Annotated in this window: 100 protein-coding genes and 5 tRNA genes (2 of these 105 only partly in view); 61 read left to right on the top strand and 44 right to left on the bottom strand. The window is 28.0% G+C overall.

From position 1 onward, the window contains the following. The 4 genes from Q0733_RS03315 to Q0733_RS03300 form a co-directional block, all read right to left on the bottom strand. Nucleotides 1-2,397, bottom strand: partial view of a TonB-dependent receptor gene (locus tag Q0733_RS03315; protein ID WP_298778930.1) — the 5' portion only. The gene continues 636 nt to the left of window position 1, outside the view; only the first 2,397 of its 3,033 coding nucleotides appear in the window; the start codon lies at nucleotides 2,395-2,397; its stop codon lies off the left edge, out of view. A gap of 200 nt (nucleotides 2,398-2,597) precedes the next feature. Next, nucleotides 2,598-5,405 (bottom strand): triple tyrosine motif-containing protein, encoded by a 2,808-nt coding sequence (locus Q0733_RS03310; RefSeq protein ID WP_298778927.1) that lies wholly within the window; start codon nucleotides 5,403-5,405, stop codon nucleotides 2,598-2,600. 312 nt (nucleotides 5,406-5,717) lie between these two features. Further along, nucleotides 5,718-6,851: a cysteine desulfurase family protein gene (locus tag Q0733_RS03305; protein WP_298778924.1), complete on the bottom strand. Its 1,134-nt coding sequence runs from the start codon at nucleotides 6,849-6,851 to the stop codon at nucleotides 5,718-5,720. A gap of 15 nt (nucleotides 6,852-6,866) precedes the next feature. Next, a complete protein-coding gene (locus Q0733_RS03300) occupies nucleotides 6,867-7,412 on the bottom strand; it encodes a Smr/MutS family protein (protein ID WP_298778922.1) in 546 nt (181 codons plus the stop codon). 76 nt (nucleotides 7,413-7,488) lie between these two features. On the opposite strand from Q0733_RS03300, the gene Q0733_RS03295 reads away from it, so the two are divergent. Next, nucleotides 7,489-8,124, top strand: coding sequence for a hypothetical protein (locus Q0733_RS03295; RefSeq protein WP_298778920.1), 636 nt, complete (start codon nucleotides 7,489-7,491; stop codon nucleotides 8,122-8,124). On the opposite strand, the gene ppk2 (Q0733_RS03290) is transcribed toward Q0733_RS03295, so the two are convergent. Next, nucleotides 8,113-8,898, bottom strand: a complete 786-nt coding sequence (gene ppk2, locus Q0733_RS03290) for a polyphosphate kinase 2 (protein WP_298778918.1) — start codon at nucleotides 8,896-8,898, stop codon at nucleotides 8,113-8,115. The genes Q0733_RS03295 and ppk2 (Q0733_RS03290) overlap by 12 nt on opposite strands. Before the next feature lie 2 nt (nucleotides 8,899-8,900). Next, nucleotides 8,901-9,761, bottom strand: coding sequence for a polyphosphate kinase 2 (gene ppk2 / locus Q0733_RS03285; protein ID WP_298778916.1), 861 nt, complete (start codon nucleotides 9,759-9,761; stop codon nucleotides 8,901-8,903). A gap of 91 nt (nucleotides 9,762-9,852) precedes the next feature. Here ppk2 (Q0733_RS03285) and Q0733_RS03280 point away from each other — a divergent pair, with 91 nt between their 5' ends. Then, entirely contained in the window at nucleotides 9,853-10,800 is a 948-nt protein-coding gene (locus Q0733_RS03280) for a lipid A deacylase LpxR family protein (RefSeq protein ID WP_298778914.1), read from the top strand. 65 nt (nucleotides 10,801-10,865) lie between these two features. On the opposite strand, the gene Q0733_RS03275 is transcribed toward Q0733_RS03280, so the two are convergent. After that, nucleotides 10,866-12,290, bottom strand: coding sequence for an ATP-dependent RecD-like DNA helicase (locus tag Q0733_RS03275; protein ID WP_298778912.1), 1,425 nt, complete (start codon nucleotides 12,288-12,290; stop codon nucleotides 10,866-10,868). 103 nt (nucleotides 12,291-12,393) lie between these two features. Between Q0733_RS03275 and Q0733_RS03270 the strand changes: the two genes are divergently transcribed. Genes Q0733_RS03270 through Q0733_RS03260 form a run of 3 tightly spaced genes read left to right on the top strand, consistent with a single transcriptional unit; the run spans nucleotide 12,394 to nucleotide 14,481 of the window. Further along, nucleotides 12,394-13,128, top strand: a complete 735-nt coding sequence (locus Q0733_RS03270) for a hypothetical protein (RefSeq protein ID WP_298778909.1) — start codon at nucleotides 12,394-12,396, stop codon at nucleotides 13,126-13,128. Beyond that, a complete protein-coding gene (locus Q0733_RS03265; RefSeq protein WP_298778907.1) occupies nucleotides 13,097-13,933 on the top strand; it encodes a DUF3822 family protein in 837 nt (278 codons plus the stop codon). The genes Q0733_RS03270 and Q0733_RS03265 overlap by 32 nt, the downstream gene beginning before the upstream one ends. Further along, nucleotides 13,930-14,481, top strand: a complete 552-nt coding sequence (locus Q0733_RS03260) for an RsmD family RNA methyltransferase (RefSeq protein WP_298778905.1) — start codon at nucleotides 13,930-13,932, stop codon at nucleotides 14,479-14,481. The genes Q0733_RS03265 and Q0733_RS03260 overlap by 4 nt, the downstream gene beginning before the upstream one ends. A 7-nt stretch (nucleotides 14,482-14,488) precedes the next feature. Here Q0733_RS03260 and Q0733_RS03255 read toward each other — a convergent pair whose 3' ends face one another. From Q0733_RS03255 to Q0733_RS03235, 5 genes are read right to left on the bottom strand one after another with little or no spacing between them, the layout of a single operon-like run. Continuing rightward, the gene (locus Q0733_RS03255) at nucleotides 14,489-15,442 is read right to left on the bottom strand and encodes a MoxR family ATPase (RefSeq protein ID WP_298778903.1); all 954 of its coding nucleotides are present in this window, start codon (nucleotides 15,440-15,442) and stop codon (nucleotides 14,489-14,491) included. Continuing rightward, a complete protein-coding gene (locus Q0733_RS03250) occupies nucleotides 15,442-16,824 on the bottom strand; it encodes a peptidylprolyl isomerase (RefSeq protein ID WP_298778901.1) in 1,383 nt (460 codons plus the stop codon). The genes Q0733_RS03255 and Q0733_RS03250 overlap by 1 nt, the downstream gene beginning before the upstream one ends. After that, nucleotides 16,790-17,638: a hypothetical protein gene (locus Q0733_RS03245; RefSeq protein ID WP_298778899.1), complete on the bottom strand. Its 849-nt coding sequence runs from the start codon at nucleotides 17,636-17,638 to the stop codon at nucleotides 16,790-16,792. The genes Q0733_RS03250 and Q0733_RS03245 overlap by 35 nt, the downstream gene beginning before the upstream one ends. Next, the gene (locus tag Q0733_RS03240; protein WP_298778897.1) at nucleotides 17,638-19,272 is read right to left on the bottom strand and encodes a peptidylprolyl isomerase; all 1,635 of its coding nucleotides are present in this window, start codon (nucleotides 19,270-19,272) and stop codon (nucleotides 17,638-17,640) included. Before Q0733_RS03240 ends, Q0733_RS03245 begins: the two co-directional genes overlap by 1 nt. Before the next feature lie 5 nt (nucleotides 19,273-19,277). Then, the gene (locus tag Q0733_RS03235; protein ID WP_298778895.1) at nucleotides 19,278-19,559 is read right to left on the bottom strand and encodes a DUF493 family protein; all 282 of its coding nucleotides are present in this window, start codon (nucleotides 19,557-19,559) and stop codon (nucleotides 19,278-19,280) included. Nucleotides 19,560-19,701: 142 nt separating this feature from the next. On the opposite strand from Q0733_RS03235, the gene Q0733_RS03230 reads away from it, so the two are divergent. The 5 genes from Q0733_RS03230 to Q0733_RS03210 all read left to right on the top strand — a co-directional run bounded on the left by Q0733_RS03230 (nucleotide 19,702) and on the right by Q0733_RS03210 (nucleotide 24,187). Then, the gene (locus Q0733_RS03230; protein WP_298778894.1) at nucleotides 19,702-20,253 is read left to right on the top strand and encodes an ATP-binding protein; all 552 of its coding nucleotides are present in this window, start codon (nucleotides 19,702-19,704) and stop codon (nucleotides 20,251-20,253) included. Further along, a complete protein-coding gene (locus Q0733_RS03225; protein WP_298778891.1) occupies nucleotides 20,250-22,139 on the top strand; it encodes an ATP-dependent DNA helicase RecQ in 1,890 nt (629 codons plus the stop codon). The genes Q0733_RS03230 and Q0733_RS03225 overlap by 4 nt, the downstream gene beginning before the upstream one ends. Before the next feature lie 5 nt (nucleotides 22,140-22,144). After that, complete coding sequence (gene fmt / locus Q0733_RS03220) at nucleotides 22,145-23,089, top strand: methionyl-tRNA formyltransferase (RefSeq protein WP_298778889.1); 945 nt, start codon at nucleotides 22,145-22,147, stop codon at nucleotides 23,087-23,089. A 189-nt stretch (nucleotides 23,090-23,278) separates the two neighbouring features. Next, nucleotides 23,279-23,551, top strand: a complete 273-nt coding sequence (locus tag Q0733_RS03215; RefSeq protein ID WP_298778886.1) for an HU family DNA-binding protein — start codon at nucleotides 23,279-23,281, stop codon at nucleotides 23,549-23,551. Nucleotides 23,552-23,629: 78 nt separating this feature from the next. Then, entirely contained in the window at nucleotides 23,630-24,187 is a 558-nt protein-coding gene (locus tag Q0733_RS03210) for a YqgE/AlgH family protein (protein WP_298778883.1), read from the top strand. On the opposite strand, the gene Q0733_RS03205 is transcribed toward Q0733_RS03210, so the two are convergent. Both Q0733_RS03205 and Q0733_RS03200 read right to left on the bottom strand, forming a co-directional pair. Further along, entirely contained in the window at nucleotides 24,184-25,017 is an 834-nt protein-coding gene (locus tag Q0733_RS03205) for an aminotransferase class IV (protein WP_298778881.1), read from the bottom strand. The two genes, Q0733_RS03210 and Q0733_RS03205, sit on opposite strands and share 4 nt — an antisense overlap. A gap of 102 nt (nucleotides 25,018-25,119) precedes the next feature. Next, nucleotides 25,120-25,500, bottom strand: coding sequence for an START-like domain-containing protein (locus Q0733_RS03200; protein ID WP_298778879.1), 381 nt, complete (start codon nucleotides 25,498-25,500; stop codon nucleotides 25,120-25,122). 112 nt (nucleotides 25,501-25,612) lie between these two features. Here Q0733_RS03200 and Q0733_RS03195 point away from each other — a divergent pair. Further along, nucleotides 25,613-25,686, top strand: a tRNA-Met gene (locus Q0733_RS03195). Between the two features lie 32 nt (nucleotides 25,687-25,718). Here the strand turns inward: Q0733_RS03195 and Q0733_RS03190 are convergent. After that, a complete protein-coding gene (locus Q0733_RS03190) occupies nucleotides 25,719-26,609 on the bottom strand; it encodes an MBL fold metallo-hydrolase (RefSeq protein WP_298778876.1) in 891 nt (296 codons plus the stop codon). 62 nt (nucleotides 26,610-26,671) lie between these two features. Here Q0733_RS03190 and Q0733_RS03185 point away from each other — a divergent pair, with 62 nt between their 5' ends. Then, complete coding sequence (locus Q0733_RS03185) at nucleotides 26,672-27,118, top strand: GNAT family N-acetyltransferase (protein WP_298778874.1); 447 nt, start codon at nucleotides 26,672-26,674, stop codon at nucleotides 27,116-27,118. Between the two features lie 62 nt (nucleotides 27,119-27,180). After that, nucleotides 27,181-27,253 (top strand) — tRNA-Gly (locus tag Q0733_RS03180). 38 nt (nucleotides 27,254-27,291) lie between these two features. Here Q0733_RS03180 and Q0733_RS03175 read toward each other — a convergent pair. After that, nucleotides 27,292-27,945 carry a rhomboid family intramembrane serine protease gene (locus Q0733_RS03175; protein ID WP_298778871.1) on the bottom strand — a complete coding sequence of 218 codons (654 nt, stop codon included), beginning with the start codon at nucleotides 27,943-27,945 and terminating at the stop codon, nucleotides 27,292-27,294. Nucleotides 27,946-28,026: 81 nt separating this feature from the next. Between Q0733_RS03175 and Q0733_RS03170 the strand changes: the two genes are divergently transcribed. Beyond that, complete coding sequence (locus Q0733_RS03170; RefSeq protein ID WP_298778868.1) at nucleotides 28,027-28,950, top strand: lysophospholipid acyltransferase family protein; 924 nt, start codon at nucleotides 28,027-28,029, stop codon at nucleotides 28,948-28,950. Here the strand turns inward: Q0733_RS03170 and Q0733_RS03165 are convergent. The 7 genes from Q0733_RS03165 to Q0733_RS03135 all read right to left on the bottom strand — a co-directional run bounded on the left by Q0733_RS03165 (nucleotide 28,928) and on the right by Q0733_RS03135 (nucleotide 35,672). Next, a complete protein-coding gene (locus Q0733_RS03165) occupies nucleotides 28,928-30,394 on the bottom strand; it encodes an aminotransferase class V-fold PLP-dependent enzyme (RefSeq protein WP_298778866.1) in 1,467 nt (488 codons plus the stop codon). The two genes, Q0733_RS03170 and Q0733_RS03165, sit on opposite strands and share 23 nt — an antisense overlap. Beyond that, the gene (locus tag Q0733_RS03160; protein WP_298778864.1) at nucleotides 30,391-31,233 is read right to left on the bottom strand and encodes a hypothetical protein; all 843 of its coding nucleotides are present in this window, start codon (nucleotides 31,231-31,233) and stop codon (nucleotides 30,391-30,393) included. Before Q0733_RS03160 ends, Q0733_RS03165 begins: the two co-directional genes overlap by 4 nt. A 4-nt stretch (nucleotides 31,234-31,237) precedes the next feature. Then, the gene (gene glmM / locus Q0733_RS03155; RefSeq protein ID WP_298778862.1) at nucleotides 31,238-32,629 is read right to left on the bottom strand and encodes a phosphoglucosamine mutase; all 1,392 of its coding nucleotides are present in this window, start codon (nucleotides 32,627-32,629) and stop codon (nucleotides 31,238-31,240) included. 602 nt (nucleotides 32,630-33,231) lie between these two features. Beyond that, nucleotides 33,232-33,305, bottom strand: a tRNA-Arg gene (locus Q0733_RS03150). Between the two features lie 30 nt (nucleotides 33,306-33,335). Then, a tRNA-Pro gene (locus Q0733_RS03145) sits at nucleotides 33,336-33,410 on the bottom strand. A gap of 11 nt (nucleotides 33,411-33,421) precedes the next feature. Then, nucleotides 33,422-33,503, bottom strand: a tRNA-Ser gene (locus Q0733_RS03140). Nucleotides 33,504-33,608: 105 nt separating this feature from the next. After that, complete coding sequence (locus tag Q0733_RS03135; protein ID WP_298778860.1) at nucleotides 33,609-35,672, bottom strand: HDIG domain-containing metalloprotein; 2,064 nt, start codon at nucleotides 35,670-35,672, stop codon at nucleotides 33,609-33,611. A gap of 123 nt (nucleotides 35,673-35,795) precedes the next feature. Here Q0733_RS03135 and Q0733_RS03130 point away from each other — a divergent pair, with 123 nt between their 5' ends. Further along, nucleotides 35,796-36,971 (top strand): acetyl-CoA C-acyltransferase, encoded by a 1,176-nt coding sequence (locus tag Q0733_RS03130; protein ID WP_298778857.1) that lies wholly within the window; start codon nucleotides 35,796-35,798, stop codon nucleotides 36,969-36,971. 37 nt (nucleotides 36,972-37,008) lie between these two features. Then, on the top strand, nucleotides 37,009-37,779 hold the full coding sequence (locus tag Q0733_RS03125; protein WP_298778855.1) for a C40 family peptidase: 771 nt from the start codon (nucleotides 37,009-37,011) through the stop codon (nucleotides 37,777-37,779). 50 nt (nucleotides 37,780-37,829) lie between these two features. Here the strand turns inward: Q0733_RS03125 and Q0733_RS03120 are convergent, their stop codons facing one another. Continuing rightward, a complete protein-coding gene (locus Q0733_RS03120; RefSeq protein ID WP_298778851.1) occupies nucleotides 37,830-39,080 on the bottom strand; it encodes a tetratricopeptide repeat protein in 1,251 nt (416 codons plus the stop codon). A gap of 28 nt (nucleotides 39,081-39,108) precedes the next feature. Beyond that, complete coding sequence (gene gyrA, locus Q0733_RS03115; RefSeq protein ID WP_298778849.1) at nucleotides 39,109-41,634, bottom strand: DNA gyrase subunit A; 2,526 nt, start codon at nucleotides 41,632-41,634, stop codon at nucleotides 39,109-39,111. 262 nt (nucleotides 41,635-41,896) lie between these two features. Here gyrA and Q0733_RS03110 point away from each other — a divergent pair, with 262 nt between their 5' ends. Then, on the top strand, nucleotides 41,897-44,449 hold the full coding sequence (locus Q0733_RS03110; protein WP_298778846.1) for an ATP-dependent Clp protease ATP-binding subunit: 2,553 nt from the start codon (nucleotides 41,897-41,899) through the stop codon (nucleotides 44,447-44,449). A 66-nt stretch (nucleotides 44,450-44,515) separates the two neighbouring features. Continuing rightward, a complete protein-coding gene (locus Q0733_RS03105; protein WP_298778844.1) occupies nucleotides 44,516-45,202 on the top strand; it encodes a GNAT family N-acetyltransferase in 687 nt (228 codons plus the stop codon). Nucleotides 45,203-45,304: 102 nt separating this feature from the next. Here the strand turns inward: Q0733_RS03105 and Q0733_RS03100 are convergent, their stop codons facing one another. From Q0733_RS03100 to hemA, 10 genes are all read right to left on the bottom strand, one after another. Next, on the bottom strand, nucleotides 45,305-46,039 hold the full coding sequence (locus Q0733_RS03100) for a DUF6263 family protein (protein ID WP_298778842.1): 735 nt from the start codon (nucleotides 46,037-46,039) through the stop codon (nucleotides 45,305-45,307). Between the two features lie 90 nt (nucleotides 46,040-46,129). Next, nucleotides 46,130-47,449 carry a dihydrolipoamide acetyltransferase family protein gene (locus Q0733_RS03095; protein ID WP_298778838.1) on the bottom strand — a complete coding sequence of 440 codons (1,320 nt, stop codon included), beginning with the start codon at nucleotides 47,447-47,449 and terminating at the stop codon, nucleotides 46,130-46,132. Between the two features lie 182 nt (nucleotides 47,450-47,631). Continuing rightward, nucleotides 47,632-48,537: an oxygen-dependent coproporphyrinogen oxidase gene (hemF, locus tag Q0733_RS03090; RefSeq protein ID WP_298778836.1), complete on the bottom strand. Its 906-nt coding sequence runs from the start codon at nucleotides 48,535-48,537 to the stop codon at nucleotides 47,632-47,634. After that, a complete protein-coding gene (locus Q0733_RS03085; protein WP_298778834.1) occupies nucleotides 48,527-49,285 on the bottom strand; it encodes an EI24 domain-containing protein in 759 nt (252 codons plus the stop codon). Before Q0733_RS03085 ends, hemF begins: the two co-directional genes overlap by 11 nt. Further along, nucleotides 49,286-49,630, bottom strand: coding sequence for a 5-carboxymethyl-2-hydroxymuconate Delta-isomerase (locus Q0733_RS03080; RefSeq protein ID WP_298778832.1), 345 nt, complete (start codon nucleotides 49,628-49,630; stop codon nucleotides 49,286-49,288). A 1-nt stretch (nucleotide 49,631) separates the two neighbouring features. Then, nucleotides 49,632-50,660 (bottom strand): uroporphyrinogen decarboxylase, encoded by a 1,029-nt coding sequence (gene hemE / locus Q0733_RS03075; RefSeq protein WP_298778830.1) that lies wholly within the window; start codon nucleotides 50,658-50,660, stop codon nucleotides 49,632-49,634. Between the two features lie 92 nt (nucleotides 50,661-50,752). Next, nucleotides 50,753-52,042 carry a glutamate-1-semialdehyde 2,1-aminomutase gene (gene hemL, locus Q0733_RS03070; RefSeq protein WP_298778828.1) on the bottom strand — a complete coding sequence of 430 codons (1,290 nt, stop codon included), beginning with the start codon at nucleotides 52,040-52,042 and terminating at the stop codon, nucleotides 50,753-50,755. A gap of 86 nt (nucleotides 52,043-52,128) precedes the next feature. After that, nucleotides 52,129-53,094 carry a porphobilinogen synthase gene (gene hemB, locus Q0733_RS03065; protein WP_298778826.1) on the bottom strand — a complete coding sequence of 322 codons (966 nt, stop codon included), beginning with the start codon at nucleotides 53,092-53,094 and terminating at the stop codon, nucleotides 52,129-52,131. Nucleotides 53,095-53,174: 80 nt separating this feature from the next. Next, complete coding sequence (gene hemC, locus Q0733_RS03060; RefSeq protein ID WP_298778823.1) at nucleotides 53,175-54,770, bottom strand: hydroxymethylbilane synthase; 1,596 nt, start codon at nucleotides 54,768-54,770, stop codon at nucleotides 53,175-53,177. A gap of 10 nt (nucleotides 54,771-54,780) precedes the next feature. Continuing rightward, nucleotides 54,781-56,016, bottom strand: a complete 1,236-nt coding sequence (gene hemA / locus Q0733_RS03055) for a glutamyl-tRNA reductase (RefSeq protein ID WP_298778821.1) — start codon at nucleotides 56,014-56,016, stop codon at nucleotides 54,781-54,783. Between the two features lie 205 nt (nucleotides 56,017-56,221). Between hemA and Q0733_RS03050 the strand changes: the two genes are divergently transcribed. The 4 genes from Q0733_RS03050 (at nucleotide 56,222) to Q0733_RS03035 (ending at nucleotide 59,490) form a co-directional block, all read left to right on the top strand. Next, the gene (locus tag Q0733_RS03050) at nucleotides 56,222-57,106 is read left to right on the top strand and encodes an AraC family transcriptional regulator (RefSeq protein ID WP_298778818.1); all 885 of its coding nucleotides are present in this window, start codon (nucleotides 56,222-56,224) and stop codon (nucleotides 57,104-57,106) included. A gap of 30 nt (nucleotides 57,107-57,136) precedes the next feature. Continuing rightward, on the top strand, nucleotides 57,137-57,643 hold the full coding sequence (locus Q0733_RS03045; RefSeq protein ID WP_298778817.1) for a TrmH family RNA methyltransferase: 507 nt from the start codon (nucleotides 57,137-57,139) through the stop codon (nucleotides 57,641-57,643). A 29-nt stretch (nucleotides 57,644-57,672) separates the two neighbouring features. Further along, the gene (gene hemH / locus Q0733_RS03040) at nucleotides 57,673-58,689 is read left to right on the top strand and encodes a ferrochelatase (RefSeq protein WP_298778815.1); all 1,017 of its coding nucleotides are present in this window, start codon (nucleotides 57,673-57,675) and stop codon (nucleotides 58,687-58,689) included. 219 nt (nucleotides 58,690-58,908) lie between these two features. Beyond that, on the top strand, nucleotides 58,909-59,490 hold the full coding sequence (locus Q0733_RS03035) for a CopD family protein (protein WP_298778812.1): 582 nt from the start codon (nucleotides 58,909-58,911) through the stop codon (nucleotides 59,488-59,490). Here Q0733_RS03035 and recR read toward each other — a convergent pair. After that, a complete protein-coding gene (gene recR / locus Q0733_RS03030) occupies nucleotides 59,487-60,104 on the bottom strand; it encodes a recombination mediator RecR (protein ID WP_298778809.1) in 618 nt (205 codons plus the stop codon). The genes Q0733_RS03035 and recR overlap by 4 nt on opposite strands. Before the next feature lie 95 nt (nucleotides 60,105-60,199). On the opposite strand from recR, the gene Q0733_RS03025 reads away from it, so the two are divergent. From Q0733_RS03025 to Q0733_RS02995, 7 genes are all read left to right on the top strand, one after another. Next, nucleotides 60,200-61,639, top strand: coding sequence for a sodium:solute symporter (locus Q0733_RS03025; protein ID WP_298778806.1), 1,440 nt, complete (start codon nucleotides 60,200-60,202; stop codon nucleotides 61,637-61,639). Between the two features lie 105 nt (nucleotides 61,640-61,744). Beyond that, nucleotides 61,745-62,170 carry a hypothetical protein gene (locus Q0733_RS03020; protein ID WP_298778802.1) on the top strand — a complete coding sequence of 142 codons (426 nt, stop codon included), beginning with the start codon at nucleotides 61,745-61,747 and terminating at the stop codon, nucleotides 62,168-62,170. Between the two features lie 5 nt (nucleotides 62,171-62,175). Beyond that, nucleotides 62,176-62,823: a pyridoxamine 5'-phosphate oxidase gene (gene pdxH / locus Q0733_RS03015; RefSeq protein WP_298778799.1), complete on the top strand. Its 648-nt coding sequence runs from the start codon at nucleotides 62,176-62,178 to the stop codon at nucleotides 62,821-62,823. A gap of 34 nt (nucleotides 62,824-62,857) precedes the next feature. Beyond that, complete coding sequence (locus tag Q0733_RS03010) at nucleotides 62,858-63,346, top strand: histidine phosphatase family protein (RefSeq protein ID WP_298778797.1); 489 nt, start codon at nucleotides 62,858-62,860, stop codon at nucleotides 63,344-63,346. A 4-nt stretch (nucleotides 63,347-63,350) separates the two neighbouring features. Then, nucleotides 63,351-64,247, top strand: a complete 897-nt coding sequence (locus Q0733_RS03005; RefSeq protein WP_298778794.1) for an exopolyphosphatase — start codon at nucleotides 63,351-63,353, stop codon at nucleotides 64,245-64,247. An 85-nt stretch (nucleotides 64,248-64,332) separates the two neighbouring features. Then, nucleotides 64,333-65,433, top strand: coding sequence for an OmpA family protein (locus tag Q0733_RS03000; protein ID WP_298778792.1), 1,101 nt, complete (start codon nucleotides 64,333-64,335; stop codon nucleotides 65,431-65,433). Nucleotides 65,434-65,567: 134 nt separating this feature from the next. Beyond that, on the top strand, nucleotides 65,568-66,668 hold the full coding sequence (locus Q0733_RS02995) for an OmpA family protein (protein ID WP_298778790.1): 1,101 nt from the start codon (nucleotides 65,568-65,570) through the stop codon (nucleotides 66,666-66,668). 69 nt (nucleotides 66,669-66,737) lie between these two features. On the opposite strand, the gene Q0733_RS02990 is transcribed toward Q0733_RS02995, so the two are convergent. Both Q0733_RS02990 and lpxK read right to left on the bottom strand, forming a co-directional pair. Then, the gene (locus tag Q0733_RS02990) at nucleotides 66,738-67,223 is read right to left on the bottom strand and encodes a thioredoxin family protein (protein ID WP_298778789.1); all 486 of its coding nucleotides are present in this window, start codon (nucleotides 67,221-67,223) and stop codon (nucleotides 66,738-66,740) included. A gap of 136 nt (nucleotides 67,224-67,359) precedes the next feature. Then, nucleotides 67,360-68,388: a tetraacyldisaccharide 4'-kinase gene (gene lpxK, locus Q0733_RS02985; RefSeq protein ID WP_298778788.1), complete on the bottom strand. Its 1,029-nt coding sequence runs from the start codon at nucleotides 68,386-68,388 to the stop codon at nucleotides 67,360-67,362. A gap of 76 nt (nucleotides 68,389-68,464) precedes the next feature. Between lpxK and Q0733_RS02980 the strand changes: the two genes are divergently transcribed. The 4 genes from Q0733_RS02980 (at nucleotide 68,465) to Q0733_RS02965 (ending at nucleotide 72,051) form a co-directional block, all read left to right on the top strand. Beyond that, entirely contained in the window at nucleotides 68,465-69,559 is a 1,095-nt protein-coding gene (locus Q0733_RS02980; protein WP_298778786.1) for a Nif3-like dinuclear metal center hexameric protein, read from the top strand. A gap of 2 nt (nucleotides 69,560-69,561) precedes the next feature. Further along, nucleotides 69,562-70,335 carry a hypothetical protein gene (locus Q0733_RS02975; RefSeq protein ID WP_298778784.1) on the top strand — a complete coding sequence of 258 codons (774 nt, stop codon included), beginning with the start codon at nucleotides 69,562-69,564 and terminating at the stop codon, nucleotides 70,333-70,335. 565 nt (nucleotides 70,336-70,900) lie between these two features. Further along, nucleotides 70,901-71,275 (top strand): LysM peptidoglycan-binding domain-containing protein, encoded by a 375-nt coding sequence (locus Q0733_RS02970; RefSeq protein ID WP_298778781.1) that lies wholly within the window; start codon nucleotides 70,901-70,903, stop codon nucleotides 71,273-71,275. Between the two features lie 173 nt (nucleotides 71,276-71,448). Then, a complete protein-coding gene (locus Q0733_RS02965; protein ID WP_298778778.1) occupies nucleotides 71,449-72,051 on the top strand; it encodes a hypothetical protein in 603 nt (200 codons plus the stop codon). Here the strand turns inward: Q0733_RS02965 and rlmF are convergent. Both rlmF and bshC read right to left on the bottom strand, forming a co-directional pair. Further along, a complete protein-coding gene (gene rlmF, locus Q0733_RS02960) occupies nucleotides 72,048-72,902 on the bottom strand; it encodes a 23S rRNA (adenine(1618)-N(6))-methyltransferase RlmF (protein WP_298778775.1) in 855 nt (284 codons plus the stop codon). The genes Q0733_RS02965 and rlmF overlap by 4 nt on opposite strands. A gap of 55 nt (nucleotides 72,903-72,957) precedes the next feature. Then, nucleotides 72,958-74,550, bottom strand: coding sequence for a bacillithiol biosynthesis cysteine-adding enzyme BshC (bshC, locus tag Q0733_RS02955; RefSeq protein ID WP_298778773.1), 1,593 nt, complete (start codon nucleotides 74,548-74,550; stop codon nucleotides 72,958-72,960). 202 nt (nucleotides 74,551-74,752) lie between these two features. On the opposite strand from bshC, the gene Q0733_RS02950 reads away from it, so the two are divergent. Next, on the top strand, nucleotides 74,753-77,230 hold the full coding sequence (locus Q0733_RS02950) for a M14 family metallopeptidase (protein ID WP_298778771.1): 2,478 nt from the start codon (nucleotides 74,753-74,755) through the stop codon (nucleotides 77,228-77,230). A gap of 86 nt (nucleotides 77,231-77,316) precedes the next feature. Here Q0733_RS02950 and rimO read toward each other — a convergent pair whose 3' ends face one another. Next, nucleotides 77,317-78,675: a 30S ribosomal protein S12 methylthiotransferase RimO gene (rimO, locus tag Q0733_RS02945; protein ID WP_298778769.1), complete on the bottom strand. Its 1,359-nt coding sequence runs from the start codon at nucleotides 78,673-78,675 to the stop codon at nucleotides 77,317-77,319. 192 nt (nucleotides 78,676-78,867) lie between these two features. On the opposite strand from rimO, the gene Q0733_RS02940 reads away from it, so the two are divergent. The 3 genes from Q0733_RS02940 (at nucleotide 78,868) to Q0733_RS02930 (ending at nucleotide 82,625) form a co-directional block, all read left to right on the top strand. Next, nucleotides 78,868-80,712, top strand: coding sequence for a cystathionine beta-synthase (locus Q0733_RS02940; protein ID WP_298778767.1), 1,845 nt, complete (start codon nucleotides 78,868-78,870; stop codon nucleotides 80,710-80,712). 175 nt (nucleotides 80,713-80,887) lie between these two features. After that, nucleotides 80,888-81,664, top strand: a complete 777-nt coding sequence (locus Q0733_RS02935) for a toxin-antitoxin system YwqK family antitoxin (RefSeq protein WP_298778764.1) — start codon at nucleotides 80,888-80,890, stop codon at nucleotides 81,662-81,664. 214 nt (nucleotides 81,665-81,878) lie between these two features. Continuing rightward, a complete protein-coding gene (locus tag Q0733_RS02930) occupies nucleotides 81,879-82,625 on the top strand; it encodes a hypothetical protein (protein ID WP_298778761.1) in 747 nt (248 codons plus the stop codon). A gap of 73 nt (nucleotides 82,626-82,698) precedes the next feature. Here Q0733_RS02930 and Q0733_RS02925 read toward each other — a convergent pair whose 3' ends face one another. Further along, nucleotides 82,699-83,706 carry a 3-oxoacyl-ACP synthase III family protein gene (locus Q0733_RS02925; protein WP_298778759.1) on the bottom strand — a complete coding sequence of 336 codons (1,008 nt, stop codon included), beginning with the start codon at nucleotides 83,704-83,706 and terminating at the stop codon, nucleotides 82,699-82,701. A gap of 364 nt (nucleotides 83,707-84,070) precedes the next feature. Here Q0733_RS02925 and htpG point away from each other — a divergent pair, with 364 nt between their 5' ends. The 4 genes from htpG to Q0733_RS02905 all read left to right on the top strand — a co-directional run bounded on the left by htpG (nucleotide 84,071) and on the right by Q0733_RS02905 (nucleotide 88,308). Further along, nucleotides 84,071-85,984, top strand: a complete 1,914-nt coding sequence (gene htpG, locus Q0733_RS02920) for a molecular chaperone HtpG (protein ID WP_298778756.1) — start codon at nucleotides 84,071-84,073, stop codon at nucleotides 85,982-85,984. An 85-nt stretch (nucleotides 85,985-86,069) separates the two neighbouring features. After that, on the top strand, nucleotides 86,070-86,435 hold the full coding sequence (locus Q0733_RS02915) for a hypothetical protein (protein WP_298778753.1): 366 nt from the start codon (nucleotides 86,070-86,072) through the stop codon (nucleotides 86,433-86,435). A gap of 451 nt (nucleotides 86,436-86,886) precedes the next feature. Next, nucleotides 86,887-87,285, top strand: a complete 399-nt coding sequence (locus tag Q0733_RS02910) for a carboxypeptidase-like regulatory domain-containing protein (RefSeq protein WP_298778752.1) — start codon at nucleotides 86,887-86,889, stop codon at nucleotides 87,283-87,285. A gap of 12 nt (nucleotides 87,286-87,297) precedes the next feature. Beyond that, nucleotides 87,298-88,308, top strand: coding sequence for a transglutaminase domain-containing protein (locus tag Q0733_RS02905; protein WP_298778749.1), 1,011 nt, complete (start codon nucleotides 87,298-87,300; stop codon nucleotides 88,306-88,308). Between the two features lie 56 nt (nucleotides 88,309-88,364). Here the strand turns inward: Q0733_RS02905 and lon are convergent, their stop codons facing one another. Further along, nucleotides 88,365-90,836 carry an endopeptidase La gene (gene lon / locus Q0733_RS02900; protein WP_298778747.1) on the bottom strand — a complete coding sequence of 824 codons (2,472 nt, stop codon included), beginning with the start codon at nucleotides 90,834-90,836 and terminating at the stop codon, nucleotides 88,365-88,367. A gap of 621 nt (nucleotides 90,837-91,457) precedes the next feature. Here lon and Q0733_RS02895 point away from each other — a divergent pair. Genes Q0733_RS02895 through Q0733_RS02880 form a run of 4 tightly spaced genes read left to right on the top strand, consistent with a single transcriptional unit; the run spans nucleotide 91,458 to nucleotide 94,368 of the window. Beyond that, entirely contained in the window at nucleotides 91,458-92,024 is a 567-nt protein-coding gene (locus Q0733_RS02895; protein ID WP_298778745.1) for a sigma-70 family RNA polymerase sigma factor, read from the top strand. Continuing rightward, nucleotides 92,014-92,544: a hypothetical protein gene (locus Q0733_RS02890; protein WP_298778743.1), complete on the top strand. Its 531-nt coding sequence runs from the start codon at nucleotides 92,014-92,016 to the stop codon at nucleotides 92,542-92,544. Before Q0733_RS02895 ends, Q0733_RS02890 begins: the two co-directional genes overlap by 11 nt. Continuing rightward, the gene (locus Q0733_RS02885) at nucleotides 92,525-93,607 is read left to right on the top strand and encodes a hypothetical protein (RefSeq protein ID WP_298778740.1); all 1,083 of its coding nucleotides are present in this window, start codon (nucleotides 92,525-92,527) and stop codon (nucleotides 93,605-93,607) included. The genes Q0733_RS02890 and Q0733_RS02885 overlap by 20 nt, the downstream gene beginning before the upstream one ends. Nucleotides 93,608-93,633: 26 nt before the next feature. Then, nucleotides 93,634-94,368 carry a head GIN domain-containing protein gene (locus tag Q0733_RS02880; protein WP_298778737.1) on the top strand — a complete coding sequence of 245 codons (735 nt, stop codon included), beginning with the start codon at nucleotides 93,634-93,636 and terminating at the stop codon, nucleotides 94,366-94,368. A 64-nt stretch (nucleotides 94,369-94,432) separates the two neighbouring features. Here Q0733_RS02880 and Q0733_RS02875 read toward each other — a convergent pair whose 3' ends face one another. Then, nucleotides 94,433-95,608 carry a GlmU family protein gene (locus tag Q0733_RS02875; RefSeq protein ID WP_298778734.1) on the bottom strand — a complete coding sequence of 392 codons (1,176 nt, stop codon included), beginning with the start codon at nucleotides 95,606-95,608 and terminating at the stop codon, nucleotides 94,433-94,435. A 243-nt stretch (nucleotides 95,609-95,851) separates the two neighbouring features. On the opposite strand from Q0733_RS02875, the gene Q0733_RS02870 reads away from it, so the two are divergent. The 16 genes from Q0733_RS02870 to murQ all read left to right on the top strand — a co-directional run. Next, on the top strand, nucleotides 95,852-96,409 hold the full coding sequence (locus Q0733_RS02870; protein WP_298778732.1) for an acyl-CoA thioesterase: 558 nt from the start codon (nucleotides 95,852-95,854) through the stop codon (nucleotides 96,407-96,409). A gap of 227 nt (nucleotides 96,410-96,636) precedes the next feature. Next, nucleotides 96,637-97,014, top strand: a complete 378-nt coding sequence (locus Q0733_RS02865; RefSeq protein WP_298778730.1) for an Hpt domain-containing protein — start codon at nucleotides 96,637-96,639, stop codon at nucleotides 97,012-97,014. 183 nt (nucleotides 97,015-97,197) lie between these two features. After that, complete coding sequence (locus tag Q0733_RS02860) at nucleotides 97,198-98,622, top strand: 7TM diverse intracellular signaling domain-containing protein (RefSeq protein ID WP_298778728.1); 1,425 nt, start codon at nucleotides 97,198-97,200, stop codon at nucleotides 98,620-98,622. A 123-nt stretch (nucleotides 98,623-98,745) separates the two neighbouring features. Next, nucleotides 98,746-100,302: an NAD(P)/FAD-dependent oxidoreductase gene (locus Q0733_RS02855; RefSeq protein WP_298778725.1), complete on the top strand. Its 1,557-nt coding sequence runs from the start codon at nucleotides 98,746-98,748 to the stop codon at nucleotides 100,300-100,302. Nucleotides 100,303-100,361: 59 nt separating this feature from the next. After that, nucleotides 100,362-100,802: a RimK/LysX family protein gene (locus Q0733_RS02850; protein WP_298778723.1), complete on the top strand. Its 441-nt coding sequence runs from the start codon at nucleotides 100,362-100,364 to the stop codon at nucleotides 100,800-100,802. Continuing rightward, nucleotides 100,799-101,677 (top strand): 30S ribosomal protein S6--L-glutamate ligase, encoded by an 879-nt coding sequence (gene rimK / locus Q0733_RS02845; protein WP_298778721.1) that lies wholly within the window; start codon nucleotides 100,799-100,801, stop codon nucleotides 101,675-101,677. Before Q0733_RS02850 ends, rimK begins: the two co-directional genes overlap by 4 nt. After that, nucleotides 101,670-102,617: a succinylglutamate desuccinylase/aspartoacylase family protein gene (locus Q0733_RS02840; RefSeq protein ID WP_298778719.1), complete on the top strand. Its 948-nt coding sequence runs from the start codon at nucleotides 101,670-101,672 to the stop codon at nucleotides 102,615-102,617. Before rimK ends, Q0733_RS02840 begins: the two co-directional genes overlap by 8 nt. Nucleotides 102,618-102,682: 65 nt before the next feature. After that, nucleotides 102,683-104,119 (top strand): hypothetical protein, encoded by a 1,437-nt coding sequence (locus tag Q0733_RS02835; protein ID WP_298778717.1) that lies wholly within the window; start codon nucleotides 102,683-102,685, stop codon nucleotides 104,117-104,119. 49 nt (nucleotides 104,120-104,168) lie between these two features. After that, complete coding sequence (gene trmD / locus Q0733_RS02830; protein WP_298778715.1) at nucleotides 104,169-104,849, top strand: tRNA (guanosine(37)-N1)-methyltransferase TrmD; 681 nt, start codon at nucleotides 104,169-104,171, stop codon at nucleotides 104,847-104,849. Continuing rightward, on the top strand, nucleotides 104,842-106,320 hold the full coding sequence (locus Q0733_RS02825; protein WP_298778713.1) for a glycosyltransferase family 39 protein: 1,479 nt from the start codon (nucleotides 104,842-104,844) through the stop codon (nucleotides 106,318-106,320). The genes trmD and Q0733_RS02825 overlap by 8 nt, the downstream gene beginning before the upstream one ends. 108 nt (nucleotides 106,321-106,428) lie before the next feature. Next, nucleotides 106,429-106,782, top strand: a complete 354-nt coding sequence (gene rplS, locus Q0733_RS02820; protein WP_298778710.1) for a 50S ribosomal protein L19 — start codon at nucleotides 106,429-106,431, stop codon at nucleotides 106,780-106,782. 350 nt (nucleotides 106,783-107,132) lie between these two features. Beyond that, nucleotides 107,133-109,352 (top strand): NADP-dependent isocitrate dehydrogenase, encoded by a 2,220-nt coding sequence (locus Q0733_RS02815; RefSeq protein ID WP_298778708.1) that lies wholly within the window; start codon nucleotides 107,133-107,135, stop codon nucleotides 109,350-109,352. A 161-nt stretch (nucleotides 109,353-109,513) separates the two neighbouring features. Beyond that, entirely contained in the window at nucleotides 109,514-111,892 is a 2,379-nt protein-coding gene (locus Q0733_RS02810; RefSeq protein WP_298778706.1) for a TonB-dependent receptor, read from the top strand. Nucleotides 111,893-111,900: 8 nt separating this feature from the next. Continuing rightward, complete coding sequence (locus Q0733_RS02805; protein ID WP_298778704.1) at nucleotides 111,901-112,755, top strand: DUF4249 family protein; 855 nt, start codon at nucleotides 111,901-111,903, stop codon at nucleotides 112,753-112,755. 450 nt (nucleotides 112,756-113,205) lie between these two features. After that, nucleotides 113,206-114,654, top strand: coding sequence for a hypothetical protein (locus Q0733_RS02800; protein ID WP_298778702.1), 1,449 nt, complete (start codon nucleotides 113,206-113,208; stop codon nucleotides 114,652-114,654). A gap of 115 nt (nucleotides 114,655-114,769) precedes the next feature. Then, nucleotides 114,770-115,343, top strand: partial view of an N-acetylmuramic acid 6-phosphate etherase gene (murQ, locus tag Q0733_RS02795; protein ID WP_298779102.1) — the 5' portion only. It continues 239 nt past the right edge of the window; the window shows 574 of its 813 coding nt (coding positions 1-574); the start codon lies at nucleotides 114,770-114,772; its stop codon lies beyond the right edge, outside the window.

Below are 115,343 nucleotides of genomic sequence, written 5' to 3'. Positions count from 1 at the left end.
TTCCTCTTGTGTTTGAAAAATTCCATCTGTTTGATATCCATAAAAATATCCAATTGGTTGACCTACTTCCATTCTTGATGGTGCTGGGTTACCAATTGCAAAAGAACCACCTTCAACAAATGCTCCGTCTAACACCTCTGTAACCCTATTTTTTACATAAGTTACATTATAACCAAAGTTTAAATTTAAATCTTCTGTATTAACAGCTTTATAGCTAATAGCTAATTCTGCTCCTGTATTTTTTGATGTTCCTGCATTTACTGTCGGATTTGCACCACCAGGTGAAGCAGAACCTAATACTCCAGAAACTGGGAAGTTTTTAATTAATAAGTCTTTTCGTGTTTCTTCAAAATAATCTGCAACAATAGATAATTTATCATCAAAGAAATTAATATCTAATCCAATATCTAATTTTTCTGCTGTTTCCCATTGCGCAGAAGGATTAGGTAATCCACCTTGCGCTGTTCCTGAAACCAATGTACCTCCAAGAACATATTCAGCTTCACCATCCAATAATGATCTATACAAATTATCACCAACTAAGTTCCCTAGTGTACCATAACTTGCTCTTAACTTTAAAAAGCTAATTGTTTCATTATCTTTTAAGAAATCTTCATCAGAAATTTTCCAACCAGAAGTAACAGACCAAAAATTATCAACTCTTTTATCTTCAGCAAAAACAGAGGCTCCATCTCTTCTAATTAAACCAGAAAACAAATATTTTCCTTTATAATCATATTGTAACCTACCAAAATATGATGTTAATCTAACATCAGAATTTCCGGTATTAAAACTTCTTTGTTCACTTAATAAATTTGTTAAACTAATATCTGCAAAATCAATAGAATTATTAGGTACATCTACACCGGTGGCGTAAATACCATCAAATAAATCATTTTGCACACTTGTACCTAATGTAAAACTAGCATTATGATCATCAGCAAATGTTTTTGAATAAGTTGCAAATGTTTCCCAATTTACTCTTGTTGATGTTGTTTTAAATTGATAAACAGAACTTTGTGTTTTATTGTAAACCTTGCTATTTCCATAATCCTGTATAGGCGTAAAACTTCTTTCTTTTTCATTATAAATCTTATAACCAACACGAGAAGTAACAGCTAACCCCTCAATTGGCTTATATTCTAATTTAAAATTACCTTCTAAACCATTTCCATTAGTTTCTCCAAAAGTATTACTTAATAACGATAATGGATTTACTACTTCAATACCTAAAAAATTAGTTGTATCATCTTCATCTACCCCAAAAGTTGGTGCATAATTTAATCCATTGAATAATAACGAATCATCAAAACCTTGAGAAGCACTTGTAAAATAGTTTGCTATTAATGAAAAATTTAATTTATCATTAATATCTACTCCTAAGTTTAATTTGATATTGTTTCTAATAAAATTAGATTTCTCTTTCGCAATAATTCCATCTTGCTCAGTTCTAGAAGCACTTACAAAGTATCTAAAATTTTCTCCTCCACCAGATACACTAATATTATGATTCATTAATAAAGCGTCATTAAATAACTCATCTTGCCAGTCCGTACCTATACCTAAAGCACTTACATTTTGAAATGGTAATGATTGCCCACTTGCAGCATAAGCCTCATTTAAAACCAAGGCATATTCAGTTGCGTTTAAGTAATCTAATTTTTTTGTAGTTTTTTGAACAGCCGCATAAGTATCATACCTTACTGTAGCTTTCTTATTTTTCTTACCAATTTTTGTGGTTACTAAAACAACACCATTTGCACCTTTTATACCATAAATTGCAGCTTGGGCATCTTTTAAAACAGTAATAGACTCAATATCATTTGGATTGATACTATTTAAATCCCCTTCATAACCATCTACAATTGTTAAAGGTTGATTATTAGTATTTGAACTAACACCTCTAATTAAAATATTAACTTTAGCACCCGGCGCACCAGAAGATAAATTTACTGCAACACCAGAAGTAGTACCTTGTAGTGCCGTAGTTGCATCAATAGGTTTTAAAATTTCTAAAGTTTCCTCTCCAACAATAGATACAGACCCAGTAACATCCTTACGTTTTTGAGAACCATAACCAACCACTATTATTTCATCTAATGATTCTGCAGATTCCTCTAAAAAAACATTAATTGTTTGACTGTTTACCACTACTTCTTTTGTTTTAAAACCTAAATAGTTAAAAACTAATGTAGCGCCATTTTTTACTTTTGATAAGTTATACAACCCATCAAAATCAGTTTCAGTTCCAACTGTAGTCCCTTTAATAATAATACTTACTCCAGGCAAAAATTCACCCGAACTAGCGTCTTTTACAACACCTTTTACATTTACAGTTTGAGCATTAACACAAATTGTTAAAAATAAAAAGAGTAGTAGTGTAAAAATTTTTCTCATAAAAATTAGTTTTATTTTTTATATATCTCAAAAATACTATTGTTTTATTGCAAATACAGCAAAATAAACCTAAACAAAAAACATACATCGTAAAAAAAGCACTTTAAAGCTAGTAAACACTAAGATTTTTATATGTAAAAAAATATCACAAAATAAAAATGTTGTGGTAATGTATAGTGATTTATATAAGTTGTAGTGTTTTAAATCTCTAAAATGTAAGTTGTTAAATTTGCATCATGTGGCAAATTCATTTTCTTACGTAATCTGTAACGTTTTACCTCTACACTTCTAGGAGAGATATTTAAAAGTGGAGATATTTCTTTTGAAGACAGATTTAATCTTAAGTAAGCACACAACCTTAAATCATTAGGAGTTAAATTATCATGCTTAGATTTAATTTTTTTTAGAAATTTCTTATCAGCATTATTAAACGCTTCTTGAAAAAGTTTCCAATCATCTGTATTCTTTAAATTTTTATCAATAATTTTTATAACTTTATTAACCTTGTCATTGCCACCATCAATTAATTCGCTTTTTATGGTGCTTAAAAATTCATTCTTCTTAATGATACTCATGGTTGAACTAGCCAATTCCCTATTTTTACTTGTAATATCACTTCTTAGTTTATCATTATTTAGTTTAATGATTTTTTGAGAGTTTTCTAACTCCTTTAATTCCATCTCATTTTGCGCTTTCCTTAATAAGTCTTCTCTTTGTTTTTTATAATATTTTTTTGAAGCGACATGAAGTAAATACATGATAAACAACAAGATAATCAAATACGTAGCTTTTAAAACATTTGTTTTATACCAAGGCTTTAATACTATGAATGAATATTCTTCAACATTTTCACACAGTTTATTATCTTTATAAGCCCTTACTTTAAAAACATAATTTCCTGAAGGTAAATTTTCATATAAAGTAGAGTTTGCACCTGAACTAACACTCCATTTTTCATTTAAGCCTTCAAGTTTATGTTGATATTTAACTGATGAGGTTTTACTAAAATTGGGAACGCTATAAAAAAATTCGAAATTGTTTCTGTTACTCTCAAACTCTTTACCATCAATAAGACTTACCCTTTTTTGTACATCATCTATTTTATTATTTAAAACTTTATCTATTTTGATACTAAAATCTACCGATTCTTTTTTACTTGATAAATCTATTGTTAAATAACCGTTAGATGTTCCTAATAAATATTTTTTTCCTTCTAAATGAATTATGTTTTCGAAACCAGAAGCACCTTTTATAAAAGCTCTTTTAATGGGTATAATTTCAAAAATGGGTTTCTTACTTAGTTTACCAGGAGATAAACAACGAATATCTTCTTCTGTAAATGACCATAATTTCTTAGTAGATTCATGTAGTATTAGTTTTGCGGAAAGAAATAAATTTTCTGGTATTAACTTACTATACACTGTATCTATTTCAAAAGTATTATTAATTTCAGAAAATCTATACACCCCTTTTTTGGAAGAATATAATACATCATCATCTATTTTAATCAAACCTGAATGTATTCCTTTTTTTACAGATTCATCTTTTTCAATTTCAAGAATATTTTTAAAATCTTTATCAATTTTTAATTTAAAAACACCTTTATACTCATGATTTACAAAAACAGTATTTTTATCCTTTATAATAAATTGTCTACTAGAATTTGAAAAACCATTTATTTTATTTCTGTGTATCCATTTATTTGCTTGTTTTACTAAAATGTGTAAGCCATAATAACTCCCTTGAAGAATTGTGGAATCATTTATTCGTTTAACACTCCAGGTACCGTAAGTATCTGGAATTAAACTTGCCCTGCCATCATCAATAATAAATGTACCCGAATTATGATTACAAAAAAGAGTATTATTTACCTCTGTTAGGTTCCATACTTGCCCAGCTGTATTTTTTATAAATTGAAAAGCATCTTTTGAATTTCTTTTTTTAAAATACAAACCTTGATTTGTACCTATGTATAAATTGTTTTTATATACAATTGTAGAATAAATTGTACCCCAATAATTATCTTTATTTACAAAAAGTTTAAATGGAGAAGACAAATTAATAGTATTAATACCATTATCTAAACCTAACCATATATTATTATCCACATCTTCAAAAATACTTAAAACAGTATTGTTACTCAAACCAGTTGTTTGTGTAATTTGATAAATAAGATCACCATTATTTTGTAAATATATAAGACCATTAGAAATTGTACCTAAAACTAAATTTCCGTTTTTTAAATATTGGGCACTATAAATTGTATTCTTTGATAAAAGCTCATTAGAGTTTATTACCCAAGGGATTAATTGATTGTTTTGTAAATAATAGAAACCATCTTTTTCTGTTAGAAAAAATTGCTTCTCATCTTTATAAAACATTTCAATTATTCTTTTTTCTTTGAATAATTCATTGCCAGAAACTAATTTAGAACTTCCATTTTCTATCTTAAAAAGCCCTTTTCCAATTTCTTGAAAATATATTGTTCCTTCTAATTTTGATAGTATAGTTATTGTTTTCTCAGAGTTGATTATTTGTATTTGTTTAGACTCTAAATTGTATAAATAAATTCTCTGAAGCGATTTAAAAAGTAACCAACCATCTAATTCTTCTATTTGCCAAATTTGTTCATCTTCTAACATTTCTATATTATTAGAAGTAACCATTGACGTAAATTCTAAAACACCAGAATGATTACTTTCCCAATAACCAAAATCTTTATAAAAACCAGAATATACTTTATTACCCATGCTTTTAACAGAACGCATAATACTTTCATTAGGCGTAGGGTATAAATTCCAATTAGAACCATTAAACTCTAATAAACCTGCATTATTTGCAACATATATAAATTTATTTGATGTTTGAGTAATTCCCCAATTTTGATTTTCAGCACCATAATCTTCCGTACTAAAAGTATTTATTGGAGGCATCTCTTGTGAGAATGTTGTATATGTAATGGAGTTAGAAATAAATACTACTAAAAATACAATTAATTTAAGACGCATATACAAGTATGTAAAGTTATTATCTAACGCCAATTTACTTATATTTAATTAATTAAAATATTTTTGTATGGTTATTTTTTAATAAATTCAAACAAAAACCATATAAATAAAACCATATAAATAAAAAAAAATGATTTTTATATGTATATAATAAAATTTATTAAACTCAAAATAATAGAAAATAAATTATAAGCAGAAAGAAGTCTATTATTTTAAATAGTTTAAAATAATGCTTTCAATTTTTAAAACAAACGGATTATTATATAGTAGATTATTCCATATTCTGAAGAAATAAAATCAAAAAAAACTTGTTTACAGTAATTCTTTTAACTTTAAAATAGTTTCGTCTATTTCTTCTTTTGTGGTATACTTTGAAAAAGAAAAACGTACTGAAGTATTATCAGCATCTTCATCTTTTAAAATTTCTGACAACACATGAGAACCTTTATTACTTCCACTTTGACAAGCAGAACCACCAGAAACAGCAATTCCTGCTAAATCTAAACTAAATAACAGCATATCATTTTTAACAGGAAAACGAACATTTAAAATGGTATAGCTGCTTTTTTTAAAATCAGATGAATTGCCATTAAAATTGATTTCATTTGATATACTTTTAAGCTCATCTATAAAATAAAATTTTAAACTTTCGATATGCATTCTGTCTTCATCTAAATTTAAAATTGCAATATCTAAAGCTTTTTCCATACCTAAAATAGAGTGTACATTTTCTGTACTAGATCTTGCACCTTTTTCTTGATCACCCCCATGTAACATTGGCAAAACACCAAAACCTTTTTTAAAAAAAGCAAAACCTACGCCTTTAGGGCCATGAAATTTATGAGCACTTGCAACCATAAAATCAATTGGAGTTTTTTGTAAATCTAATTGATAATGTCCTATTACTTGCACAGTATCAGAATGAAATAATGCATCGTATTTTTTACATAAATTAGAAATATCTGTAGCTGGTAAAATGTTACCAATTTCATTATTAACAAGCATCAAACTAACCAATGTTTTAGCATCCGAAGTTGATAGTAATTTTTCTAAATGATCAGAATCAACCTCGCCCAACTCATTAATATTTACAAACTCTAAAGTAATATTTTGAGATTTTTCTAAAAATTTACAAGTATGTAAAACCGCATGGTGTTCTATTTTTGAAGTAATAATTCTTGTAACTCCTAAGTTTAAAACAGCATTATTTAAAATTAAATTATCAGCTTCTGTTCCCCCTGCCGTAAAAATAATTTCAGTCGCCGAAACATTAAAATGTTTTGCAATATTTTTTCTAGCAGTTTCAACTGCAGCTTTAGATTTTCGTCCAAATTGATGTGTTGATGAAGGGTTTCCAATGATATTTTTCATTGAAGATGTTATAACTTCTAAAACAGAATCATCTATTTTAGTAGTAGCTGCATTGTCTAAATAAATAGAATTCATAGTACAAAAATACAATTAATTAGGGTTCTGAAAGAAATAAACTTCTGTAGCCCCTAAACCATATTTTTTATAAGAAGCATCATAATATTTTACAGGGTATTTGCTTAATAATCTTTGTAATTCAGATTTTAAAACCCCTTCTCCTACTCCATGAATAAACACAATTTTAGGTATTCTTTTTTTTATCGCAAATTCAACTTTATTTTCTGCAGTTGATAATTGCAAGTTTAACATATCAAAATTATCTAAGCCTTTTGTTGATTTTACAAGTTGGTTAATATGTAAATCTACCTCTAAAATAACTTCATTTTTCTCTTTAATAAATAAACTTTTTTTAGGTTGAATAATATTCATTTTATCTTGTAAAAGTTTATTGTTTATATCAGAATACTTAGACAATTCATATTGGTCTTGCTCTATTTTTACTAGCTCTGAAGCTAAAAAGTTAAAAATCATTCCATCATCTGTTTCAACAGAAATCTCATCACCATTTATATTTTTAACCCTTCCTTTTAGAACATCATCTAAAACAGCTACTTTATTTCCAATAACTAAATGCATTCTTAACCTTATTTTAATTTAGAAAGAAAATTTTTATACTTTCTTTGTAGTAAATAGTTTAGACAAAAATACTAAGATGCATAAAACTACCACCATTTCTACCAAAAACTTCTTTGAAAAAGCTTCTAAAGAAAATATTATTTCTACTGAAAGAAAAAATATTTTATTAAAAATTTCAGAAACTATTGCTGAAGAACACACTAAAAACAAGCAAGTTAACCTAAATTTTATTTGTACTCATAACTCCAGAAGAAGTCAACTAGGTCAAGTTTGGGCATTTTATGCTGCTGAATATTTTAATTTAAACATCAACGCTTTTTCTGGCGGAACTGAAGTCACTGCTTTTTTTAAAAACACAGTAAAAACACTGCAAAGTGTAGGCTTTAATTTTCAATTAGCAGATTTTTCTCATCAAAATCCTAAATACTTAATTTCTTTTGAAAACAGTAAAAAATCTATTTTAGGATTTTCTAAACTATTTGATGATGCAGAAAATATAGAACCCTTTATAGCAATTACAACGTGTAACAATGCTGATGAAAACTGTCCATTTATACCAACTGCAAGCCATCGTTTTCACTTACCTTTTGTAGACCCTAAAGCTTCAGATGGAACAGAAAAACAACATGAGACTTATTTAAAAACCAACAGTCAAATTGCTGCTGAAATTCACTTTATTTTTACTGAAATTAAAAATAAATTAAATTTCTAAATTTTTATCATAAGGAATTTGTTCTAATATGTGATTAATCACATTTATTCTTGCATCAGTTTTTCTGTTTGCTCTAATAATTTTCCAAGGAGATATTTCTGTATTAGTTTTTTCAAACATGGCTTTTTTATACTCTGTATATTGATCCCAAAGTGCTTGTGCTTTTTCATCAAGCTTTGTCATTTTCCATTGCTTTAAAGGATCGCTTTTAATATCAGCAAAACGCTTTGCTTGTTCTTTTCTAGAAATAGACATATAGATTTTTACCAAATGAATACCAGATTCTAAAATCATGCGTTCAAAATCGTTTACTTGATTCATAAAAACGTCATATTCTTTAGGAGTACAAAATCCGTTAACAGGCTCAACAACCGCTCTATTATACCAACTTCTATCAAAAAAAACTAACTCTCCAGCTTTAGGAAATTGCTCTACATATCTTTGAAAATACCATTGAGATTTTTCATCTTCAGTAGGTTTTGGCAAGGCTACAATTCTCATATGTCTTGGATTAATACGTTCTGTAACCCTCCTAATTGCTCCACCTTTTCCCGCAGCGTCTCTACCTTGAAAAACAACAATTACTCGTTCATTATTATTAATTGCCCAAGTTTGCATTCTTATCAATTCTATTTGTAAACTCTTCAGTTTTTTTTGATAATCCACATATCTAATAGATCTTTCTAAACTTAATGGTTCTTTAGATAAAAGTGATAATAACCCTTTATTTGAATTTAATTTTTTTATGTCTGATTTTGATAATTTCTTATTCATAACTAATCTATTTGACCACTATTTGAACGATAATAACGCATTACAATATTTGGATCTGGATTTAAAATTGTACCAGCTTTTTCTTTACCATCATAATTAAACTGAGATAAAACATGCCTAATTGTTTCTAATCTAGCCAGCTTTTTATCATTGGTTTTAATTATAATCCAAGGGCTATAAGTAGTATGCGTTTTAGTAAACATATCTGCTTTATAGCGTGTATATTTATCCCATAATAATTGACCTTGTTTATCAACTGGGCTAAATTTCCATCTTTTTAAAGGGTTTTCGTTTCTAGCTTCAAATCTTTTTTGCTGTTCTTCTTTTGATATGGATAACCAAAATTTAATAATTATAACCCCATCTTCATACATCATATGCTCAAATTCTGGCACTTGTACCAAAAACTCTTTGTATTGTTTTTCTGTACAAAAATCCATTACTGGCTCTACAACAGCTCTATTATACCAACTTCTATCAAAGAAAACTATTTCTCCAGGATTCGGTAACTCTTTAATATATCTTTGAAAATACCACTGACCTTTTTCTATTTCTGTTGGTTTATTTAAAGCCACTAACCTACTTGATCGTGGATTTAAATGCTCCATAAATCTACGAATGTTTCCACCTTTACCAGCGGCATCTCTTCCTTCAAAAATGATAGCTATCCTTTTTTTATTTTTTGATGCCCAATTTTGCAACTTCACCAATTCAATCTGTAATAATCGTAATTCTTTGTCATACAAAAGAGTGCTTTTTACTTTTTTACAAGAAATATCCCTTTCTTTTAAAAGCGAAAATAAATCGTCATGATTTTTTAAATTTTCAAACTCTTCTCCTGTTATCATTTCTCTATTTTCCATTACATTTAATTAATTCTCTAAAATAAATACTTTTTTTTATTATACAGTATAAAAAGATCATTTTACGGAAGAAATTTTATATTTGTCAGTAATGAAAAATATAATATTAGTCTTATTTATCTTCTTTTCTTGCCTCATATTTTCACAAGAAAAATTCTCAAAAGAAATTAGTTTACTAACGGACAACGACTTATACGTTTCATCTGCAAAAGATAGATATTACACAAGTGGTATTTACCTTAAATACAGTTATCTTACTAAGCATAACAACAATTTAGATAAAAAAATTTTTGAATGGCAAATTGGACATAAAATGTACACACCCTATAAAGCCGTTGTACTATCCCTAAATGAACATGACAGACCTTTTGCCGGATATTTGTATGGAAGTTTTGGGATTAATAGAATTTATAAAACCAGTAAAAACCTAAAAACAACATTACAAATTGGCACAATTGGAAGTAATGCTTTTGGTAAAGAATTACAAGATTTTATTCATAACATCTATAGTTTTAGCAAAGCAATTGGTTGGGAATATCAAATAAAAAACGCCTTTGGGTTAAATTTTAACACTGAATTTAATAGTTCTTTATTAAAAGAAAATAATAATAATTTTGATATTACTTGGATGAATGCTGCCCAAATTGGTACTGTTTTCACAAATATATCATCAGGGTTTTATACTCGAATTGGTTTAAAACCACTTCAAAAACTAATGAATTCAATTGCATTTAACACACATTTAAACAATAACAAAACCCAATATAAAAAAGAAACAGAATCTTTTATTTATCTAAAAACTTTAGTTGCTTATAATTTATATGATGCAACTATTCAAGGTAGTTTTTTAAATAAGAATAGCTTGGTTACAAAAGAGCTCATTCCTTTAGTTTTTAATTTAGAATTGGGTATAAAATTTACCGCAAACAAATTTAATTTTGGATATTCTTATCTTTACAACACTAATAAAAGTAAAGATTTAAGATATAATAAAGGAAATAGTTACGGATCAATTGCCATCAACTATCTTTTAAAATAAAGGTAGATACTTTTATTATAAACCTCATAAATTTAATCTTTCTTACTTAGTATTTTAGTGTAAATTTACTCATCAAAAAAATCTTCTTTAAACCCAATTAAATACAATTTTTCTTGCGCTCTTGTAATTGCTGTGTATAACCATCTATAATATTCTTTAGACACTCCCTCTGGCAAATATGGTTGTTCTATGAAAACATTTTTCCATTGACCTCCTTGAGATTTATGACAAGTCATCGCATAAGAAAACTTTATTTGCAAAGCATTAAAGTATTTATTTTTTTTTATCGCTAAAAACTGTTTGTATTTAGATTTTTCATGAGCATAGTCTTCTTTTACCGCTTCATATAATTTACTTGATTCTTCATAAGTTAAAGATGGGCTTTCACTTGTTAGTGTATCTAACAATAATACAGTTTCAAAAGGCTGCATATTTGGGTAATCAATCATTCTTAACTCTACTTCGGCAAACTTAAACCCATACAACTCTTTAATTGAAAATATTTTTAAAACCTCGCAAATATCACCATTTGCAATAAAGCCAGCGGTAGAATTTTCTTGCAACCAATAATAGTTATTCTTAACAATCATCACAAAATCTCCTGCAGAAATTTCATTTTCTTGACCACGAATTTGCATTCTTATTTGCTGATTATATTGATTAGCTCTTTTATTTGAACGAACAATAAATGCAGTATCTTCTACACCAATATTATCATATGCAGAAACCAAAGCATCTTCAATATCATAACCATCTATTAATTTTATTACATCAGGAAAACCCAATTGAAACTGAAAATTTGTAGCATCATTTTGAATAGAAAACCTAAGTTGAGTAGCATTTGCTAAAATTCCAGAGCCTTCATGTTGACGCATTACTTCATCTAATTCAATTTCTGTTACTTCTTTTTGATAATCGTATTTTAACACATCTGCATCTAAAGCAGGACTTACAGATATCTTAACTGGAGGCAACTGAGCTGTATCTCCAATAAAAATTAATTTACAATTAACACCCGAATACACATAATTTATTAAATCATTTAACAAAGAACCTGTTTCTAAAAATTTTTGGTTCTGTCTGCTATCAGGAATCATCGATGCTTCATCAATAATAAAAATGGTGTTTTTATGCTTATTGGGCTGTAAAACAAAATCTACTGAACCATTGGTTTGTTTTTTGGGAAAATATATTTTTTTATGAATTGTAAACGCTGGTCTTTTTGAGTAAACTGAAATTACTTTAGCTGCTCTTCCTGTTGGAGCTAACAAAATTGATTTTCTATCTGCTAGTTTTAACGAGTTTACAAAAGTACTTATAGTAGTTGTTTTACCAGTACCAGCATATCCTTTTAACAAAAACATTGCATGTTTATCGTCATCAAAAATAAAAGTGCTCAACAAATTTAATAGCTGACCTTGTTTATTTGTAGGCGTATAAGGAAACTTCTTTAGTAGTTCTTTATAAAATTCAGAAGGTATTTTTATCATAAAAAATAATATGCATCAAAGATACATTTCTTTGTAAAGAAAAATTTTTATCATAAAAAAAAAATTGTAGATTTGCGATTATACTATTAAAAACTAAATTAATATGAGTTTATTACTAATGATTTTAGGAGCGGTAATTGTTGCTGTTCTTGTAGCTATAGCTATAGTTAAATTTTTACCTTTAAAATTAAGATGGATTCCTTCTATTTTATTATTGATTTTAGCCATATTTCTTGGTATAAAAATTTATGATGGAATTATGGAGCCAATCAAATTTAACAAAGAAAAAGTTGGAAAATTTGCAGTTGTTATAAACAACTTAAAAATTATTAGAGATGCTGAAATTAAACACTACGAAGTTTATGGTAATTACACCAGTAATAAAGATGGATTAATTAGATTTATTGATACAGCTAAATTAGCTTTAACAGAAACTAAAACTATTGTTGAAAAAGAAAACAAAGGTGGTGGTGTAATTGTTGATGTAGAAAAAAGAGTTACTGATACAATTGGTTTTGAACCTGTATTAAAATATTTTAAAGATTTAGATTACAAAAACATGTTTAAAGTACCAGGTGTTGAGGGTACAGAATTTGAAATTGAAACTGGTACTGTTGAAAAAGTACAAGGTTTAGTTGTACCTACTTTTAGAGCAAGAACCCCTAAAGCAGGTATTTTAAAAGGAATGAATGTTTCTTTATTAAAACAAGAATTAGAAGCTGTTGAATCTGATCAAATTAAAGGAGAATATGTTTCTGTAGGTTCTTTAGAAGAAGTTTCTACTGGTGGTAACTGGCCTCCAAAATATGATAAAAAAGAAGGTGCAAAAGAAGAATAGCAAAACCTCTTTAGAGAAAACAAAAGATATTGAATTATCCATCCAATTTAGTTTGGGTGGATTTTCTTTTTGTGTTACAAATTCAATCACAAAAGAAGATTTATTTTTTTCAGAATATTGTTTTAATAAACCACTAAAAACACCTAATGATTTATTAACTCAAATTGAAACCATATTTAAAGAAGACACTAATTTACAGTTACAATATTCAAAGATTTTAGTAATTCATCAAAACAACTTATCTGCCTTAGTACCAGAAAAATACTTTAAAGAAGAAGCCATAAAGTCATATCTAAATTTTAATTTAAAAACATTAAAATCAGATTTCTTTACTTATGATGATTTACCAACTTTACACATAAAAAACATTTATATTCCTTACGTAAATATAAATAATTACCTTTTTCAAAATTTTGGCGAATTTGATTACAAACACTACAGTACGATTCTTTTAGAAAAACTTTGCAAAATAGAACATACAGATGAAAATACAATGTATGTTAATTTAGCAAACAATAGTTTTCACATAGTTGTTTTTAATCATAAAAAGTTAATTTTTTCTAATTCTTTTGACTTTGAAACAAAAGAAGATTTTCTTTATTATCTTTTATTTACCGCAGAACAATTGGCACTAAATACAGAAAAAATTCATTTATATCTATTAGGTGATATAAAAAAAGATTCTAAACTCTACAATGAAATTTATACATATATAAAAAATGTATATTTTTTAGAAAGTAAAAACCCAATTTTTAACGATTTAGATATATCTAAACACTCAAATTATATTTTATTAGGCTTATGAGAATAATCTCTGGAAAACTAAAAGGAAGGCGCTTAAAAGCTCCTAAAAACCTTCCCGTTAGACCCACTACAGATATGGCAAAAGAGGGTTTATTTAATATTTTAAACAACCTGTATTACTTTGATGCCATATCGGTAATTGATTTATTTTCTGGTACAGGAAACATTAGTTATGAGTTTGCTTCTAGAGGAACAGAAAGTGTTTATGCTATTGATGCAAATTACAATTGTATAAAATATATTCAAAATACAGCTGAAGAGTTAGATTTAAACATTAACACTTTTAAAAGCGATGTTTATAAATTTCTACAAAAAACATCTATAAATGCCGATGTAATTTTTGCAGATCCACCTTACGACTTTACAACTGAAAAATTTTTAGAAATTGCCGATACAATTTTTGATAAGAAATTATTAGATGAAGAAGGTGTTTTAATTATTGAACACTCAAAACATACAGATTTATCTGTACATAAAAACCACACCTACGATAAAAGATATGGTGGAAATGTATTTAGTTTTTTTAAATATCCTTCAGAAGAAGAATAAATAACAATTATAAAAGTGAATTTATAATATCAGAAATAGAAACTCCTTCTGCTTCTGCTTTATAATTTTTTACAATTCTGTGAGATAAAATAGGAATAGAAACAGCTTTTACATCTTCAATATCCGGAGAATATTTTCCTTGAACAGCAGCATACGCTTTTGCTGCTAAAATTAAGTTTTGTGATGCTCTAGGCCCTGCACCCCAATCTAAATAATTTTTTACCATTTGTGTTGCTTCCTCAGATTTAGGTCTTGTTTTACCAACTAAAGCAACCGCATATTCTATTACATTATCTGTAACAGGTATTTTTCTAATCAGTTTTTGAGCTTCAATAATTTCATCAGCCGAAAAAATAGACGAAACTTTTTTAAGAACGTTACTTGTTGTATTTTTTACAACTTCTACTTCTTCTTTAAAAGTAGGATATTGTAAATTAATTGAAAACATAAATCTATCCAATTGTGCTTCTGGTAAAGGATATGTACCTTCTTGCTCAATTGGGTTTTGAGTTGCCAAAACAAAAAATGGTAATTCTAATTTATAATGATTACCAGAAACAGTAACTGTACGTTCTTGCATTGCTTCTAATAAAGCTGCCTGTGTTTTTGGTGGAGTTCTATTTATTTCATCCGCTAAAATAATATTCGAAAAAATGGGACCTTTTATAAATTTAAACTGTCTATTTTCATCTAAAATTTCACTCCCTAAAATATCTGAAGGCATTAAATCTGGTGTAAATTGAATTCTTTTAAAGTTCAATCCTAAAGCTTCAGAAACTGTATTAACTAATAAAGTTTTTGCTAATCCTGGAACACCTATTAAAAGTGAGTGACCACCACAAAATATAGATAATAGGGTGAAATTTACAGCTTCTTGCTGACCAATAATAATTTTACCTATTTCCGATTTTAATGAATTATACTTTACTACTAATTCATTTACAGCTTTTACGTCAGACATTATTTACCAGTTTCTTTTTTCCAATTTTTATTAAACTTACACTTTGTATGCTCTTCAGATAATTTTATATAAGTGTCTTTAATTTTTTCTTTAGACCATTTAGTTATAGTTTCTTCCTTCTTTTTCCTTAAAGCTAATTCCTGTATTTTAACATAGTCTTCTACCAAATCTGCTGTATGCGTATCAGTTCTATCCCTCATGTACAAAAATTTATACATTTTCTCACCACCTTCAGCTTGATCAAAATAAGCCTCTGTTAACTCACCTTTTTTAAGATCATTAACTCTAGCATATAATGCTGGATCCATTCTTGTAAGGTCAAATTTAGACTCACCTGTATAAGAATTAATAATTAAACCACCATTATTTTTTGTATCACTATCTTCAGAGTACTTTTTTACAGCATCAACAAAAGTAATAGTACCATCTTTAATTTCCTTAATTATCTTTTCTGCAGTTTCTTTAGATTTCATTAATTCTTCATCAGAAATTTTTGGCTGCATTAAAATGTGAGATGCCACCCTTGTATTACCTTTAATTTCGTGCAACTGCATTAAATGATAACCAAATTGAGATTTAAATGGGTTTGAAACTTGACCAACATCTAAACTAAAAGCCATTTCTTTAAATTCTTTAATAAATGGAGACTCTTTAGTAATGGTGTATTGCCCACCATTTTTAGTAACTCCCGGATCATTAGAATTAATAATTGCTTTCATTTTAAAACTAGCTCCTTCTTCTATTTCTACTTTAAGCTCTTTTAATTTATTTAAAACCCTTTCAGTTTCTTCTTTAGTTGGCTCAGCATTAATAACTATTTGAGCAATTTCAATTTCTGCTGGAAACTCAGGTAACTCATTTTTTTCTTTTAATCCATTAAAATACAAACGAACTTCCTCTGGAGTAACATCAATTTTTTCTGTAATATTTTGTTGTTCTTTCTCTATTAAAGCATTTTCTTTTTGAACACCATGTAATTCTTTTTTAAAGTCATCTAAATCATTAAACCCATAAACGCTAATTGCTTTATCTACACTACCATATTGTTGTGTAAAATACTGAACACTTCTATCAACTCTACTAGAAATTTCGGCATCAGAAACGGTAAGACTATCAATTACAGCATGATGTGCTAATAATTTTTGCTGCATTAATTCTTCTAACATTTCACAATCAGAAATTTCTATTTTCCCTTCTGATCTTACTGCTACTTCTTGTTTAAATTTTTGAATATCAGAATCTAAAACAATGTTTTTTCCAATAACTACAGTTACACCATCAATTTTTACTCTTTGAGCAACTGTAGGCATAATTATTAAACCCAAAAACACTAATAAAACAGTATTTTTAAAATATTTTGAAATTGTTATTTTTTGTGGCATCTTGTACTAATATTTTTTCTATTTCTCTTATTAATTCAATTTTACGTTTATGTAAAATCATTTGCTTTATTGTAGGTTTTATATAATTCAAGGGTGCTAAATCATTTCTTACTAAAACGTCTTTTATAGCCACCAAATATAAACCTATTGAGTCTTGTTTTTGAAGTAATTTTGTTTTTTTTAACAGAATATCCTTTGAAAAAGGAAGTTTTAACAAAACGTTATCTAATTTAGTCCAAATTGAATCGTTAAATTGAAAATTTTTGAAACTTAATTGCTTTTTTTCTAAAGCCTCTAAATCTTCAATTTTATCGGATTTAAAAAGTTCTACAAACTCTTTTTCATTAATAATTCTGTTATCAAAATGTAAGTATTTAATTCTTACTAACTCTTCATTTAATTTAAAATTATTACCGTTTTTTGAATAAAAATCTTCAATTTCTTTTTCATTAATAACTGTATCTAACTGTTGTTTTATTAACAATTCTTTATAATTATTAATTAACAAACTCTCTTCATAATCTTTTACAAGTTTTGTAATTTCATCAACATCTTTTTGGGTGTTATTATTTTCTGCTTTTTGCAATAATAGTTGTTTTATAGCCCAATCATTTATATAACTTCTTACCAAAACAATACTATCTTCTTTACTAATATTTTTTGGTAAAACACTTTTTATTTCTATAACAAATAACTTCTCAGTATTTACTATAGCAGCAATTTCTGGTAATAAATCCTCATCATCTTGCACTTTAATATAATTACAAGAAGTAAGAAAAATCAATAAAAACAAATAGCTATATTTTCTAATCATTATTGTTTTTTATAATATTCTATCAAATTATTAAGTTGTTTTTTGTTTACATTAACAACACTTTTTCTTTTTAAATCAGCAATCCAGCTTTTCTCTAAATGGTTTTGGTAATCACTCATTACCATACCTTTTATTTTTTCAAGTTCTTTAGAGGTATATTTCTCTGCATTTGCATCAAAATAGTTTTTTAATCCAATTGAATCTTTAGCTGATTTATTCCATATTTTTTGTTGCATCAACTCAAACAACAATAAACCATCTTCATATTCTTTTAAAATATTAGCGTATTCAGGTTCTGTATTCACTAAATTTTCTTTATAATATTTTAAAATTTCTGTGTCTTTAAATTTTTCATAAAGTTTAAAAACAGGATTATTTTTCTTGTATTTGATAGAGTTTACAAATTCTTCTTGAGAAATTTTCTTATCATTAATAATTAAAATAATTTCTTGTAAAGAATCTTTTGATATCTCTCTAATATCTTTTCTGTCAAAAACTTTCTTTGCATCACTATTCTCAAAAATTTGATATTTTGATTTTAACTTATCAATCACTGCTTTTTCTGATAATTGTGATAAAGAACTTCTTTTAATTTTAGAGGTCAATTCATCTTTAGATTCCTCAAAAGACTTTATTGGATGTTTTTTTATTAATTTAACAATATGCCAGCCAAAACGAGTTTTAAAGGGCATTGAGTAATCGTCTATGTTTTTTAAACTAAAAGCAGCATCTTCAAATGGTTTTACCATTAAACCTTTGCCAAATTTGTTAAGCTTCCCTCCTTTTGATTTAGTTCCATTATCATTAGAGTATTCAAAAGCTAAATCTTTAAACTGCTCACCATCAACTAGTTTTTTATATACTTCATTTGCTTTTTCTTTACCTTTAATTGATACATCTGCAATTAAAATATGTGCAACTTCAACCTCTCCCTGTGATTGCCTTAAACTATCAACTTGTAAAATATGATATCCATATTTGGTTTTAAACGGCATAGAAACTTCACCTATTTTGGTATTATATGCAGCGTTTTCAAAAGGATAAACCATTTTAAAGGCAGAAAAATATCCTAAATTTCCTTTATTGGCTTTTCTTCCTCTTTTAAGATCTCCTTTTGCAGAAGGATCATCGGATAACTCAACAGCAACATCTCCAAAATCTTCACCATTTATTATTCTATTTCTAGCATTAATAATTTTATTATAGGCTATTAAAGTGTCTTTTGGATCAGCATTTTGATTTAATCTAATTAAAATATGCTTTGCTTTAATTTCGTTTTTAGTTCTAAAATAAGCATCTTTTACTAACTTATCCAAGTAGGTAGTATCTTGCATATATGGTGCAGAAAGTTGATTCTTATAAGTTGCCATCTCTTTTATATAAGATGGTAAAGTATCTAACTTAATATTATAAGCTTCTTTAACTTTTAACTTATAATTTATAAAAAGATCTAAATTTTTAGAAACATCTTTTGCATCATCATTATCAATAGCGTCTAAGTTTTTTTCAAAAACCCTTTTAAATTCTGATACTTTAATTTTTTCATTATCAATAGTTAACAAAACTGCATCTTCTTTTGTTGATAAAACAGCACAAGAACTAATTAAAACCAATAGTAATAATACTTTCTTCATAATTTTTATAACGATATAATTCCTTTAATTTTTTCAGCTTTTTTATAATACTCAATCACTTTTTCTGCACTTTCTATTTTTAAAACTATAGAAACACTGATATATTTTCCTGTTTTAGACTTTTTTGTTTTAATAACCGCACCTTCATTATCAAACAAACCTTGCACTTCTTCTACTTGATTTTCATCAGTAGGTACAATAAACTTATACAAATAATCCGCAGGAAACTTGGTTGTGTCTTCTAATTGTGCTTTTAATTTAGTATAAAAAGCCTTTTTATCACTCATAATTTTACGCTTCTTTTTTATTTATTAAAAAATCGAAAGACACAAAATTACATTAAAAATTAGTTTTTTAAAGCGAATCATTTATTTTTGTGTTACGCTCTTTAAAAGAGAAACCTAATATCAAGAATTTAAAAGCATAAATTTGCAAAAAAATCAACAAAAAATAGTTTTAATTGGTGGTCCTGGAACCGGAAAAACTACGATTTTAAACGAATTAAAAAGAAGAAAATATTTTTGTTTTGATGAAGTTTCTAGAGAGGTAATTTTAAAGGCGCAAAAAAAAGGCATTGAGCAACTTTTTTTAACGGAACCTCTTTTATTTAGCGAAATGCTTTTAGAGGGAAGAGAAAAACAATTTTTAGATGCTGAAAAAAATGATCATGAAATTGTTTTTTTTGACAGAGGCATTCCTGATGTTCATGCCTACATGAATTATTTTAAAACAAAATACCCGCCTTTATTTTTAAATAAAAGTAAACAATACAAATACGATCTTATTTTTCATTTTTCTCCTTGGGAAAAAATACATACTACTGACAATGAACGCTATGAAACTTTTGAAGAATCTATTAAAATTGATAAATATTTATTAGAGGCATACAATTATTTGAATTATAAAATCATAAATGTACCCTTTGGTACTACTAAAGAAAGAACAGATTTTATTATTAATTCGCTTTCTTGCGAATTATGATTTTACCAAATCAAATACTAAAAAATTACTGGAATTTTCTTGAGTTTAGAGAACCTCAAGAAGAAATTATTAATGCAGTTTTACAACAAAAAGATGTAATTGCCTTACTACCAACTGGAGGAGGAAAATCTATCTGTTTTCAAGTACCCGCTTTAATTAAAGACGGAGTTTGTATTGTTATTTCTCCATTAATTGCTTTGATGAATGATCAGGTGCAAAACTTAAAAGAGCGAAATATAAAAGCTGCTACTATAAAATCTGGATCTACTCAAGATGAAATAATTACCCTTTTTGACAACATCAAATTTGGGAATTACAAATTTCTTTACATTTCACCAGAAAGATTACAATCAACATTTATTCAACAAAAAATAAAGGAATTAAACGTTTCATTTATTGCTATTGATGAAGCACATTGTATTTCTGAATGGGGCAATGATTTTAGACCAACTTATAGAAGTATTAAAGTTTTAAGAGAACTAAAACCTGAAACTAATTTTATAGCATTAACAGCAACAGCAAACAAAAAAGTTTTAGATGATATTGCAAAAAGTTTAGAATTAAAAAATCAAATGATTTTTAAGAAATCATTTACAAGAAAAAATTTAGCATATCAGGTTTTTAATGTTGAGGATAAATTATTACGATTAGAACAAATATTTACCAAAACAAAAACACCAGCAATTGTTTATGTAAACACTAGAAAAAAAACGGAAGAAATTAGCAATTATTTAAATGCTAAAAATTTTAAAAGTTGTTTTTATCACGGAGGATTAACTTATTTAGAAAAGCAAACTTCTTTTAAAAATTGGATGTCAGAAAGCACTCCTATAATTGTTGCAACAAATGCTTTTGGAATGGGAATTGATAAATCTAACGTAGGAATTGTTGTTCATTTTAACCTACCTTTTAGCATAGAAAATTACATTCAAGAATCTGGTAGAGCAGGTAGAAATCAAAATAGATCTTTTGCCGTTTTACTAAAAAACGAAAACGACATTTCAAATTATATTGAACTTAGAAAAAAATCGATTCCAAGCATTTTGGAAGTGAAAGAAGTTCACAAAAAATTATACCAATATTTTAGAATTGCAAATGGAGAAATTAATGAAGAATTTTATAATTTTAACCTTTTAGAGTTTTCAAAAAAATATCATTTTTCATTATTTAAAGTTGATACAATATTAAAAATACTATCCAATAATGGCATTATAGAAATCACAAATACATACAATCAAAAATCAACAATAATTTTTAATACAAGCAGTAAAAATGTTATTTTACACGCCATAAGAAATATCTATATTAAAGGGTTTTTAAACTCAATACTAAGAACTTACACAGGTTTATTTGAACAAGAAGTTAAAATAGATGAATTTCTACTTGCAAAGAAAAATAACATTACCTCTAAACAAGTAATTACTAATTTAGAGCGTTTAGAACAAGAAGAAATACTTACTTACAAACGTGTAAAATCTGATTTAGAAATTAGGTTTTTAAAACCTAGAGAAGATGACAAAACCATCAACAAACATTCTAAAGAAATAAATCAATTTTTAAAACAAAAAGAAAAAAAATCTGAAGATTTTTTAGCCTACATTCAAAATAATTTAACGTGTAGAAACGTACAAATTTTAAAATATTTTGATGAAAAATCATTCAATAATTGTGGAATTTGCGATGTATGTTTAACACAAAAAAAGAAAAAATTAAGTAACATTTCACTAGAAATTTTAACTCTATTAAAACAAAAAACAACATTAACTTCTCAAGAAATAAACCAACATTTAAATGCAAATGAAAAAGACATTTTAATACATTTGCGAAAGCTTTTATCTAATGATAAAATCAAAATTAATCATCAAAATAAATACCAATTAAAATAAAATTTATGAAAGATTTACGTATCGTTTTTATGGGAACTCCAGATTTTGCCGTTACCATTTTAAAACATTTAGTGGATAATAAATATAATATAGTTGGTGTAATTACAGCACCCGATAAACCGGCTGGAAGAGGACGAAAATTAAATGAATCTGCTGTAAAAAAATATGCTTTAACAGAAAACCTAACAATACTTCAACCCAAAAATTTAAAGAATGAGGAGTTTAACGAAACTTTAAAAGATTTAAATGCCGATTTACAAATTGTAGTTGCATTTAGAATGTTACCAAAAAGTGTTTGGAAAATGCCAAAATTTGGTACTTTTAATTTACACGCTTCCCTATTACCCGAATACAGAGGAGCAGCACCAATTCATTGGGCAATTATAAACGGAGAAACTAAAACAGGGGTTACTACCTTTTTTATTGATGATAAAATTGATACTGGAGAAATCATTTTACAGCAAGAAATTGATATTCTTAAAAATGAAACTGTAGGTTCTTTACACGATAAACTAATGTTTTTAGGAGCAGATTTGGTTTCTAAAACTGTAGATCTAGTTTCATTAGGAAACATTACAACTAGTAAACAACCCGAATTGGAAGAAAAGTCTGCACCTAAACTACACAATGAAAACACAAAAATTGATTGGACAAAAAAAACATCAATTATATATAACCAAATAAGAGGTTTAAATCCATTTCCAGCAGCTTGGTGTAATATTTTAAATAATAATGAAGAAATTACCGCAAAAATATATAAAGTAAATAAGACTGAAGAAAAACATCTTTTTGAGATTGGAAAAATAATCTCCACAAAAAAAGAATTAAAAGTAGCTGTAAAAAACGGCTTTATAATTATAGATGAAATTAAACTCTCTGGAAAGAAAAAAATGGATGCTAAAAGTTTACTAAACGGTTATACTTTTTCTAAAGATTCAAAAATGCTGTAAGTCCTTTATCAATAAGGTTTTTATGAATTTCTAGAAAAAACACAAACCTTTATTAACAATTTACATGCATTTATCAACAAAACAAGTTTTTTTTAAGAGCAAAATTTGCGTAAACCCTTAATCCGTCTATATTTGTAGAGCTTTATAGCACAAAAAAATATTATTAAATAATTTAAAAAACAATTCATTATGAACAAGTCTGATTTAATCGATGCAATGGCTGCTGATGCAGGAATCTCTAAAGTAGCTGCTAAAGCAGCATTAGAGTCTTTTACTGGTAATGTAACTTCTGCTTTAAAAGGAGGTAACAAAGTTGCTTTAGTAGGTTTTGGAACTTTTTCAGTTTCTAACAGAGCTGCTAGACAAGGGAGAAATCCTCAAACTGGTAAAACTATCCAAATTGCTGCTAAAAACGTAGCAAAATTCAAAGCTGGAGCTGGATTAAGTGAAGCTGTAAACTAAAACATTAAGTTTTAAGTTATAAAAAAACCCTCTTAAAAAGAGGGTTTTTTTTATGATTTTATTTTTATATATTTACCTATGTCACATTTAAAACCACTTAAAGGCAGATTACTAATTGCTGAGCCTTCGATTTTAAATGATAGCTCTTTTAACAGAGCAATTATTTTAATTACAGAGTTTACTGCAATAAATTCTGTTGGTTTTATTCTTAATAGACCTTTAAATTATACTATTAATGACTTATTACCCGATATAACATGTGATTTTAATATTTATCAAGGCGGACCTGTAGAACAAGATAATTTATATTTTGTTCATAAAATTCCTGATTTAATACCAGAAAGTATAAAAATTGATGAAGGTATTTATTGGGGTGGAACTTTTGAAGTTTTAAAACACTTGTTAAATGAAGGATTAATTGCAAAAGATGAAATTCGTTTTTTTCTTGGATATTCTGGCTGGGAAAAAGATCAACTCACAAATGAAATAAATACAAATTCTTGGTTTATTTCTGAAAATGATTTTGATAATATATTTTCTAAAGAAAATGATTCTCTTTGGAGAAATAAATTGATTCAAAAAGGCGGTAATTACAAACTATGGGCAAATGCGCCAAGTGACATAAACTTAAATTAAGAAGCCGTAATCTCTAAAACCTTTAAATTTTTAGCTAATTTATTTGAAAAATCAGCTATAAAAGTTTTCTTTTTATAAGCTGTTACTGGCTGTATACCCATAATTGCATTAGTTATAAAAACTTCATCAGCCTTTTGAATTTCAAAAGGAGAAATAGTTGTTTCTTCTATGTTATAATCTTGATTTTTAGTAATAATTTCAATCACTTTTTTTCTAACAACACCTTTTATACATCCTTCTGTTAAAGCTGGTGTTTTTACAATTTTACCTTTTATAACAAAAACATTTCCATTAGTTACTTCAACAACACCTTTGTTTTCATTTATTAAAACACAGTTATCTAAATCATTTTCATTAGCATAAATACTTGCTAAAGTATTTACAATTCTATTATTAGTTTTTATAGTTGATAATAAACCAGAATAATTATAAAAATCTTTAAATACATCAATCCGATAAATTTCTTTTGTTAGATATTTATTTTCTTTTACATCAATTAAATAATCAATTTCATTAGTTTTAGGATTATACAATCCGCCATCTTTTCTATAAACATTTAATCGAACTCGATAAGAAATTGCTTCTTTTTGAACTTTTATTGTTTTTAAAATTTCTTGCTCTAAAAATTCAAGCGTGAATTTCATTGGTATTTTCATACGCAGCATCCTCATAGAGGCCATCAACCTAAAATAATGATCTTCCCAAAAAATAACTTTATTATTGTTAACTTTTATGGTTTCAAAAATTGCATCACCATATTTAAACCCTCTGTTTTCTGGAGATAGTTTAATATTTTCTTCAAGAAGTAAATTACCATTGAAATTAATCATTCATCAAATATTTTTAGAAATGCAAAATTAATATATTTTACAAGAATTATTGCATAAAAAAACTCAGCAAATTGCTGAGTCTGGTGTAATTATTTATTGGCTTTATGCTCCAATAGTATGTTTTAATTCATCAATTTGACTCAACCAAAGTTGCTTAGCTTCTTCAACATCATCTTCATCTTCAGCAAAATCTGTTATAATTAAAGAAACATCTTTAGTAAGAGCATCTACCTGAATTTTAATTTCAAAATATCCATCATCATCAAACTCCAACCATTTAAAACGAACTCTCTCACCAGATTTTTTTGCAATTAATTCAGCTTTTTCTTCAACACCTTCCCAAACAAAACTATAAATTTTGCCTCTTGAGTTTACCTTATCCGCAAACCATTCTTGCAAATTAGAAGGAGAAGAAATATATTGATATAACATGTTAGGCGAAGCGTGAATTGACACTTCTATTTCATATTTTACTCTATCCATTTTTATAAAACTTAGGTTGACAATATAGGTATTAATTCTATATTAAAAAAAATTAAAAACACCTCTTGGTAATCTATAAAATTCAATTATATTTGCAGCCTCAAATACCAATGGCGAGGTAGCTCAGTTGGTTAGAGCGCAGGATTCATAACCCTGAGGTCACGGGTTCAAATCCCGTCTTCGCTACTAAAATCTCAAGCAATTTTGTTTGAGATTTTTTATTTATTGCTGTTTTTCAGACTTTTATAAATTGAAACTCTAATTTTCTCTTCTGTAATCCAACCGTTAAATGACTTATAATCTTCTGTTAATTTTTGATTTACTTTAACTTCTTCTAACCTTTTACCTTTATCTATTTCTTTTTGAATATTACTTCTTATAGCTTTTAACATAGCTAAATATGTTTTTAATTCTGCTTTATTAGAAATATCTCCATGACCAGGAATAACCTTTGTATCTTTATTAATTAACATTATCATTTTTTTTATTCCTTCAATATAACCATCAATACTACCTCCTGAATCTAAATCTATATATGGAAATCTTCCTTGAAAATAAGAATCACCAACATGTAACACATTATTATTAATAAAATATACTAATACATCACCATCTGTATGCGCGTTGTGAATATGAGAAACTAAGACATCATCATTATTAATATGAAAAATCATATCTTCAGAGAAAGAAATAACTGGCAGAGCTTCTTTAGGTGAAGCTTTTTTAGTTTTACCTCTAACCACCTGTTCCACACTCATTCGCTTTCTAACATTTTTATGTGCTACTATAATAGCACCTTCTTTGTACATATTTTCATTTCCACCAGTATGATCTCCATGCCAATGGGTATTAATTAAGTATTTTACAGACTTATCAGTAAGTTCTTTTATAGCTGATAAAATTTTTGGTGTTAATGAAGCAAATTGATCATCAATCATAAAAACACCATCTTCACCTATAAAGATCCCTATATTTCCTCCTTGACCTTTTAACTTATATATATGATCTGTTAATTTTATTGCTTCAATTTTAATTTTCTTTTTTTGCCCAACTACACTTATTGTAAAAACAAACAAAAAACAACACATAAAAATCTTGATATACCTCATAATCTATTAATTCTAATTTGAAATGTAATTTACAAACAATATATTTACTAAAATTATTTTTGATGAATTTAGAGATTAAAATTATCCTACAAAAAGACATACTAACAATTATTCCGTTATTAACTAAACTAAATAAAAAAACACCTTTAGGCATCTTAAAAAAACGTGTTTTAGAAATGAATAAACTACCTCACTATGAATGTATTGGTCTTTATATAGATAATAATCTCGTTGGCATAACTGGTTTATGGTATACAATAAGACACTATATTGGTAAAAGTGCAGAACCCGACCATGTTATTATTGATGAAAACCTAAGAGGAAAAAAAATTGGACAAAAGTTTTTTAATTGGATTGACAATCATGTAAAATTAAAAGGCTGTGAAGCCATAGAATTAAACACCTATGTTACTAATACTAAATCACATAAGTTTTATTATAATTTAGGATACAATATTTATGGTTTTCATTTTTTAAAAGTACTGAGAGACAACCAAGAATTTTATTAATATTTCTTAAAAAAAGTATTGCAGAACTCAAAAATGATTTTATATTTGCATCTCTTTACCATGCGAAAGTAGCTCAGTTGGTAGAGCGTCAGCCTTCCAAGCTGAATGTCGCCAGTTCGAACCTGGTCTTTCGCTCAAAAGCCTTATTATAAATAATAAGGCTTTTTTTTATTTTATATACTCTTTAATTTATCACCAAAAAACAAAAGTAAAATTATTGGGATTGCTAATAAAATTACAAAAACAGTATTTGTAGAAAATAGCTCAGGTTTTAAAATTAAAGTTAAAATAAAACCTCCCATTGCCCCACCTAAATGCGCTGCATGACCTACATTACCAACTTGCTTTTTCATTCCGTAAATTGAATATAACAAATACCCAACACCAAAAACGTAACCTGGAATTGGAATTGCAAAAAACAATAACAATTGCATATTTGGAAACACCAAAATAGAAGTATATACTATTCCTGAAACTGCACCAGATGCCCCAACAGCAGAGTAATAAGGTTCTTTTTTATGATATTGTAACGTATATAAACTACCAGCAATTAAAGAGCCAAAATAGATAATTAAAAAATTGAAAATCCCTAAAATAGACACTACAAAATCTCCAAAGACATACAAAGCATACATATTAAAACCAAGATGCATCCAATCTACATGTAAAAAACCAGAAGTTAGCATTCTAATTTTTCCATCACCTTTTATTTTACCAACTTGAAATTTGTATTTATTTAGAAAAGTATAATCATTAAAACCTTTCATTGAAAATAAAACATTAACAACAATAATTAATAAAACAACAGGATAAGCAGTATCTAACATAATACAAACATAACTAAATCTCTTTAAAATACTAATTAGTTTTAAATTAAAATAATGATATTTGCAACTTAAAACAAGCATATGCAATTTTTAGTTTTTGCCTTAACCTATCCATTTATTTGGTTGTTTTCTAGGCTACCAATGAGGGTTTTATATATTCAATCTGATGTTTTCTTTTTTTTAATTTATTATATTTTTGGGTATCGAAAAAAAGTAGTTTTTGATAATATATCTATAGCTTTTCCAGAAAAGTCTGATGAAGAAAAAAAAATCATTTCGAAAAAGTTTTTTAAACATTTAATGGATTTATTTATGGAAAGTGTAAAAGCATTTTCTATATCAGAAAAAGAAATACAAAAACGTTATACTTATAAAAATATTAACCTTTTACTAGAAATTGAAAAAACAGGTAGAGACATTGCATTAGTAGGTACACATCATGCTAATTGGGAGTGGTTAATGAGCTTACCTTTATTATTAAACAACATTAAACCTCATGCCGCGTACACTAAAATAAACAATAAATATTTTGAAAACGTACTTAAAAAATCTAGATCTAGATTTGGTGGGGTAATGTATAGAACATCTAATACTATTAAAAATATTGATTTAAATCATAAAAACAAAATACAAAGCTTGTACTGTTTATTAAGTGATCAATCTCCTCAAATTCATAAAACACATTATTGGAAAGAGTTTTTAGGTGTTAAGGTACCAATTCATACAGGAGCTGAAATGCTAACCAAAAAGTATAATCTTACTTATGTTGTTTGGACTTCAAAAAAATTAAAAAGAGGTTTTTATGAATTGGAGTTTCAACTAATAACTGACAATCCTACTACTTATAAAGATTATAATTTAACTGATAAGTATCTAGCTATTTCTGAAAAAAACATTAAACAACAACCTGAGTTTTACCTATGGTCTCATAAAAGATTTAAACATAAAGATAAATTTAACGAGTGGCAAGAATTACAAAAAACTAAACTGCAAACCAAGAACTAACCAACTCTTTCTCAATGGGTTCTACTGTTTTATGAGTGTAATCATTTTTTAAAGAATCATAGTGATAATCTTCAGACCATTTTTCAATATTTATTGTCAATTCTTTTAAAGAATTACAAACAAAGTCTAATTCTTTATTAGAAATTGTTGGGTGTAGTGACAAACGAATCCAACCTGGTTTCTGAGTATTACATCCTTCTAATATTTCATCTTTAATTCGATTAGATGTTTCTTGATCTACATTTAATAAATAATGTCCATAAGTACCTGCACAAGAACAACCTCCTCTTGTTTGAATTCCAAAACGGTCGTTTAATAATTTAACAACTAAATTAAAATGATATTTTTCAAAATAGAATGAAAAAATACTCAATCTTTCTTTATGTTTTGGTGCCAAAACTTTTATTTCTGGTAAACTCTCTAAAGTTGTAAACATTAATTTATTAATCTCACTCTCTCTTTCATGAATCTTTTTAGTATTCATTTTATCTTTTAATTGAATAGAAAGCGCAATTTTAATAGTTTGTAAAAAACCTGGTGTTCCTCCGTCTTCCCTAGTTTCTACATCATCAAAATAATCATGTTGTCCCCACGGGTTTGTGTAACTTACTGTACCACCTCCAGGATTATCTGGAATTGTATTTTTATATAATTTTTTATTAAAAATTAAAACACCAGAACTTCCTGGCCCACCTAAAAATTTATGAGGAGAAAAGAAAATAGCATCTAAATATTCTTCTTTAATTTCTGGATGCATATCAATATCAACATAAGGTGCACAACAAGCAAAATCTACAAAACACAATCCATTATATTTATGAATTAATTGTGCAACTTTATGATAATCCGTTTTTATACCTGTTACATTTGAACATGCAGTAATTGAAGCTATTTTAATTTTTCTATGCTCGTGTTTTTTTATGCATTTTTCAAAACTTTTTAAACACACTAAACCTGCATTATTACAAGGCACAACCTCAACATCAGCAATAGTTTCTAGCCAAGATGTTTGATTAGAATGATGCTCCATATGAGAAACAAATACTATAGGTCTTAAATCTTCTGGAATAGTGGTATGATCTTTTAAGTTTTCAGAAACCTTTAACCCTAAAATTCTTTGAAATTTATTAACAACACCTGTCATTCCAGAACCTGTTGTTATTAAAACATCATTTTCACTAGCATTAACATGACGCTTAATAATATTTCTAGCTTGGTGATAAGCAAGAGTCATTGCCGCACCTGAAGTAGATGTTTCAGTATGTGTATTAGCCACAAAAGGACCGAACTGATTACTAATTTTTTCTTCAAGAGGTCTATACAATCTTCCACTTGCCGTCCAATCACAATACACTAAATTCTGCTCTCCATAAGGTGAAATAAAAGTTTGATCTTTTCCAATAATATTATCTCTAAATTGACTAAAGTAAGATTCTAAATTCATTTTTTATTTTTAAGAATGTTAAACTTAGCTCCAAAAACAAATGTTTTTTCTAAGAAAGTAAAACTTTGAGATGCTTTATCTTCTTCATTAGGAGTAGTTTGTATATTAGGCATATTTATATATCCGTATTTTAAATCAGATTGAAAGAAAAAATATTTAAAAAAAGTTAAGTTCAAACCAACACCAGCAGAAATACCCCAACCAGACACTTGAAACTCATCTCTTTCTTCTTGATTAAATAATATAGCATCTGTTCTTGGATATAAAAAACCAGCACCAAAACCTTCAGTAATATTTAATTGAAAATTTTTATTATTCATACCAATCCAATGTCCAATTTCATCAAATCTTTTAACTTCAACATTTACATAATTCAAGCCATCAGTATGTTCTAATTGCAAAAAATCATGAGATAACCTAATATCATCATTATTATAAACTCCATCAAAACGAGTCCCTGCATTTATCTCTCCATTAATTTTAACTGTTTGATATCCTTCCACCACATATTTCATATGGTCTACACCTACTGAAACTGAATAATGGTCATTTAAAAAATATCCAATTCTAACATTAGTTTGAGGGTTTGTAATATTTAAAGGATTTATATAATCGTTTAAACTAAACTCAGTTGTTCTTTCATTAGCTACAACATTTTGTAAAGTAAAATTGTAATTATAACCTCTAAAACTGATATCTGAAGTAGAATAATTTGCCCTATTCCATCCCCAATAAATAAACATCTTTCCTTTATTAGAAACTTTTTCAACTTTTTCTTCCTGTGAAAACGCACCTAAAGATGTTAATACTAAAAATAAAAATAGAGATTTTTTTTTCAAAATATTAAGCTATTATTTCTTTAATTTCATTAATAAACCTCACAGCTAAATCATCGGCAGCTTGTTGAGATTTTGCTTCTGTATAAATTCTAATAATTGGCTCTGTATTTGATTTTCTTAAATGAATCCATTCATCTGCAAAATCAATTTTTACACCATCAATTGTATTAACATCTTCATTTTTATAGGTTGATGCCATTGTTTCTAAAATTTGATCAACATTAATTTCTGGAGTCAATTGAATTTTATTTTTACTCATAAAGTAACTTGGATAAGAATCTCTTAACGTTTTACAAGAAACCTTTTGATGTGCTAAATGAGATAAAAATAAAGCAACGCCTACTAAAGAATCTCGTCCATAATGAGAAGCGGGATAAATGATACCTCCATTTCCTTCTCCACCAATTACAGTATTAGTTTCTTTCATTTTAATAACCACATTTACCTCTCCAACTGCTGATGCGGTATATGTACCCCCATGTTTTTCAGTTACATCTCTTAAGGCTCTTGAAGAAGATAAATTAGAAACTGTGTTTCCTCCTTTTAGTCTACCTAAAACATAATCTGCGCATGCAACTAAAGTGTACTCTTCTCCAAACATAGAACCATCTTCAGAAACAATAGCTAATCTATCAACATCTGGATCTACTACAATTCCAAAATCTGCTTTTTCTTTTACAACAAGTTCTGAGATATCAGTTAGATGTTCTTTTAAAGGTTCTGGATTATGAGGAAATTGTCCATTTGGAGTACAATATAATTCAACACATTTTACCCCTAACTTTTTTAACAAAGCAGGTATAAAAATTCCTCCTGTAGAATTTACACCGTCTACAACTACTTTAAATTTTGCTTTTTTTATAGCTTTTACATCAACTAAATCTAGTTTTAAAACTTCTTTGATATGCTTTTTTAAATATTTTTTATTTTTTTTATAGTAGCCTAAATCATCAACTTCTGCAAAAGAAAAGTTTTCACTTTCAGCTAAAGCTAAAATTTGTTCACCTTCTGAACCATTTAAAAACTCTCCTTTTTCGTTTAATAACTTTAAAGCATTCCATTGTTTTGGATTATGAGAAGCAGTTAAAATAATACCTCCATCTGCTTTTTCTAAAGGCACAGCAACCTCTACAGTTGGTGTTGTAGACAAGCCTAAATCTACTACATTAATCCCTAAACCCACTAATGTATTTGCTACTAAACTAGAAATCATTTTACCCGAAATACGGGCGTCTCTACCAATAACAACTTTTATTTTTTTCTTTCCAGAATTTCTTTCTTTTATAAATGCTCCGTAAGCTGAAGCAAATTTTACTGCATCTATAGGAGTCAGATTATCAGCTGTTTTACCACCAATTGTACCTCTTATTCCTGATATCGATTTTATTAATGTCATAAGTATTTTTAATATACTAACAAAGATAAATTAATTTAAAGACATGTTTAAACACGTATTGTAAATAATAGAAAACTTTAACTTAAAAATTTCTTAAATCTAACACATAACTCATTCTTAAAGAAAAATTACACATTCCATTTTTTGTAAAATTGAGTTAAAAATATTTAATTTATGATTTGTTTTTTATTCCTTCATAATTTAACAACTTGAATCAAAGTTTAAAAAAAGAAAAAATGTTGAGTGTTTAAGAATTATTGATAAATAATTACTGAATTATAAAAGTTCAGTTCTGAAATGTTATTTAAATTATTGCTAACCTACAAACAAAAAAACCTCACATTTCTGTGAAGCTTTGTTGTTGCATGTACACTTTCTTATTTATCCTGTTTCTTTGTAGAAAAAAGAGAACAGATAGTTTGTAATTATTCATAGTTTTTGTGTTTTATAAAATGGTACACCTGATTGTTAACCTAACAAGATGTAATTTGATTAAGAATGTGTTTGAATTGAAATTGACATGAAGTATTACAAACGCTTACAAAACCCTACAAAACCTATAAACAACAAAAAACCTTCACTAATTAAAGTGAAGGTTTAAGTGAGCCCTGAAGGATTCGAACCTTCGACCGCCTCCTTAGAAGGGAGGTGCTCTATCCAGCTGAGCTAAGAGCCCGTAATTTTTTAGTTGTTACGACCAACTCTGTCGGGGTGGCAGGATTCGAACCTGCGACCTCCTCGTCCCAAACGAGGCGCGATGACCGGGCTACGCTACACCCCGAGGCAATTTTGCGGAGAGACAGGGACTCGAACCCTGGCGACCCTAAGGTCGACAGATTAGCAATCTGCTGCATTACCACTCTGCCATCTCTCCAAGACTATTTAAACTTTAAAAGCTTAAATAAAATTGCGAGTGCAAATGTAATATTCAAATTACAATTTACCAAAGTTTTTTTGTGTTTTTATTATAAAAATTTAACTATTCTGGATACTCAACTCTTAGGTGATAAATATTCATCAATTTCTTTTTAATTACCTTTTTTATAATTTGAATTTCTTTAAAAGTAATATCAGAATTTAAGAACTGATTGTCAGACATTTGCTTATCAATGATTTTATCAATTAAATTATTAATAGTAATTGCCGTGGGTATTTTTATGCTTTTTGAAGCGGCTTCTGCTGCATCACACATCATTAAAATTGCTGTTTCTTTTGAAAAAGGTATTGGACCTTTATATTGAAACTTTTTAACATTTACTTTTGTATCAGGATTTAACTCCTGCTCTTTTTTATAAAAATAATAAGTGGTACTTGTTCCATGATGTGTTCTAATAAAATCAATAATTCTGTCCGGAAGATTATACTTTTTAGCTAATTCTATTCCTTTTATAACATGATCTGTAATAATTTTTGCGCTATCAATTGGCGATAAATCATTATGAGGATTTACACCAGTAGATTGATTTTCTGTAAAATACATTGGATTCATCATTTTACCTATATCATGATACAAAGCCCCCGCTCTAACTAACATTGAGTTAGCTCCTATTTCATTTGCGGCAGCTTCAGCCAAATTAGCAACCTGCATAGAATGTTGAAACGTACCTGGTGCTTTCTCATTTAATTCTCTTAATAATTTTGAATTTGTATTTGACAACTCCAACAAAGTAACATCAGAAACTAGTCCAAAAACTTTTTCATACACATAAATTAAAATGATTGATAAAAAAGAAAGCAATCCGTTTAAAGCAAATAAAACAAAATATTCTAAATTTATTTGAGACGGACTTCCTTCTCTTATAATTGAAAATGCAAAATAAGTAATCATATAGATTAAGGTAATCTGCGCAACCGAAATAAATAAATTTGCCCTCTTGTATAGTTCTGAAACTGTTAAAATAGTAACAATTCCTGCAATAATATGCAGATAAATAAATTCGAAACTATTAGGTACAATATACCCTAAAAGTAAAACTGTTAATACATGCGTAAACAAACCTAATCTTGCATCAAAAAAGGCTTTAATAATAATTGGAAGTATACTTAATGGAACTACATACAAATAATCTGAATTGTACTTTATGACCAATGTTTGTACAAAAATCATTACAAAAACATTGAAAAAGATAAAAGTTACTTTATTATTATTATTAAAAATTTCAATTCTGTATTTATATAAAAACAGAAACAGCATTAATAATGCTAAAGACACTAAAATAGTGTAACCAAAAACAATCCAATTATAATTAGAATCTGTCCAAACTTTAGACTCAGACTCACTTTTTAAAGAGTTTAAAATTGCTAATTTTTTCCCCTCAACAATATCTCCTTTTAAAATAATTAATTCTCCTGATGATACTTTTCCTTTTGTATAGGAAATATTGTTAACCTCATTATCAATTACTTTTTCTGTAAGTGCCTGGTCATAAAAAACATTTGGTTTAATAATACTAACTAAAAGATCTAACATTGCTTTTTGTCCATTATTATATGGCTCATTCCCTAAATCACTTTTAATAATTGATAAAACATTTTTTGAAATCAATAATTTTTTGAATAAAACATCAGAAACTTCATTGTCTTTTTTAAGAACAATAATATCATTCTTGTTAGAAACAATAGTTTCGCTTTTTGCATCTAAAAATCCAGTTTTATATACCTTCTTAATTATTTTATCTCCAATATTTTTAAAATTGTTTATTTCAGAAACAGTTAAAGTATCGTTTGAATTTAAGCTTGAAAATTTCTTTTTAAAATTTTCTTTTACATCTGATACTGTTTTGGTATCATATAAAAAATAATACTTAGAATTTACCTCTATTTCTTTAGTTTCACTCTTGATCTCTTCATGGCTTTTTTGAATTGCAAAATCAAATGGAGCATATAAATTATCATATTTCCAAAGTTGACCATTATTAAAATCGTACTTAAAATGAATACCTTTTGGAAATAAATACACAATAGAAACAGTGGTAATTAAAAATAAAATTACCTTGAAAATAATTGTGTTATTTCTGTAAATTTTATTTACAATTTCACTCATATATTTTATACTTAATACAACAAACTTACAGTAAAATAATGAAGGTTAAAAATTACAATTGTAATAAGATTTTTTTTTGATTTAATTTGGTTATTTTAGCCCTATAAAATCAAACATAAATTTATGAAAGACGTAGTAATTGTATCAGTAGCAAGAACTCCAATTGGAAGCTTTATGGGAAGTTTATCTAACATACCTGCAACCGTTTTAGGAGCAACTGCAATTAAAGGCGCATTAAATAAAATTAATCTTGCCCCTAATTTGGTTGAAGAAGTTTTTATGGGTAATGTTGTTTCTGCAGGCTTAGGACAAGCCCCTGCAAGACAGGCTGCCATTTTTGCTGGAATTCCAGATACCGTTCCTTGTACAACCATAAATAAAGTTTGTTCCTCTGGTATGAAATCAATTATGTTAGCAGCGCAAACTATTGCTTTGGGTGATGCTGATGTTGTAGTTGCCGGTGGGATGGAAAACATGAGTTCTATACCTCATTACCAATACGCTAGAAACGGAGCCAAATTTGGACCAATTACTATGGAAGATGGAATGCAAAAAGATGGCTTAGTAGATGCTTATGGCAAAGTTGCAATGGGGGTTTGTGCTGATGAATGTGCTACAGAATATCAATTTTCTAGAGAAGATCAAGATGCATTTGCTATTCAATCTTACAATCGTTCTGCTAAAGCTTGGAGCGAAGGTAAATTTGCTGATGAAATTGTACCTGTAGAAATTCCACAAAGAAGAGGAGAACCAATTATATTTTCTGAAGATGAAGAATATAAGATTGTAAAGATGGAAAAAATTCCAGCTTTAAGAGCTGCTTTTACTAAAGACGGAACGGTAACTGCCGCAAACGCATCAACAATAAATGATGGTGGAGCCGCATTGATTTTAATGTCTGCAGATAAAGCCAAAGAGTTAAACCTTACCCCTATTGCCAAAATTAAAAGTTATGCCGATGCAGCACACGAACCTAAATGGTTTACAACCGCACCTGCAAAAGCATTACCTAAAGCATTGGCAAAAGCTAATATTTCTATTGATGATGTTGATTATTTTGAATTAAATGAAGCATTTTCTATTGTTGGTTTAGCTAATATGAAAATTTTAGGAATTACTGATGATAGAGTAAACGTAAATGGTGGCGCAGTTTCTTTAGGACATCCATTAGGTGTTTCTGGAGCAAGAATTGTAATTGCATTAACATCTATTTTAAAACAAAATAACGCCAAAATTGGAGCTGCAGCAATTTGTAATGGTGGTGGTGGTGCAAGTGCAATAGTAATTGAAAGAGTATAATTTTATATCAATAAATTTTCACCTCAAAACCCACAACTTGTTTTACGGTATATGCAATCTTAGTATTATTCCTGTTCGTCTAGAAGCTTCAGATACTTCAGAAATGACAAACCAACTCTTATTTGGAGAGCATTTTATTGTTTTAGAAAAGCAAAAAAAATGGAGTAAAATAAAGCTACATTTTGATAATCATGAAGGTTATATTGATAATAAACAGTTTGTAGAGATCTCTGAAGAAAATTACACTAAATTAACTAACCAAGACACCATATATTCTGGTGAAATTATAGATTTTATTACAAGTACTTCAAATGAATTAATTACTATTCCTTTAGGGTCTAATTTACCTTTTTTTGAAAACCAAAAACTTAATATTAACTCAAAATATTATAATTATGAAGGAAAATTTTTATCTGGCACAAAACCTAAATCTGATGTTATTCAAATAGCATATACTTTTTTAAACTCACCTTATTTATGGGGAGGAAAAACTCCTTTTGGTATTGATTGCTCAGGTTTTACACAATTAGTATATAAATTATGTGGCTACAAATTATTAAGAAATGCAAATCAACAAGCTACTCAAGGTGAAGTTTTAAGCTTTATTGAAGAAAGCGAAGCAGGTGATTTAGCTTTTTTTGATGATGATGAAGGCAATATAAATCATGTTGGTATCATTTTAAATGATTACAACATCATACATGCACATGGAAAAGTAAGAATTGATACTTTAGACCATAGTGGTATTTTTAATACAGACCTACAGAAACACACACATAAACTTAGAGTGATTAAAAAAATCATATAAAAAATCCGAAACGTTTAAATTTCGGATTTTTTTATATAATTAAATTAAGCTTAATTCTTATCTTTCAATTCTTTAAAAATAGCTCTGAATTTATCTCCCTCAGCTTCCATTTCTAAATTATCATAGATATTTAAAAGAGCTTTAACAGTATCAATAGACCTTTTTAAACTATCCGCTTTTTCTAAATATGGTAATGCGTCTTTATTAATAGCCTTTAATTTTACTTCTAAAGCTTCATAAACTTTGTCGTTTGACAAATTATTATTCATCTCCTCTATAACAGGAATTCTTTTATTTAATATAGAAACCCCTAAATTAAGGTAAGCATCTGCGTAATCAGGTCTTAACTCAATAGCTTTTTTATAATAGCCAATAGCTTCTTCAGCTTTATTTTGCCTAGCATTTACAACACCTAAATTATAAAATAAAGTAGGGTTTTCTGGATCTAATTTAACAGCCTCTACCATTAACTCACCAAATTTATCCATTTTATCAAGTTTAACATATAAATCAGCCTCATTTAAAATAAGATTTAAATCTTTAGGATCACTTTTTCTTGCTTCTTGTAAAGCTAAAATTGCTTCATCAGTTTTTCCTAATTTTACATAATTATAACCAATACTTTTTACAATCAAAGATTTTTTAGATTCAGTTGAAACTTCTGTAGGGTTGGTATATTTACCTAACTTAACCATTAAATCTCTATTACTTTTACCTCCTAAATTTTCTTTTTTATTGTTAGATTTATTAACTGCAAAATATTGAGTTTCTGAACCATTATATCCAATCTCTTGTAATATTTTATAATATTCGTTAGATTTTTCATACTCTTTAGCTCTAGCAGCACTAGCAGCAGCATTATATAAAAAAGAAGTATCAGTTGGACTTAATTTATATGTAAGATAAAAGTTTTTAGCAGCTTCTTTAAAATCCTGATCATTATTATAAAGATCTATTCCTTTTTGAGAAACAAACTGAATTAATTCATTTAATTTAGGTTTAGCAGCTTTTGTGTATTTAGATTTCCCAATCTCTTTTTCATAAGAAAATAATTTATTATAAGCATCTGCAGCTTTTTCAACATCTGACTTTCCATAAGCTTGCCCTTTTAAGAATAAGTATTTAGCCTTATACTTAGCATCCATAGAATCTTCTAACCCTTGTATAGAAAGAATAGCTGCTTTAGCTGTTTTAAAATCATTTTTTTTAAGTGCTTTTTCAGCGGCTTTCAACTCATTTTTCTGAGCATATGCTCCAATAGTCATTAATCCTAATGAAAACGCTATAATTTGTTTTTTCATTTTAATCCTTATTTAAATTTATTGTTTGTTATTCTTGATTTTCTTCTGAACTGTTTTCAATATCCGTGCCAATTTCATTTTCAGTTTCTACTCCATCTTCAATTTCATCTTCATTTTCTTCACGCATAACTTTAGCAACTGCAGCAATACTGTCATCTTCTTTAATATTTATTAGACGAACTCCCTGTGTTGCACGTCCCATAACTCTTAAATCTTCAACAGCCAATCTAATAGTTAATCCAGATTTATTAATAATCATTAAATCATTTGAATCATCTACATTTTTAATTGCTACCAAATTACCTGTTTTCTCAGAGATATTTAGTGTTTTTACACCTTTACCACCTCTATTAGTAACCCTGTAATCTTCTAATTTAGAGCGTTTTCCATAACCTTTTTCCGAAACAACAAGAATATTACTTTCCATATCGTTTACAGCTACCATACCAATTACTTCATCATTCTCATGTTGCAAGGTAATACCTCTTACACCAGAAGCAGTTCTACCCATTGGACGTGTTTTTGCTTCTTCAAAACGAATAGATTTCCCAGACTTTAATGCTAACATTACCTGACTGTCTCCGGTTGTTAATTTAGCTTCTAACAACTCATCACCTTCTTTAATGGTAATTGCATTAATACCATTTGTTCTTGGACGAGAATACTGCTCTAAAGAAGTCTTTTTAACTTGACCTTTCTTCGTTGCCATAATTACATAATGATTATTTATGTATTCTTCATCTTTTAAATCTTGTGTAACTAAAAACGCTTTTACAGAATCGTCTTGTTCTATATTGATTAAATTTTGCATCGCTCTTCCCTTGGTATTTTTTCCACCTTCAGGAATTTCATAAACTCGCATCCAAAATACTTTTCCTTTTTGAGTAAAAAACATCATATATTGATGATTTGTACCCACAAATAAATGCTCTAAAAAGTCTTCATTTCTTGTAGTTGCTCCTTTTTGCCCTCTTCCTCCTCTATTTTGAACTTTATATTCATCTAAATTAGTTCGTTTTAAATATCCTGCGTTAGAGATTGTAACAACTACTTTTGTATTAGGAATCATATCTTCAATACGCATATCGCCACCAGCATATTCTATTACAGACCTACGTTCATCTCCATATTTATCTTTAATATGTACTAACTCGTCTTTTACAATTTGATAACGTCTTGGTTCATTTGCTAAAATATCTTTTAAATCAGCAATTGTAATCATAATATCATCATACTCAGCACGCAACTTATCTTGCTCTAATCCTGTTAATTGACGCAAACGCATTTCTACTATTGCCTTCGCTTGAATTTCTGTTAATTCAAAACGCTCTATTAATTTCTCTCTAGCTTCATCGGCATTAGAAGAAGCTCTAATAATTTTTATGACTTCATCAATATTATCAGAAGCAATAATTAAACCTTCTAAAATATGGGCTCTTGCTTCAGCTTTCTTTAATTCGAATTCAGTTCTACGAACAATAACCTCATGTCTATGTTCTACAAAGTAATGAATTAATTGTTTTAGATTTAATTGCTCTGGTCTTCCGTTTACTAATGCAATATTATTTACACTAAAAGAAGTTTGTAATTGTGTGTATTTAAATAATTTATTTAAAATGATATTTGGTATTGCATCTCTTTTTAAAACATATACAATACGCATTCCGTTTCTATCAGACTCATCTCTAATATTAGAAATCCCTTCTAATTTTTTATCATTTACTAATTCAGCAGTTTTTTTAATCATTTCTGCTTTATTAACCTGATAAGGAATTTCTGTAACAATAATGCACTCACGTCCTTTTACCTCTTCAATAATCGCTTTAGCACGCATTACAATTCGTCCACGGCCAGTATGAAAAGCATCTCTTACCCCATCATAACCATAAATGATTCCTCCTGTAGGAAAATCTGGCGCAGTAATATGCTGCATTAATTCATCAATTTCAATATCTCTATTATCAATATAAGCAACAGTACCATTTATAACTTCTGTTAAGTTGTGAGGCGCCATATTTGTGGCCATACCTACAGCAATACCAGAAGCTCCGTTTACCAATAAATTAGGAATTCTTGTAGGTAAAACAGTTGGTTCTTGCAGAGTATCATCAAAATTTAGACGATGATCTACGGTATCTTTTTCAATATCTGCTAACATTTCTTCAGATATTTTCTGCATTCTCACCTCCGTATAACGCATTGCTGCCGGAGAATCTCCATCTACAGAACCAAAGTTTCCTTGCCCATCTACCATCATGTAACGCACACTCCAATCTTGAGCCATACGCACCATAGAGTCGTAAACAGAAGTATCTCCATGTGGATGATACTTACCTAAAACTTCTCCAACAATTCTTGCCGATTTTTTATACGCTCCAGTTGCTTTAATTCCTAGTTCATGCATACCATACAAAACCCTTCTATGAACTGGTTTTAAACCATCTCTTACATCTGGTAATGCTCTTGAAACGATTACAGACATTGAATAATCAATGTATGCAGCTTTCATCTGATCTTCAATGTTAATAGGAATTAACTTTTCTCCTTCTGCCATATATATTTATATTAATTTTTAATCATTTTTTTAAAACAAGGCAAGATACTACTTCTGTTAGTTTTAACAAAGGTTTTAAACGAATCAACATAGCATAGTTATCAACATTTTTTGATAATTTTTAACAACCTTTTACTCTCTTGATTTTCAATAGTTTTCTATCCTTATTTAATAGTCAAAATGTCATATTTTTTGTATTGGCATATTTTTTGTAATTTTTAATAAAAAAAAGGACTAAATTTACATCAATATAGAAAAAATTATGGACGAAAATTTTTCACCAAGAGTTAGAGATGTCATTACTTTTAGTAAAGAAGAAGCTTTAAGACTAGGACACGATTTTATAGGAACTGAACATCTTTTACTAGGAGTAATTAGAAAAGGAGAAGGAAAAGCAATTGAAATTTTATCTGCTTTTGATATAGATTTCATTTTATTGCGTAAAAAACTAGAGCAGTTAAACCCTGCAAACCCTAGTTTTGTATCTGAAAATGAAAAACCTAATTTACACTTAACAAGACAAGCAGAAAAAGCGCTAAAAACTACTTTTTTAGAAGCAAAGTTATATCAAAGCGAATCTATAGATACAGCACATTTATTATTGTGTATTCTTAGAAATGAGAATGACCCAACTACTAAATTGGTTCAAAAATACAATGTAAATTATGAAGATGCTAAAGCATTATATAAACAATTACATGTAGACGACATTGATGTAGATTTACCTACAAACCCAATAGCAGAAACACCCTCTGATGATGAATTTCCATCTGAAAAATCAAACCCTTTTGAACAATCTGCAAAAGGAAAAAATGTAAAAAAATCAAAAACTCCTGTTTTAGATAATTTTGGTAGAGATTTAACACTATTAGCCGAACAAGGTAAACTAGATCCTGTTGTTGGAAGACAAAAAGAAATTGAACGTGTTTCTCAAATTTTAAGTAGAAGAAAGAAAAACAACCCAATGTTAATTGGTGAACCTGGTGTTGGTAAATCTGCCATTGCAGAAGGTTTAGCTTTAAGAATTACAGAACGTAAAGTTTCTAGAATTTTATTTGACAAAAGACTTGTTTCTTTAGATTTAGCAAGCTTAGTTGCTGGAACAAAATACAGAGGTCAGTTTGAAGAACGTATGAAAGCTTTAATGAATGAATTGGAAAAAAATGATGATATTATTCTCTTCATTGATGAAATTCATACCATAGTTGGCGCAGGTGGCGCAACTGGATCATTAGACGCCTCAAACATGCTTAAACCAGCCTTAGCAAGAGGAGAAATACAATGTATTGGAGCAACAACTTTAGATGAATTTAGAACAAACATTGAAAAAGATGGTGCTTTAGAGCGTCGTTTTCAAAAAGTAATTGTAGACCCAACTTCTGTTGAAGAAACCATTCAAATATTACAGAACATTAAAGGTAAATATGAAGAACATCATCATGTAAATTACACATACGATGCATTAGAAGCTTGTGTAAAACTTACTAATAGATACATGACAGACCGATATTTACCTGACAAGGCTATTGACGCATTAGATGAAGCGGGTTCTAGAATACATATCACAAACATTGTAGTACCAAAACAAGTTTTAGAATTAGAGGCAAAATTAGAAGTTATTAGAGATTTAAAAACTAAAGCTGTCAACGGTCAAAAATATGAAGAAGCTGCTAAACTACGTGACGATGAAAAAAACATGGAATCGGCATTAAATTCTGCGCAAAAACAATGGGAAGACGACTCTAAATTAAATAGAGAAATTGTAACCGAAGACAATGTTGCAGAAGTAGTTTCTATGATGACAGGCATTCCTGTAAATAGAGTTGCTGAAGCTGAAAGCAACAGGTTACATGAATTACCTTCATTAATTAAAGGAAAAGTAATTGGGCAAGATGAAGCCGTTACCAAAGTTGTAAAAGCTATTCAAAGAAATAGAGTTGGTTTAAAAGATCCAAATAAACCAATTGGTTCCTTTATTTTCTTAGGACAAACAGGTGTTGGTAAAACACAATTAGCAAAGGTTTTAGCACGCGAATTATTTGATTCTGACGATTCTTTAATTAGAATTGACATGAGCGAGTACATGGAAAAATTTGCAATTTCGCGTTTAATTGGTGCACCTCCAGGTTATGTTGGCTACGAAGAAGGCGGTCAATTGACAGAAAAAGTAAGAAGAAAACCTTATTCAGTTGTATTATTAGATGAAATTGAAAAAGCACATCCAGATGTGTTTAATATGTTACTTCAGATTTTAGATGATGGGCATATTACTGATAGTTTAGGTAGAAAAATAGACTTTAGAAATACCATAATTATTATGACTTCTAATATCGGCGCACGTCAATTAAAAGACTTTGGTGGTGGTGTAGGATTCGGAACTTCTTCTAAAAAAGAACAAGCAGATGATCATGCAAAATCTGTTATAGAAGGTGCTTTAAGAAAATCTTTTGCACCAGAATTTTTAAACAGAATTGATGATGTTATTGTTTTTAATGCTTTAGAAAGAGAAGATATCCATTCAATTATTGATATTGAGTTAGATAAGCTACTAAAAAGAATCTCTGATTTAGGTTATACGTTAAATTTAAGCGAGAAAGCAAAAGATTATATAGCAGACAAAGGTTTTGATAAAAAATATGGAGCTAGACCTTTAAAAAGAGCTATTCAGAAATATATAGAAGACGCTTTAGCTGAAGAAATAGTAAATTCTAAACTTTCAGAAGGCGATACAATTGAAATGGATTTTGATGATGACAAAAATAAACTCACCATTAAAATTGAAAAAGGCGAAAAAAAACCTGAAACAAAATCTTAACAAGATTATATATTAATTAATAAAAAAACTCGAAAATTCTTCGAGTTTTTTTATTAAATTTAAACAATGGTTAGTTTAGAAGAAAAATTAAAAAATCCTGTTTGGTATTCTTTAAAAGAAACTCACAATAAATTTCTTATCGAAGAAGATGAAGTAAATTTCTATAACCCTAAGGTTAATAATTTTGGTGCTTTTTTTGATACTGGTAAAACTGCAAAAGCGCTAACTAATTATTCAAAATTAACCAATAATTTCTTTTTGGTTTCTGAACACCAAACCCCTATTATTGATAACAATAATGTTATTTTAGAAAAAAAAATTGACGGTTGTCAAATGGTTTTAGATAACCTACAAAACATTAACATAACTGAAGAAATTATTTTATTAACTGAAAAAAATATAAACGAAGTTTATGATTTAATTTGGTTGGTAATGCCTGGGTTTTATCAAAAAAGAGGCTTTGAAATGGGAAAATTCTATGGCATTTTTAAAAACAACAAATTAGTTTCAATTTCTGGACAAAGGATGCAAACTAATTCTTTTATAGAAATAAGCTCTGTCGTTACACACCCTGATTTTACAAAAAAAGGACTTGCTAAACAATTAGTTGCTCATACCACCAAAGAAATTTTAAAAGAAAACAAACTTCCAATTTTACATACTAATAAAGGAAACCCGGCAATTGGTTTATATAAAAAACTTGGCTTTAAAATTACTAGAGATATGAACTGGTGGCTATACTCTAAAAAATAAAAAAATTTTTTTTCTAAAAAAACATATCACTAAAATCCAAAACAAAAAAAATGCTTGAATATATTCCAAACATTTTTTTAAAACATTAATAATCTTTAATTTTTATACTTTTTTAATACTAATTTTAGAATTAGCTTTAATTTCATTTCCTCCGATTAAAACAGTAAACTCAACATCTCCCTTTTTTTGAACACCTGTGCTAATATCTATCTCCACCTTTCCTTTAATAGTTCCTTCTCCAGGACCAGAAACCGTACCTGAAACATCCAAATAAACAGTTCCGTTTTCAATCCTTAAAACCTTATACACTGTATTACTTTTCATTCCTTGTGTTTCATTTTTTAAAGACCATGTAGAACCTACAGAAACTTTTTCTTCTGGAAAATTAATTGAATTTGATTGTTTGATCATTTGACTCATTCCCGGAATTTCGGGTATTATTTTAACATCTATATTTTTTCCTAGATTATTAATTGTACTGTAAATAATAGCTTCCATCATAGGATCAAACTCTTTTTTTAACATCTTACCAGTTTCATCTAAATCTTCATTTTTTTTTCTAGAATCAAAACTCATGATGTTTAATCCTTGAGCCATTTCCATAACAATTTTAGAAATCTTAGATTCAGTTTTAAAATTATCACCATCAATATCTTCAACAATCATATTCATAGACATTTTCATATCCATACCACCTTGAGAACCCATATCTTGTTTAGATTCAAGGTCAAGAACATACATATCTCCTTTTTGATAATTTACTCTTAGCAATACTGATTCTTGAGAAATAACAGACAAAGACGTTAATACTAAAAGCACTATTATAATTCTTTTCATTTTATTTTTTTTAAAATTAATTTTCGAATATAAGTTTAAAAAAAAGTCTCTGAAAATTCAGAGACTTCTTTTTGCTAAATATTTTTATTTTTAAAAACTTGCATCCAAATCCCAAGCCTCTAGGTTTTCTTTTAATGTTTTAATAAACATACCTCCTAAAGCCCCATTTACGACTCTGTGATCGTAAGAATGTGAAACAAACATTTTTTGTCTAATACCTATAAAATCTCCATCAGGTGTTTCAATAACCGCTGGCACTTTTCTAATAGCACCAAGTGCTAAAATAGCAACTTGAGGTTGATTAATAATTGGTGTACCCATTACTGACCCAAAACTACCAACGTTTGTTACTGTATATGTACCATCCTGGATATCGTCTGGTTTTAATTGATTATTTCTTGCTCTGTTTGCTAAATCATTTACAGATTTTGTCATACCAACTAAATTCAATTGATCAGCATTTTTAATAACAGGAACAATTAAATTTCCATCTGGTAAAGCAGCAGCCATACCTAAATTTATATTTTTCTTTTTGATGACATTATCACCATCAACAGATATATTAATTAGCGGGTATTGTTTAATTGTTGATGCAATTGCTTGCATTAAGATTGGCGTAAAAGTTAGCTTTTCTCCTTCTCTTTTCAAGAAATCATCTTTAACTTTATCTCTCCATTTTACAATATTAGTAACATCAATCTCTATAAACGATTGTACATGAGCAGAAGTTTGAACAGAGTCTACCATGTGTTTAGCAATCAGTTTACCCATTCTACTTATTTCAATGATTTCATCTCCTCCGTTTACAGAAACCGGAGCTGCATTTTCAACTACTTTTTGAATCAGCTTAACAGGTTCTTTTACTGTTTGGTTAGCTGTATTTTGAGAGATATTACCTCTATTTGATATATAAGCTAAAATATCTTCTTTAGTAACTCTATTATCTTTACCAGAACCAGAAATAGTTTCTAGCTCAGACATAGAAACACTTTCTGTTTGAGCAATATTTCTAACTAATGGTGAATAAAACCTACCAGAATCTGAGGTTTTAGAAATTGGAGTTGCAACAACTTCAATTGCCTTTTCAATTGTTTTTTCTATCTCTTTAACCTCTATTGAAGTTTCATTATTTTTTTTGGGTGAGGGGATAATTTCAACAACATCATCACCATCTGTTTCAATTATAGCAATTGTATCTCCAACAGCAACAACATCATCTTTTTGAAATAAAATTTCTGTCAAAGTTCCTTCCACTTCACTTGGTACCTCAGAGTCTACTTTATCTGTAGCAATTTCTACAATAGCCTCATCCAACTCTACAGTTTCTCCTATTCCTTTTAACCAAGTAGTAATTGTTGCTTCTGCAACACTTTCTCCCATTTTTGGTAATTTCAATTCGAATCTTGCCATCTAAATTTGATTTTGAGACTGCAAAAATACAAAAAAGTGATGGTTCTATGATCATTTTTGTAGTAAAATTTTAGCAGCAATATTTAAAACAAATTAAATATTTAACAATTAAACATTGAAAAAACTTAATTATTTTAAACATAACACACTTAATACATTAAAAAACAAATAATAATTCAAAATCAAAGCAACCAATCTTTAGGATTAGCCAAAACGGATAGTAGTTTAGCTTCCTCAGAATTTTCTTCTGGAATATGATTGTATTTCCATTGTACAATTGGTGGCAAGCTCATTAAAATACTTTCTATTCTACCATTTGTTTTTAAACCAAAAAGTGTGCCTCTATCATGCACTAAATTAAACTCTACATAACGCCCTCTTCTTACTTCTTGCCAATCTTTGTGTTCTTTTGTAAAGATTATCTCTTTTCTTTTTTCAACAATAGGCACATAACTTTCTAAAAAACGATTACCAACTTCAGTTACAAAATTGAATCTATCTTCAATTGTAAAGTCTGCTGTTTCTTTTTGATAATCAAAAAATAAACCACCAATTCCACGCGCTTCATCTCTGTGAGTATTCCAGAAATACTCATCACAAGTTTTTTTAAACTTCGGATAAAACTCTAGATTATGTTTATCACAGGCTGATTTACAAACAGTATGAAAATGAATTGCATCTTCATCAAATAAATAATAAGGTGTTAAATCTTGCCCACCACCAAACCATTGGGTTACAATATCGCCTGAAGAATTATACATTTCAAAATAGCGCCAATTTGCATGCACAGTGGGTACAAACGGATTTTTTGGGTGCAATACCAAACTTAATCCACAAGCAAAAAAATTACCTTCTTTTACTTTAAATTGATTTCTTAAAACTTCTGGTAATTCACCATGAACAGCAGAAATATTGACACCTCCTTTTTCAAAAACAGCTCCATTTTCTATCACTCGGGTTCGTCCTCCTCCACCTTCTTTTCTCTTCCAAATATCTTCTTTAAAAGTAGCTTTTCCATCTACTTTTTCTAAGGCTGATGTAATAGTATCTTGTAAATTTTCTATGTATTTATAAAACTTATTTTTCATAAACGAACTCTTGTTTGTTATGTAATATTGCCAATGTTTTTGTTGATGCAGCTGTTACAGATAAAGGTAAAACGATAATAATCCCTATAATAGGAATTAACAAAAACAACATAAAAACAAGACCATTTCCTATAGCATAACCTTTATTTTGACCAACAAAACTTACACTTTTTTTATAATTTAAATGACGTTCTAACGTATAATCCATATTCCCAAAACCAGCATAATACGCTTGCACCAAGAACAATAAAAGTGTCGAAAATATATTTACAACCGGAATAAACTTCAGCAATAAAATTGGCAATGTAATTAAGAGTTCTTTAAAAAGATTTCTAACATTTATTCTAATCCCTCTAATTAATTGCTCAGTATTTGTTGTTTTTCTGTGCAAATGCTTCAAATCACCATAAAAATGTTTTTCAATTTTTTCCGATACGGGTGTCATAAATGGTGCAGAAAGCGCCATTATAATATGCTTATATAGAATTAGCCCAATAATTAATATAATTAATCCACCTATAAAATTACTGATTGATGTGAATGTTTCTTTACCCAAATCCCAAATCCAGATTTTAGAAATATACTCTCCAATATTATCTGACAAAACATAAGCTTCTATTGCTATTAAAACAAAAGTAACAACACTAATTAAAATAGGAATTATAAAATATTTCCAGAGTTTTAGTTTAGAAATTAACTCAAAAGCCCCAACATATTCTTTTATTCCTAAAATTATATTTTTTATCATTTAAATCATAGATTTATTAAAATATGATGCTTTTTCAAAATCTCTAATATTTATAGAAATAATAGGCACCTCAAGAAATAATTCATTCAACTTAGTTACAATCTGTTTCGATAAATTTGCCTTTTGTTCATTAGATCTTCCTTCCATAATATTTGCAAATACATGTATAAAATCGGCTTTTCCACCTTGAACTAAAGAATATTTAAAAGGATTTAAACGAACTTTAATATCATTTCTATCAAATAAACCTGTAGAAAAAGCAGTTTCAAAAACAGCTTCAATGATTTTTAAAGGTTCATGAATTTCTAAAATATTTTCTGAACAATCTAAAATAAAATGTGGCATTTTAATTTGCTTTATACTCTTTTACAGCATCTACAAATGCCTTCGCATTTTCTAACGGAATGTTTGGTAAAATTCCATGACCAAGATTCACAATATATCTATCTTTCCCAAATTCGTTAATCATTTGAGTTACCATTTTTTTAATTTCTGATGGTGGCGAAAATAATCTCGATGGATCAAAATTACCTTGTAAAGTAATATTTCCTCCTGATAAATAACGAGCATTTCTTGCAGAACAAGTCCAATCTACCCCCAAAGCAGAAGCTCCAGATTTAGACATATCATTCAATGCAAACCAACATCCTTTTCCAAATGCAATTACAGGTGTAATACCTTTTAAAGCATCTATAATTTGTTGAATATATTGCCAAGAAAATTCTTGATAATCAGTTGGCGACAACATACCTCCCCAAGAATCAAAAACCTGAACTGCATTTACACCAGCCTCAACTTTTGCTTTTAAATAGGCAATAGTTGTATCAGTAATTTTTTGCAATAAACTATGCGCAACAACAGGATTTGTAAAACACAATTCTTTGGCTTTATCAAAGTTTTTAGAACCCTGACCTTGCACACAATAACATAAAATTGTCCAAGGAGAGCCTGCAAAACCAATTAAAGGAATTTCATCATTTAGTTTTTCTTTTGTAGCTTTTATTGCTTCCATTACATAACCCAATTCTTGATGAACATCTGGCACAATAACTGAATCTAAATCTTTTTGACTTCTAATTGGATTTGGCAAATAAGGACCAAAATCTGGTTTCATTTGTACTTCAATATTCATTGCTTGCGGAATAACCAATATATCAGAAAATAAAATGGCAGCATCCATTCCGTATCTACGTATAGGTTGAACCGTAATTTCTGATGCCAATTCTGGAGTTCTACAACGTGTAAAGAAATCGTATTTATGTTTGATTTCCATAAACTCTGGCAAATATCTTCCTGCTTGACGCATCATCCAAACTGGTGGTCTATCAACAGTTTCTCCTTTTAATGCTCTTAAAAATAAATCGTTTTTTATCATAATACTATTAGACGTCATTTCGATTGTAATGAAGCAATCTACTTATTCATTCAGAGATTACTTTGTCATTCCCCCTCGTAATGACGATTTATTTACATTTTAGAAACAGCTAACATTGCCTTATCAACTGCTTTTTTAATAATTTTAATATCTTTTTCTTTTAAAGCTGATGATAAAAACCAGGCTTCAAACTGACTTGGTGGTAAAAACACACCGTTTTTTATCATTTCCCAAAAAAATACTGAAAACTTACCTGTGTCTGACGTTTGTGCTTGCTCAAAATTCGTTATTTCACTATTCGTGAAAAACGGATTTAACATTGAGCCAAACCTATTTACAATTAAATCGACGTTGTATTTTTTAGCTGAATCCAATAAAATAGTTTCTATTTCCCCTCCTATTTCTTCAAATTTTTGATATGGATTTTGCTTTTTTAATTCAGTTAATGTTGCTATTCCGCCTGCCATCGCAATTGGATTTCCACTCAAAGTTCCTGCTTGATACATACCCCCTAAAGGTGCAACTTCTTGCATAATTTCATTTCTTGCCCCATAAGCTCCAACAGGAAAACCTCCTCCAATTACTTTTCCTAAACATGTAATATCTGCTGTAACACCTAGCAAATCTTGCGCTCCACCAAATTTAGAACGGAAGCCTGTCATTACTTCATCAGCAATTAACAAAGCATTTTTAGTTTCTAAATATTCTTTTAATTCTTTTAAGAAATCATTTTGCGGAATAACAACTCCCATATTTCCACCAATTGGCTCAATAATTACAGCTGCAATATTATCATCATCCTCAAAGTGTTTTTTTACACTTTCTAAATTATTGTATTCTGCAATTAATGTGTTTTTTACAGCACCTTCAGGAACTCCTTTAGATCCTGGCAAACTCAATGTTGCCAAACCAGAACCTGCCGCTACCAACAACGCATCTTGATGTCCGTGATAGCAACCTGCAAATTTTATAATTTTATCTTTTCCTGTAAATGCTCTTGCCAAACGGATTCCGCTTAAAACCGCTTCTGTACCAGAATTCACAAAACGGACTTTATCCATTTCAGGAAAAGCATCACAAACTATTTTTGCTAATTTAATTTCATTTTCTGTTGATGCTCCAAAAGAATATCCATTTTTCAATGCTTTTTCAACTCCTTTTTGCACTTTTTTATGACGATGACCTAAAATCATTGGTCCATAAGAAAGTACTAAATCTACATACTCATTATTATCAACATCTGTAATTTTAGTTCCTTTTGCTTTTTTAATAAATAACGGATTTCCACCAACTGAAGAAAAAGCTCTAACAGGAGAATTAACCGCACCTACAAGGTTTTTTAAACCTTTTTTATATAATTTTTCTGATTTTTTGAATGTCATGACTTTTAGTTTTTCAGTTATTACGAACATAGTTAAGTAATCTTGCTAATTAAAAGACTACTTCGTCATCCTTGCTAGTAATGACGTTATTTTTTCAACAATATTCTCGCGGCTTCCTTAGCAAAATAGGTAATAATAATATCTGCTCCTGCTCTTTTCATAGACAGTAAACTTTCCATCATCACTTTTTCACCATCAATCCAACCTTTTTCTGCTGCAGCTTTTACCATTGCATATTCTCCACTTACATTATAACAAGCAATTGGTCTATCAAAAGTATTTTTTAAATCCCTAATGATATCCAAATAGGAAAGTGCTGGTTTTACCATTAAAATATCTGCACCTTCTTGATCATCAAAAGTTGCTTCACGCATCCCTTCATCTCTGTTTGAAGGATCCATTTGATAGGTTCTTCTGTCTCCAAAAGTAGGTGCAGAATCTGCAGCATCTCTAAATGGACCATAAAAAGCGGATGCGTATTTTACAGAATACGCCATAATTGGCAAATTTGAAAAACCTGTATTATCTAAAGATTGGCGAATCATATCAATAGTTCCATCCATCATTCCTGAAGGTGCAACCATATCTACTCCTGCTTTTGCGTGCGAAATTACTTGTTTTGCGATATTTACTAAAGTTGCATCATTATCAACATCATTATCATGTATAATTCCACAATGCCCGTGCGAAGTATATTCACAAAAACAAACATCTGTAATTACATATAAGCTTGGATAATTCTTTTTTATAAAACGGATTGCTTGTTGCATAATTCCGTTATCATTCCATGTTTCTGTACCTTCTTCATCTTTATTTGAAGGTATGCCGAATAATAAAACTGCAGGAATATTTAATTCAACTACCTCATCTAATTCTTTCGAAATTCTATCTAAAGAAAAACGTTTGATGCCTGGCATAGAAACAATTTCTGTTTCAATATTTTCTCCTTCTTCAATAAAAAGTGGGTAGATAAAATCGTCTACAGATAGTTTAGTTTCTCTAACTAATCTTCTTATTCCATCTGATTTTCTTAGTCTTCTAGTTCTAAACATTTTCTATTATTTTGTCATTGCGAGGTACGAAGCAATCTCTCTATGTATACAGATTGCTTCGTACCTCGCAATGACTTAAATTATTCTCCTGAAAAATAACTATTTACCATCTCTAAAACATTATCAACACTTGGCATATTAGCAACTTCTACTTTTTCAAAATGCTTTCTAGCTTCTTTTGCTGTAGTTTCTCCAATACAAAAGGCAACCTTATCTTTACCATTTTTACCCAAATAGCTTTCAATTCCTGACGGACTATAAAACAAAACCCCATCAATAGAATCATCTAATTTAACAGGACTTAACATGGTTTTATAAACCTCAACTTCATTTACAACAATATCATTTGCTTGTAAAAAAACTGGTAAAACATCTAATCTTACATTACTACAAAAATAAGTAACTTCTTTAATTTCAGATTCTTTTGACAAATATTCTGAAAGCTTTTTAGCATTTTTAGCTACATAGGCAACCTTACCTATTCTGTTTTCAATCAATTTTTTAGTTCTTCTACCAACACAAAAAATATTCTTGAAATTCATTTCATCTTTAGTAAAAGAATTTAAAAGTGCTTCTACTCCATTTTGGCTCGTAATTACAACATTTTCAATTTCATTTTTTATCACTTTAGCAGGAATTCTATTAAAACGGATTTTAATAAAATCACTATCTTCTACACCAATTGCTGGTGATAAAATTTCTTTTTGAGCTTCAGAAAGTTTTTTAGTTGAATAAATTTTATGAACTGCAGAAGCTTTATTATCGTCATCTTCTAACATCAATTCTTTTCCACCTCTATTAATAATATAATCTGCACAATCTTTTGCCAGATAATGATGACTTCCTAATTTGATACTCTTGTTAACAGTAATCTTTTTAGAACCGTCTTTTTTTAATAAAACACCTTTAAAATTAACTTCTTCTGTTTTTGCATCTACATAAGCTAAAGCACCAATTGGGGCCGTACAACCACCTTCTAAAAGTCTTAAAAACTCACGCTCTATACCTACACAAACTTTTGTCTCATGATGGTTTAATTGCTCACAAGCGTCTAAAACATAATCATCTTTTTCTAAAGCTGCAATCATTACCGTACCTTGTCCTGGTGCAGATATCATCCAAGATAAATCCACTGAAGTTTCTGGTCTAATTTTCAACCTTTCTAAACCTGCCGCTGCAAAAACGGCTCCATTCCAAGTATCGCTATCCTCTAGTTTTTGTAAACGTGTATTTACATTCCCTCTTAAATCTTCTACTTTATGTGTTGGATATCTATTTAACCACATGGCTTTTCTTCGCAAACTTCCTGTTGCTATGATTCCATTTGGTTCTCCAAAAAACTCTTCATTACCTTTTAAAACTAAAATATCATTATAATTTCCTCTTTTTAAAACGGCAGCTTGCACAATACCTTCTGGCAAAGAAGTTGGCACATCTTTTAAAGAATGTACAGCAATATCAATAGAACCATTTAAAAGAGCAATATCTAAATTTTTTGTAAAAATCCCGGTAATACCAAGCTCATACAAAGGCTTATCTAAAATAAGATCTCCTGTAGATTTTATAGGTACAATTTCTGTTTGATAACCTAAAGATTCTAACTCTTTTCGTACTTTATCCGCTTGCCAAAGAGCTAATTGACTATCACGTGTACCTATTCTAATTATTTTTTGCATTGGTATATTGTTAGGCTTGAAAAACCTTTTTCATCACTTGAATACTTTGTGAAGCAGAGATTTCTTCATCTTTTAAATGTTTTACAAACTGTGTTGTAATTTTTTGGATAAAACGTGATGTTAAGATTTCTGCTTGATTTTCATCAAAGTTTTTAATTTTCTTTTTTTGAAAAGCAATTTCGTCTTTTTTAATATTTTCTAAAGATTCTTTTAAAGCATTAATTGCCGGGGTAAATCTTCTATGATTTAACCAGTCATTAAACTCAGTTTTATGCGTTTCAATAATAGTTTCTGCTACCGGAATTTCTTGTTTTCTAATTTCTAAAGTTTCATCAGTAATTTTAGAAAGTTCATCCACATTTACCAACTTTACATTTTTAAAATCAGTAATATTTTTGGCAACGTTTTCTGGCATAGATAAATCTAAAACCAATATTTTTTTCCCTTGTTTTATATTTTTTTGAGTAATGGTAGGTTTTTCTGCACCAGTAGACACTATTAAAACATCTGCTTTTTCAACCTCAGCATCTAAATTATTAATTGTAGATTTTCTAATTGAAGGATGCTCTTTTACAAACTCTGTTGCTTTTTCTTCTGTTCTATTAATTAAACAAACCGATTTATTTTGCGTGTATTCTGCTAAATTTTTACAAGTATGTTTTCCCATTTTACCTAAACCAAAAACCAAAATATTTTTAGAATTATAATCTGATAAATTTGAGATAATATATTGTACTGCAGCATAAGAAACTGAAGTTGTACCAGAACTTATTTTAGTCTCGTTTTTAACACGTTTACTTGCCTGCATTACGCTATTTAACAACCTTTCTACATAAGCATTTGTAGTATTGCATTTTTTTGCAAGTTTAAAAGATTGCCTTAATTGACCTACAATTTCATAATCTCCTAAAATTTGGCTTTCTAATCCTGTACCAATTCTAAAAAGATGATTAATTGCTTCTTTATCTTTATAAACATTAGAAATTTTAGCAAACTCTTCTACCGTTCCTTCAGAAAACTTACACAATAATTGAATTAACTGATAAGGATGTTCTGCAAAACCAGATATTTCTGTTCTATTACATGTAGACAAAACAAAAATCCCATCAAAACCGGCATGTTTTGCCTCTTCCAATAAAATAACTTGATTTTCTTTTGATAGAGAAAACTTACCACGCATATGACCATCAGCTTTTTTATAACTAACACCAATGTTGTAAAAATTTGTTTGTTTACTTTCTATCATGTATTTTTTAAAACACGTCAAAAGTAAAAACTTCAATCAGATAAAAATATCGCTGTAAGTACTTTTTATATCGTTATATGTTTTTTAGATCTAATTTATTTTAAATACATCTAAAAAACGTTATTTTTGTAATGAAATCAACATCTTTGACTATTTTTATATAGAATGATTCTAAATAGAAATAGATTTAATTAATGCAATTTGTATGATAAAAAATGTCGGCAAAAGTACTTTTGAAGAAATAAATCTAGAAAACGGATTTTATTTGCTTCATTTTCAGAATGAAAGCAAAGAAAATCAAAATTTTGTAAGAGAAATTGATAGCTCTTTTATTCAAATTCATTTTTGTTTAAAAGGCAATTCTAAATTCAAATTTAATAATAGCGCATACACTTTTGACGTACTAGATAACAGATCTATTTTATTGTATAATCCGCAAAGAGAATTACCTATAAATTTAGAGATTAGACCAAAAACCACACTTGTTTCACTATTAATTTCTATTAAAAAATTTCATTCATTATTTTCTAAAGAAGCAGGTTATATTCCTTTTTTAAGTGATGAAAACAGTAACAAAAAATATTACGATGACACCGAAATAAAACCAATGGTTTCTATTGTTTTACAACAAATTATAAATTCTAATAGCAATAGCTCAATAAGAGATTTATATGTAAAGGGTAAAATTTATGAGTTACTAAGTTTACATTTTCAAAAAGATGAAACAGCTGATGGTGAATATTGCCCTTTTCTTGTAGATGAACAAAATGTTTTAAAAATAAGAAAAGCAAAAGATATTATTATAGATAGAATGTCTGAACCACCAAGTTTACAAGAACTAGCAAATGAAATTGGTTTGAGTTTAAAAAAATTAAAAGAAGGATTTAAACAAATTTACGGAGATACGGTTTATAGTTTTTTGTTTGATTATAAAATGGAGCATTCCCGTCGTTTATTAGAAAGCAACCAATACAATGTTAACGAAGTGGGGTTACAGGTTGGCTACAGCACTGCTAGCCATTTTATAGCAGCTTTTAAAAAGAAATTTGGCACAACACCTAAACAGTATGTAATAAGCCTAAATAAATAAACTATTTACAGGTTTGTAATCATAAACAAAATGAAACAATTATCACACAACGACATAGAAAACAATCAAAAACAATTTCCTATTACCATTGTTTGTGACGCTATTAGAACACCTGAAAACATAGGAATGTGTTTTAGAATTGCTGAAAGTTTTGGTGTGCAAAAAATATTTTTACATACAAACTCTCCATCATTAGAAAACAGAAAGGTTATTAATACTGCCAGAAACACAATCAATCAAATAGAACACGCTTTTTATGATGATTTTCAACAAGTAATTCATCAATTAAAAGAAGAAAACAACACAATTATTGGAATAGAAATTACTGATAATAGTATTGAAATTCAAGATTTTAATTTTAAAAATCATCAAAAGATAGTATTACTTTTAGGCAGTGAAAGAAATGGAATTAATAATATTGATTTAGCAGATTATACAGTTTCTATACCAATGTTTGGCAGAAACTCTAGCATGAATGTAATACATAGTTTGGCTATTTCATTATATGAAGTAACCAATCAATTGAAAAATAATTAAAAAAAATACTGAAATAAATTCAGCATAAAATGAAAGGTATATTATTAAACAATTTAGGATCGCCAGATTCAACAGAAACAAAAGATGTTAAAAAGTATTTAGGCGAATTTTTAATGGATGAAAGAGTAATTGACATCCCCTACTGGAAACGTTCTTTACTTATAAAAGGTATTATCTTAAAAACACGTCCAAAAAAATCTGGAGCGGCTTACAAAAAAATTTGGTGGGATGAAGGTTCTCCTTTGGTTGTAATTTCTGAAAGATTTACAAAAAAGGTAAAAGAAAAAGTAGATATTCCTGTGGAATTAGCCATGCGTTACGGCTCTATGTCTATGGAAAAAGGAATCGAAAACCTGATTAAAAAAGGTGTAACTGAAATCTTTTTAGCTCCATTATACCCTCATTATGCTATGTCTTCCTACGAAAGTGTTGTTGTAAAAGCTGAACAAATTTTAGCAGAGAAATATCCTCAAATAAAATTAGACACACTACCTCCTTTTTACAACAAACCTGACTACATAAAAGCGATGAGTAATAATATAGCAAATCACTTAAAGGGATTCGAATACGATCATATTCTATTTTCTTATCACGGAATTCCAGAACGTCATATTAAAAAATCTGACCCAACAAATAATCATTGTAAAATTGACGGTTCTTGTTGCGAACGCAACTCTGTAGCACATCATACATGTTACAGACATCAATGTTTTGAAACCACAAAAGAAATTGTAAAAACACTAAATTTAAAAGAAGGCACCTACAGCAATTCATTTCAATCTCGTTTATTAAAAGACCCTTGGTTAAAACCTTATACAGATTTTGAATTAGAGAAATTTCCATCCGAAGGAAAGAAAAAATTAGCAGTAATTACTCCTGCTTTTGTTTCTGACTGTTTAGAAACTTTAGAAGAAATTGCCATGGAAGGAAAAGAGGAATTTTTAAAAGCTGGAGGAACAGATTACAAACACATACCCTGTATGAATGACAATGATGATTGGGTCGATGTTATGGTAAAATGGATTAATGATTGGAAAAATAAATAATTTTATTAGAAGTTATTTTACAACTTAACATTATATCTTTTTATTTCCGTCATTGCAAAGTTTACTTTTTTGTAAACTATGGCAATCTCATAATTAGAAACAAATTGCTTCGTACCTCGCAATGACACATATAAAAGAACAATAAAAAGTATGTTATTTCAATCAGTGCTAGACTTGTTTGCTAACGATTATAAAAACTAAAAAAGTAAATACATAATTATGGATTTTCTATACGTAAAAGCATTACACATCATCTTTGTTGTAACCTGGTTTGCCGGGTTATTTTATATTATAAGGCTTTTTATTTATCATGTTGAAGCAGAAAAAAAATTAGAACCCGCTAAAGAAATTTTACAAACCCAATACAAATTAATGAGTAAAAGATTGTGGTATATTATTACCTGGCCTTCTGCAATTTTAGCTAGTATTTTTGCTTTTTGGATGTTATACAAAAACCCTTACTACTTATCAGAACCTTGGATGCATGTAAAATTAGCTTTTGTTTTAGGTTTATATTTTTATCATTATTCTTGTCAAAAAATATTTAGTCAACTACAAAAAAACATTATTAAATACTCTGCTTTACAATTAAGAATTTGGAATGAAGTTGCTACTATAATTTTATTTGCAATTGTATTTTTAGTTACTTTAAAAAGTGCAATAAATTGGATTTGGGGAGTTGTAGGAATTATACTTTTTGGAATTCTAATGATGCTAGGAATTAAACTCTACAAAAAAATTAGAGAAAAAAAATCCTGGGAAAAAGCAGAAAAGGAGGTTTTAGAAAATAATGAAAATTAATTCCCTATACTTTGTTCAAAAGGGATTCTATTTAAAATAGATCTTCCTAGTGTAATTTCATCTGCATATTCTAATTCATCCCCAACAGAAATTCCTCTGGCAATTGTTGATGTTGTAATATTAAATTTTTCTATCTGTTTATAAATATAAAAATTAGTTGTATCACCTTCCATAGTTGAGCTTAAAGCAAAAATTAACTCTTTAATTTCACCAGATTCAACTTTATTAATAAGAGATTCAATTTCTAAATTATGTGGCCCAATACCTTCAATAGGAGAAATTTTACCTCCCAAAACATGATATAAACCTTTAAATTGCAAGGTGCTTTCAATAGCCATCACATCTCTAATATCTTCAACAACACAAACAATTTCTGAATTTCTTTTTGGATTATTACATATTTCACAAAGTTCAGTATCAGAAATATTATAACATTTACTACATTTTTTTACATCATTTCTAAAATGCAACAAAGCTTCAGATAAAAAAGTGGTATTATCTTTAGGTTGTTTTAAAAGATGCAAAACTAAACGTAAAGCTGTACGCTTTCCAATTCCTGGTAAACGAGAAACTTCATTTACTGCATTTTCTAATAATTTTGACGAAAAATCCATAAGCAACAAAATTACGAATTATCAATTATCAAATCACAAAAAGAAGATAGAAAAACATATATTCGTAATTCATAATTTATTACTCAAAATTCACAATGCAACCAATTCATATTTTACTATTAATAGCAAGTTATTTTTCTGTGTTGATTTTCATCTCATTTATCACAAGTAAATCTGCAAATAACGACACTTTTTTTAAGGCTAATAACTCTTCTCCATGGTATTTAGTTGCTTTTGGCATGATTGGAGCTTCACTTTCTGGAGTTACATTTATATCTGTACCTGGCTGGGTAGAAGCACAAAGCATGAGTTATATGCAAATGGTTTTGGGGTATGTTGTTGGTTATGCCGTAATAGGTCTTGTACTACTTCCACTCTATTACAAGCTAAATTTAACATCAATTTACACTTATTTACAAGACAGATTCGGTAAAAATTCTTACAAAACAGGAGCTGGTTTTTTTTTATTATCAAGAACAATTGGCGCATCATTTAGATTATTTTTAGTAGCAAACGTATTGCAATTATTATTGTTTGATGCCTACGGAATTCCTTTCTGGGTAACAGTAACAATTACTATTTTATTAATTTGGCTTTATACTTTTAAAGGAGGGATAAAAACGATTGTTTGGACAGACTCTCTACAAACCTTATTTATGCTAATTGCTGTTGGAGTATGTATTTATACAATTTCTGCCGAACTACAAATTAGCAATATATTTACTTATGTTGCTGATAGTGAACTTTCTAAAACCTTCTTTTTTGATGATATAAAAACAGGCGATTATTTTTGGAAACGTTTCTTAGCTGGTGCATTTGTTGCTATTGTTATGACAGGTTTAGATCAAGATATGATGCAAAAAAACCTAACCTGTAGAAATTTAAAAGATGCACAAAAAAACATGTTTTGGTTTACCATTGTTTTAGTGATTGTTAACTTTTTCTTTTTAGCTTTAGGAGTACTTTTAACAGATTATGCACAAAAAAACGGAATAGATGCACATAAAGATGAGTTATTCCCAATAATAGCTACAAAAGGAACATTAGGTCTAGCAACTGCTATTTTCTTTTTATTAGGTTTAATTGCTGCTGCTTATTCTAGCGCAGATTCTGCTTTAACCTCACTAACAACTTCTTTTAGTATAGATATTTTAGAAATTGATAAAAAGAAAGATAAAACTGAACAAGAAAAAATTAGAAAGAAAATTCACGTTTTATTTTCATTCGTATTAATTGCAACTATTTTAATTTTTAAATATTTTATTGCAGATGAAAGTGTGATTGCAAAAATATTCACATTTGCAAATTATACATACGGGCCTTTATTAGGCTTATATGCCTTTGGTTTATTTACAACCCTTAAAGTTAAAGACAATTTAGTACCAGTAATATGTGTTTTATCGCCGTTTTTAACTTTTTTTATGAATTACCTGTGCTTAAAACATTTTAATTTCGACTTCGGTTTCTCACTTTTAATCTTAAACGGAGCAATTACATTTATTGGATTAATTATGATTAAAAAATCAAACAAATAGCAATCTGTTTTTTACATAAAATTTTGCTTATTTTTTTAATAAAAAAATAGCTTAAAACGTTTTAAAATAAATATTCTTTTATATTTGTTAAAAGAAAAATTTAAAATGAAAAAAACATTTTTTCTGTTTATCATCTTAATATCATCTACAGTTTTTAGTCAATTAAAAATTACTGGATATTTTGATGCTGAAATCGGTTTATCTTACCAATTTTCTAATAAAATTCAAGTAGAATTAAGAGCTAATGATAATCTTGGAATAGAGTTTAACTCAGAATTAAGCTTACTTTACAAAATAATTTCAAAAGAAGAATACAATTTAAATTTAGGGTTTGGGGGTTCTACTTATCCTTTTCACTCCGAAAATATTAACTTTTTGGAAAGTTATTTTTTACCACTTCAAATAGAAATTACGCCATTAAAAACAGTTAGAAATTTTGCTTTGGTTTTAGAAACCGCATATCATTTTGCAGATAAAACTGATAATTCAGGTATTAGAAACTCTATTGGAATTAGATATATATTCAATTAAAAAAAATGTCAAAAGACTTAAGTAATTATCGAAAATCTTATGAAAAGCAAGAACTTTTAGAAAGTAATTGCCCAGAAAACCCATTAGAATTATTTGAAACATGGTTTCTAAATGCAGATAATTCTGACCTCATTAATGAAACAAATGCAATGACAATTTCTACTTTAGGCATAGATGGTTTTCCTAAAAATAGAGTTGTTTTACTTAAAAAATATAATCAGGATGGTTTTATTTTTTATACCAACTATAATTCAGAAAAAGGGAAAGCCATCGATAATAACAACAATGTGTGCTTATCTTTTTTTTGGCCTAAACTAGAACAACAAATTATTATCAAAGGAAAAGCTGAAAGATTATCAGAAAAATTATCTGACGATTATTTTGAGTCAAGACCAGATGGTAGCAAGTTAGGTGCCTGGGCTTCAAACCAAAGCAACGTTATATCTTCTAGAAAAGAATTAGATCAAAATTTAATTACATTTCAAAATAAATTTAAAGGAGAAAAAATTGCGCGCCCAAAACACTGGGGCGGATATTTAGTTAAACCTATAAGTATTGAATTTTGGCAAGGAAGACCAAATAGGATGCACGACAGAATTAGGTACACCTTAACAAAAGATTTTTATTGGAAATTAGAAAGGTTAGCATCATAATTTTTTTATATTTACAATTAAAGAACAAAATTCAATGAAAACGTTATACATTGTTAGGCATGCAAAATCTTCTTGGAAATATAAAGAAATTGAAGATATTGACAGACCTTTAAAACAACGTGGAATAAAAGATTCTCATTTAATTTCTAAATTTTTATCAAAAGAAATTAAAAGACCTGATGTCTTTATCTCAAGTAGCGCAAATAGAGCTTTACACACCGCGGTTATTTTCTGTGAAAACTTTAAATACCCTTTATCTAACCTGAAAATTAGACGTCAACTTTATAATTTTAGTGATGGATACTTGGTAAAAACCGTTAAAGCGTTAGATGATGATTTTAATTCTGCTATTATATTTAGTCATGATCATGGTATTAATACTTTTGTTAATAAATTTGGTAGCAAACCAATTGCACACGTAGCAACTTGTGGTGTAATTGGAATAGAGTTTGAAGAAAACCATTGGAAAAACATAAAAAAAGGAAAAACTTTTATGGCAGAAATGCCAAAAAATCATAAATAAAGAATTGTTAGAAATTAAAAAATTTGCTGCCATTGATATTGGCTCTAATGCAATAAGATTATTAGTATCAAATGTTATTGTATCAAAAGGCAAAGAACCTCAGTTTAAAAAATCAGCATTAATTCGTGTTCCAATTCGTTTAGGTGCAGATGCTTTTGTTAATGGAATTATTAGTGATGAAAACGTTGCTAGAATGATTGATGCTATGGAAGCATTTAAGCTATTAATGAAGATTCATAAAGTAGAACGTTATAAAGCCTGTGCTACTTCTGCAATGAGAGAGGCTAAAAACGGAAAAGAAATTGCAGAAAAAATATTAACTAAAACTGGTGTAAAAATTGATATAATTGGTGGAAAAGAAGAAGCAGCAATTATATCTTTTACAGATTTAAACTCGTTAATTGAAGGAGATAACTCATATTTATATGTAGATGTTGGTGGTGGAAGCACAGAGTTTACCATTTTTTCTAATGGCAAAATAATCAACTCTAAGTCTTTTAAAATGGGAACTGTTAGAGTATTAAACAATAAAAAATCTAAGAATAAAGAAATTTTTACTGACGTTGAAAAGTGGATTAAAAAAAATACAATTGGATTAAAAAAAATCTCGTTAATTGGTTCTGGTGGAAACATCAACAAACTATTTAAAATGTCTGGTAGAACTGAAGGAAAACCAATTTCTTACATTTACTTAAACGCTCAATACCAGTTTTTAAAACAAATGAGTTATCAAGAACGGATATCTGAATTGAGTTTAAACCCTGATAGAGCAGATGTTATAATACCAGCAACAAAAATTTACCTTTCAGCAATGAAATGGAGTGGCGCAAGAAAAATTTATGTTCCAAAAATTGGGCTTTCTGACGGGATAATAAAAAGTTTATTCTATAATAAGCTATAATTTCTGATTATAGTTTATCAACTTATCAATGTTTTTAGTACTTTTGACGCAACATTTAAGTGTACCTCAAAAAATAATTTTAAAAATGAAAAAATATTTAATCAATACATGTTTTTTATTGTTAAGTGCTTTGGTTTTTAGTCAAGACTTACCAGAAAATCCAGAAGAAGGTAAATGTTATGTACGTTGTAAAACTCCAGATATTTATAAAAATGAAACAGTAAATGTAGCTGTTGCTCCTGAATATAAAAAAATAGTATCTCACCCAGCTTCATACAAAACAGTTACTGAAAGAGTATTAATTAGAGAAGCTGGCCAACAAATAACTATTGTTCCTGCTGTTTGGGGTAATGAAGAGGTTACTTATTATGAAAAAGAAGATGGAACAAGACTTGAAATTAAAGACGCAATTTTTAATCATGGTTTTGAAACTGTAGAAACCAAAGCCGCTTCTGCTTCTTGGCAAATGAGTGAAAAAATGCCTGGATGCGAATCTGACAACCCTGATGATTGTAGATATTGGTGTTATAAACCTTCTCCAGCAGAGTTTAAAACAATGCCTGTAGAAAAATTAATAAGCGACGCGCAAGTTGTAAAAGTTACTGTGCCAGGTATAAAAAGAACATATAACAAAAGAGTTATGGTTAAAAAGCCAAAAACTTTAATTGTAGAAACTAGTGCTGAATATAAAACGATTACAAAATCGGTTTTAGTTAAAGATGCTTGGACAGAAGAAGTTGTTGTACCTGCAGTTTACAGATCAATAACAAAACAAATTTTAGTACAAAAAGGAGGGCTAACATCTTGGAAATCTGTTGATTGCACCTTAGTTGACAACACTCCTTTACCTATCAATTGGGATTATTCTAGCGCAACTTTAAATGACGGTGCAAAACGTATTATAGATGCAAGATTATTACCTATTTTAAATACAGGTGTTGCTGTATTTATTGAATCTCATACCGATATGAGAGGTAGTTCTAGTGATAATCAAGATTTATCTGAAAGAAGAGCTAAAGCTGTTACTGATTATTTAATATCTAAAGGCATAAATAGAACTCAACTATATGCAAAAGGTTATGGAGAATCTAGGCTGTTAAATAAATGTTCTGATAATGTAACTTGTTCTGAAGCAGAACACTCTGTTAATAGAAGAACAACTTTTAGAGTTGTAAATCAAAAATAATTTTTTTAAAAAAAAGAAAATTTAAAGCCAAAACAATTTTGTTTTGGCTTTTTTTTAATACATTTAAGAAATAAAGTGACTTTGAAAAAAGATTGTGTCTAAACAATGAATACTAATAATTAAAACTAATTAAAATGAAAAAAATTTTATCAACTGGACTATTTATGATGATTGGCGCTATTGCCTTCTCACAAGCTTTACCACCTAACCCTGAACCAGGAAAATGCTATGTACTTTGTAAAACAGAAGAAGTATGGAAAAACGAAAGTGTATCTATACAAGTTGCACCTGAGTATAAAACAATTGTTACTCACCCTGCTGAATACAAAACTGTTACTGAAAAAGTTTTGATAAAAGAAGCATATAAGCGTTTAGAAGTTGTTCCTGAAGTTTGGGAAACTAAAACAATAACTTATACAGCTAAAGAAGACGCTAATAAATTAAGTGTAATTAAGGCTCGTTTTGGTAAAGATTCTGAAACAGTTGAAACTAAATCTGAATCTGCAGTTTGGCAAATGAGTGATAAAAAACCAGATTGTACTTCTGATGACCCAAATGATTGTAGATACTGGTGTTTTAAACCAGTGCCAGCTGAGTATAAAACAATTCCTTTAACAGTACTTGCTTCTGATGCAACAACAGAATCTACTCCTGTTCCAGGTTTTAACAAAACTTATACTACTAAAGTTATAGCACAACCTCAAACTACAAGAACTATTGAAGTTCCTGCAGTATATGGAAGCATTAAAAAAACAGTTTTAGTAAAAGATGCTTGGAAAGAAGAAGTAACTGTACCTGCAAAATATAAATCTGTATCTAAAGAAGTATTAGTTACTAAAGGAGGTTTAAGTGAATGGAAAGAAGTAAAATGTGAATTAGTAGACAATACTCCTTTACCAATTAACTGGAACTTAGGAAGCGCTACTTTAACTTCTGCTGCTAAAAGAATTATTGACACTAGATTATTACCAATATTAAAAACTGGAGTAGCTGTTGCAATTGAGTCTCATACTGATATGAGAGGATCTAAAGCATCTAACCAAGATTTATCTGAAAGAAGAGCAAATGCTGTAACAAACTATTTAATTTCTAAAGGAATTAGATCTAGCCAATTAACAGGTAATGGTTTTGGAGAGTCTAAGTTATTAAACAGATGTTCTGATGGTGTAACTTGTTCTGAAGCGGAACATGCTAAAAACAGAAGAACTACTTTTAGAGTTGTAAATCAAAAATAATTTTTTACAAAAAAAATCATAAAAAAAACCGAAGCAAATTGCTTCGGTTTTTTTTATAATAAAATTGGATTAATACTTATTAATTACAGATTCAAAGAAAGGGTAATAATACTCGGTTAAAATAACTCCTTTTCTTTGTCCAATTATCTTTTCTTTATCATTAATAACAATCAAAGTTGGAAAAGAGGTCACATTATACTTACTCTTTAAATAGTAATTTTCTTTTAATTTATTTGTTGGTAGTAAATCTACCCTTCTTGGTAAATCTACCTCTAATAAAACTAAACTTTTTTCAGAGAAAGCTTTAAATTTTTCAGTATGAAACAGGTCTCTATCTAAAACTTGACACGGACCACACCAATCTGAACCCGTAAAATAAATTAAAATTGGTTTATTTTCTTTTTTTGATTGTTTTAAAGCCTTTTTATAATTTTCCGACCAATTTAGCACCACTTCACTCTCTATCTCATCTACAGAAGTTACAATATCTTCTTGCGCAAAATTTGTAAATGACACAAAAAAGCAACCAATAAAAAAACTTATAATTTTTCTCATCTTATATTATTTTCTTCAAAAGTATCAAAAATAATACCAATAATAAAACTGTGACTTTATATATTATATTGTGTCAAAAAAACTATGAAGATAACTTTATACTTCTAACAAAAATCAAAAAAAGAAAGCCAATGTATTAACATTGGTTTTCTTGTATATGAACATTAAAAATATCATTAAATTCTTCATTTTTATGATCTAAAAATACAGTTTCAATTTCTATGTAGTTAAGTTTTTTTACTTTACCAAAAAGTCTTGTATAGTCCTTTTCAGTAGTTAAAATTATTTTATCATCTCCTTTAATTGTATTGAATTCATTTTCTATTTTAACAATTTCAGCTTCTGTAAAATTATGATGGTCAGAAAACTCTAAATGTTTAAAGAACACTTCTTTTTCTTCTAAAAAGGTTACCAAAGGCAATGGATTAGCAATACCAGTAATTAATAAAACTTGATACTTTTTTAAATCATTAATATTTATATTTTTTTCTCCAACAATAGTATTAGCATAAGAAATACTTGTAAAAAATACTGGTTTATTAAATTTTAACAATCTGTTTCTAATAACCTTCTGTCTTCTTTTTTCCAAATTCAATGGGCATTTAGTAACAATAATTACATCTGCCCTATTTGCTCCTGATCTACTTTCTCTTAGATTTCCTGTTGGTAACAAATAATCATCAACAAATAAATCGTTAAATTTAGTTAGCAAAATATAAAAACTTCCTTTTATTTTTCTATGCTGAAAAGCGTCGTCCAATAAAATAACATCTTGTTCTTTTTCTGACAATAATTTTTGTACACCCTCTACTCTATTCTCATTAACAGCAACATTAATAGAGCTAAACTTCTTAAAATACTGCAAAGGTTCATCGCCAACATCTTCAAAAGTATGAGAATTATCTACTAAAACATACCCTTTTGTTTTTCGTTTATATCCTCTGCTTAATACAGAAACTTTAAAATTATTCTTTAATAATCTTACTAAATATTCAATTTGTGGAGTTTTCCCTGTTCCTCCAACACTTAAATTACCAACAATTATAATTGGTGTATCAAAAGAAGTTTCTTTTAAAACACCTATATTAAATAAGATATTTCTTATTGATGTAATCAAAAAGTATAAAATTGAAAACGGAAATAATAAAAATCTGAGAAACTTCATTTGCACGAAAATAAGTCATTTTTATGGATTGATAAATGGAAAATGTTAACTTTGACTTTCATACAAATTTTACAAAATGATTGTAAAGGATATTACAAATTATTTAGAGGAACTTGCGCCATTAAATTATGCTGAAGATTTTGACAATGTTGGTCTTTTAGTTGGCAACTATACTACAAAAATAACTGGTATTTTAGTAACTTTAGACACATTAGAGGAAACTGTGAATGAAGCTATTGCTAAAAACTGTAACCTTATTGTTAGTTTTCACCCCATTATTTTTAGTGGATTAAAAAAAATAAATGGGAAGAATTATGTAGAACGTGTTGTGTTAAAAGCAATTAAAAATGACATTGCAATTTACGCAACACATACAGCTTTAGACAATAGTAAAAACGGAGTTTCTGCTAAAATGTGTGAAGTTTTGGGGTTACAAAACCCTAAAATATTAATTCCTAAAAAAGGGATTATCAAAAAACTAACTACTTATGTTTCAGAAAAAGAGGCTCCTGAATTAAGAAAGGTACTTTTTGCTGCAAATACAGGTAGTATTGGAAACTATGATAATTGTTCATTTAATATTTTAGGTAAAGGTACTTTTAGAGGTAATGAAAATTCTAACCCCACTTTAGGAGAAAAAGGTAAACTTCATACAGAAAAAGAGGTAGAAATTTCTATTGTTTTTGAAAGTAAAAATGAAACTGCAATTTTAAAAGCTTTGCAAGAAAATCATCCTTATGAAGAAATTTCATATCAAATTTTAACTACAGAAAATATTCATCAGAATATTGGGATGGGAATGATAGGTGAATTATCAAAAGAAATGAATGAAAACGAGTTTTTAAAGTATCTAAAACAAACCATGAAAACTGATTGTGTACGTCATTCAGCATTAATGAACAAAAAAATTAAAAAAGTTGCCGTTTTAGGAGGGTCAGGAAGTTTTGCAATTTCTAATGCAAAAAGAGCTGGAGCGGATGCTTATGTTAGTTCTGATTTTAAATATCATGATTTTTTTAAAGCCGAAAACAGTATTTTATTGACAGATATAGGTCATTATGAAAGTGAACAGTTTACAAAAAACCTTTTGGTTGATTATCTTACAAAAAAATTCACTAATTTTGCAGTCATTTTATCGCAAAAAAGTACAAATCCAATTTATTATATATAAACATGGCAAAGAAGAAAGAAATTTCGGTTGAACAGAAATTAAGAGCATTATATGACCTACAATTAATCGATTCTAGGATTGATGAAATTAGAAACGTTAGAGGAGAATTACCTTTAGAGGTTGAAGATTTAGAAGATGAAGTTGCCGGTTTAAATACAAGGTTATCTAATTTAGCAGTAGAAGTTACAAATTTAGAAACTGATATAAACAATAAAAAATTGGCTATTGAAGAATCTAAAGAGTTAATGAAAAAATATGATGAGCAACAAAAGAAAGTTAGAAATAACAGAGAATTTGACTCATTAGCTAAAGAAGTTGAATACCAAGAATTAGAAATTCAATTAGCAGAAAAAAGAATCAATGAGTATAAAGCTAAAATTGCTCAGAAAAACGAAGTAATTGATGCAACTAAAGAAAAATTAGCTAAACAAGACCAACATTTAGGTCATAAAAAAGCGGAGTTAGATGCTATTTTAAAAGAAACTGAAAAAGAAGAAAAATTATTAGCAAAAAAATCTGAAGAATTTTCTGAATCATTAGATGCGCATTTATTTGCAGCTTATACTAGAATTAGAAATAAAGTAAAAAACGGTTTAGCTGTTGTTGCTATTGAACGTGGTGCTTCTGGAGGTTCGTATTTTACAATTCCACCACAAGTACAATTGGAAATTGCTAACAGAAAAAAAATTACGATTGACGAACATAGTGGACGTATTTTAGTAGATGCTGCTTTAGCAGAAGAAGAGAAAGAAAAAATTGACAAAATATTTTCTTAATATTATTTCTTCTTTTTACGTTCTAAAATAGCGTTAAACACATAACAACCTAAAAAAGGTAGCAATTTTATATTGCTACCTTTTGTTTTTTTTAAACTCATAATCATTTTATTTTGATTCATTTATATAGAGAATCAACACAAGTTAACTTGTAAAATTAATCTTTTAAATAGAGCGATAATAAGACCCTTAAATATTTCTTTTATATTGTATTTATTAAAAAAAAGATTAAATTTACATAAATAAAAAAATTGATTTACATTATTTTCCCTATCTTAACACGTATTATTTAAATAATATAATTTTAATGATAAAACTTTATAATTATTTAGATTACACAAATCTTAAAAATATTAGAGAAATTTTAGTTTTACCTAAATACAAAAAAACTATATTGTAACTATAAAGTTTGATTAAAAAGAGATTACCTCTAAAAATTATTTAACAAAAAAAGAATTTTGGCTTAGAAATTGATATAAATTTTATTGAAAATATCTTTTGAAATTAAAAATACCAAAAAAGAAATTAGATCGAAAACTAATAATTAATTAAATAACAAAAAAAAATGAAAGCAAAATACCAAAGTGTTTTAGATTTAGGACAAGAATTAGAAATCCAAAACGGTGATGTAAAAGAAGAAAATGGTGTATTACATGTAAATGGTACAGCAAAAAACCAATATGAAAAAAACCTTATTTGGGATAAAATAAAAGAAATTGGTGGAGAAAGCCCTACAGATATTCAAGCAAATATTGAAGTTGCAGACACTACTATTTTTGCAAACCATACTGTTAAAAGTGGAGAAACTTTAGGAGCAATCGCTAAAAAATATTATGGAAGCGCAGGTAAATACACTGCAATCTTTAATGCTAATACGGATGTTTTAAAAAACCCTGATGTAATTCACCCAGGTCAAGAGTTAGTTATTCCTAACTTATAAGAAGGATTATTAAAAAAATTAAAACCCGAAACTATTTTAGTTTCGGGTTTTTTATTTTATAAAAAACCAAGTAATATATCAAAAAAAAAGAACTGTAATCATTGAATAATAAAATTATTATTTATTTAAATATGAATCAAAAACATTATTTTTATACTCAGATAAATAATTAAATGATTAGCAATAAGAAGAAGTTTTTGGTTGAAATTTTAAAAGCAATTATTAAACTTATCATAGCTGGAGTTTTTATTGGATTATTAAAAACATACGATACAATAATTGCATGTATTTTAATACTTAAAATATTTCATAATTTATATAATGAAATTATTAAACCCAAAACGAACAAAAACTGGATTTTACTTAAAGGGATGCTTTTAACTGGCTTTGGTGGTATAGTAGGAGAAACTTGGGGTGTTTCTAATAATTATTGGGAATATCATGAAGTAAATAGAGAATTACCTTTATGGCTACCATTTGCTTGGATGTTAGCTTTTCATTATTTATATAAATTAGAAAGAAATTTAATTCCGCTTTTAACAAATCAATCTGCTAAAAACAAAATATTTTTAGCCATAATTTTAGCATTAATATTACCTGCTTTTGGCGAGGTAATTACAATAGAGTTAGGAGTTTGGACTTATTATTGGCCTTACCAACTTTTAGGAGTTCCTTTATACGCCTTTATATGTTTAGTTTTTGTACATATGTTGGTGTATACCATTTTACATTTTGTTTGTAAAAAATGGAATATTAAAGACATTGTTTTTAGTTAAAACGTCCAACAAGCAATTCTTGTAACTTTGTTTCCTTGACTCATTGGAATTACTTTAAATTCTTTAACACCTAGTTTTTTTGATGATTTTTCTAAACTTTCTACATTTTCTTTTTTAGAAACTAAACTAGTAAACCATTTACTAGATTTTTTGTACAAAGAACTTTCATATAAATAATTGTGCAAAAATGCTTTTTCGCCTCCAACGTACCACAATTCATTATTGTTTCCTGAAAAATTTCTAACAGCATTATTACCTAAATTCTTATTCTTACGCTTATTTGCCCCTTGTGCTTCTTCTGCAGATTTAAAAAATGGGGGATTGCACATAATAGCGCTAAACAAATCATCTTCTTTAATAATATCTTTTAGTATTTGCTGTTCATTAAATTGCTGACGAAGCTTAATTTTAGCCTCTAAATTATTATCATCAATTATATCTTGAGCTGTATCTAAAGAATCTAAATCAATATCTGTGGCAACAAAACTCCAATTATATTCTGCTACACCTAATAATGGATAAATACAAGTTGCTCCTGTTCCAATATCTAAAACAGTTACCTCTTCTTCTAAAGAAAGTAAATCTGCTAAATGATGAATATAATCTAATCGTCCAGGAATTGGTGGGCATAAATTTTCATCAGGAAAATCCCAATTAGTAATTTTATCATAAGTAAATAACAATGCTTTATTAAGCTCTTTAACAGATTCAGGATTAGAAAAATCTATACTTAAAGAATCAAATTTTGTTTTAATAACAAACTCTTTTAGGCTAGGATTTTTAATAATTAAATCATCAAAATTATAACCTTTTAAAAACTTATTTTTGGAGTGAAGTTGTTTTTCTTTCATTTATTTTTATCTACTTACAGCCATAATAGCTTGCACTCCAAATCTACAACAATAATTATAGAGTTAAAATTGTAAACTCTAAATGAAGTGGTTTTAAAGATGATTTTAAATTATTGATAAAAGAATTTCCATACTCCAAATAATATTCAGAAAAATTACGCTGACGTTCTTCTAAACTTTGATTTGGTAGCAATTGGTTCTGCAACTCAGTTATTCTTAAAACTAAATCACTTTGCCTTCTCTTTTCAGCAATCAATAAACGTTTTTCTAGTTTTTTTAGTCCTTTAATTTGTTTATTCTCTTGTGCATTTACAGCATTTAAAAAAGAGATATCTGTTTTTTTTGCAACCTCTTTTAATTCTAAAAATTGAGTTTCTAAAAAAGAAATTTTATCGTTAAAACTAATTTTAATATCAGAATTTTCTATAACTTTTTTACTAATTAAGTTGTGCTGATTTAAAAATATTTCCTCTTTATCTATATTTAGATTTTGTAATTTTTTTTCTTGTTTTTGAGTAACAAGTTGCACTGAATTTCTTAGCAATAAAATAGGAAAAGGAACATTCACTTTCTCAAAATAGGCCTTTAATTCAAACCAATAAGCCATCTCTCCACCACCTCCAACATAACAAAGGTTTGGTAAAATAACCTCTTGATACAAAGGCCTCATAATTACATTAGGAGAAAATGCTTGAGGATTCTTTTCAACTTCATTTAAAATTTCTGCTTTTGTGAATGAAATATCAGTATTATTAACCTTATAATTACCGTCTTCAAAAATGATACGCTCTCTAAAATCATCACCTAAATAAAATAAATTTATTTCTCTAGGATTTACTTGTATCTTATACTCTTTCTCTAACTCCAAAATTGATTTTGACACTTCTTTATAAGAGGTTTCATTTTCTAATTCATCTTTTACAAATGGCGTAAATAATTGTTTTAGTTGAAAATCATCTCCATCAACAATTACTAAACCAAAGTCTCTAAATAACTCATTTGCAATAAAACGAGTAGCATCTGCTAATTTTTTATGCTTTAAATAAGCATCAGAAAATAGGCTTTTTAAATACTTAGCATTTTTAGAGTTTCCTAAGTGATTTGAAAAAACTTCAAAAACATCCTCTAAACCTTCTGTTGAGAAACGCCCAACAGCTCCACCATCCCCCCTATTCCATTGCACTTTTTTGCCATCAAAATTAAAATAATTAATTTCATCAAAATCATGATCTTCTGTTGCCATCCAATAAATTGGAACAAAATTTTGTTCGGGAAATTTTTCTGATAATTCTTCACATAAGTTAATCGTAGAAATTATTTTATATAAAAAATATAAAGGTCCTGTAAATAAATTAAGCTGATGACCTGTGGTTATCGTAAAGGTATTTTGCTGTTTTAAAAGCTCTATTTTTTCTAAAGTTTTCTTAGAAGCATCAACGTTTTTATATTGATTTTTTAAAGCATCAACCAACGTTAACCTTGTTTGTAACCTATATGATTTTTGCTTTTCTTCAATTTGATTATGAAAACCTGCAATGTCTGTAAAATTATTATAAAAAGGTTTTAATCCATCATTTTTTTCTAAATAATGATGCATTGTTTTTGAAAAAAAACCTGTTTTTTGAAATGGTATATGTGTTACTTTCATAATTTAAGAACACAGTTTTGGCAACAATCAGAATCTGATATACAATTCATGTAGTTTGATTAATTTTTGATAAAAATACGAATATTTTAAGCTTTGTCGTAAATTCAAAATCAATCTAACAAATTTTTAACTTGTTCATCATTTATCAACTTTTTATAGTAGAATTTATTCATTACTTTTGATGAAAATCAAACTAAACTTCATGAAAATTAAATCAATTTTACTATTATTTTTTTTAACTTTTGGAACTGTTTTTTCTCAATCAATAAAATCACCATCAGAATTTTTAGGTTATGAAATTGGTAGTCGTTTTACAAGACACCATAAAGTTGTTGACTATTTTAAATACGTAAGCAACAAAACATCTAATGTAAAACTAGAAAAATACGGAGAAACAAACGAACACAGACCTTTGTATGTGAGTTATATTTCATCACAAGAAAACATTGATAACCTAGAAAGCATTAGAAAATCTAATCTTTCTCAAACTGGAATTTTAGAAGGAAAACAAGAAAATAAAATTGCAATTGTTTGGTTAAGTTATAATGTTCATGGAAATGAAGCATCAAGCACAGAAGCTTCAATGTTAACATTATATAAATTATTAACTACAAAAAAAGATTGGTTAAAAAACACTATTGTAATTATTGATCCTTGTATAAATCCTGATGGTAGAGATCGATATGTAAACTGGTTTAATCAAGTAAAAAGTACTCCTTTTAACATTATTCAAGATGCTAAAGAACATCATGAACCTTGGCCAGGAGGAAGACCAAATCATTATTTATTTGATTTAAATAGAGATTGGGCTTGGGCAACTCAAGTAGAATCTCAACAAAGAATTAAAATTTACAACAAATGGTTGCCTCATATTCATGTAGATTTTCACGAACAAGGTATAAATAACCCTTATTATTTTGCGCCAGCGGCAGAACCTTTTCATGAAGTAATTTCTGATTGGCAACGTGATTTTCAAACACAAATTGGAAAAAACCATGCAAAATATTTTGACAAAGAAGGTTGGTTATATTTTACTAAAGAGAGTTTTGATTTACTATACCCGAGTTATGGAGATACTTACCCAACATTTATGGGAGCAATTGGTATGACCTATGAACAAGCAGGACACGGCAAAGCTGGATTGGGTATAAATACTGATGAAGGAGAAGTTTTAACTTTAAAAGACAGAGCAATTCATCACATGACAACTGGCTTGTCTACTGTTGAAATTTCATCAAAAAATGCCGAAAAACTAAATAATAATTTTAAAAAATTCTTTGACAATAAGAATTTAACATATAAAAGTTATGTACTTAAAAATGAAAATCAAGACAAAACTGATAGATTAAAAAAATTATTAGACAAACATGAAATTAAGTACGAATATGCTAATAATGGAACTGTAAAAGGATACATTTATAACACACAAAGGGAAGGTAAATTCAATACAAATAAAGGAGATTTAGTTATTCATACAAATCAACCAAAAGGAAAAATGGTAAAAGTTTTGTTTGAACCAAAAGCAAAATTAGCAGATTCTTTAACGTATGATATTACCGCTTGGTCTTTGCCTTATGCTCATGGTTTTAATTCTGTTGCATCAAAATCAAAAGTTAATTCTTCGCAAAATACAGATCAAAAAAACATAAATAATTTTATTGATAAAAATGCTTACGCATATATTTTAAAATGGAATAGTTTAGACGACGCGACCTTTTTAAGTGAAATACTTCAAGCTAATATAACACCCCGTTTTACTGAAAAAGATTTTTCAATTGATAGTAAATCATATAAAAAAGGAACTATTATTGTATTAAGAAACGATAATAAAACAAGTGATTTTGATGAAAAACTAATTAAAATTGCAGATAAAAATAAAAGAAGTTTACAATCAGTTTCTACTGGTTTTGTTTCAAAAGGTGTAGATTTTGGTTCTTATTCTGTAAAACCAATTAACAAACAAAAAGTAGCTTTACTTTCTGGTGAAGGAACATCATCATTAAGTTTTGGAGAGATATGGCACTTTTTTGAAACCGAATTAAAGTACCCAGTTACTATTTTAAATTCAGACTATTTTAGTCGTGTAGATTTTTCTAAATATGATGTTATTATAATTCCAAATGGCTATTACAATAGTGTTTTAAACAAAAAAACGTTAAACAAACTAAAAACCTGGGTACAATCAGGAGGAACAGTTATTGCTATTGGAAACGCCTTAAACAGTTTTGCTAATAAAGAAGGTTTTGCATTAAAACGCAAAGAATCTAAAAAAGATTCTACAAAAAACAACTTAACACCTTATGCAGAAAGAGAGCGTAAAAATGTTGCTAATTTAATTACTGGGAGTATTTTTAAAAGTAAAGTAGACACTACTCATCCGTTAGCTTTTGGTTACAATAATAATTATTATTCTTTAAAATTAAGTGGATCTACTTATGAGTATTTAAAAAGTGGTGTTAATGTAGCTTATTTTGATGAATCTGCAATAAGCGTTTCTGGTTATACAGGTAGTAAAGCAAGAAAAAATATACCAAAATCTTTGTTATTTGGAGAAGATCAAATAGGAAGAGGAAGTATTATTTACATGGTTGATAATCCTTTATTTAGGTCTTTTTGGGATAATGGAAAGTTATTTGTTGCAAATGCAGTTTTCTTTTTAAACTCAGATAAATTGAAATAATATTAAATGCCTCAATTGTTTTAAAAACTCGTGAAGCTAGAATATCATAAAACTAAAAAATCGCTCTTTTGAGCGATTTTTTAGTTTTAATTATTAGCCTTTTTTTGATGTAAGGGCACTGGTTTTATTTGTTTCTTTACTGGAACACCATATAAATCATAATCTCCAGCTTCATGAATTTTAACATCAATAAACTCTCCAATTTTAATATAATTTTCTCTTGCATCAACTAAAACATCATTATCTACATCTGGTGAATCAGATTCCGTACGACCATAAAAATATTCGCCATCTTTTCTGTCAAATAAACATTTAAACGTTTTACCTACCTTAGCTTGATTCAATTCCCAAGAAATTTGAGATTGAATTTCCATAATCTCATTTACTCTTTTAAACTTAACATCCGCAGGTACATCGTCTTCTAAAACATAAGCACCAGTATTTTCTTCATGAGAATATTCAAAAGCACCTAAGCGTTCAAAACGCATTTCTTCTACCCAATCTTTTAATTCTTGAAACATTTCTTCAGTTTCACCCGGGTAACCAACAATTAACGTAGTTCTAATTGCCATTTCCGGAACAACTTCTCTAAACTTATGAATTAACGCTGTTGTTTTTTCATGAGTTGTTCCTCTTTTCATCGATTTTAACAAGTCCGTATTAATATGCTGTAATGGAATATCTAAATAATTACAAACTTTTGGCTCACGTTTCATTACCTCTAAAACGTCCATAGGAAAACCAGTTGGAAAAGCATAATGCATTCTTACCCACTCAATTCCATCTACTTTTACTAACGCTTCTAATAATTGTGCTAAAGCTCTTTTTTTGTAAATATCTAAACCATAATAGGTTAAATCTTGGGCAATTAGCATAATTTCTTTAATTCCTTTTTCTGCTAATTTTGTTGCTTCAGTAATAATATCTTCAATTGGTGTAGATCTGTGTTTTCCTCTCATTAAAGGAATTGCACAAAAAGAACAAGGTCTATCACAGCCCTCTGCAATTTTTAAATATGCATAATGTTTTGGTGTGGTTGTTAACCGTTCTCCAATTAATTCATGTTTATAATCTGCTTCTAAAACCTTTAATAAATTAGGTAAATCGTGCGTACCAAAATATTGGTCTACATTAGGAATTTGCTCTCCTAAATCTGGTTTATAACGTTCACTTAAACAACCAGAAACAAAAACTTTATCAATTTCTCCCGCTTCTTTTCTATTTGCGTAATGTAAAATTGTATCAATACTTTCTTCTTTAGCTTTACCAATAAAACCACAAGTATTTATTACAACAATATTTCCATCATCATTTTCATCTTCATGTACCACATTTTTACCATTAGCTTTTAACTGTCCCATTAAAACTTCACTATCGTAAATATTTTTAGAACACCCTAAAGTAACAACGTTAATCTTATTTTGTTTGATGGTTTTTGTACGCATATTATTTTTCTTAATAGACTGCAAAGATACAGCTTAATTAAAGTTTTTTCTCATTTTGATAAAAAGTAATTAATCCGCTTTTTAAGCAATATTTTAACCATAAAATCTTCAGCAAAAAAACAAAACGTTTAGTAATATTTTTTATAAAAACCTAATTAATGTATCTTGTTGTGCTTTCTAAAGCTAGAAATTATGAATGATAATAAAATACTTAGTTATATAAAAAATGTATTAGAAAACATGCCAATTGACTGGTTAAATCTAACTACACATAGATTAGATATTTATAATGAAAAGTTAGCAAAAACTGATTTTCTAAATCAATTTGAAAATTTATTTACCAACAATAACTTTACATTAAGTTCTTTAAATAAACTACCAACAGCTTATGATTACATAAGATTAGGACATCCAATATCTTCAATTTTAGAGTGGACATTTGCAAGTTTACATCAAATAAAATCAGAAAACGTAATCAGTTTTTCCTCGCAAACAATTCCTATTTTAGCAGTTTTAAGAAAAAATCTATTAGAAAATAAAAACACTCAAATATTATTTTCTGATGAATTACCAACTTTTTTTGACACAGAGATCTTAAAAAGTGTTTATGGTTATCAATTTGAATTTAAGAAGATAGATTCTGAAAATGACATTTCAAAATTTGATGGAAGTACCATTTTTATTTCTCAACAAAAAAAAATCTCCCTTAATAATTTAAAATCTAATATTGATTTTTATATAAATATATATACAGATTTAGGAAGTATTATATTGGTAAACGGAGAAAAAAACAAAAAATATATTTCTGAAATACAACACGTTAGAAGAAGAGAAACAATTTCAATGACTCCTGAAAATTCTTTAATAGCTCTTAATTCTTTAGTACAGAACACTTCTTTTAAAATCAATAAAAATAATATTGATTTAAATAAAAAAAGTGTTTTAAATTCTATTACAAAGATTACTGAAGCTCCTACAAAACCAATAATTGGTTCTAGTGGCTTATCAATTCAATATGCAATTATGATGGGATTAGTACATCATGCAAAAGAAAATCATCCAGAAAAAGACATTAAATTCATAGTTCCGCCTAACTGTTATGGAGGTACAAATGACCAAGCAAGAAGAGTTGCCGCGTGTATTAAAAATGTTGAAGTTGTAAATTTACCAGTTGATGGCGATAATGATATGGTACAAAGTATTGATACTGTTTTAACAAAAATTGCAAGCGAAAATGCGATACCTTATATTATTACAGAGATTCCTACAAATCCAAGGGTAGAAGTTCCTAATTTAATAAAATTAGAAAAAGCTTTAAGTAAAAAACGTACAACAGAAACCGGTAAAAATGCAATTGATCCTGTATTTATTTTAGATCAAACATTTTGTCCAAACTTTCATTTTTTAGGTGATGATGGAATATTATCTTCTGTTAGAACTCTTTCTTATGCTAGTGGGTCTAAGTTTCCAAGTGGTGGAAAATGCACTGCTGGTTATTTAGTTGGTAATAAAAAAACAAATACTTTAATAGAAAAAATAGCATTGCATTTATCAATTTGTAATAACGAAGCTACACAGCTTCAATATGAAATTTTGGCAAAACAATTGCCTTCTATGAACCAAAGAATTAAAGATGCTTATAAGAACACGCGTAAATTTGTAAACTTTATTCGAGAGAGTTTACCAACTGCAAAAATAAATTTTGTTTCAGAAGAGTTAGCAAAACAAGGTTTTACACCATCTGTTTTTTCTTTAGATTTACCTACGAAAGGAAATACACCAGAAGAAAAAGAAGTTTATAAAAGAGAATTAAATCATAAATTAATAAATTTAATGATTACAAAAATCCCTAATGAGAGTAAACATTGTGTTAGCTACGGGCAACTAAAAGGCTGTTATTGGACCATACCTGCCACCTCAACACAAGGAACTACAAAAGAAGGAGACAAAGATTATATTGCTCGTGTTTCACTTTCTCCTAATTGGGATTTTGAACTCCATAAAGAAGTATTTTTGGAATTCGTTGAAGGAATTTAGTTTTACTTAATACTTCTTCCTCTAGCATTTAATATAAATTTTATTACCTCGTGCTTACCTCCTAAAATTCTCCAAGACTTTCTTAGTCGATAATTATTTACTAAATTAGTTGCTAAAACATGCTACAAAGTATATGCAAATTCGTTATAAAAAATTAAAGCTACAAAAAAATAAAATGCATTTTACAAATAATATTTTATCATTCTTTTTGAGTATTTTAATATCTCTAGTTTTAATTCAATGCAAAACAATTAATAAAAAAAATAACTTAGAAAATATAAAAAAACCAACTTTAACCACTAAGCAAGATAAGAGATTTAAAGAATACTATACTTCTGGAGAACTTAAAACTGAAGGGCAACATTTTGAAAATAAAAAAACTGGCAAATGGGTTTCATATTACGAAAATGGTGAAACTAAATCTATCAGAAACTATAAAGATGGTAAATTAGACGGTTATCAAAAAATGGATTACTCCCAAGTTTTATATATGGAAGGGATATCTAAAAATGGACAAAAAACTGGAACCTGGAAAAGTTTTTTAAAAGAAAATAATCAACTAAAATATTTAAAAAAATTTGATGATTTTGGAAACGCAACTGGAGAATGGAAAGGTTATTATGATAGTGGAGAGCTAAACTTTGTTGAAAATTACCTCAACAATAAACCCTACGGAGAACAAACAAAATATTTTAAAAATGGAAATATAAGTAGTCGGGGAGAAAAAAGAAACGGTAAAAATGATGGAATTTGGGAATATTATTATGACAATGGAAATATACTTTGTGAAAGAGAATTTAAGAATGGGGTAGATAATGGAAAATATGTACAGTATTTTAAAAATGGTAAAATTCATAAAATAGGAACTTATAAAAATTTCAAAAAAGTAGGTACTTGGAAAATCTACAATGAACAAAGCGATTTAATAGAAACTGTTAAATATGAAAATTAAGATCCAAAAAAGATCATTAAAATAAAAAAATGCCATCAACATATATAATTAATCACTAATAATCACCGATTTTATTCCCCACTCAATTTATTTAAAAAATTAGTTTATAGAAATACGAAACTAATCATATACAAAAAAGAGCCAATTAAGAGACATCCAACTACAAATTAGAAAAAAGATGTATATTCTATTAAGAACAATCTTTACAATAATTATGATTTTTAATATATATAGCATAAATGCACAACAAGATGTGTATATAGAATATTATAATAATGGTGGGCTTAAAGTAATTGGGTTTAAAAATAGTAAAGGCATAAATTATGGAGAATGGATTTACTATAGAAAAAATGGTTCTATAAATATGGAATTAATTTTTAGCAAACTAGGCAAACCAAAAGGGCCTTTTAAAATGTATTACCAAAACGGACAATTGCAGACCAAAAGTAATTATTCTGGAAAAGGTTTTTATGAAATGGAAGGCAATTATGAAGACTACTATAAAAATGGGCAACTAAGATCTATTGGAGTCTACAAAAAAAACAAAACCATTGGTAAATGGGTAAATTATTTTGACAATGGTCAAATTGAATCTCATACAGAATATACAAATGAAGGTGTCATTCAAAAAAATACTGCATACTTTAAAAATGGTCAATTACGACTTGACGCTCGATATAACAAAAATGGAGATTTTGTAGGTAAATTAATTATTTACTATAATAATGGTCAAATACGTACAAAACAACAATATGATGATTTTGGAAATAAAATAGGTACATATGAATCCTATTATCCAAATGGAAAATTAATGGAAACAGGAGATTATGCTGGTGTAGATTATTTTCAGAAAAAAGGAGATTGGAAAACATATCATAAAAATGGTCAACTAAAAACGAAAATTACATATAATAATAAAGGAGAGCGTATAGGTGATATAATACATTATGAAGAAAAATAAAGTTGTCTATAATTTAACTCATAAAAAACTCCTTTTCTAAACTTAGAAAAGAAGTTTTGAATTTTATAATTATCTACCAACGAATAATAACACTACCCCAAGTAAATCCACTACCAAAAGCAGCTAAAACAACCAAATCATTGTCTTTTATTTTACCAAGTTCCCAAGCTTCAGTTAAAGCTATAATTACAGAAGCAGCAGTTGTGTTTCCGTATTTCATAATATTATTATACACCTTATCATCAGATAATTGAAATTTCTTTTGAATAAATTGTGCGATACGTAAATTCGCTTGATGTGGTATTAACATATCAATATCTTCCTTTTGTAAATCATTTGCTTGTAAGCCTTCCATAATCGCTTCAGAAAAACGACCAATGGCATGTTTAAATACAAATTGCCCATTCATATGAGGAAAATAAGTTTGATCTTCAGGATCATTCGCTTCCATAATTTCTGGAACCCAACGTTGTGTAGATGGGCCTTCTAAAACCAATTCTTTAGCATGTTTTCCTTCGGAATGTAAATGAGAAGATAAAATACCTTTTCCTTTTTCTTCACTTCTAGATAAAACAGCAGCTCCTGCCCCATCTCCAAAAATTACTGTAACACCTCTACCTCTAGTAGAACGTTCTAAACCTCCAGAGTGATTTTCTGATCCAATAACCAAAATGTTTTTATACATTCCTGTTTTAATAAATTGATCTGCAACAGACATCGCATAAATAAAACCAGAACATTGGTTACGCACATCTAATGCTCCAATTGTAGGCATATCTAACATATCTTGTACTTGTACCCCACCACCAGGAAAGTACATATCTGGACTCAAAGTTGCAAAAACAATAAAATCGATATCATCTTTTGTTAAACCAGATCTTTCTATAGCTATCCTTGCAGCTTTTGCACCCATTACGGCAGTTGTATCTCCTGTTTTTGGGTCTATCCACCTACGCTCTTTTATTCCTGTTCTTTCTTGAATCCATTCATCTGATGTATCCATAAACCCCTTTAAATCGTTGTTACTAACAACATTTTCAGGAACATAATACCCAAGACCCGTAATTTTTGAATTATACATAATATATTGTGTGTAGTTTTTATTTTATCTGTAAAGTTGAACTATCAAACATACTAATTAATTTATACCTTTACAAAAGTAACTCTTCAAATATGAAAACAAACATTATGAATAGAAATACCTTTTATCAATTTCATCTAAAGCAAAGCTTTTTCTAGGAATTTCTACTCCAGTTTCTTAAAAAGAAAAAACTATTGTAAAAACAAATCACTTTTAACCTGAGTTCAATTAATATTAAGTAAGTTAAAAGCCTCATCAGAAATGTTGACGCTTTTTTATGTCATCTTGTCACAAAACTTCTTTTGGTATTTTTTTTGACTATTGATTAATCATCAATAATAAAATTAAACAAAAAACATATAAAATGGCAAAAGGAAACATTAATGTATCTGTAGAAAATATTTTTCCGCTGATAAAAAAATTCTTGTATTCTGATCACGAAATCTTTTTACGTGAATTGATTTCTAATGGAACAGATGCAACTACGAAACTAAAACACTTAATTTCTATAGGTGAAGCAAAAACTGAATTAGGGGATGCTAAAATTGAAATTAGTATTGATAAAGATGCGAAAACATTAACAATAAAAGATCAAGGTTTAGGAATGACAATGGATGAAGTTGAAAAATACATCAACCAAATTGCATTTTCTGGAGCTGAAGAATTTTTAGAAAAATATAAAGATGATAAAAACGAAACTGGTGTTATTGGGCATTTTGGTTTAGGTTTTTATTCTGCTTTTATGGTTGCCGATAAAGTAGATTTAATTTCAAAGTCTTTTAAAGATGAACCTGCTGCTCATTGGACTTGTGATGGCTCTCCTCAATACACGCTAGTAGAACACGACAAATCTGACAGAGGAACTGAAATTATTTTACATATTGCAGAGGATTCTTTAGAATTTTTAGAAGAAGGAAAAATTAGAGGTTTATTAACAAAATACAATCGTTTTAACCAAGTGCCAATTAAGTTTGGAACTAAAAAAGTAAACGATCCTACTCACGAGCCAAAAACCACAAAAGACGCTGAAGGCAAAGAAACTACTGAGCCACACAGACAAATTGAAGTAGATGACATCATTAATAATACAAACCCTGCTTGGACAAAAGCACCTGCAGATTTAAATGATGAAGATTATACCAATTTCTATAGAGAGTTGTATCCAATGCAGTTTGAGGAATCATTATTCCACATACACTTAAATGTAGATTATCCTTTTAACTTAACAGGAATTTTGTTTTTTCCAAAGTTGAGCACTTCTATGGATATGCAAAAAGATAAAATACAATTGTATCAAAACCAGGTGTATGTAACTGATAATGTAGAAGGTATTGTACCCGACTTTTTACAAATGTTAAAAGGTGTTATAGATTCTCCAGACATTCCTTTAAATGTGTCTCGTTCTTATTTACAAGCTGATGGGGCTGTGAAGAAAATATCAGGTTACATTACTAAAAAAGTTGGCGATAAATTAGCTTCTTTATTCAAAAAAGACAGAGCAGATTTTGAAACTAAATGGAACGATATTAAAGTAATTATCGAATATGGAATGTTATCGGAAGATAAATTCTTTGACAAAGCCAAAAAGTTTGCTTTATACCCAACAGTTGCTGATACTTTTTTCACTTTTGATGAATTAATCGAAAAAACAAAAGATGCTCAGACTGATAAAGACGGTAATCATGTAATTTTATATACTTCTCACAAAGAAGCTCAACACAGTTATATTGAAGCTGCAACAGCAAAAGGTTATGAAGTTTTAGTTTTAGATTCTCCAATTATTTCTCATTTAATGCAGAAATTAGAAGGTGGTGATGCTAAAATTAAATTTACAAGAGTTGATGCAGATTTTATTGATAATTTAATCAAAAAAGAAGATGCAGCTATTTCTAAATTATCTGATGAAGAAAAAGAAACATTAAAACCAATTATTGAAGCTGCAGTTCCTAAAGAAACTTACACGGTTCAGTTAGAAGCAATGGATTCTGATGCTTCTCCGTTTATAATTACAGTACCAGAATTTATGCGTAGAATGAAAGAAATGCAAGCTTCTGGTGGTGGAGGTGGAATGATGGGAATGGGTAATTTTCCTGATATGTACAATTTAGTGGTAAACACAAATAGTCCATTAGTTTCTGATATTTTAAATAATAAAGATGAAGTAGCACAGAAACATTTAATTTCACAGGCTTTTGATTTAGCAAAATTATCTCAAAACCTTTTACATGGTAAAGAGTTAACAGACTTTATTAAACGTTCTTACGAATTAATAAAATAGCAATACAGTTGCTTTAAATATTAAAGCCTCTTTGTTAACACAAAGAGGTTTTTAATTTAATAAAATATCTATAAACTAATTTATAATGCAACTAAAACATCTTTTTGTTTTTCTACTTCTTTTAGTAATTTCTGTTGCAGAGTCTACTGTTTATTCTCAAGAAAGTTCTTCTAGTTATTATCAATCATCAAAATTAATTTATAAAGATAAGTTTAGTGCTAAAAACACCAAACACATTGTTTTTAATGATAATCTTATTTCCGAAAAACATTTTCTTACTTTTTTCTTTCCTTTAATTGATATCAAAAGTGAATTTCAAAAACAAATTCAATTGATCATCAAACTTCAAAAGCAATTGTATCAAAAAATTGCTTTACTTAACCACAAACATATTTTCTTAATACATAAAATTACTTTAAGCAATTACTTTTCTAATTTATACAAAGCTTAGAATAATATGCTGGTTCTTGGCAGATACTGAAAAGCATAAAATGATAGTACAAATACTTCATCACTTATCATTATTAATATGTATAAAAATAAAAAATGTTTAGAAAAACCTAAACAAATTCTAAATTGGCTAAAAATAAAATTTTTAATAATTATTACTGCTTTTATGCTTGGTATATCAAATTCAATAAGCAGTAAATGCAAATCATTTTTTGGAAATCAACCAATAATAGAACAACAAGATAAAAAAGATTAGTTTTCTTTTTATTTAAATGACATACCTTTTTAAACCTCTTTATTATCATAAAGAGGTTTAATTTTTGTTTTAACAATTTTTAATTTCCCTAAATAAAAAGTAACTTTAACCTTTTAAAATAAACAGATTACTCATTTGTCTTTTTTAAACAGTTTATTTTAAGTTAGGTTTGAAATGAACTTTAAAACAAATTATCATGAAAACAACAAAATTAGTATCAACAAAAAAATCTAGTTTTTTAATCTTAGGATTATTTTTCTCTTTATTTTTTACTTCAAATATGAAAGCCCAAGAAATAAAAATAGAAGGTATTATTAAAGGTAAAAACTTTGAAAAAACTGAAACTTTAAATGGCGCCAACATTTTTTTACAAGGATCAAAAACAGGAACTACATCTAATAAAAAAGGCGTATTTACTTTTCCTAAAAAATTAAAAATAGGTGATATTTTGGTATTCTCTTACTTGGGCTATGTCACAAAAAAAATAAAAATAACCAAAAACTCTACTTTTTTAAATATTACTTTAACGGAAGATGAAAATCAAATGTTAGGCGCTATAAACACTAATAAACGCTACAAATCTAAACGTAATTAATAATAACTATTAATGCAAAAGTTTAGATTCTTATTCCTCTTACTTTTTGTAAAAGTTTGTTTTTCTCAACAATCAGACTTTAATCATATTAATTTTAATAAAGCAGATTATATTGCAAAATCTTACAAAAGTAAGAGGATTTTAGAACTCAATAAAATTACTTTTGACCTCACAAAAAATCTAGAAACTGATGTAGAAAAAGTACGTGCTATCTATATTTGGATTTGTAACAATATTGCAAATGATTTTAGATTGTATTCTTTGAATGAGCTAAAGAGAAAACGTTATAAAAACGACTCTATAAAATTAGATAATTGGAACTCTAAATTCAAAAAAAAGCTATTTAAAAAATTACTTCGAAAAAAAAGAACTATTTGTACAGGCTATGCATACCTATTAAAAGAAATGTGTAATGTTATTGGTATAGAATCTAAAATTGTAAATGGAATTGGAAGAACAAGTACTGTAGATTTGTCTAACATAAAAATGCCAAATCACACTTGGAATGTTGTTAAATTAAATAGTAAATGGTACTTATGTGACCCTACATGGTCTACAGGTATTTCGTTTCCTGATGATGGTAAATTTCAATTTAAATACAATAATGGTTATTTTTTAACGGAACCAAATCTTTTTTTTCTAAATCATTACCCTATTGAGCAAAAATATTCATTACTAAATATAGAGAATTCAACTTTTTCAAAATTTTTAGAATTTCCTATTTTATACGGTGAAGCTTTTAATATTCTAAAAAAACAAATCTACCCTACTAAAATGCATCATACTTTACAAAAAAATGAAGTATTTACATTTCAATATTTAATAAAAAAACAAATAGATTTGAATAAAATAAAGTTTGTAATTTACAATGGATTAGAAGAAAAAAACTATACACCAAAAATAGAGTTACAAAATAATATCTTAACTTTAAAACATATTTTTAAAAGTAAAGGTTTCTTTGATTTTCATTTATATATTAATAATGAAATAATTTCAACTTATACTTTTAAAATTACAAAATAGATTTTATGATCAAATTTCATCTATAAAAAAAGCCTCCAAACAGGAGGCTTTTTTAATTACACTAATTTCTTAGCGTTTTTTACTTTTTGTTTTGTAAGTGCAATTTCAATAACCTGTTTCATTTCTGTAACATAATGAAAAGTCAATCCTTTTAAATAAGATTCTTTAATTTCTAAAATATCTTTCTCATTATCTTTACACAAAATTATTTCTTTAATATTTGCTCTTTTTGCAGCCAATATTTTTTCTTTAATTCCACCAACTGGTAATACTTTACCTCTTAGGGTAATTTCGCCAGTCATCGCTAATTTATTTTTTACTTTACGTTGCGTAAAAGAAGACACTAAAGAAGTTAACATTGTAATTCCTGCACTTGGTCCATCTTTTGGAGTTGCACCTTCAGGGACATGAATATGCACATTAAACTTTTCTAAAACTTCTGGTTTTATGCCAAATTCTACTGCATTAGATTTTATAAACTGTAAAGCAATTGTTGCAGATTCTTTCATAACAGTTCCTAAATTTCCTGTTATAGAAAGTGTTCCTTTCCCTTTTGATAAAATAGATTCTATAAATAAAATATCGCCTCCAACCCTTGTCCAAGCTAAACCAGTAACAACACCAGCAACATCATTATTTTCAAATTTATCTCTATTTCTTGGTGTTCCTAAAATATCTTCTACTTTTTCAGATGATAAATTAATTTCATATTCTTCTTCTAATGCAATACTTTTTGCTGCAAAACGAACTACTTTAGCTACTTGCTTTTCCAAACCACGTACACCAGATTCACGAGTATAACCTTCAACAATTTGTTCAATCTGTTTTTTACCTAATTTTAAATCTTTAGGTGTTAAACCATGTTCTACTAATTGTTTTGGTAATAAATGTCTTTTAGCAATTTCTACTTTTTCTTCAATGGTATAACCAGTAACATTTATAATTTCCATTCTATCACGTAAAGCCCAAGGAATCTGGCCTAAATTATTGGCTGTTGCAATAAAAAGTACTTTAGACAAATCATAACCTACCTCTAAATAATTATCATAAAAAGCTTCATTTTGTTCAGGGTCTAAAACTTCTAACATTGCAGATGAAGGGTCACCTTGATGACTTTGACCTAATTTATCAATTTCATCTAAAACAAAAACAGGATTAGACGTACCCGCTTTTTTCAAATTCTGAATTAAACGCCCAGGCATAGCGCCAATATAGGTTTTTCTATGACCTCTAATTTCTGCTTCATCACGCAAACCACCTAAAGACATTCTAACATATTTACGTCCTAAAGCTTCTGCTACAGATTTTCCTAATGAAGTTTTACCAACTCCTGGAGGCCCGTATAAACAGATAATTGGAGATTTCATATCGTTTCTTAACTTTAAAACAGCTAAGTGCTCAATGATTCTTTCTTTTACTTTTTCTAACCCAAAGTGGTCTTTATCTAATACTTTTGTTGCATGTTTTAAATCGAATTTATCTTCTGAAAAAATTCCCCAAGGTAATTCTAACATCAACTCTAAATAACTTCTTTGTACGCCAAACTCAGCAGCTTGCGGATTCATTCTTTTTAAACGATTCAGCTCTTTTTCAAAAGTCTTCCCTACTTCTTTTGTCCATTTTTTAGATTTAGCCTTTTTTCTCATTTCTTCTAATTCTTGATCATTAGAAGCACCACCTAATTCTTCTTGAATGGTTTTTAATTGTTGATGTAAATAATATTCACGTTGTTGTTGATCTAAATCTTCACGTGTTTTAGACTGAATATCATTCTTTAATTTTAATTTCTGAAGCTCTTTGTTTAAGTTTTTTAGTGTTAATAATGCACGTTCTTTTAGACTATCTTTTTCTAAAATTACTTGTTTTTGCATCACACTTAAATCCATATTAGAAGCAATAAAATTTACTAAAAACGAATTTGAATGAATATTTTTTATTGCAAAAGACGCTTCTGATGGTAACATTGGGTTTTCCTTAATTACCTCTAAAGCTTGTTCTTTAATAGAATCTATAATTGCATCAAACTCTTTTTTATCATTTATTTCTTTGTCTTCTACAGCTTCTTTTACAGTTGCTTTTAAATAAGGTTCATTTTGAATAATTTTATCAATCTCAAAACGTTTTTTTCCTTGAATAATAACAGTTGTATTTCCGTCAGGCATTTTTAAAACACGTAATATTTGTGCCACAACCCCTGTTGTATTTATGTCTTTTAAAGTTGGTTCTTCTTCCTCTTCATTTCGTTGGGCAACTACACCTATAATTTTATCGCCTTTGTTTGCATCCTTTATTAACTGAATAGATTTATCTCTACCTGCAGTAATTGGAATTACAACTCCTGGAAACAAAACAGTATTTCTTAACGGAAGAATTGGCAAAACCTCAGGAACACTTTCTTTATTAATGATTTCTTCATCTTCTGGTGTCATTAAAGGTATTAATTCAGAATCTTCATTCATTATATTCTGAAAGGACAAACTGTCTATCTTTACAATCTTTGTTTTACTCATGTGTTGTATATCTGTCATTCTGACATTGATTTTAAAAAAAGAGAAAAATCAAAATCATTCTATTTATTATAATCTATTGATAATTAAATATTTAATAATTAAACATTTATTATCATAATTAATTAAGTCAATTGTTATGCCATTGACAATTAGAATCTAAATACTTCAATTATTTTTATCATTTTTGCATCAGAAAATAAAAAAATTCCTTTTAAAAGTTAAAAAAAGCAATAAAAATTTCTAACTCTTAAATAAAATTATAGCTACTCCAAAAACGGATAGAATAATTTTTTACTCGTTTTTAAAATCATAAAAAAAATATTTATTGAAAAAAATGACTAAGAAACTAACATTAAAACTTATTATCTAGACAATGAAACATTTGTAGGTATTTTTGGAAATCATTTAGTTATTGAATTAGAATGTTTAAGTCCTAAAAAGGCAATAAGAATTGGAAAAAAAATTAAATATCATTTAAAATAGAGTATCACAAAAGTAAATATTGAAAATGAAATTATAAGTATTTTACAAAACCTTTAAACCATAATATTTTTAGATTTATTTTTTAAAACTTACAAAAATTTCAATAGAACTGTCACAATTTAAAAACAGTATTGTCATTAATACAGAAACTATTAATTGAAACCTAACCAACCACATATAACTAACCTTATTTTACGTTGTAAAACGTCTGATAAAAATGCGCAATTAGAGCTTTATAAAGCTTATTACAGAGCAATGTATAATGTAGCTCACCGTATTTTAAAAGATAGTTATGAGGCAGAAGATATTATGCAAGAAGCTTTTTTAACCGCTTTTACAAAGTTAAATTCTTATAAAGGTGAAGTTACTTTTGGTGCTTGGTTAAAAAGAATTGTAATAAATAAAAGTTTAACTCAATTAAAGAAAAACAACAGGTATCAAGAAGTAAAAATGGAAGTGATTACCAGTGAAGAAACAGAAGATGAATTTATTAATTATAATGGATTAAACCCAAAAGATGTATTAAACGTTTTACAAAGTTTAAAAGAAAATTACAGATTAGTTTTAACCTTAAATTTAATTGAAGGTTATGATTATGAAGAAATTGCACAAATATTAAATTATACAAATGAAAATGTGAGAACCACGGTTTCTAGAGCAAAGAAAAAATTAAAGCAAGTTTTACTTGCTGAAAACAGCGAATTAAAAATATATGGAAGATAAATTACATAAGTTTTTTTCTGAAAATGAATTCGATATTCATGAACCACATGAAAGTCATTTAGATCGTTTTGAAAGAAAATTAAACATAACTTCTTCAAAAAAATCAAGTAAAAAATCATGGAAATGGTTGAGTATAGCTGCCTCTGTAGTTTTGGTTTTTGGATTTTGGTTAGGCAATAATCAACAAAAACAATCTATAGATTTAGCGGATATATCACCTAAAATGGAAGAAGTACAAAATTACTTTGTTTCAACTATTCATCAGGAAATAAAATCTTTAGAAAAAAATAGAAATTTAGAAACTGAAACAATAATTGAACAAGCGCTAGAACAGTTAGAAGAACTAGAAGATGATTACAGGCTGTTTGTTCTAGAATTAAACGAAAACGGTAATCAAAGAAAATTAATAAATGTAATGATTAAAAACTATCAACAACGTTTAGAAATTTTAGAAAACGTATTAAAACAAATAGAAAAAAATAAAAATCCTAATCTTTTAAATGATGAAATCTATATATAAAATTACTTTACTACTCTTCATTTCTCCAATGATTATTTTTGGAAATGTAGATCATAAAAAACAAGAAAAAAGCAAAACAATAAAAAAAGAATTTACTGTAAATAAAGATGCTAAAGTAACTATTGACAATAAATATGGTGATTTAAATATTTCTACTTGGAATAAAAATAAAGTTGAAGTTGAAGTAAAAATTACAGTAAAAGGAAATGATATTGATGATGTTACAAATAGCTTAAATAAAATTTCAATTGATTTTAATACTAGTACTAGTTTTATTAACATAAAAACACAATTTGAAAAAGAAAAAAGTAATTGGTCTTGGTTTAAAGGAAGTAAAAAAATTAGTTATAAAATTAATTATTATGTAAAAATGCCCGAAACAAACTCTGTAGATTTAAACAACGATTATGGTGGTATTTTCCTAGAAAACTTATCTGGAAAAGCTGATATTAATTGTGATTACGGGAAAATTCATCTTGGTAATTTAACTGCAACTGAAAATAATATCAATTTAGATTATTGTTCTTCTTCAACTATTTCTTATATAAAAAGTGGTGATATTAATATTGATTATTCTAAGCTTACTGTAGACAACTCTGAAGATATTAGAGCAAATTTAGACTACTCAACATTAAAGTTTGGACAAACGAACAACATCAATTTTAATGCTGATTATGGCTCTGTTTCTATAAATGAAGCTGAAAATATTATCGGAAATTCGGACTATACTAGTATGAGTTTTGGAACGGTTAAAAAGAATTTAAACATAGACACAGATTACGGTTCTATCTCTGTAAAAAGGTTAGCAAAAGATTTTAAAAATGTAACTATTGATGGACAATATGCTGGTATTAGAATTGGCGTTGACCCAGATGCTATTTTCGATTTTGAATTAAATTTACAATATGCTAGTTTTAAAACGGATAATGAAAAAATAGAGTTTTACAAGAAAATTTCAAAGACTACAAAAAAATATTACGAAGGTAAATACGGTAAAGGATCTAGTAATTCTAAAATAAATATTAGATCTCAATATGGGGGTGTAACCATTAGAGAAAATTAAAACATATCAACACAAAACCAAATATTATGTATAAAAAAATTAGTTTATCAATCTTAATTATTGTTTTTACATTTTCTACAAATGCCCAAAATTGGTGGGGAAATAGTAAAAAAATTAAAGGAAATGGAAATATTGTAACTGTAAAAAGAACTACTTCTGATTATGACGATGTAAGTATTGGAGGTTCTTTTGATGTGAAATTAATAAAAGGTAAAGAAGGTAAAATTACTATTAAAGGGGAAGAAAACATTATTCCTTATATAGAAACTGAAGTAAAAGGAAATACTTTATATGTAAAATTTGAAAAAAACATAAATGTAAGAACTACAAAAGGATTAACCGTAACCATAACTTATACAGATATTGATAAAATTGCATTAGGTGGTTCAGGAAATTTAACAAGTAACGGAGTTATAAAAAGTAAAAACTTTAAAGTAAGTTTAGGAGGCTCAGGAAACATTACTTTACAAGTAGATTCTGATGAAATTACATCATCTATTGGTGGTTCTGGAAACATTATTTTATCAGGAAACACAAACGAGTTTACATGTTCTATTGCGGGTTCTGGTAGTATAAAAGCATATGATTTAACTACAGATGAAATTAGCGCAAACATTGCGGGGTCTGGTAGTATAAAAACAACTGTAAATACTAAAATTAAAGCTAAAGTAGTTGGCTCTGGAAGTATTTATTACAAAGGAAATCCTAAATATGTAGATAGTAAATCTGTTGGTTCTGGAGATGTAATTGATAAAAATTAAGATATTAAAAAAGGCCAATTAAGAAAATTCTTAATTAGCCTTTTTATTTTTTTATATTCAATTTTTAATAATTTCTATACTGTTTTGTAATTTCAAAAACGTTTTCTAAAATTCGTTGTTCTTGAGCATCAAAATTAACTTTTCTTCTTTCCATTACTATTTCTGCTACTTCAAAAACTTTTTCTGTTTTGTATTCTGTAAATCCAGATGCTCCTCCCCAACTAAAAGATGGAATAAAATTTCTTGGAAAACCGGCACCAAAAATATTAGCAGAAACACCAACAACTGTACCTGTATTAAACATGGTATTTATTCCACATTTAGAATGATCTCCCATGATTAAACCACAAAACATCAATCCAGTTTTTGCAAACCTTCCTGTGGTATAATTCCATAATTTTACTTCAGCATAGTTATTTTTAAGATTAGAATTATTAGTATCTGCACCTAAATTACACCATTCTCCTAAAACAGAATTCCCTAAATAACCATCATGACCTTTACTAGAAAATCCCATTAAAACAGAATTACTAATCTCACCTCCTACTTTACAATGAGGTCCCAAGGTTGTTGCACCATAAACTTTTGCACCTAATTTTAATACAGAATGATCACACATAGCTAAAGCTCCTCTAACAATAGAGCCCTCCATAATTTCTGCATTTTTTCCAATATAAATTGGTCCTTTTGAAGCATTTAAAGTTGCAAAAGTGATTTTTGCACCCTCTTCTATAAAAATGTTTTCTTTATTAATATATCTAGTTCCTTCTGGTATTGGTTGTGAGGTTCTACCTTCAGTAATTAAATCAAAATCTTGCTGAATAGCTTTATCATTTAATGAAAAAATATCCCAAGTGTTTTTTAATTGAAGTACCTCCTCTTCAAATTCAATCTGAGTATAGGCTTCAAAATCAACCTCTTCTTGGTCTTTTGTAGAATAAAATGCGATAACATCTTCACCTTTAAAAATGGCTTCATTTTCAGATAAATTTTTCAAGCTTTCAGCTAATTTTTTTGTTGGACAAAAAGATGCATTTATCAATATATTTTGATCCAACTCTACCATTGGATATTTTTCTTCTAAATATTCTTCAGTAATCGTTGTTGTGGTTGAACCTAAAAACTTCTCCCATTTTTCTCTTATTGTTAGTATACCAATTCTTAAATCTGCAACCGGCTTTGTATAAGTAAATGGTAATAAAGAACTTCTAACATCACCATCAAATAAAATATAATTCATATTTATTATTTTCGTTACACAAATTTACTTTAAATAGCTCGTAAAAAAAATATTTATAGAAAAACACAATTAGAAATTACTTTCTTTTTTAAAAATAAATATTCTTTAAAATGATAACTAGTTTATCTAAATGCTAAATTATTACAACATTGCCAACATACTTTCATTCTTAAAAGTAACATCAAACACCTATTCCTTATACTATACTAGACATTGATAAAAAAGATTTGTATTTTTGAAGTTATGAAAGAAAACAACAAAATCTTTAAACAGATTTATGAGTCTCAATTAACAATTACTGAGTTAATGTTACCTTCTCACTCAAATTTTAGTGGAAAAATTCATGGAGGTCATATTTTAAATTTAATGGACCAAATTGCTTTTGCTTGTGCCTCTAAGCACTCTGGTAATTACTGTGTTACAGCTTCTGTAAATAAAGTAGATTTTTTAAATCCAATTGAAGTTGGTGAGTTAGTAACCATGAAAGCTTCTATTAATTTCACAGGAAGAACTTCTATGGTCGTTGGTTTACGTGTAGAATCTGAAAATATTAGAACTGGAGAAAAAAAGCATTGTAACTCTTCATATTTTACAATGGTTGCTAAAGATGAGAATGGTAAAAGTGCCATTGTACCAGGTATTATTTTAACTAATAAAGAAGAAATTAGACGTTTTGCTAGAAGTATTACAAGACAACAAGAAGGTAGAAATAGAACTTCTAGATTTAACGAAGAAACCTTTAAAATAGAGGATTATAAACAGCTTTTTGAAAATAGTAATTCTAAAATAGAATTGAAATAAAATAGAGCTTTGTATTATCTTATCTTTTTTATAACATAAAATATAAACGGAATTAAGTTTTGTATTATTAATAAATTGATTTTAATTTAAAATTCTTTTTTTAAACTAAATTTAAAGAAAATAAAGAACTAATAAATTATATCTTAAAAAAAAAATAAAACTCTTAATTTTTTATTTATATTTATAACATTATAAATTAATCTTTAATGACTCTACATTAATATAAAATGAATATACAGAGCATCTTAATTAGTGATATTGTAAATTTAACATCTATAAAAGAATACTTTTCATCAGATAAAAATTTACTAATACAACTAATTGAAGTTTTTATTTCTGATACTTCTCCTAGATTAGAAACTTTAAAAAAAAGTTTAGAATCAGTAAATTACGAAGAATTAAAAAGTATATCACACTTTTTAAAATCTTCATTAGCTTTAATGGGAGTATCTTGTATAGAAGAAATTAAAGATTTAGAAAAAAGTGCTGAAGAAAAAGTAAGTGAGGAGGAAATAAAAACAAAAATTAATTTGATTTTTCCTATTCTAGAAAAAAGTTTATTAGAATACCAATCTATCTTAGATAATTTAAAGGTGTTAAATTAATAAACAAAACAATATTTACAATTTCAAACAAAGAAAATGATTACTAAAACATCCCCAAAAAAATTAGACAAATTAAAATTACACTTTTTTACTCCTTTGAGTTTATTTGTTATAAAAAATTAAAATAAACATTTAAACTCTACTACAATTAAAAAACAAACTACAACTTTATTAGTAAGTTTGATGTGTTTTTTATGTTTTCAAAATACTTTTACAAGTAATTTTGAACAAAAAACAGATACATTAAAATACTCTTACACCTTATCTTTCTTTAAAGAAAGTAAACCTTTAGCACCTAAAAACGTCTTACTGCAGACTTTTAAGACTTTTCCAGCTAGTAAAAGTTTTGGTTATAAAAACGGTAATTATTGGATAAAGGTAGAACTGGATAATAATCAAAAAAATGAAGATTTTATTGCTTATATTCCTACGCATCAAATAAAAAAAATTGATATTTTTAAAGAAGATAACAATCAATTACAATTTAAAACCTCAACAGGAAATAGCATACAAAAAAAACAACTAGAAATTGATTATCAATACCCTACATTTAAGCTTAAGGCATTTAAAAATAAAAAAAATACATATTATCTATATGTTAGTTTCCCAAAAGAAACAAATTTTCCAATAAAAATTATAAACGAAAATGAGTTTGTTAATTATGTAATTAAAAAAAGTGCTTTTAACAATTTGTATTACGGTACAAGTGTTATTATAATTTTATTAAATATCTTTTTATTTTTTAAATTTAGAGAAAAAACATACCTTTTTTACTTTCTGTTTTTAACATCATTATTGTTTAAACTTTTATTGATTGACGGCTATTTAATTAATAATTTTAGAGGAAACGATAATTACTATTATTTAGAATTAATAATTCATTTTTTTAATGAAATATGGTTTTTATTATTTTCAATAAGCTTTTTAAATATTTATAAAAGATATCCAAAGTTTACAAAACTTCTTTTTATTCTTCCAATACTTGTTCTATTTTTTTACATTATATACTTAATTACAAAAAACTATTTCTTTGTTGCTTTATCAGACTCAATTGGTATTTGTTTATTCCCTATACTTTGGTTTGTTGGACTTATTAATATAAAAAAAATACCTCATGCTATATTTTATGTTATCGGTTATTTATTAATAATTCCATTTGCTATTTATTTTATTATTGGCTTCCCCTTTGGTTTATGGGAAGTTAGAGGAGACATGAAAATTATTAAAATTGCGTGTTGGTTAGATATAATTGTGTTTACCTATGCAATTAGTTATAGAATGAAAAAAAAATTAGAAATAGCAAATAAAAACACTTTAGAACTTCAACAATTAATTGATCAAAAAACCACCCATTCAGAGATCAACAATAAAAATATCGACCCCTTTTTTGCATTATTAACAGATCATGAAATATTAAGTAAACCCCTAACTTTAAGAGAAATAGAAGTGTTAAAACTTTTGATTTTAGGACATTCAAATGCAGTTATTAGTGATCAATTATTTATATCATTAAACACATTAAAATCTCACATTAGAAACATCTATTTAAAAACTGGTGTTAAAAGCAGAAAAGAATTAAAAGAAAAAATATTACCATTAATTAGCTAAAAACAAACAACGATTGTATCAGTAAGAAGTATTGATATAAGTAAATCAAAATAAAAAAATTATACTAAATTAATTCTTAATCTTTTATCATTCTTTACAATTACATTTAATTATTTTTGCAATATGATTAAAGAAATTCAACTTCGAGTAAATTTAATAGAAGAACGCAAAGAAAACATTCTTTTATATAAAGCTTCTAAACAATTAGAAGTTGATAAAAATGAAATATCATCAATAAAAGTTCTTAGAAAATCTATAGATGCTCGTAAGAAAGACATCATCTTTAATTATAAAGTTGCTGTTTACATCAACGAAGAAATTCCTGAAAAATCTGATTATATATTTGATTATAAAGATGTTTCTAATGCAAAAGAAGTTCATATTATTGGTTTTGGCCCTGCAGGAATGTACGCAGCCTTACGTTGCATAGAGTTAGGCTACAAACCAATTGTTTTAGAACGAGGGAAAAATGTACAAGATAGAAGAAGAGATTTAAAAGCCATTAATCAAGATCATTTTGTAAACGAAGATTCTAATTATTGTTTTGGTGAAGGTGGAGCAGGCACTTATTCTGATGGAAAATTATATACAAGAAGTTTAAAACGAGGAGATGTTCGTAGAATTTTTGAAAACCTAGTGTTTCATGGAGCAACAGAACAAATTTTAGTAGATGCACATCCACATATTGGAACCAATAAACTACCAAAAATCATCCAAAATATACGTGAAAATATATTAAAATTTGGTGGAGAAATTCATTTTGAAACTAGAGTGACAGATTTTATCATCAAAGACAATAAAATTAAAGCTATTGAAATTCAAAACGGACAAGAAATACAAGCAAATGCTGTTATTTTAGCAACAGGTCATTCGGCAAGAGATATGTATCAATTGTTGCACAAAAAAGAAATCACCTTAAAAGCAAAATCTTTTGCAATGGGAGTTCGTGTAGAGCATCCGCAACAAATTATAGATCAAATTCAATATCATTGTTCAGGAGAAAGAGATGAACTTTTACCTGCAGCAGCGTACAGCCTTGTACATCAAGTAAATAATAGAGGTGTATACTCTTTTTGCATGTGTCCTGGTGGCTTTATTGTACCTGCAGCTACTGCTAATGGAGAAGTTGTTGTTAATGGAATGTCACCTTCTAGACGTAATAATAGGTTTGCGAATTCGGGAATTGTAGTTGAATTAAATATAGATCAAGACTTTAAAAAGTATGAAAAATTTGGCGCTTTAAAGGGGTTAGAATTTCAAAAAGATTTAGAAAAAATTGCTTTTTTTGCTGGCGGAAGAACACAAACTGCGCCCGCACAAAGGTTGGTAGATTTTGTTGAGGGAAAACTATCTACAGATTTAAATGAGACCTCTTATCAACCAGGATTAAAATCTGCTCCCCTACACTCTTTATTACCAAAAATTATTGGTAGTAGATTAAGAAAAGGATTTGCAGCATTTGGTTCAAAAATGCACGGATATTATACAAATGAAGCGAATATTGTTGGTGTTGAATCTAGAACTTCATCACCTGTAAACATTCCAAGAAAAGAAAATTTAGAACATACAGAAATCGAAGGATTATTTCCTTGCGGAGAAGGAGGTGGTTATGCTGGTGGTATTATTTCAGCAGCTATGGATGGAGAGCGCTGCGCAGAAGCTGCTATCGCAAAATTATAAAAATTTTTAAGGCTATTTCAATAGCTATATATAACTTTACGACATCTTAAAAAATTTAAATGAAATTAACTATAGGACGAGTAGACAAGGCTGATTTTCCTGATTTAATATTAGAAAATATTGATATTAAAATAGATTCTGGCGCTTATACTTCTTCTATTCATTGTTCTAATATTCAAGAAATTACAGAAAATGAAGTGAATTTAATTAAATTTACACTTTTAGATCCTGAACACCTTCTTTACAACAACAAAGAATTCACTTCAAAAGATTATTCTTCAACAATTGTAAAAAGTTCTAATGGTATTTCTGAAACGAGATTTATGATTCGGACAGAAATTATCATTTTTAATAAAACATTTCCTATATTTTTAACTTTAAGTGAAAGAAAAGATATGAAATACCCTATTTTATTAGGAAGAAAATTTTTAAATAAAAAGTTTGTAATTGACACTGCTAAAAAGAATCTATCATTCAAATTAAAAGAAACAAATAAATGAGAATTGTAATTTTATCTAGAAACCCAAAATTGTATTCCACTAGAAGATTAGTTGAAGCTGCCGAAAAACGTGGACATGAAGTTTTAGTGGTAGATCATTTAAAATGTGACATTGTTATAGAAAAAAAATCACCTAAAATTTATTATAAAGGCGAATATATTTCTAATGTTGATGCTATAATTCCAAGAATTGGTGCTTCTGTTACATTTTACGGAACAGCAGTAATTCGTCAATTTGAAATGATGAAAGTGTTTACTTCAGTTTCTTCGCAAGCATTAACAAGGTCTAGAGATAAATTAAGCAGTTTACAAATTTTAGCAAGAGCTGGTGTTGGTTTACCAAAAACGGTATTTACTAATTACACAAAAGATGTAGAGCATGTTGTAGATTCTGTTGGTGGTGCTCCTTTAGTTTTAAAATTATTAGAAGGCACACAAGGTTTAGGAGTCGTTTTAGCTGAAACAAAAAATGCGGCTACTTCTGTTTTAGAAGCTTTTAATGGTTTAGGTGCCAGAGTAATTGCGCAAGAATTTATTAAAGAGGCTGGTGGCGCAGATATTAGAGCATTTGTTGTTGATGGTAAAGTAATTGGAGCAATGAAAAGACAAGGAAAAGAAGGCGAGTTCCGATCTAATCTTCACAGAGGTGGCAATGCTACTATAATAGAATTAACAGACGAAGAAGAAAAAACAGCTTTAAAAGCAACCAAAGCTTTAGGTTTAGGTGTTGCTGGTGTAGATATGTTACAATCTTCAAAAGGACCTTTGGTTTTAGAAGTAAATTCTTCTCCTGGTTTAGAAGGTATAGAAGTTGCCACAGGAAAAAATATTGCCAAAGAAATTATTAGATATTTAGAAATTCATGTCGATGAATAAACCTTTTGTTCTTTTAGGAGAAGAAATACCTGAAGGAAAACGTACTGTAATCGATTTAAAAATTGCGAAACTTCATACAAGAACAACTGTAAACGTTCCTGTAATTATAGAGCGTTCTAAAAATCCAGGGCCTGTTGTTTTGTTATTAGCTGGTATTCATGGAGATGAAACTAATGGTGTTGGTATTGTTAGAGAAATTATTGATTTAAAAATTAATAAACCCAAAAACGGAACTATTATTTGCATCCCTGTTTTTAATATTTTTGGATATTTAATTCAAACGAGAGAGTTTCCAGACGGACGGGATTTAAACAGAATGTTCCCAGGTACTTTAAATGGTTCTTTGGCTAGCCAATTTGCATACCAGTTTACAAAAAAAATCGCCCCTTTTGTAGATTATGTAATCGATTTTCATACAGGCGGTAGCAAACGCGATAATATTGCTCAAATTCGTTGTAGTAAAGACGATAAAAAAGCTTTAGAATTAGCCAAAGTATTTAATCCTCCAATGATTGTTTTCTCTAACAATATTGCAAAATCGTTAAGATATACTTTGAGCAAAATGGGAAAAACGGTTTTACTTTTTGAAGGTGGAAAATCGAAAGAATTAAACCCTACAATTATTAATGAAGGTGTTAATGGAACCAGAAATGTATTGATTCATTTAGGTTTAATAGAAGGTGATATTACTGTAAGAGCAGCACCAATAGTTGTAAATAAAACAAAATGGTTGAGAGCTTCAAATTCTGGAATGTTTAAGGTGATAGTAGCAAATGGTAGTTTTGTAAAAAAGAAAGAAGTTTTAGGGGTTATTCAAGATCCTTTTGGTGAATTTAAAAAGAAAATTTACGCACCTTATAATTGTCATATTTTTTGCATCAATAAAACCCCCATAGTTAATAAAGGTGATGCTTTGTATCATGTAAGTATTGAAGAATAATTATTTAAAAAATTAAGGAAATTCAATCCATTTTTTTTAGTATTTTGGCAAGAAAATAACGCTTCATGAAAAATATCACTTTACTTTTATTGTTTACATTTTTTTTTAGTTATTCTCAAGAGAATAATAATTATGAAATAGATTCTGAACCAAATTCAAAAAACGAGTTATCACTTTATTTTAAAAAAAAAATACCTATTCATCTTTTAAAAAGTGTAACTTATCCAAAGAACTATTCTGCTTTAGAAATTTCTTTTTTTGTTAATAAAGACACTATACCTTTCAACATTCAAGTTAACTCGGGAAGAAACACAAAACTAAATGAGTCGTTAATTGAGGCTTTTGAAAATTATTCTCTCAAAAGATTTAATATAAAATTTGATACAAGAAAAAAGTATTCATTTCAGGTTATTACTAAAGATAACTATACTAATGTTATTAATTGTAGTAATTCACTTACAGAGATCACTTCACCTAATTGTGAATCCTGTCTAGATTTAGATTTTTATACAGATATAAAAAGTTGCATTACAGATAAATTAAAAAAATATTTTTATAAATCTATTGATTATAATATTAAAATAAAAGAAAATGATAATAAAAGAGTTACTTTAAATATAAAATTATTTATAGATCAAAATGGTTTTTTAAAAATAAAAAAAAATGATGTCCCTATAGAATTTCAAGAACACATCAAAAACATTGTAGATAAATTTCCAGAAATTTTTACACCTAAATCGGTTAATAATAATTCTGTTTCTTTCGATTATTCTTTTTTTCAATCTTTTACGACTGGAGAAGCCCCTAAAACAGAAAAAATATTTAGAAATTTTGATTCTATTTTTAAACCTTCTACAGATAATAATTTTACCAAGTATCTTTCTAAAAATCTTACAGAAGAAGAAATTAATAAAGCAAATTTGAATAGAATTAATGAAAGATTATCTATTTACTTCGAGTTAAATAAAAATGGTAATCCTTTTCAGATTACAACAAATTCTAGATCAAAAAAATTAGAAAAAAAAATCATCTCATTATTTAAAAATTATGAGTTAAACAATTTTACTTTTATTAACAAAAAAGACTTGAATCGCTATTTCACTTCAGTTATAATTTTTGAAAATAACAAAAATATTATTAAAACAAATGATATTATGGGGTACAAAAGAGCGCCTATTCTACCTAACTGTAAAAAATCTAAAACTACAAAAGATGCAAGAAAATGTTTTAGCAAACAAGTACAATTATATTTTGTTAAAAAATTCAATTCAAAGTTACCAAATAAATTAGGGTTAAGTCCAGGTAGAAAAAGAATTTTTATTGGGTTTAAAATTAATAAAAAAGGAAAAATTACTGAATTAAAAGTTAGAGCTCCACATATAAAAATAAAGGAGGAAGTAATTAGAGTTATGAAAAAGTTACCAAAATCATCTCCGGCTATTTTTGGAAATAAACCTGTAAACATTAAATATTCAATCCCATTTACTTTAATTGTTGAATAACAATTTCTTCTAAATTAAAAACTACAATCAAAAATATTACATTTGTAAAATGCGAATAGACATTATTTCAGTTGCACCAGATTTATTACAAAGCCCTTTCAATCATTCAATTATAAAACGTGCACAAGAAAAAGGGTTGGCAGAAATTGTTGTGCACGATTTACGCAAATACGGTTTAGGTAACTATAAACAGATTGATGATACTCAATTTGGTGGTGGCGCAGGCATGGTTTTAATGATTGAACCTATTTCTAATTGTATCAAAAAATTACAAGAAGAAAGAAATTACGATGAAGTTATTTATATGACTCCAGATGCAAAAACCTTAAATCAAGGTACTGCAAATACACTTTCTTTAAAAGAAAATATTTTAATTTTAACGGGGCATTATAAAGGTGTAGATCAAAGAATTCGTGATAAATATATTACCAAAGAAATTTCTATTGGAGATTATGTTTTAACGGGTGGAGAATTAGCTGCTGCAGTTTTAGTAGATGCAGTTGTGCGTTTAATACCTGGCGTAATTGGCGATGAGCAATCTGCCTTAACAGATTCTTTTCAAGACAATTTATTATCACCTCCAGTATATACAAGACCAGCAGAGTTTGAAGGAATGAAAGTTCCAGATGTATTATTATCAGGTAATTTTCCTAAAATCGATGATTGGAGAAGCGATCAAGCATACAAAAGAACAGAAGAAATAAGACCTGATTTGCTAGACAATGAATAAATTTTTATCCATCATAAAAAACAACAAAGCCATTTCTTGGGTTTTAGGGTTTCAACTTTTTAGGTTGGTATTATTACCTTTTATGGGCTTAATGCCTCAAGATGCATATTATTATTTATATGGTCAAAACCTATCACTATCCTATTTTGACCATCCAGGAATGATAGGTTATATTTTAAGAGCTTTTACAGAAGTTTTTGGACAATCTATTTTTACTATCAAATTTGCAGACTTTGTAGTTACATCTTTAACAATATTAAGTTTTCACAAACTAGCATCTTACTTTTTATCAAAAGAAAAACTACAAAAAGCCCTTGTTTTATTAGCTTCTACCATATTTGTTTCTATTTTATCTTTTAATTCTACTCCAGATGTTCCTTTATTATTATTCTGGACATTAAGTTTAATTTGTTTGTACAAAGCAATTTTTGAAGATAAAAAATGGTTTTGGATTTTAGGCGGAATCTTTATGGGCCTAGCTTTTAACAGCAAATACACAGCTTTACTTTTACAAATTGGTTTATTAGGTTTTTTAGTATTTTCTAATCAATACAGAAAATTATTACTTTCTCCTTGGCTTTGGATTTCGCTAATTATTTCTGTTGCAGTAACATTCCCCGTTTGGTGGTGGAATTATCAAAACGAATTTGCCTCTTTTGCTTTTCAATCTTCAGAAAGAACGAGTTCAATTTCTAAATTTAAAATTTCTCCAAAATACTTTTTTGGTGCAATTGGGCATCAAATGTTTTTATTACTGCCAGTTTTATTTTTAACTTTTATCACTTTTACATATAAATATGTAAAAAGAGCGCTGCTTAAATTTAAAATTCCACAAGCAAAAACGTTGTTTTTATTGGCATTTTTTATCCCAACATTTATTGGTTTTTTCAGCCTTACCCCTATTTATTGGGTAAAATTAAATTGGATGATGCCTTCTTATATTACTGGTATTATTTTAGCTGGTATGTTTATCAGTAAAAAATTATTGAAGATTCAAATTATATTTTCAATAGTATTTCATGTACTTTTTAGCTTGCAAATTATATTTTATCTAGTGCCTATTAAAAGCGATGACACTTGGGTTGGTTGGAAAGAATTAGCTAATGAAATTGAAATTATTAAAGAAAAATATACAAATACATTTGTTTTTTCTAATGATAATTATAAAACATCTGCCTGTTTAAACTTTTTTATGGATGATAAAGTTTATGCACAAAACATTATGGGTTTACCTGCTTTACATTTTGACTATTTAGGCGATGATTTAACAATGTTAAACAATAAAAATGCAATCTTTATAGATTCTGATAAACGATTTAAAAATAAAGATAAAAAAGGGATTATCAATCCTTTATTAAAGAACAATTTTGATAACATAACAGAATTAGAACCAATTATTATTAAAATTAACAATAAAGAATCCCGTAAATTTTGGGTATTCTATTGTACTAATTATCAAGCTAAAAAATAATTGAAATTTATTTTATCAACAAAAAATAATTCTTACTTTTGCAACCGCTAAATTAACCTCTGACGAAAAAATCGTGAAAGTTACTTTACAAAATCATAAATATTAAATATGGAAGCTTTAATAAAATTTGTTCAAGACGAATTTGTAACAAAAAAAGAATTTGCAAAATTTTCAGCTGGTGATACAATTACTGTATACTATGAAATTAAAGAGGGAGAAAAAGTAAGAACTCAGTTTTTTAGAGGAGTTGTTATTCAAAGAAGAGGATCTGGTCTTTCAGAAACTTTTACAATCAGAAAAATGTCTGGTACAGTAGGTGTAGAAAGAATTTTTCCAGTTAACTTACCTTCTATTCAAAAAATTGAAGTTAATAAAAGTGGTAAAGTTAGAAGAGCACGTATCTTTTACTTTAGAGGTCTTACTGGTAAAAAAGCTAGAATTACTGAAAAAAGAAGAAAATAATTTCTTTTTAAATAAAAATATTTTAAGGCGTTGTGAATTTTCACAACGCTTTTTTTATGAACAATTTTACCACTTTAAAATACTTAAATTTTATTTTAATAGATAAAATAAAATTTATTTTTCAATAAATACATTTTAATAAAAAATTGTAAAATATGACTTTTACTTTAAATACTTTTTATTTCGTAAAAAAAGTATAAATTTATTGTTAATACCACATAAAACACAGGTAATTAATCGTAATTTCACAGTAAAAATCTCATCAATAATTCCTAAATTTGTTCCGCTTTATACGAAAAGGCTTTCGCAATAAAGTATTTTCATAATAATTTATTCTCAAAACAATACATATGAGCAAAATAGCTAAGATTATTTACACAAAAACTGATGAAGCGCCAGCTTTAGCAACCCGTTCTTTTTTGCCAATCGTAAAAGCATTTACTAAATCATCAAATATTGAAATTGAAACAAAAGATATTTCTTTAGCTGGAAGAATTTTAGCTAACTTTTCTGATTACTTAAATGAAGATCAAAAAGTAGAAGACGCTTTAGCTGTTTTAGGTGAATTAGCTAAAAAGCCTGAAGCAAATATTATTAAATTACCAAACATTAGCGCATCTGTACCACAATTAAAAGAAGCTATTTCGGAACTACAACAATTAGGTTATAAAATACCTAATTATCCTGAAGAAATAAATACGGATGAAGACAAAGCAGTTGCTGCGTTATATAATAAAGTAAAAGGTTCTGCAGTAAACCCTGTTTTACGTGAAGGAAATTCTGACAGAAGAGCACCAAAAGCAATTAAGAATTATGCTCGTAAAAATCCACATTCAATGGGTGTATGGAGTGCAGATTCTAAAACGCATGTAGCAACTATGAATGAAGGAGATTTTGCTCATAATGAAAAGTCTGTTACTATTAATGCTGCAACAAATGTTAGTATAAATCATATAGCAAGTGATGGTACAAAATCTACTTTAAAAGAAACTGTTTCTTTATTAGATGGAGAAATAATAGATGCAACTGTTATGAATAAAAAAGCTTTATTAGCTTTTTTAGATAAAGAAATAACAGATGCAACTGAACAAGGAATTTTACTTTCATTACACATGAAAGCAACAATGATGAAGGTTTCTGACCCTATTATTTTTGGGCATGCTGTTAGAACTTATTTTAAAGAATTATTTGAAAAACACGCTCAAACTTTTGAAGAAATTGGGGTTGATGTAAATAATGGTTTTGGAAACTTACTAAGTAACCTTGATGAAGTTTCTGCTGAAAAAAAATCAGAAATTTTAAATGATATTGATGTAATTCTTACTAAAAATGCAGATTTGGCAATGGTTAATTCTGATAAAGGGATTACCAACCTACATGTTCCTTCTGATGTTATTATTGATGCATCAATGCCAGCTATGATTAGAACTTCTGGTCAAATGTGGAATGCAGAAGGCAAATTACAAGACACAAAAGCAATTATACCAGACAGTTCTTATGCAGGAGTTTATTCTGCAACTATAGATTTTTGTAAAAAAAATGGTGCTTTTGATCCAACAACAATGGGTACAGTACCTAATGTTGGTTTAATGGCTCAAAAAGCTGAAGAATATGGTTCTCATGATAAAACATTTGAGATTGCTGCAAAAGGTAGAGTTCAAGTTGTAGATGCAGATGGAACTGTTTTAATTGAGCATTCAGTTGAAGAAGGAGATATTTGGAGAATGTGTCAAACTAAAGATTTACCAATTCAAGATTGGGTAAAGCTAGCAGTTACAAGAGCAAGAGCTTCTCAAACTCCAGCAGTTTTTTGGTTGGATGAGAATAGAGCACATGATGCTGAAATCATTAAAAAAGTAAACACTTATTTACCAAATCATGATACTGAAGGTTTAGATTTAAGAATTTTATCTCCAATAAAAGCAACTGAATTTACTTTAGAAAGAATTATAAAAGGTGAAGATACTATTTCTGTTTCTGGTAATGTTTTACGTGATTACTTAACAGATTTATTTCCTATTTTAGAAGTTGGTACATCAGCAAAAATGTTATCTATAGTTCCATTAATGAATGGTGGAGGATTATTTGAAACTGGTGCAGGTGGTTCTGCTCCAAAGCATGTGCAACAATTTGTAAAAGAAAATCATTTAAGATGGGATTCTTTAGGAGAATTTTTAGCCTTGGCAGTTTCTTTAGAACACTTAGGTAATACAACAGACAATGCAAAAGCTTTAGTTTTAGGAGAAACTTTAGACGATGCAACAGACAAGTTCTTAGACAATGATAAATCACCTTCAAGAAAAGTAGGTGAATTAGATAATAGAGGTAGTCATTTTTATTTAGCTTTATATTGGGCTGAAGCTTTAGCAAATCAAAATAAAAATGCTGATTTAAAAAATGAATTTACAGTTATTGCAAAGAAATTGAGTGATAATGAAGAAAAAATAGTTGCTGAATTAAATAAAATTCAAGGAACTTCATTAGATATTAACGGTTATTATATGCCAAATGAAGATTTAGCATCTAACGCTATGCGACCTAATGAAACTTTAAATAGTATTATAGGATAATACCTATATCATTTTAAAATATTAATATAAAGAGTGCTTTTAGCACTCTTTTTTAATTATATAATGTTTTGTTAACCATATAATAAAAATTTAAAATGAAGTTGTTGGTATTATTTATAATTGTATTTTTGTTTAATATAAAAATAATTATATTAAACAAAATGCGACATTATAAAAAGATTTTTTTCCTTTTTTTTCTTATCACATTATCCATTTCTTCTCAAGAAAAAGTTACTTTAAGTGGTACAATTTATGATCAAAGCAATAACGAAACTTTAATTGGAGTTTCACTTTATTTACCAGAAATAAACGCTGGGACAACCACAAATGAATATGGTTTTTATTCCATAACTATCCCTGAAGGGGTTTATAAAATTCAAGTTAACTACCTAGGTTATAAAACAATTATAGAAACTATTGAACTTAATAAAAAAACAACAAAAAACTTTAACTTAACTGAAGAAACAGAAAGTTTAAATGAAATTATCATTGAAAGTAATATAGAAAAACTGAATGTAAAATCCCCTCAAATGAGTGTTAGTAAATTAACCTCTAAATCAATAAAACAAATTCCTGTTGTTTTAGGAGAGGCCGACATTATTAAATCACTAATTTTATTACCTGGTGTAACTAGTGCTGGTGAGGGCGCATCGGGCTTTAATGTTAGAGGTGGTGCAGCTGATCAAAATTTAATTTTATTAGATGAAGCTATCGTATTTAATTCATCTCATTTATTTGGTTTTTTTTCAGTTTTTAATCCAGATGTTATAAAAGATGTACAATTATATAAAGGGGGAATTCCAGCAAAATATGGAGGAAGATTATCATCTGTATTAGATATTTATCAAAAAGAAGGAAACAGTAAAGAATTTAATTTAACTGGAGGAATTGGTTTAATCTCTAGTAGATTATTAGCAGAAGGTCCAATTGAAAAAGAAAAAAGTTCATTTGTTATTGCTGGTAGAGCTTCTTATGCTCATTTATTTTTGCCTTTATTTGACAACGAAAACAAAGCTTATTTTTACGATTTAAATAGTAAAGTAAATTATCGTTTTAATGATAAAAACAACCTTTTTTTATCTACTTATTTTGGAAAAGATGTTTTTGGTGTTAGTGATAATTTTGTTAACACTTACGGTAATGCTGTTGTAAACTTACGCTGGAACCACTTATTTTCAGACAAAATATTTTCTAACCTGTCTCTTATTTATTCAGATTATTTTTATGGTTTAACGTTAGATTTTGTTGGTTTCGAATGGGATTCAGGAATTACAAACTTCAATTTAAAATATGACTTTAAACATTATTTAACAGATAATTTTAAATTAAGTTATGGTATCAATAATATTTATATCAATTTTAATCCTGGGAAGATTGTACCAAATAGAGAAGATTCTGGTATTCTACCAGAACAATTAACCAATAAATATGCAAATGAATTTGCTGCGTATTTAGATGCAGAACATAAAATAAATGATAAATTAACGTTACAATATGGCGCTAGATTTAGCAATTTTTTACGTTTAGGACAAGATGAACTTAATATTTATGAAGATAACAAACCCGTTATATATAATCAGCAATTTAAAAAATATGAATCTGCAACCACAACTGGTATAGAAAACTTTAAAAGGAGTGATGTAATTAGTAACTTTAATAATATTGAACCTAGAGTTTCTCTTGCATATCTTTTAAATAATGAAACTTCTTTTAAGATGAGTTACAATAGAATGGTACAATACTTACACTTATTGTCTAATACTGCATCTCCTACTCCACTAGACGTTTGGGCTCCTAGCGGAAAATACATTCAACCTCAACAACTAGATCAATTTGCTGTTGGTTATTTTAAATCGATCAAAAATGGAAGTTATACCATTGAAACTGAAGCTTTTTATAAAGACATTAAAAACAGAATAGATTATATAAATGGTGCTAATTTAATAGCCAATAATGAAATTGAAACCGTAATTTTAAATGGACAAGCAAGAGCTTATGGTTTAGAATTTCTATTAAAAAAGAATGAAGGAAATTTTAAAGGCTGGTTAGCATATACATTATCTAGATCTGAACAAAAAACACCTGGGCTAACAACTAATGAACCAGGAATCAATCAAGGTCAATGGTATAATACTGCTTATGATAAAACACATGATATTTCTATAAATGCGAGTTATAAATTATCGAAAAAGTGGACATTTAATACCAACTTTTTGTTTCAAACCGGTCAACCCACAAACTATCCAGTTGGGCAATATGAAATTCAAGGTCTAAATGTTCCTATTTATGATGATAATAGAAGAAATGCAGATAGATTACCTGCATATCATAGATTAGATGTTTCAGCAACATTAACACCAGAAAAAAACAAAAATAGAAAATGGCAAGCAGAATGGATTTTTGGTATCTATAATTTATATGGTAGACAAAATGCTGCTTCTATAAATTTTAGACAAAATAGAGAAACCTTAAGAAATGAAGCAATACAAACATCTATTTTTGGTGTAGTGCCATCTGTAACTTACAATTTTAAATTTTAACTCATAAAATGAGAATAAGTATAATTACTCATATGAAAAATATTAAATTAACTTCTTTACTAATTCTATTACTCTTTGCAAATTGCGAGAAAGTTGTAGATATCAATTTACCAACTATTGAACCAAAATTAATTGTTGATGCTTTTTTTGAAATAAATTTTAATGAAAATCCTATTTCAGCAAACACTACTGTAAAACTAAGATTGTCAGCAGATTATTTCGAAGATGAAATCCCTGCTGCTACAAACGCAGTTGTATTTTTAACGAATTTATCAAACAATTCCATTATTAATTTTACTGATGTAAATGAAAGTGGGAATTACAACCCTATAAATACTTTTATACCTGAAGATGATATTGAATATGAACTGACTATTATATATGAAAATGAAACTTATAAAGGCAATGCAACTAAAATAAAAGGAACAACAATAAACAGCATAAATCAAGGTGATGACACTTTGTTTTCAGGTGACGAAATCGAACTAGAAGTTTCTTTTACAGATAATGAAATACAAGAAAATTATTATTTATTTGATTTCTCAGAAAACCTATTTGTATCAATTGAAGATCGTTTTTTTAATGGATCTGAATATAATTTTTCTTATTATTTGGACAGTGAAGAAGTAATTTTACCCTCTACAAGAATTGTAACTCTTTCTGCAATATCACAAGAATATTTTACATATTTTAGAATATTACAAAATCAAAGTGGTCAAAATGCAGGTGGTCCTTTTGAAACCGTACCTTCATCACTTTTAGGCAATATGATAAACACCACTAATGAAGATAATTTTCCTTTAGGTTATTTTCATATTTCAGAGATTGATAAAGTTACTGTTGATTTAGTTAAAAAGGATTAAAATTATTACATAGAAAATTTTACTTCTTTATATCAATTATTTCATCATAAACATCGTCAACTAAATTTAGTTTAGCTAAATCAGTTTTTGGATTCATAAATATTTCTACAATTTAAAGAAATTTTAGAAGCAGCATAAATTTCAACTGCAGCTGTTCTATTTATACATTAAAAGAAGTTGATAATAATAAAAAATGACACCAGGAAAACCGACCTAATTTAATAAAAAAAGAACCATTAACTATTAGAGTTCTTGAATATTATAATGAAATTGAGCAGTTTGATAAACAAATTACCATTGCCAACACCCTATAATTTTTATTGATATTTATAGTTCATTTAGGGAATTCCTTCGGAATTTCACTGTTTGTGTTTTATTTAGTAAATTCATTTTTTTAACCACTCAAACAAAGTTTATTCAAAAACGTTTGCAGCATTATAATACAACTAAATGAAGGAAACTGGAACTTGGATTTGGCCTGAAAAATACTCTGAATTAAAAGTAATTGAAGTTAAACCTAAAGATTTAAACTTTATCAAATCATTAATAGTTGGTTGGGATGTTACTGAACTTGGTGCACCAGCTTTTATGACAAAGGATGGAAATTGGTTGTATGACATTTTTGATGAAGAACCCAAAAAAGAATTGCTGCTGAATCTTTTTATAAATCAAGCTAAATTAAAAAGTACAACTAAAACCTACAATAATCCATTAACCAATAAAAGTTTAAATGAAGATGCAAAAAAAGAAGCGCTTTGCGGTTTTCCAAATAAAGAAATCAAAAAGTTATTGGAATCAGAAAAAATTATAGAAATTGAGGTATCAGAAACTCTACAAAAATTATGGGATAGTTGTTGGTTAGGAGCTAGAGGATTTGACCCTAAACGTGGTTTTAGATTACACAACTTACAAGAATTAATTGCCCCAGAAAAGAGCTTATCTAAAAATGAAATTACAAAAAAGAGAAATCATTTTAAGGGATTATTATTTCTTTATCTACAACTCTTCATTAAGGAAGCCATTTTAGAGCCTGGCTTTTATCATTCCTATGATAATATTAATTGGTTAAAAGGAAAGAATTTTGGTATTACAAAAGAATATACGTCAAATGAATGGTGGCTTTGTATTGATTCAGATTATTTCAAAAAATTATCTGAGTTTGTAGAATTAATGTCAGCATTGCCCAAACTGGTAAAACACCTTTCTGCTAAAAAAACAATTGATTATCAATTTATTGTTGAAATATTTAATCTAGATACTTTATTCAAATATGACAGTGATAATATTCATAGAAATGATATTCAGTTAGATGAAATTCTTCTAAAATCTCTTGATTATTTTCCTGATGAAAAAAAAATCACGGCAAATCAAGAAAGATATCCTTTTATCTTATTGCTTGTTCGAATCTACAATACACAAGGCAGATTTAAAGAAGCTAAAAAATTATTACAAGAAAACAATTTAGACTTGTATACAGAGAAACAACTGGAATTCTACTGTAAACTACCAAATAAATATCAACAGATAGCCTTTTATGAAAGCTGTATCTGTAAAATGGTAGAAACAGGTAATTACGATTTATGGCGATTTTCTGACAACCCAAAGTTTACTGACGAAGAAATTAAAAAATTTGATATTTATACAGGAACTTTCTTTTTGGATGATCTGGAACAAAAAATGAAATATGAAGAAGAGCAAAAGAAAATAAAACGACTTTTAAAAGCAAGAGGAACTCTGAGTTATGATATTCGTTCGTATTTAAATTACTCCTATTTAAATGACCTAAATTCAATATATGAAGACCTCGATAAAAATAATTTAAGACAAGATTTAGACGAGATTATGGTTTCCATAATAGGACAAATAAATTTACTCATGGAGATTAATTATGGAAGATAATACTACATTAACGTTGTATAAATAATACATTTAACTTTATATAAAATAAATCTTAATAAAATTAATTGAAGGAAAATAATACTACTATTTGTATGAAATTTGGTATTTTTGAATGATGACTTTTACAAAAACTACAGAGCAAGATTCTAAATACAATCATCTTGAAAAGATGTCTATTTCAGAATTATTACAAAATATTAATAATGAAGATAAAACTGTACCATTAGCAGTAGAAAAAGCTTTACCACAAATAGAAAACCTTACAGTTCAAATAGCTAATAAACTTAAAAATGGAGGAAGGCTATTTTATATCGGTGCTGGTACTTCTGGTAGATTAGGAATTTTAGATGCTTCAGAATGCCCACCAACTTTTGGTGTTCCGCATGAATTAGTTGTTGGTTTGATTGCAGGTGGTGATATTGCAATTAGAAAGGCTGTTGAATTTGCTGAAGATTCTAAAACTCAAGGCTGGCTAGATTTACATGAATACAATATATCTGAAAAAGATGTTATAATAGGCATTGCCGCATCAGGTACAACACCTTATGTAATTGCTGCTTTAAAAAAATGCAATGAAAACAATATTATTACGGGTTGTATTACATGTAATAAAAATAGCCCTTTATCATTAGTTGCTAAATATCCTATTGAAGTTATTGTTGGGCCAGAATTTGTTACAGGAAGCTCAA

Origin of the sequence: uncultured Polaribacter sp. (assembly GCF_947500975.1) — a bacterium.
Classification (GTDB): Bacteria; Bacteroidota; Bacteroidia; order Flavobacteriales; family Flavobacteriaceae; genus Polaribacter.
The sequence above is the reverse complement of the archived record's forward strand: the minus strand, read 5'-3'. Positions and strand labels throughout refer to the sequence as shown.

What these genes read in the sequence shown, in the direction of transcription:
- Q0733_RS03310 (WP_298778927.1), bottom strand. Translation starts at nt 5,405, where the DNA reads ATGCGTCTTAAATTAATTGTATTTTTAGTAGTATTTATTTCTAACTCC.
- Q0733_RS03305 (WP_298778924.1), bottom strand. Translation starts at nt 6,851, where the DNA reads ATGAATTCTATTTATTTAGACAATGCAGCTACTACTAAAATAGATGAT.
- Q0733_RS03300 (WP_298778922.1), bottom strand. Translation starts at nt 7,412, where the DNA reads ATGCATTTAGTTATTGGAAATAAAGTAGCTGTTTTAGATGATGTTCTA.
- Q0733_RS03295 (WP_298778920.1), top strand. Translation starts at nt 7,489, where the DNA reads ATGCATAAAACTACCACCATTTCTACCAAAAACTTCTTTGAAAAAGCT.
- ppk2 (WP_298778918.1), bottom strand. Translation starts at nt 8,898, where the DNA reads ATGAATAAGAAATTATCAAAATCAGACATAAAAAAATTAAATTCAAAT.
- ppk2 (WP_298778916.1), bottom strand. Translation starts at nt 9,761, where the DNA reads ATGGAAAATAGAGAAATGATAACAGGAGAAGAGTTTGAAAATTTAAAA.
- Q0733_RS03280 (WP_298778914.1), top strand. Translation starts at nt 9,853, where the DNA reads ATGAAAAATATAATATTAGTCTTATTTATCTTCTTTTCTTGCCTCATA.
- Q0733_RS03275 (WP_298778912.1), bottom strand. Translation starts at nt 12,290, where the DNA reads ATGATAAAAATACCTTCTGAATTTTATAAAGAACTACTAAAGAAGTTT.
- Q0733_RS03270 (WP_298778909.1), top strand. Translation starts at nt 12,394, where the DNA reads ATGAGTTTATTACTAATGATTTTAGGAGCGGTAATTGTTGCTGTTCTT.
- Q0733_RS03265 (WP_298778907.1), top strand. Translation starts at nt 13,097, where the DNA reads ATGATAAAAAAGAAGGTGCAAAAGAAGAATAGCAAAACCTCTTTAGAG.
- Q0733_RS03260 (WP_298778905.1), top strand. Translation starts at nt 13,930, where the DNA reads ATGAGAATAATCTCTGGAAAACTAAAAGGAAGGCGCTTAAAAGCTCCT.
- Q0733_RS03255 (WP_298778903.1), bottom strand. Translation starts at nt 15,442, where the DNA reads ATGTCTGACGTAAAAGCTGTAAATGAATTAGTAGTAAAGTATAATTCA.
- Q0733_RS03250 (WP_298778901.1), bottom strand. Translation starts at nt 16,824, where the DNA reads ATGCCACAAAAAATAACAATTTCAAAATATTTTAAAAATACTGTTTTA.
- Q0733_RS03245 (WP_298778899.1), bottom strand. Translation starts at nt 17,638, where the DNA reads ATGATTAGAAAATATAGCTATTTGTTTTTATTGATTTTTCTTACTTCT.
- Q0733_RS03240 (WP_298778897.1), bottom strand. Translation starts at nt 19,272, where the DNA reads ATGAAGAAAGTATTATTACTATTGGTTTTAATTAGTTCTTGTGCTGTT.
- Q0733_RS03235 (WP_298778895.1), bottom strand. Translation starts at nt 19,559, where the DNA reads ATGAGTGATAAAAAGGCTTTTTATACTAAATTAAAAGCACAATTAGAA.
- Q0733_RS03225 (WP_298778891.1), top strand. Translation starts at nt 20,250, where the DNA reads ATGATTTTACCAAATCAAATACTAAAAAATTACTGGAATTTTCTTGAG.
- fmt (WP_298778889.1), top strand. Translation starts at nt 22,145, where the DNA reads ATGAAAGATTTACGTATCGTTTTTATGGGAACTCCAGATTTTGCCGTT.
- Q0733_RS03215 (WP_298778886.1), top strand. Translation starts at nt 23,279, where the DNA reads ATGAACAAGTCTGATTTAATCGATGCAATGGCTGCTGATGCAGGAATC.
- Q0733_RS03210 (WP_298778883.1), top strand. Translation starts at nt 23,630, where the DNA reads ATGTCACATTTAAAACCACTTAAAGGCAGATTACTAATTGCTGAGCCT.
- Q0733_RS03205 (WP_298778881.1), bottom strand. Translation starts at nt 25,017, where the DNA reads ATGATTAATTTCAATGGTAATTTACTTCTTGAAGAAAATATTAAACTA.
- Q0733_RS03200 (WP_298778879.1), bottom strand. Translation starts at nt 25,500, where the DNA reads ATGGATAGAGTAAAATATGAAATAGAAGTGTCAATTCACGCTTCGCCT.
- Q0733_RS03190 (WP_298778876.1), bottom strand. Translation starts at nt 26,609, where the DNA reads ATGAGGTATATCAAGATTTTTATGTGTTGTTTTTTGTTTGTTTTTACA.
- Q0733_RS03185 (WP_298778874.1), top strand. Translation starts at nt 26,672, where the DNA reads ATGAATTTAGAGATTAAAATTATCCTACAAAAAGACATACTAACAATT.
- Q0733_RS03175 (WP_298778871.1), bottom strand. Translation starts at nt 27,945, where the DNA reads ATGTTAGATACTGCTTATCCTGTTGTTTTATTAATTATTGTTGTTAAT.
- Q0733_RS03170 (WP_298778868.1), top strand. Translation starts at nt 28,027, where the DNA reads ATGCAATTTTTAGTTTTTGCCTTAACCTATCCATTTATTTGGTTGTTT.
- Q0733_RS03165 (WP_298778866.1), bottom strand. Translation starts at nt 30,394, where the DNA reads ATGAATTTAGAATCTTACTTTAGTCAATTTAGAGATAATATTATTGGA.
- glmM (WP_298778862.1), bottom strand. Translation starts at nt 32,629, where the DNA reads ATGACATTAATAAAATCGATATCAGGAATAAGAGGTACAATTGGTGGT.
- Q0733_RS03135 (WP_298778860.1), bottom strand. Translation starts at nt 35,672, where the DNA reads ATGAGTGAAATTGTAAATAAAATTTACAGAAATAACACAATTATTTTC.
- Q0733_RS03130 (WP_298778857.1), top strand. Translation starts at nt 35,796, where the DNA reads ATGAAAGACGTAGTAATTGTATCAGTAGCAAGAACTCCAATTGGAAGC.
- Q0733_RS03120 (WP_298778851.1), bottom strand. Translation starts at nt 39,080, where the DNA reads ATGAAAAAACAAATTATAGCGTTTTCATTAGGATTAATGACTATTGGA.
- gyrA (WP_298778849.1), bottom strand. Translation starts at nt 41,634, where the DNA reads ATGGCAGAAGGAGAAAAGTTAATTCCTATTAACATTGAAGATCAGATG.
- Q0733_RS03110 (WP_298778846.1), top strand. Translation starts at nt 41,897, where the DNA reads ATGGACGAAAATTTTTCACCAAGAGTTAGAGATGTCATTACTTTTAGT.
- Q0733_RS03105 (WP_298778844.1), top strand. Translation starts at nt 44,516, where the DNA reads ATGGTTAGTTTAGAAGAAAAATTAAAAAATCCTGTTTGGTATTCTTTA.
- Q0733_RS03100 (WP_298778842.1), bottom strand. Translation starts at nt 46,039, where the DNA reads ATGAAAAGAATTATAATAGTGCTTTTAGTATTAACGTCTTTGTCTGTT.
- Q0733_RS03095 (WP_298778838.1), bottom strand. Translation starts at nt 47,449, where the DNA reads ATGGCAAGATTCGAATTGAAATTACCAAAAATGGGAGAAAGTGTTGCA.
- hemF (WP_298778836.1), bottom strand. Translation starts at nt 48,537, where the DNA reads ATGAAAAATAAGTTTTATAAATACATAGAAAATTTACAAGATACTATT.
- Q0733_RS03085 (WP_298778834.1), bottom strand. Translation starts at nt 49,285, where the DNA reads ATGATAAAAAATATAATTTTAGGAATAAAAGAATATGTTGGGGCTTTT.
- Q0733_RS03080 (WP_298778832.1), bottom strand. Translation starts at nt 49,630, where the DNA reads ATGCCACATTTTATTTTAGATTGTTCAGAAAATATTTTAGAAATTCAT.
- hemE (WP_298778830.1), bottom strand. Translation starts at nt 50,660, where the DNA reads ATGATAAAAAACGATTTATTTTTAAGAGCATTAAAAGGAGAAACTGTT.
- hemL (WP_298778828.1), bottom strand. Translation starts at nt 52,042, where the DNA reads ATGACATTCAAAAAATCAGAAAAATTATATAAAAAAGGTTTAAAAAAC.
- hemB (WP_298778826.1), bottom strand. Translation starts at nt 53,094, where the DNA reads ATGTTTAGAACTAGAAGACTAAGAAAATCAGATGGAATAAGAAGATTA.
- hemC (WP_298778823.1), bottom strand. Translation starts at nt 54,770, where the DNA reads ATGCAAAAAATAATTAGAATAGGTACACGTGATAGTCAATTAGCTCTT.
- hemA (WP_298778821.1), bottom strand. Translation starts at nt 56,016, where the DNA reads ATGATAGAAAGTAAACAAACAAATTTTTACAACATTGGTGTTAGTTAT.
- Q0733_RS03050 (WP_298778818.1), top strand. Translation starts at nt 56,222, where the DNA reads ATGATAAAAAATGTCGGCAAAAGTACTTTTGAAGAAATAAATCTAGAA.
- Q0733_RS03045 (WP_298778817.1), top strand. Translation starts at nt 57,137, where the DNA reads ATGAAACAATTATCACACAACGACATAGAAAACAATCAAAAACAATTT.
- hemH (WP_298778815.1), top strand. Translation starts at nt 57,673, where the DNA reads ATGAAAGGTATATTATTAAACAATTTAGGATCGCCAGATTCAACAGAA.
- Q0733_RS03035 (WP_298778812.1), top strand. Translation starts at nt 58,909, where the DNA reads ATGGATTTTCTATACGTAAAAGCATTACACATCATCTTTGTTGTAACC.
- recR (WP_298778809.1), bottom strand. Translation starts at nt 60,104, where the DNA reads ATGGATTTTTCGTCAAAATTATTAGAAAATGCAGTAAATGAAGTTTCT.
- Q0733_RS03025 (WP_298778806.1), top strand. Translation starts at nt 60,200, where the DNA reads ATGCAACCAATTCATATTTTACTATTAATAGCAAGTTATTTTTCTGTG.
- Q0733_RS03020 (WP_298778802.1), top strand. Translation starts at nt 61,745, where the DNA reads ATGAAAAAAACATTTTTTCTGTTTATCATCTTAATATCATCTACAGTT.
- pdxH (WP_298778799.1), top strand. Translation starts at nt 62,176, where the DNA reads ATGTCAAAAGACTTAAGTAATTATCGAAAATCTTATGAAAAGCAAGAA.
- Q0733_RS03010 (WP_298778797.1), top strand. Translation starts at nt 62,858, where the DNA reads ATGAAAACGTTATACATTGTTAGGCATGCAAAATCTTCTTGGAAATAT.
- Q0733_RS03000 (WP_298778792.1), top strand. Translation starts at nt 64,333, where the DNA reads ATGAAAAAATATTTAATCAATACATGTTTTTTATTGTTAAGTGCTTTG.
- Q0733_RS02995 (WP_298778790.1), top strand. Translation starts at nt 65,568, where the DNA reads ATGAAAAAAATTTTATCAACTGGACTATTTATGATGATTGGCGCTATT.
- Q0733_RS02990 (WP_298778789.1), bottom strand. Translation starts at nt 67,223, where the DNA reads ATGAGAAAAATTATAAGTTTTTTTATTGGTTGCTTTTTTGTGTCATTT.
- lpxK (WP_298778788.1), bottom strand. Translation starts at nt 68,388, where the DNA reads ATGAAGTTTCTCAGATTTTTATTATTTCCGTTTTCAATTTTATACTTT.
- Q0733_RS02980 (WP_298778786.1), top strand. Translation starts at nt 68,465, where the DNA reads ATGATTGTAAAGGATATTACAAATTATTTAGAGGAACTTGCGCCATTA.
- Q0733_RS02975 (WP_298778784.1), top strand. Translation starts at nt 69,562, where the DNA reads ATGGCAAAGAAGAAAGAAATTTCGGTTGAACAGAAATTAAGAGCATTA.
- Q0733_RS02970 (WP_298778781.1), top strand. Translation starts at nt 70,901, where the DNA reads ATGAAAGCAAAATACCAAAGTGTTTTAGATTTAGGACAAGAATTAGAA.
- Q0733_RS02965 (WP_298778778.1), top strand. Translation starts at nt 71,449, where the DNA reads ATGATTAGCAATAAGAAGAAGTTTTTGGTTGAAATTTTAAAAGCAATT.
- rlmF (WP_298778775.1), bottom strand. Translation starts at nt 72,902, where the DNA reads ATGAAAGAAAAACAACTTCACTCCAAAAATAAGTTTTTAAAAGGTTAT.
- bshC (WP_298778773.1), bottom strand. Translation starts at nt 74,550, where the DNA reads ATGAAAGTAACACATATACCATTTCAAAAAACAGGTTTTTTTTCAAAA.
- Q0733_RS02950 (WP_298778771.1), top strand. Translation starts at nt 74,753, where the DNA reads ATGAAAATTAAATCAATTTTACTATTATTTTTTTTAACTTTTGGAACT.
- rimO (WP_298778769.1), bottom strand. Translation starts at nt 78,675, where the DNA reads ATGCGTACAAAAACCATCAAACAAAATAAGATTAACGTTGTTACTTTA.
- Q0733_RS02940 (WP_298778767.1), top strand. Translation starts at nt 78,868, where the DNA reads ATGAATGATAATAAAATACTTAGTTATATAAAAAATGTATTAGAAAAC.
- Q0733_RS02935 (WP_298778764.1), top strand. Translation starts at nt 80,888, where the DNA reads ATGCATTTTACAAATAATATTTTATCATTCTTTTTGAGTATTTTAATA.
- Q0733_RS02930 (WP_298778761.1), top strand. Translation starts at nt 81,879, where the DNA reads ATGATTTTTAATATATATAGCATAAATGCACAACAAGATGTGTATATA.
- Q0733_RS02925 (WP_298778759.1), bottom strand. Translation starts at nt 83,706, where the DNA reads ATGTATAATTCAAAAATTACGGGTCTTGGGTATTATGTTCCTGAAAAT.
- htpG (WP_298778756.1), top strand. Translation starts at nt 84,071, where the DNA reads ATGGCAAAAGGAAACATTAATGTATCTGTAGAAAATATTTTTCCGCTG.
- Q0733_RS02915 (WP_298778753.1), top strand. Translation starts at nt 86,070, where the DNA reads ATGCAACTAAAACATCTTTTTGTTTTTCTACTTCTTTTAGTAATTTCT.
- Q0733_RS02910 (WP_298778752.1), top strand. Translation starts at nt 86,887, where the DNA reads ATGAAAACAACAAAATTAGTATCAACAAAAAAATCTAGTTTTTTAATC.
- Q0733_RS02905 (WP_298778749.1), top strand. Translation starts at nt 87,298, where the DNA reads ATGCAAAAGTTTAGATTCTTATTCCTCTTACTTTTTGTAAAAGTTTGT.
- lon (WP_298778747.1), bottom strand. Translation starts at nt 90,836, where the DNA reads ATGACAGATATACAACACATGAGTAAAACAAAGATTGTAAAGATAGAC.
- Q0733_RS02890 (WP_298778743.1), top strand. Translation starts at nt 92,014, where the DNA reads ATGGAAGATAAATTACATAAGTTTTTTTCTGAAAATGAATTCGATATT.
- Q0733_RS02885 (WP_298778740.1), top strand. Translation starts at nt 92,525, where the DNA reads ATGATGAAATCTATATATAAAATTACTTTACTACTCTTCATTTCTCCA.
- Q0733_RS02880 (WP_298778737.1), top strand. Translation starts at nt 93,634, where the DNA reads ATGTATAAAAAAATTAGTTTATCAATCTTAATTATTGTTTTTACATTT.
- Q0733_RS02875 (WP_298778734.1), bottom strand. Translation starts at nt 95,608, where the DNA reads ATGAATTATATTTTATTTGATGGTGATGTTAGAAGTTCTTTATTACCA.
- Q0733_RS02870 (WP_298778732.1), top strand. Translation starts at nt 95,852, where the DNA reads ATGAAAGAAAACAACAAAATCTTTAAACAGATTTATGAGTCTCAATTA.
- Q0733_RS02865 (WP_298778730.1), top strand. Translation starts at nt 96,637, where the DNA reads ATGAATATACAGAGCATCTTAATTAGTGATATTGTAAATTTAACATCT.
- Q0733_RS02860 (WP_298778728.1), top strand. Translation starts at nt 97,198, where the DNA reads ATGTGTTTTTTATGTTTTCAAAATACTTTTACAAGTAATTTTGAACAA.
- Q0733_RS02855 (WP_298778725.1), top strand. Translation starts at nt 98,746, where the DNA reads ATGATTAAAGAAATTCAACTTCGAGTAAATTTAATAGAAGAACGCAAA.
- Q0733_RS02850 (WP_298778723.1), top strand. Translation starts at nt 100,362, where the DNA reads ATGAAATTAACTATAGGACGAGTAGACAAGGCTGATTTTCCTGATTTA.
- rimK (WP_298778721.1), top strand. Translation starts at nt 100,799, where the DNA reads ATGAGAATTGTAATTTTATCTAGAAACCCAAAATTGTATTCCACTAGA.
- Q0733_RS02840 (WP_298778719.1), top strand. Translation starts at nt 101,670, where the DNA reads ATGAATAAACCTTTTGTTCTTTTAGGAGAAGAAATACCTGAAGGAAAA.
- Q0733_RS02835 (WP_298778717.1), top strand. Translation starts at nt 102,683, where the DNA reads ATGAAAAATATCACTTTACTTTTATTGTTTACATTTTTTTTTAGTTAT.
- trmD (WP_298778715.1), top strand. Translation starts at nt 104,169, where the DNA reads ATGCGAATAGACATTATTTCAGTTGCACCAGATTTATTACAAAGCCCT.
- Q0733_RS02825 (WP_298778713.1), top strand. Translation starts at nt 104,842, where the DNA reads ATGAATAAATTTTTATCCATCATAAAAAACAACAAAGCCATTTCTTGG.
- rplS (WP_298778710.1), top strand. Translation starts at nt 106,429, where the DNA reads ATGGAAGCTTTAATAAAATTTGTTCAAGACGAATTTGTAACAAAAAAA.
- Q0733_RS02815 (WP_298778708.1), top strand. Translation starts at nt 107,133, where the DNA reads ATGAGCAAAATAGCTAAGATTATTTACACAAAAACTGATGAAGCGCCA.
- Q0733_RS02810 (WP_298778706.1), top strand. Translation starts at nt 109,514, where the DNA reads ATGCGACATTATAAAAAGATTTTTTTCCTTTTTTTTCTTATCACATTA.
- Q0733_RS02805 (WP_298778704.1), top strand. Translation starts at nt 111,901, where the DNA reads ATGAGAATAAGTATAATTACTCATATGAAAAATATTAAATTAACTTCT.
- Q0733_RS02800 (WP_298778702.1), top strand. Translation starts at nt 113,206, where the DNA reads ATGAAGGAAACTGGAACTTGGATTTGGCCTGAAAAATACTCTGAATTA.